Below are 110,492 nucleotides of genomic sequence, written 5' to 3'. Positions count from 1 at the left end.
CGCCGGTCCGCATCGACCGCCGCATCGATTTCCGGGGTCAGCGCGACGCTGAACCGGCCGATCGAATAGCTGAGCGGCGCCACCAGCCCCGCGCCCCAATCGCCCGCGCCGATGGCATGGCCGCCCGCGGGAAGGGTGGCGAACGGCATGAGCGCCGCCGAGAAGCCCGATCCGTCGGGATTGGAGAGGTTGCGGCGCAGCGCGAGCGTGATGTCGCCGGTGCCCGATTCGCGGCTAGCGGCGCCGCCGCTCACGGGCCGCGAGCGCGTGGCGCCATAGCCGGTCCAGCCGGCCTGAACCTCGAGCCGGGGCGTCACCCCGATACGGACCAGCAGATCGCCCGCGATCCAGTCGTCGCTTCGTTCGATACCGTCCGCGTCATGGGTCCAGTCGGCGAGGCCCAGCTCGGCCACCACATGGCCGGGATCGACGGTGCAGCTCGGCGTGCCGAGACCCGGCCGGTCGGCGCAAAGCGGTCGCAGCTCCTGCGCCTGGGCGGCCGTCGCCGTCACGGTCGAGACCAGCGCGAGCAGCAATAATCGCATCGCCACAGCCTCCATGGTCCGCCCGGCAAGGTGGCGGCACCATAAAGGATTCGGGCAGGGTGGCGAGCCTTAGCCCTGGTGCGATATTTCGGAGATGCAGCCGCCTTCGAGCTTGATCATGCCCATCGTCTCATGCCCCTGATCGTCGCGGCTGTGGACGACGACATTGCCGGCATCGTCCAGCTTCATGTCGGTCACCTCGATCCGCGCATCGGGGGGCACGTTGCTGAGCAGGCTGGCGAGTTCCATCGATTCGCCCGGCCCCCTAATCATCAGCGCGCCGGGCTTGATGAAGCTGCCCATTCCCGCCTGATCGCCGCCGTTGAACGCCGCGAAAAAGCCCGTGGCGACCTCCAGCTTGGTGAGCTTCGGCGCATCGGACGGAACGCAGGTCGCGGTCACCGCCAGCATAGCCAGAACAAGGCTCATTCCACCCTCCTATTGTATTGGTGTATTAATACACTGTCACAACACGAGGAGCGCGTCAATCGGCTCGATTGGATGACAGGCGGACCCTAGCCGATCTCGACGCGGAGTTCCTTGAACAGGCCGGGGATCGTCCTCAGCCGCGGTTCCTCCTCGTCGAGGATCGCGTGGAAGGCGTTGCGCTTGATCTCGGCGATCCGCTCGTTCGGCAGGCGCTGATCGGGGGGAACGGTCGAGAGGATGATGTCGACCAGCCGGTCCGCTCCGTGGAGGCGGCCCCAGAGATAGTCATTCTCGCGATAGGCGCGGCTGAAAAAGGCGCCGAAGCTGTTGAACTGGATGCCCTTGAGCGAGGTCTCGGCGCCGCCCTGGCGGATCGAGCAGGCGTCGTCCGGGGCGATGCGGTCGACGCGGATCGGGTCGAACTCGTCGAGCCCGTCGCCCTGGAGCAGCGGCAGCGTCGCGATATCGAAGAAGGGGAAGCCGAGATGCGCGAGCAGGAGCGGGCGGCGCAGCTCCTTCGACAGCGCGCTGAACCCCTGGGAGAGGCGATCGTCGGTCTCGCCATCAAGCGCCTTGAGGCCCATCCGCTCGGCGATCGCATCGAGCAGCGGCCCGGCATCGCCGTTCAGTCCCCGCGCCATCTCGCGCAGGTCCGCGAACGGGTCGGAGCGCTTGCATTCGAGATAGGTGGCGAGCGATTCGTAGATTGCCTCGCGCATCGGCAGCAGCTCGGCATGCGTCGCGGCGGTGTCGATCTCGGTCAGTCGCCGCGCGAGCAGGCGCAGCCGGCGGATGCGGAAGCCCAGATCGTGCGCGCGCAGGAATTCGAGCGTCGCCGGGCTCGCGCCGTTCGAGAGCGTCGCCCCGAACCGGTCGAGCTCGCGCCCGCGCACCGCCATCGCCACCGCGCTGCGGATCTCGCGCAGCCGCTCGGGGCCATGGCTGTCGCCGATCGTGTAGATCAGCTGGGCGGTGCGGTTGATCGCGCCGTCGACCTTGAGCAGGCCATAGGCGGTATGGCCGTATCCCGCCTTGGCCGCCGCGGCGATCTGGGCGCGGCGGCGCCACGCGGCGAGGCGCTTCGAGGTGGGATAATCGAGGAACAAAGTATAGCCGAACAGCGCCTCGACCTGGGTCTCCACCTCGGCGCGGATCTCGGTGAGTATCCCAAGCATCCGCTCGATCCGGTCCGATCGCGCGGCGATCTCTTCCAGATTGTCGCGGATCGGCTGTTCGCGGGGGAGCTCGGAGAGCGCACCGATGATCGTCTTGAAGAAGCCCGGCGCCTCATCCTGATGCTCGCCATAGAGCGCGAGCCGGGCATTGGGGAAAGGATCGACGAAGACGAAGCGCCGGTCGACCTGCCGCCGCGCCGGGCGCTCGCGCAACGCTTCGATCGCGGGGCGGAAGGGCGCGTTGGCAAGTACCGATCCGTCGATCAGCACCGCCTTTTCGGCGCGGTTGTCCGCCCATTGCTGGGGCAGGGAGCGTTCGAGAAAGGCGTCGCGGCCGGCCCAGCTCGCTTTCCGCTCCTCCAGCACCGCGTCGATCTCGGCGACGGTCATCGGGGGAAAGGCGCCGGGAAAGCTCGACGTCGCCCGCGCCGCAAAGGCCAGTTCGCAGCTGTCGGCGATCGGCCCGGGCTGGCCATGATCCCCGAACGCGAAGACGAGGCGGTGCTCGGTCTCGAGCACCGCGGGCGGCGAATTGAGCCGCAGCCGCTCGGGATGGCCGCGGAAATCGGTGACGGTCACGAACAGGTCGAGCGGCTGGCCGGGCGGGAGCAGGCGCGGCCCCTGCGGCCCCTTCGCCATCGCCTCGAACGCGTCCATGATGGTGCCGAGCAGCTGCTTGCCCCCGAAGGGCGGCTCGAACCAGCGCGAGCGGACAAACTTCTCCAGCTTGAGCCGCACCTCGTCCTGCGCGCCGGCCTCGACCGTCTCGGTCACGGTCTTGCTGCGATTGGCGATCATCCAGGCGATCGGGGTCGCCCAGATCTTTGCGAATTTGTGCGAGGGCCGCTGGCTGGGGGCGAGCAAGGCCTCGACATCGGCATGCTCCATCCACAAATCGGTCAGCGGATCGAGCGACTGGCCGGTCGCGATCGCCTGGGCCAGGAACACCGCATTGATCCCGCCCGCGCTCGCGCCCGCGACGATATCGACCAGCACGCGCAGCTTGATGCCGCTCGTCTCGAAAATCTCGTCGAGCAGCGCCTGATAGACGCCCTGGCTGCCGCCCGCATACGCCTCGCCCTCGCGCGCGGCCTGGCTGGCGCGGGCGAGGCGCCAGATCTCCTTGGTGATGCCGTGCATATAGACGGCGAGGCTGATGCCCCCATAGCAGACGAGCGCCAGGCGAAGCTCGCGCTCATGCCCCGCCATCAGCGGCGCTCCAGCGTCGCCCAGACGGGCAGATGGTCCGATGCGGTGCGCGAGGCGGCGCTGTCATGCACGCCGGCGCCGGTGAATTTCAGGTCGCGCGAGGCCATGATCCGGTCGAGCCGCGCGACCGGACGGCGGGCATGGAAGCTGCGGCCGGTATCGGCGAAACCATAGTGATGCGCGAAATCGCGGAGGCACCCGGACCCGTTGGTCCAGTCGTTGAGGTCGCCCATCAACACGGTGGGGCGCTGGATGGTGCTGGCGGCGACATGCGCAATGATCGCATGCGCCTGGCGCCGGCGCCAGAGGCCCGACAGATCGAGATGCATGCCGATCACGCGGATCACCTCGCCGCGCACCCGGATATCGGCCATCACCGCCCCGCGCGGCTCCAATGCGGGGAGGTGGATCACTTCGCAATCGACCACCGCGGCTTCGTGCGGGATCAGCAGCGCATTGCCGTGCCACCCCATCGATGCCGCGCGCACGCCGAACGGCACCGCCTTCCACGGGCTGTGCTCGGCGAGCAGATGGCCGGTGAGCACCGCCGATTTCCCGCCGAAGCGCCGGTCCGCCTCCTGCAACGCCACGATATCCGCGCCGATCTCGCACAGCACCTGCAGCGTGCGCTCGGGCCGCCGGCGACGGTCGGTGCCGATCGACTTGCGCATGTTATAGCTGGCGACCTTGATCATCGCGCGCAGCTATGGCGGTGCCGGGGCCGCGGGTGCAAGGGGTTAGGGTCCGTACTCAATACCGGAGGGGATCGTGATCGCCCGGAGAGGCCCGCTGGCAAGGAGCGGTGCGCAGTCGCGTAGCTGAAGCTACGCGCAAGCAGCGGCGACGCAGCCAGCGGGCCTCTCCGGGCGACCGCGTAGCGGCGGCCCGTCTTTTGCCGCCTGGACTTCGTCGCTTCGTCGGTCACGATGCCTAAGCATCGCTCCCTCCTAACTCCTCGCCAGACGACAAAATCCGAACCGTCACGACCCCTCCGGTATTGAGTACGGACCCTAGGCGTCGGGCTGGTAGGCGCGCGCCTCTTCGGCGGCGGCGATCAGGCTATAGCCGGTGATCGCGGCGGCATCGGGCGTGAACGCGACCGCGACACCGTTGGGACCGTCGAGCAGCACGATCCCGCCCTCGGCGCTCGCGACGCCGGGCTGGTCCTCGGGCTTGAAGCCGACTCGCTTGTCCATCGCAAGATAACTGACAAAGGTGTGAATTGATCCAAAGCAAGAATTTGACGGCCTAACGGCCACCGGCTTCGAGCAGCCGCGGCGGCACGACGAGTTCCCAGCTGCGCGCGATGCGGTCGCCTACATGATCCCAGTCGGTATCGGCGGGCTCGAGGTTGATCGAGACCCAGCCGGAGCGGAAATAGGCGGGGCGGCTGTAAAGCTCGGGCAGATTTTCGATCAGCGACGAGGCTTCCTCGGGCTCGGCGGTCTTGACGATCACCACGGTGCGGTCGTCGCCATGATGATCGTGGCGGAACTGGGCGAACATCTTGCCCGCGGCGAAGAAGGTGGGCTGCGCGTGGCTCGGCCGTTCCTCGGTCTCGGGAAGGGCGAGGGCGATCTCGCGGACGCGCGTGAGGATGGCCTCGCGGTCGGGGCTCAGCGGCACAGGAATTCTCCCAGCACTCTCGGATAGAGAAGATGTTCGGCCTCCAGAACGCGCGCCGCAAGGCTTTCCGCATCGTCGCGCGCCTCGATCCGCACCTCGGCTTGCCCCAGCACCTCGCCGCCATCGAGCTCCTCGGTGACGATATGCACCGAACAGCCGGCATGGCTGTCACCCATCGCCAGCGCGCGGGCATGCGTGTCGAGGCCCTTGTATTTGGGCAGCAGCGAGGGGTGGATATTGAGGATCCGCCCCCGCCAGCGCGCGACGAAATCGTCGGAGAGCAGGCGCATATAGCCCGCCAGGGCGATCGTCTCGACGCCGGCCTCGCGCAGCGCGGCGTCGATCGCAGCTTCATATTCGGGTTTCGGAATGCCCTTGGGCGAATGCGCGAAGGTGGGGACGCCGTTTTCGCGGGCCCAGGCCAGGCCCGGCGCGTCGGGCTTGTCGCTGGCGACGAGCGCGACGTCGTAAGGTGAGTCGGGCTGGCGAGAGGCTTCCACCAGCGACATCATGTTCGACCCGCGGCCCGAGATGAGGATGCCGACCTTGCGCCGCATCACAACTGTGCTCCGGCGAAGGCCGGAGCGCTGGCCACGGGCAATGGGTTTCGGGCCTCCAAGGCTCCGGCCTTCGCCGGAGCACGATCAGTGTTAGGCATGATGCGTCGCGCTCCAGGCCGCTCGGGCGCTCCACGTCTCGTCTCTGCCCGTCACCGTGCAGCCACGCGTTCCTTCGACCACAGTCCCGATCGAAAATACCGTTTCGCCAGCAGCTTGCAGCGAATCGGTGACCATGGTCACTTTTTCATTAGCCACGGCCGCGACCATCCCGATCCCGCAATTGAAGGTCCGCGCCATCTCTTCGGGCTCGATATTGCCCTGCGCTTGCAGGAACGCCATCAGCCGGGGCAGGGCCCAGGCGTCCGCATCGACGGCCGCATGGCAATTGGCGGGGAGGACGCGCGGGATATTCTCCAGCAGTCCCCCGCCGGTGATATGCGCAAGGCCATGGATCGCTCCCGACTGGACCAGCGGGAGCAGGCTCTTCACATAGATGCGGGTGGGCGCCATCAGCGCGTCGATCAGGATCACCTCCTGGTCGAACAGGGCAGGGCGGTCGAGCTTCCAGCCCTTGTCGGCGGCGAGGCGGCGGACAAGGCTGAAGCCGTTCGAGTGGATTCCGGTCGAAGCGAGCCCGAGAATCGCGTCGCCGGGTTGGATCGCGCTGCCGTCGAGCAGATTCTCGCGCTCCACCGCGCCGACGCAGAAGCCGGCGAGATCGTAGTCGCCCTCGGCATACATGCCCGGCATCTCGGCGGTCTCGCCGCCGATCAGCGCGCAGCCCGCTTGGCGGCAGCCCTCGGCGATGCTCGCGATCACCGATTCCGCGACCTCGGGGATCAGCTTCCCGCTGGCATAATAATCGAGGAAGAAGAGCGGCTCGGCGCCTTGGACGATCAGATCGTTGGCGCACATCGCGACCAGATCGATCCCCACGCCCTCGTGCCGCCCGCTTTCGATCGCGAGCTTGAGCTTGGTGCCGACCCCGTCATTCGCCGCGACGAGCAGCGGGTCCTTGTACCCCGTCGCCTTGAGATCGAAGACTCCCCCGAACCCGCCCAGATCGGCATTCGCGCCCGGGCGCCTTGTGGAGCGGGCAAGCGGCCCGATCGCGCGGACCAGCGCATTACCGGCTTCGATCGAGACGCCTGCCTGGGCGTAGGTGTAGCTTTCAGGGTCGGTCATGGGGGCCGCATAGAGCGAAGTTTCGCCGGTTGGAACTCCCTCTCCCCTTGTGGGAGAGGGAAGGGGCCCGCTCGCGAAGCGAGGGGGAAGGGTGAGGGGGAGTCGCGCGACCTCGCCCGACTCCCCCTCACCCTTCCGCCGACTTCGTCGGCTCCCTCCCTCTCCCACAAGGGGAGAGGGACATAGAACGCACTTGGATTTCCCGGCCCGCTTCGCCAAAAGGGCGCCGAATGCCCAGCCGCTCCTCCCTTTTCCACGGTACCGCCGCCCTCCTGCTGCTCGCGGGCGCCGGCGGCATGGTCGCGGCGCAGACGGGCAAGGGTGGCGCCAAGCCTCGCAACGAACCCTCGATCGACAGCGCCACCGGCAGCTTCGAGGTGGGCGGGGTCGAGGTCGATGTCCGCGGCAACAGCGCCGACGCGGCGCGGCAGGGCGGCTGGCGGCTCGCGCAGCGCAAGGGCTGGGAGATGCTGTCGCGCCGGATGACCGGCCATACCTCCTCCATGTCCGATTCGGCGCTCGACGCGATGGTCACGGGCATCGTCGTCGAGCAGGAGCAGATCGGCCCGACGCGCTATATCGCCCGGCTCGGCGTGCTGTTCGATCGCGGCAAGGCGGCATCGATCCTCGGGGTATCGGGCGCGGTGGTGCGCTCGCCGCCGATGCTGCTGGTCCCGGTCCAATGGTCGGGCGGCACCGCGCATGTCTATGAGCGCAACACCGCGTGGCGCGACGCCTGGCTGCGCTACCGCGACGGCAACAGCACGATCGATTATGTGAAGCCGCGCGGCAACGGCTCGGACGCGCTGCTGCTCGACGGCGGCCAGATCGGGCGGCGCGGGCGCGGCTGGTGGCGCACGATCCTCGACCAATATGGCGCGGCCGACGTGCTGATCGCCGAGGTCCGCCTCAAGCAGGATTATCCGGGCGGCCCCGTCACCGCGATCTTCGCGGCCAGCCATGGGCCGGACAAGATGCTGGTCACCCAGTTCGCGCTCAAGGTGAGCAGCGCCGACGGCCTGCCCGCCATGCTCGACCAGGGCATCGCGCGGATCGACAGGGCCTATCAGGACGCGATGGCGGGCGGGCGGCTCAAGACCGACATGATGCTCGCCTATCGCCCGCCCGAGGCCAAGACCGAAGAAGACGCCAAGGACGAGGACGACAGCGCCACCCCGACGCCGACACCCGGTCCGTCCGATACCGCCTCGGCGACCTTCACCGTCCAGATCGACACGCCCAGCGCCGGCGCGCTGACCGCGGGCGAATCGGCGGTGCGCGGCGTGCCCGGCGTGCGATCGGCCAACACCACCAGCCTCGCGCTCGGCGGCATCTCGGTGATGCGCGTCACCTATGACGGCTCGATCTCCGGCCTGCGCTCGGCGCTCGAGGCGCGCGGCTATCAGGTCCAGGAAGGGCCCGGCGTGCTCCGGATCAGAAAGCCGGGCGCCGGCGGCGATTCGAACTAGGGATGACCCAGCTCGCACTGCCGCTCGCGGTGCCCGAGACGAGCGAGACCGAGTTCATCGTCAGCGATTCGAACGCCAGGGCGGTGCAGATGCTCGAACGCTGGGCGACCTGGCCGGTGATGGCCGGGCTGCTCATGGGTCCGCGCAAATCGGGCCGCAGCCTGCTCGCGCGGATCTTCGCCGCCAAATCCGAAGGCACGATGATCGACGATGCCGAGCGCGTGCCCGAAGCGGACATCTTCCATGCCTGGAACCGTGCCCAGGCCGAGCACAAGCCGCTGCTGATCGTGACCGAGGCCCTGTGGAGCGTGAAGCTGCCCGATCTGCGCTCGCGTCTCGCCGCCACGCCGGTGCTCACCATCGGCCCGCCCGATGACGCGCTCGTCGCCCTGCTGCTCGCCCGCTATTTCGAGCGGCGGCTGCTGATCGCCAGGCCCGATCTGATCGCCTGGCTCGCCAAACGGGTCGAGCGGAGCCATCTCGCGCTGGTGCGCGTTGCCGATGCGCTGGAAATCGATGCGCTCGAACGGCGCAGCCCGCGCTTGTCGATTCCGGCCGCACGAGGCACACTCAGGGCACGCGGCCTGCTGGTCGAATCCGGGCAAGAGGACGAATGAGCATGGCTTCGACGCCAGTCGCGAACGACGACGTGCCGACCGCCGTGCCCGAGCCGCGCTATTTCAACCGCGAGCTGAGCTGGCTGGCGTTCAACCGCCGGGTGATGGAAGAGGCGCAGAACCGCGCGCACCCCTTGCTCGAACGGCTGCGCTTCCTGTCGATCTCGGGCAGCAATTTCGACGAATTCTTCATGGTGCGCGTGGCGGGCCTGCTGGGCCAGCAGCTCCAGCGCGTCGAGGCGCGCTCGGCCGACGGGCTGACCCCGGAGCAACAGCTCGCCGCGATCATCGAGGAGGCCGCCGAGCTGGTCGACAACCAGCAGGCGGTGTGGACCGAGATTCTCGATGAGCTGGTCATCGCGGGCATCGACGTCCTCGATGCCGAGGAGATCGAGGGCAAGACCTTCGAATGGCTCGAATCGCATTTCCGCGACCAGATCTTCCCCATCCTCACCCCGCAGGCGCTCGATCCCGCGCATCCCTTCCCGTTCATCCCGAACCAGGGATCGAGCGTGATCTTCGATCTCGTCCGCCGCAGCGACCATGAGCCGATCCGCGAGCTGGTGCTGCTGCCCCCCACCATCCCGCGTTTCGTCCGCCTGCCGGGCAAATCGGCGCGCTATGTGACCGCCGAGACGCTGATCAAGCGCTTCTCGCACCTGCTCTTCCCCGGTTACGACGTCCAGGGCGCCGCCGCCTTCCGCGTGCTGCGTGACAGCGACATCGAGATCGAGGAAGAGGCCGAAGACCTGGTCATGACCTTCCGCAGCGCGATCAAGCGGCGCAAGCGCGGCCGCGTGATCCGGCTGGAGATGGAGGAAGGGATCGCCCCCGAACTCGAATCGGTGTTGCTGGAGGAGCTGGGCGGCAGCGAGGCGATCCTGACCGAGACCGGCGGCTTCCTCGGCGTGGGCGATCTCGCGGCGTTGGTCGACGCCGACCGGCCCGATCTCAAATTCCAGCCCTATGAGCCGCGGTTTCCCGAGCGAATCCGGGAATATGGCGGCGATTGCTTTGCCGCGATCCGAGCAAAGGACATCGTCGTCCACCACCCCTATGAGAGCTTCGACGTGGTGCTCGCCTTTCTCCGCCAGGCGGCCGAGGACCCCGATGTCGTCGCGATCAAGCAGACACTGTATCGCGCGGGCAAGCAGAGCGCCGTCATCAACGCGCTGATCCAGGCCGCCGAGGCGGGCAAATCGGTCACCGCGGTGGTCGAGCTCAAGGCGCGGTTCGACGAGGAGCAGAATCTCTACTGGGCGACCGCATTGGAGCGTGCCGGGGTCCAGGTCGTCTACGGCTTTATCGACTGGAAGACCCACGCCAAGATCTCGATGGTCGTCCGGCGCGAAGGCGGGGGCTTCCGCACCTATTGCCACCTCGGCACCGGCAATTATCACCCGATCACCGCGCGCATCTACACCGATCTGAGCTTCTTCACCGCCGATCCGCGCGTGGGCCGCGATGCCGCGCAGATCTTCAATTACGTTACCGGCTATGTCGAGCCGCACGGGCTCGAACTGCTCGACATCTCGCCCAAGAATCTGCGGCCCAAGCTGATGGAGCTGATCGACGGCGAGATCGCCAATGCCCGCGAGGGCAAGCCCGGGGTGATCTGGGCCAAGATGAACTCGGTGGTCGATCCCGCGGTGATCGAGAAGCTCTACGAGGCGAGCAATGCCGGGGTCGAGATCGACCTGATCATCCGCGGCGTCTGCTGCCTGCGCCCGGGCGTGCCGGGCCTGTCCGAGCGGATCCGAGTCAAGTCGATCGTCGGCCGTTTCCTCGAGCACAGCCGCATCTGGGCGTTCGGCAACGGGCACGAACTGCCCAATGACGGGGCCAAGGTCTTCATCTCCTCGGCCGACTGGATGCCGCGCAATTTCGACCGGCGCGTCGAATATCTGCTGCCGATCCGCAACAAGACCGTCCACGACCAGATCCTCGACCAGGTGATGGTCGCGAACCTGATCGACAATGAGCAGAGCTGGGAGCTGAAGCCCGACGGCCATTATGTCCGCATCGAGCCCGGCGAGACGCCGTTCAACCTCCACCGCTATTTCATGACCAACCCCTCGCTCTCGGGCCGCGGCGCCGCGCTCGAGAAGAGCCATTCGGTGCCGAAGCTCAAGCTGAAGCGTTCGGGCAAGAAGAAGAAATGACCACCTTGCTCCTCCGCAAGCCCCGCCCCGGCGCGGAAACCGTCGCCGACCGGGTGGCGATCATCGATATCGGCTCCAACTCGATCCGCCTCGTCGTCTATCAGGGTGCGGCGCGGCTGCCGGCGATCCTGTTCAACGAAAAGGTGATGGCGGGCCTCGGCCGCTCGCTCGGCGAGACGGGGGCGATCGATGCCGCCGCGCTGGCCGCCGCCCGCGCCGCATTGGCCCGCTTCGCGCTGCTGGCGCGCGAGATGCAGGTCAGCGAGCTCCGCGTCGTCGCCACCGCGGCGGTGCGCGAGGCGTCGAACGGCGACGAAATCCTCGCCGCGGCCCGCGCGCTCGGGCTCAAGGTCGAGCTGCTGACGGGCGAGGAGGAGGCGATGGCCTCGGGCCTCGGCGTGCTTTCGGGCATTCCCGATGCCGACGGGATCGTCGGCGATCTCGGCGGCGGCTCGCTGGAGCTGGTCCGCGTGGTCGCGGGCACCGTTACCGACCGCGTCTCCTTCCCGCTCGGCGTGCTCCGCCTCGGCGCGATCCGCGCGCAGGGCAAGGGGATGCTCGACAAGCGCGTGGCGAAGCTGATCGAGGAGGCCGGCTGGAAGGGGCGGGGCAGGGGGCTGCCCTTCTACCTCGTCGGCGGTTCGTGGCGCTCGCTCGCCCGGCTCGACATGCACCTGACCGCCTATCCGCTCCCGGTGATCCACCAATATCCGCTCTCGGCCGCGCGCGTGGCCGAACTGCGCCGGGTGGTGGGCGAAATCTCCAAGGGAGAGCTGCGCGGCATTCCCAACATGTCGAGCGCGCGTCTGCCGACATTGGAGGACGGCGCGGCGCTGTTGAGCGCGGTGCTCAAGCATCTCGGCTCGGACGGGACGATGGTATCCGCCTATGGCCTGCGCGAGGGCCTGCTGTTCGCGCGGCTCTCGGCGGCGCAGCGCCGCGAGGATCCGCTGATCGCGGCCGCGCGCGATGAGGGGCAAAGGCTCGGGCGCTTCCCCGAGCATGGCGACCTGCTCGACGCCTGGATCGCGCCCTTGTTCGAGGGCGAATCGCCCGAAGCAGCGCGCCTGCGCCACGCCGCCTGCCTGCTCGCGGACGTGGGCTGGCAGGCAAACCCCGATTTCCGCGCCGAACGCGGTGCCGAGATCGCGCTTCACGGCAATTGGGTCGGGATCGATTCGGCGGGCCGGGCGGTGCTGGCGCAGGCGCTCCACACTGCCTTGGGCGGGGGCGAGGCACCCACGGTGTTCGGCCAGCTCGCCGATGCCGGCGATCTCGCGCACGCGGCGCAATGGGGTTTGGCGATCCGGCTCGGCCAGCGGCTGAGCGGCGGCGTTGCCGCCCCGCTCAAACGCTCGCGGCTGGCGATCGACCGCAAGAATCTGTGGCTGATGCTCGAACCGCGCGACGGCGGCCTCTATGGCGAAGCCGTCGAGAAGCGCCACAAGGTGCTGGCCGAGGCGATGGGCCGCGAGGCTGCGCTGGGGGCTTAGGCAGGCGGCCGCCAACCTCGTTATGCGGCTCGCACCTAGCCGCAGCTGACCGAGAGGATCACATCCTTGTCGTCGAGCCGGACGTTCAGCCGGTCCTCGCGATAATCCATTGTCACCGCCATGCCGGGCTTGATCCAGCGGATGGCCTTCGCGCCGCTGATGCGCGCGACCTGCGCCGCAATCGCATCTGTGCGCTTCTTGCCCACATAGGAGCCGAGCAGATGCGAGCCGCAGGCGGTGGGTGGCCCGGGCGGTATCGGGTAGGGCTCGCCGTCCGCTTCCCGCGCGCATCCCATCAGCGACATTGCAATCAACGGCAGCGCAAGGCGAATCATCCGGCTTCCTCGGTTCGGGTCATTTTGAGCTTTCCGTTCCGCACGGTGAACCCAAGCTGACCCTCGACCAATTGCAGCGCGTCCTTGCCGAACTGATCGAACCGCCAGCCCTGAAGCATCGGCAGCCCCTCGCGCTGGCCCGCGGCGAGCGCCTCCAGCTCGTCGGTGCGCGCGAGCAGCTTGGCGGCGACGTTGATCTCCTTGGCGCGGATCTTGAGCAGCAGCTTGAGCAGGTCCGCGACCAGCGCGCCGTCCTTGCCGAGCGCCGGCTTGCGGTCGTCGCGCGGGGGCAGCTCGGCCGTGGTCATCGGCACCGCGCCTTCCAGCGCCGCCATCAGCCGGCCGCCGATATCGTTGCCCGCCCAGGCCGGCGAGAGCCCCCGCACCCGCCCCAGATCGGCCTGCTTCCTGGGCGGATTGGCGGCGAGATCGGCGAGCGTCTCGTCCTTGATGATGCGCCCGCGCGGCAGGTCCTTGCCCTGCGCCTCGAGCTCGCGCCACCGCGCCAGCGCCTTGAGCCGGCCCAATACTTCGGGCTTGCGGCTCGAAACGCGCACGCGCTGCCACGCCTCGTCTGGGTCGTTGCGGTAATTTTCGGGATCGGCGAGCCGCTCCATCTCCTGGTCGAGCCACGCGCCGCGCCCGGTCTTCTTGAGCTTCTCCAGCATCCGCGGGAAGATTTCGGAGAGATAGGTGACGTCGCAGATCGCATAGTCGATCTGGCGCTTGTCGAGCGGCCGCCGCGCCCAATCGGTGAAGCGGGCGCCCTTGTCGACCTGGATGCCCAGATAGGAATCGACCAGGTTCGAGTAGCCGATCTGCTCGCCTTGCCCCAGCGCCATCGCCGCGACCTGGGTGTCGAACAGCGGGTGGGGGGTCTTGCCGGTCAGGTTATAGACGATCTCGATATCCTGCCCGCCGGCATGGAAGACCTTGAGCACCTCCTCATTCTCGGTGAGCAGGTCGAGCAGCGGCTTGAGGTCGATCCCCTCGGCCATCGTATCGATCGCGGCGGCCTCTTCGTCGTCGGCGATCTGGAGCAGGCAGAGTTCGGGCCAATAGCTGTTTTCGCGCATGAATTCGGTGTCGACGACCACATAGGGCTTGGTGGCGAGATGGGCGCAAAGATTGGCGAGCGAGGCGGAGTCCTCGATCAGGTCATGGATGTGCATCGTGGCCCCATAGACATGTCTTCGCCTTGACAAAAGAGTGCGTGGGGGGAAAGCGCACGCCCAATCCATTTGCCGTCATCCCGGCGCAAGCCGGGACCCAGAGCCCAAAGCGATGTCGCGACTCCTGGGCCCCGGCTTTCGCCGGGGTGACGAAATTAGAGAGACGAAAGACCATGCACGCCTATCGCACGCACACCTGCGCCGCCCTCCGCGCGGCCGATGTTGGTCAGGAGGTCCGGCTTTCGGGCTGGGTCCACCGCAAGCGCGATCATGGCGATCTCGTCTTCATCGATCTGCGCGACCATTACGGGATCACCCAGATCGTCACCGATGTGAGCGGCCCCGCCTTTGCCGCGATCGAATCGCTGCGCAGCGAATCGGTGGTGACGGTGACCGGCAAGGTGATCGCGCGCGACGGCGCGGCGGTGAACCCGAACCTGCCGACCGGCGAGATCGAGGTTCGCGCCGCCGAGGTGACGGTCCAGAGCCAGGCGCAGGAACTGCCGCTCCCCGTGTTCGGCGATGCCGAATATCCCGAGGATATCCGCCTGCGTTACCGCTTCCTCGATCTGCGCCGCGAGCGGCTCCACAAGAATATCGTGCTGCGCTCGAACGTGATCGCGTCGCTGCGCCAGCGGATGATCGGGCAGGGCTTCACCGAGTTCCAGACCCCGATCCTGACCGCGTCGAGCCCCGAGGGCGCGCGCGACTATCTCGTGCCCAGCCGCGTCCATCCTGGCAAATTCTACGCGCTTCCCCAAGCGCCGCAGATGTTCAAGCAGCTGCTGATGGTCGCGGGCTTCGACCGCTATTTCCAGATCGCCCCCTGCTTCCGCGACGAGGACGCCCGCGCCGACCGCTCGCCCGGCGAATTCTATCAGCTCGATTTCGAAATGAGCTATGTCACGCAGGACGACGTGTTCGCCGCGATCGAGCCGGTGCTCCACGGCGTGTTCGAGGAGTTCGCCGATTTCGATGGCAAGGGCCGCACCGTCAGCCCGCTGCCGTTCAAGCGCATCCCCTACAAGGAATCGATGCTCAAATACGGCAACGACAAGCCGGACCTGCGCAACCCGATCCTGATCACCGACGTCTCGGAGTTCTTCAAGGGCTCGGGCTTCGGGCGCTTCGCCTCGATCGTCGAGGGTGGCGACGTCGTCCGCGCGATCCCTGCGCCGAACACCCACGAGAAGAGCCGCAAATTCTTCGACGACATGAACAGCTGGGCCCAGTCCGAGGGCTTCCCCGGCCTCGGCTATGCGACGCAGAAGGACGGCGTGTTCGGCGGCCCGATCGCCAACAATCACGGCCAGGAGGGGATGAAGGCGATCGCCGACGCGATGGGACTCGGCCCCAACGATGGCATCTTCTTCGCCGCGGGCAAGGAAGCCCAGGCCGCGCGCCTCGCCGGCCTTGCCCGCACCCGCGCCGCCGAGCAGCTCGAGCTGATCGACCTCAAGCGCTTCGAATTCTGCTGGATCGTCGATTTCCCGATGTTCGAATATGACGAGGACGCGAAGAAGGTCGATTTCAGCCACAACCCCTTCAGCATGCCGCAGGGCGAGCTGGAGGCGCTGGAGACCAAGGACCCGCTCGACATCCTCGCCTTCCAGTACGACATCGTCTGCAACGGCGTGGAGCTGAGTTCGGGCGCGATCCGGAACCACCGGCCCGAGATCATGTACAAGGCGTTCGAGATCGCCGGCTACACCCAGGAGCAGGTCGACACCAATTTCGCGGGCATGATCAACGCCTTCAAGTTCGGCGCCCCCCCGCATGGCGGCTCGGCCCCGGGGGTCGACCGCATCGTCATGCTGCTGGCGGACGAGCCGAACATCCGCGAGGTGATCGTCTTCCCGATGACGCAGAAGGCCGAGGATCTGATGATGCAGGCCCCCGCGGCGGTGAGCCCCAAGCAGCTCAAGGAACTGCACATCAAGCTTGCGAGCGACGGGCCCAAGGCGGGGTAATTCCGGCGATTTCCAAGCCGTTGCGCCTTTGATACCTTTCCCCGATCGGGGGCGGGAGGATGGTGTTATGCGGAAGGAAATTCTTGCCCTGTCGGGTATCGCTCTGGTTGCCACGCCCTCCCACGCGCAGGACATGTACAAGCCCAGCCTCGCGGCCGGGACCAAGGTGCGCGCGGACCTTCCATCACTGATGCAGCCGGAGGCAGTGTTCATCGCCGGCGGGGGTCTGGATAACGGCTATGTCCAGAGCAGGACCTATACGCGCCCGTCGGCCACGCGCTTTCCCGGGCTGTGCCGCCGCAATCGGGTGACGATGGCCTATGAGGGCACCGATCCCGCGAACCCGGGCGCGCCGTTCAGCATCTTCACCGAGACGCAATATCGCGTGATCCAGGAACGGGTCACCATTCCGGGTTATGGTGGCGACGCGCCGCCGTTCGAACCGCTCAAGGGGCCTTGCGCGACACTGGACGCCTCGGGCGACCATGGCTGGTTCACCACCGATTCGCCGCTCGGCTCGGGCATGGCCGCCTTCGGCTATAACGACCTCGCCATCGCGGTCGCGACGATCCGCGAGGGCAAGCGCGGCATTCCCGGCTGCCACGACCGGAAGGGCCAGATCAGCTATGCATGCAACGCCTTCGCCAGCAGCAAATTCCCCGACGACGTGACGTGGCTCAACGGCTGCCCGTCCAAGGCGCCCGACAGCTGCTATATCGTCGGCCTCGAGAACGGCTATACCGTGATCATCCGCCTCGATTATCGCGGGGTCGATCGCGACGATGTGCTGCGAAGCGTCGAGATCGACGAGAACAACGAGATCTGCGTCTGAACCGATATGAAGATCGACCTTTCCGACTATGAATCCGGCGACAAGTTCGACGGCGACTATGACAAGGCGCTCGCCAGGCTCCAGAAGCGCCTGAGCCATATCCAGTTCGCGCACATCGTCCACAAGCGCCGCGCGATCGTGCTGTTCGAGGGCTGGGATGCTGCGGGGAAGGGCGGGATCATCAAGCGGCTCACCGCCGAATGGGACCCGCGCTATTTCGAGGTCTGGCCGATCTCCGCGCCGACCCCCGAAGAATTCTCCCACCATTATCTCTGGCGTTTCTGGCAGCGCCTGCCCGCGCAGCACAATATCGCGGTGTTCGACCGCAGCTGGTATGGCCGTGTGCTGGTCGAACGGGTCGAAGGCTATGCGAGCGAGGCCGAGTGGCGCCGCGCCTATGACGAGATCAACGATTTCGAGGGCCAGCAGGCCGATACCGGCGCCACCTTGGTCAAGATCTTCGTCCATGTGACGCAGGAGGAGCAGGACAAGCGCCTCAAGGACCGGCTCGAGCATCCGTGGAAGCGCTGGAAGACCGGCCTCGACGATTACCGCAACCGGGCAAAGCGGGCGGACTATCTGGCCGCGATGCACGACATGTTCGAGCATAGTTCGACCAAGTCCGCGCCCTGGACGGTGATCGACGGCAACAACAAGAAGGCCGGCCGCATCGCCGCGCTCACCGCGATCGCCGATCAGCTCGAAAAGCGCGTGCCGATGGACCCGCCCGAGCTCGACCCGGAGGTGATGAAGGTCGCGAAAAAGGCGCTCGGGCTCTGATTAGAGGGGCTGCGGCCCGAACCGGTTCTCGCCGCGTGTCCCGCCGAGGCAGAGCAGCACGACGAGCAGGCCCAGCGAGCCCAGATACACCATGTTGTTCAGCATCAGCAGCAGGAACAGCCCCATATCGGGCTCCTTGCCGCCGGGAGCCCCAAAGCTGGCGAACAGCCCGGGAAAGATTGCAATCCCCGTCGCGAGGAAGGGCAGGGGCAGCAGCCCCCACCATCCGCGCCGGTTGCTGTCGTGGAGACGCCGGGTCACCGCGGCCGCAAGCAACAAGACGGAAATCAGGCAGACGGCCGCGACCACCCACACGAAGAGGCTGACGTCCGGCACCAGCTCGGGGTGATAGCCCTTGACGTGCCAGGAAGTCCCGCCGGGTGTCTGCACCACATCGACCTGATCGGGGTGCTCGCGCATGAAGCGCCCCATCCGCGCGAACATCCCCTGCATCATCAGGAACCCGCCGATCCCCGCCACCGCCTGGATGGCGAGGAAGATCACCGCGAAATAAAGCCAGAAATGCATGGGCCGCATCCGCCCCGAAAAGGTCAGCAGCCCGCCGAAACCCTGTTTGAGCGCCTCCAGCATCGCCGCTTCTCCCTAGAGCATCAGCAGCAGCAACGGCAGCGCGAACCCCGCCGCCAGCATCCCGATCGACATCCGCCGCGTCGCGCGGTTGTTGAGCGCGATCGTGATGCCGATCAGGGTCGACAGGATCAGCCCGATCGAGAGCAGGGTGACGAAAATCTGCATCGGCAGCTTGAAGGGCGGCTTGCCGGGCGGCGGCGCCGGCGCGGCCTTGGGCGGCGCGGCGTCATGATCATGGTCGTCGGCATGCTCGTGGTCGTCGGCATGCTCGTGCTGCTCCGCCTCGGCCGCCTTCGCCTTGGGCAGGCGCGAATCCTTGTGGACGCTCGCCATCCACACGATCCAGGTCGGCGGCTCGCTGCCCCAGCCTTTCTCCTCCTGCAGCCGGAAGGTCTGCAGCGCCCCGCTCAGCGCGAAGAGCAGGATCGCCGGCGCGAAGAACATGCCGAGATAGAGGTGATAGCGCCTGAGGCGCTGCATCGTCCGTGGCGTCATGCCGTCATTTCTCCGAAATCGCCGTTGTCGTCCATGACATGAAGCACGCCCTCGGCGATCGCGAAATAGGCGCCGTGGAGCTTGAGCGTCCCCGCCGCCTCGCGCTCCGGGATGCAGGGGAAGGTCCGCAGGTTGCGCAGCGAGACGCGCACCGTCTCCATTTCGAGCGCGCGGATCGCCTCGGGACCCTCGCCATATTCGGCGATGACGCGGTCTCGCGCCTCGTCGAGCATGTCGACCCAGTGCGCGATGAACCCGCCCGCGCCCGGGGGAGCTCCCTCGAAGGTCCGCGAGAGCGCGGCATGGACCCCGCCGCACGCGCCATGCCCCATCACCACGATCTCGGGCACCTGGAGCTGCGTCACCGCGAATTCGAGCGCCGCGGAGACGCCGTGCCGCCCGCCGCCCAGTTCGAACGGCGGCACGAGATTGGCGATATTGCGCACCACGAAGATTTCGCCGGGGGTCGTATCGAAGATGATCGCTGGGTCGACGCGGCTGTCCGAGCAGGCGATCACCATAACCCGCGGGCTCTGCCCCTCGCTGAGATCGGCCCAGCGGTCGCGGTGGCGGCGATACTCGCTGGTGCGGAAGCGGTGATAGCCGTCGAGCAGGTCTGAGAAATCGGTCATGCGGCCTCTCTAGCGCGTGTTGTAACGCCATCAAGCGCTCGCTAGATGCGCTGCCATGAACGATCTCTCCCAGGCCCCTCGCCCAGAGCGCCAGCGCAAGCCCGACTGGATCCGCGTCAAGGCGCCGACCTCGGCCGGTTTCGCAGAGACCAAGGCGATGATGCGCCGGCTCAACCTCAACACGGTGTGCGAGGAAGCGGCCTGCCCGAATATCGGCGAATGCTGGACCAAGAAGCACGCCACGGTGATGATCCTGGGCGATGTCTGCACGCGCGCCTGCGCCTTTTGCAACGTCAAGACGGGCATGCCGCGCAAGGTCGACCCGCTCGAGCCCCAGCATACCGCCGACGCCGCGGCGGAGATGGGGCTTGAGCATATCGTCATCACCTCGGTCGATCGCGACGACCTGCCCGATGGCGGCGCGAGCCAGTTCGTGAAGGTGATCGAGGCGCTGCGCCGCACGACTCCGAGCACGACCATCGAAATTCTCACACCCGATTTCAGGAACAAGCACCAAGCCGCTGTGGAAGCGATCGTTGCCGCGCGGCCCGACGTTTATAATCACAATCTCGAAACGGTGCCGCGGCTCTATCCGACGATCCGCCCCGGCGCGCGCTACTATGCCTCGCTGCGGCTGCTGGAGACGGTCAAGAAGCTCGATCCGACGATCTTCACCAAGTCGGGCGTCATGCTCGGGCTGGGCGAGGAGCGGCTCGAAGTCCATCAGGTGATGGACGATATGCGCTCTGCCGACATCGATTTCCTGACGATGGGCCAGTATCTCCAACCCACCCCGCGCCACGCCAAGGTGGCCGAATTCGTCACCCCCGCCGCCTTCAACGCCTATGGCGCGATCGCGCGGGCCAAGGGCTTCCTGCTCGTCGCCTCCACGCCGCTGACGCGGTCGAGCTATCACGCGGGCGACGATTTCGCGAAGATGAAGGCTGCGCGCGAGGCGAAGCTGGCGAAGGAATCTGCATGAAAATCCTCCCCCGGAGGGGGAGGGGGACCGCGAAGCGGTGGAGGGGTAGTATCCGCGCACGGGCCGCCTCGCTTGGGGTGACTACCCCTCCGTCAGCCTTTGGCTGCCACCTCCCCCTCCGGGGGAGGATCTAGAGTGCCCCGCCACCAGGAAACGCGCGTGCTGCCCTACACGCCCGAGCAGATGTTCGATCTGGTCGCCGACGTCGCCAGCTACCCCCGGTTCCTGCCCTGGGTCACCGCGGTCCGCGTCCGCTCGAACAGCGAGACCGAGATGGTCGCGGACGTCATCGTCGGCTTCAAGGGGCTGCGCGAGACATTCAGCTCGCGCGTCGCCAAGGCGCGGCCCGGGCATATCCATGTCGATTATCTCGAAGGCCCGCTCAAGCACCTCCAGAATGACTGGAGGTTCCGCCCGGACGGGCAGGGCGGCACCCTCATCGACTTCACCGTTGATTTCGCGTTCAAGAACCGCGTGTTCGAAATGCTCGCGGGGCAAGTGTTCGACCGCGCGGTGCGCAAAATGGTGGGAGCGTTCGAGACCCGCGCCAAGCAGCTCTACGCGCCAGGCTCGGCCGATCCGGGCATCAGCAGCTCGAGCGCGCACAACGCCGCCTGAAGGCGCACGCCGCCCCGGCCGTTATTTTCGAAATGCCGCGCATCGGCGACGACATGGTTGGGATCGGCCCCGCGCTCGGCGCGCGCGAAGATCACCGTGCCCACGGGCTTCTTGTCGCTCCCGCCGCCCGGCCCCGCGATCCCGGTGATCGCCACCGCGATGTCGGCCTGGGTCTTGGTCATGGCGTTCTGCGCCATCGTCCATGCGACCGCGATCGACACCGCGCCGAAGGTCTCCAGCACGTCGCCGCTGACCTTGAGCATGTCCATCTTGGCATCGTTCGAATAGGTGACGAAGCTGCCTTCAAGCACGTCGGACGAGCCCGGAATCTCGGTCAGCGCCGCGCTCACCAGCCCGCCGGTGCAGCTCTCCGCCACCGCGATGCGGCGGCCAGCGGCGCGGTTCGCATCGATCACCTGGCGCGCCATGTCGACCAGCTTCTTGGGCAGCAGCGTGTCCATCACTTCATTCTCCGCGCACGGCAACGATTGCAGCCATGGGACCGTTGCATGTCACGCTGATGTCTCCGGCAGCCGCACCGTCGCCATCGCCTGCGCCGCCATGCCCTCGCCGCGCCCGGTAAAGCCCAGCCGCTCGGTGGTGGTGGCCTTGACGCTGATCCGGCCCGGCGGAACCCCCAGGATCGAAGCGATGCTCGCCCGGATCGCCTCGCGGTGCGGCCCGATCTTGGGCGCCTCGCAGATCAGCGTCAGGTCGATGAAGTCGATCACGCCGCCAACGGCGCCGATCAGCCCCGCCGCGTGCTGGAGGAATTTCGCCGAGGCCGCGCCGCGCCATTGCGGGTCGCTCGGCGGGAAGTGCATCCCGATATCGCCCGCACCGATCGTGCCGAGCAGCGCATCGGTGATCGCATGGAGCGCGACATCGGCGTCGCTATGCCCCGAAAGCCCGCGGTCGCTGGGAATACGGATCCCGCCGAGCCACAGCTCGCCGCCCGGCTCGAAGCGATGCACGTCGAAGCCTTGCGCGGTCCGCACCCGCATGCTCGCCGCAATCCGCGCTTCGGCGACGGCGAAATCGGCGGCGTAGGTGATCTTCTCCAGCGCCGGATCGCCCGCCACCATCGCCACCGGAAAGCCCGCCGCGCGCAGCATCTGAGCGTCGTCGGTCGCGGCCTGCCCCTCGGGCCAGCGCCGATGCGCCTCGAGGATCGCCTCGTAGCGGAAGGCCTGGGGGGTCTGCACCCGGTAAAGCCCCTCGCGCTGGACGGTATCGCCCAGCAGCTGCTCGGCCCCCCGCGCCAGCATCGCGGGGGTCGTCTGGAACTCGGCGGGTGCGGAACGCGCGAGCGTGTCGGCGACCGGCAGCACCGGCACCGCGCCGGCGTCCTTGTCGAGCGCATGGATCAGCCGGTCGATCACCGGCGCGGTCAGAAAGGGGCGGGCGGCGTCATGGACGAGCACACGCTGCGTCCCCGCAAGCGCCTCGAGCCCCGCCTGGACCGAATCCTTGCGCTCGCTCCCGCCGATGACGAGCTGGACGCCATCGCCGAGCGCAGCCTTGGCCTGCGCCAGCTGCGCCGCGGCCACGACCACGGTCACGTCGCTGATGCCCGCATGCCCTGCCAGCGCCTCGACGCTGTGCGCGACCATCGGCTTGCCCCCCAGCGGCGCGAACTGCTTCGGCGTCTGCGTGCCCGCGCGCGTGCCGAGCCCGGCGGCGACGATCAGGGCGGAGGTCCGTTCCATGCGCGCCCGCCTAGCGCCCGGAGGGACGGGGAGCAATCCGGGGGATGTGCGGGAGGCGAGGGCAGGGGTTTGTTAAGCGCCCTTGCAATGTAGGATTTCGCCTGCTTGGCTCGCGGCGCCGGTTGCTCCGGCCGCTCTTTGACCCCGTCGATCCGCTCATACGAACGCCCCGTCTCCGCCGCGGGACTGCACGGCAAAAAAAAAGATGCGGACCAGTGTCAAGTTCGTGTCAACTTTCACATGCTGGGACAGTTCGAACCGAGAGGGGGGGCTCCGGTGTCCCACCGCCCTTGCCATTCCCCGCTTGTACCGCTACCCGCCTCTGCCTATTTTTCAGGCAGATCATGACGACCCTCGCGCCCATCCAGGTCGGTCCCGTGCGGATCGACGTTCCGGTGATCCTCGCCCCGATGACGGGCGTCACCGACCTGCCGTTCCGGCGGGTGGTGCGGCGCTATGGCTCTGGGCTCAACGTCACCGAGATGGTCGCCAGCCAGGCGGCGATCCGCGAGACGCGCCAATCGCTCCAGAAGTTCGCCTGGGACCCGATCGAGGATCCGGTGTCGATGCAACTGGTCGGCTGCACCCCCTATGAGATGGGGGAGGCGGCGAAGCTCAGCGAAGACCGCGGCGCGGCGATCATCGACATCAACATGGGCTGCCCGGTCCGCAAGGTAACCAATGGCGATGCGGGCTCGGCGCTGATGCGCGACCTGCCGCTCGCCGCGCAGCTGGTCGAAGCGGTGGTCAAGGCCGTCAAGGTGCCCGTCACGCTCAAGATGCGGATGGGTTGGTGCCATTCGAGCCTCAACGCGCCCGAGCTGGCGCGCATCGCCGAGGATATCGGGGTCAAGCTGGTCACCGTCCATGGCCGCACCCGCAACCAGATGTATCGCGACACCGCCGACTGGGCGTTCATCCGCAAGGTGAAGGACGCGGTGTCGATCCCGGTGATCGTCAATGGCGATATCCTGAACGCCGAGGATGCGCGCACCGCGCTCGCGCAATCGGGGGCGGATGGCGTCATGATCGGCCGCGGCTCCTATGGGCGCCCTTGGATCCTGCGCCGGGTGATGGACGCGCTCTCGGGTCAGCCCGAACGCGCCGATCCGTCACTCGACGAACAATATGACATCATTACCGCGCATTACCGCGACTCGCTTAGCCTTTATGGCAACGAAGTCGGCGTCAACATGATGCGCAAGCATATCGGCTGGTACACCAAGGGCCTGCACGGCTCGGCCGAGTTCCGCAACGGCGTAAACAAGGTCAGCGATCCGGACCAGGTGCTGAGCATGCTCGCCGAATATTATGCGCCATGGCGTTCCCGCGCGGCGGCCTGAGATGGACGAAGCCGGCGCCCGTCACGGGCCCCGGGTTCGCCGAGCTGTTCGCGGCTTTGCCCGTCGCCGTCCTCGTCATCGACCCCGACGGCCGCATCGCGCACGCCAATGCGGCGTGCGAGACCTTGCTCAACCACTCCGAAAAATCGATGACCGGCCAGCCCTATGACACGGTGCTGATGCCCCCCGACGACTATGCCGACCGCCGCGACGGGCATGGCTTCGCGGCCTATGATACCGAGATCGAGACGGCGCGCGGGCACCGCATCCGCGCCGACTTCGTCGAGACGCTTGTCCCGGATCAGCCGGGCTGGCGGATCGTCACGCTCCACAACGCCTCGCGCCGCCTGACCCAGGGCGCCGAACGCACCGCCGGGGCGCGCGCGGCGGTGGGCGCGGCGGCGATGCTCGCGCACGAGATCAAGAACCCGCTCGCCGGCATCCGCGGCGCCGCGCAATTGCTCGGCATGGCGGAGGGAGACAAGGCGCTCACCGGCCTGATCACCACCGAAGTCGACCGCATCGCCGCGCTGATCGACCGGATGCAGGACTTCACCGACACGCGCCCGCTCACGCTCGAGCCCACCAATGTCTACCCCTTGCTCGATCATGCCCGCCGCGTCGCGCTGGCCGGGTTTGCGCGGGGCATGGTGATCGAGGAACGCTTCGATCCCTCGCTGCCCGCCGTGCTGATCGATCGCGACGCCTTCCTCCAGGTGATGCTCAACCTGCTCAAGAACGCGGCGGAGGTGCTGCAGGGCCTCGCCCAGCCGCGCATCATCCTCGCGACGGCCTATCGCCACGGCATGTCGGTGAGCACCGGCGCCGGGCGCCCGCGCCAGCCGCTGCCGATCGAGATCCTCGTGATCGACAACGGCCCCGGCGCGCCCGAGGACATTGCCGAGCATCTGTTCGAGCCCTTCGTCTCGGGCAAGCCCGAGGGCTCCGGGCTCGGCCTTCCGCTGGTCGAAAAGCTGGTCCGCGATATGGGCGGGATCGTCCAGTACGAACGCGAACGCGCCGGGCATAACGAGAACACCGTCTTCCGCATCCTCCTGCCCAGAGCACCCAAATGAGAAGCGCGCCGAAATGAGCCATCCGGGCGCCGTCCTGGTCGTCGATGACGATTCCACCATCCGCACCGTCGTCGCCGCCGCGCTGCGCCGCGATGGCCACCGGGTCACCACCGCCGCCAGCCTCGCCGAACTGCGCCGCGAGATGCGCCTCGCCGTGCCCGATGTGCTGGTCACCGATGTGGTGCTCCCCGACGGCAACGGGCTCGATTTCGTCGCGACCTTGATCGGCGAGCAGCCCGATCTGCCGGTGATCGTCTTTTCCGCGCAGAACACGCTCGCGACCGCCGTCCGCGCCACCGAAGTCGGCGCGTTCGACTATCTCCCCAAGCCCTTCGACCTCGACCTGCTCAGCAACGCCGTGCGCGGCGCGATCGCCAAGGGCCGCCGCCGTCCCGCCGATATGCCCGATATCGAGGAGGGCGGCCCCTCGCTGATCGGCCGGTCGCCGGCGATGCAGGAAGTTTACCGCGTCATCGCCCGCGTCGTCTCGAACGACCTCACCGTGCTCGTCTCGGGCGAATCGGGCACCGGCAAGGAGCTGGTCGCCAAGGCGATCCACGATCTCGGCCCACGCCGCCGCGCGCCCTTCGTGGCGCTCAACATGGCGGCGATCCCGCGCGAGCTGATCGAGGCCGAGCTGTTCGGGCACGAACGCGGCGCCTTCACCGGGGCGGCAGCGCGCGTCGCGGGCAAGTTCGAGCAGGCCGCGGGGGGCACGCTCTTCCTCGACGAGATCGGCGACATGCCGATGGACGCCCAGACGCGGCTGCTCCGCGTCCTCCAGTCGGGCGAGTTCACCACCGTCGGCGGCGCGCGCACGATCAAGGCGGATGTCCGCATCGTGGCCGCAACCAACAAGGATCTGAGCGCACTGGTGAGCGCGGGCCAGTTCCGCGAGGATCTCTTCTACCGGCTCAACGTCGTCCCCGTGGCGCTTCCGGCGCTGCGCGAACGCCGCCAGGACGTGCCGCTGCTCGCCCGCCACTTCCTCGATCGCGCCGCCGAGGACGGCCTGCCGCGCAAGCAGCTCGATGCGGGCGCCGTTGCGGTGCTCGAGAATTACGACTGGCCCGGCAATGTCCGCGAGCTCGAAAACCTCATGCGCCGCATCGCCGCGCTCAGCCGCGACGAGATCATCGACGCCCCCGCGCTACGCCGCGCGCTGGGGGAGGCGAGGGCGGGGACCCCCGCAGTGGCGGACCGCGACCCCGGCATCGAGGCCGCCGTGCGCGCCCGGCTCGAACGCATCGCGATCGAGGAGCCTCACGCGCTCGATGACGGCACGCTCTATGACCGCATCATCGGCGAGGTCGAGCGCCCGCTGATCGAGGCGATGCTCCAGCGCCACGCCCAGAACCAGCTCCGCGCCGCGCGCGCGCTGGGGATCAACCGCAATACGCTGCGCAAGCGGCTCGACACGCTGGGCATCGATGTGGCCCAATCACGCCCGGATGGTGCCGAATAGCGACAGTCCGATGCCGAATATGTGTTTTTTCGGCCACAATCCCGTTGTATTCCGGCAACGATGGATGCCGTAACCGAGCCGAGAGTCACCGCAAAGCCGCGCAAATGGCGCTTGTCGGTTACCCCGGCGATCGAGTTCGGCGTGCTCGCGGTCGCGGCAACCGTCGGGATCGTCACTTATTTCGTCGTCACCAGCGGCAGCAAGCCCGAGGAACTGCTCGCGCCCTCGGTGATGGCGTTGCTGCTGATCGGCAATCTGATCCCCGCGATCGCGCTGCTCGTGCTGATCGCGCGGCGCATCGCCAAGCGCCGCGCCGCGCAAGGCCTGGCGGGTGGGGGAGGGCGGCTCCACGTCCGCCTCGTCGCGATCTTCCTGCTGCTCGCCAGCATCCCGATCCTACTGACCGTGATTGCGGCATCGCTGATGTTCCAGTCGGGTGTGCAATTCTGGGTCTCCGACCGGGCGCGGGGCGCGCTGCTGACCTCGGTCAATCTCGTCCGCGCCGCGCAGGAGCATATCGTCGATCGCTGGGAGGGCGAGGGCAAGACGATGGCGGACGACCTCGAACGCCTGACGGCCGAGGTCGGGCCTCCGGGGTCGAAGCCCTATCAGGGCTATTTCATCCAGAACGCCTTCTACCGGAATTTCAAACAGGCGGTGCTGTTCACCTACACGCCGGATTCCGGCGTCAATGTCCTGAATTATTGGCAAAATCCGCGGCTCACCAACCCGGCGCCCAAGGATCTGCTCCGGGTCGTCTTCACCTCGCGAGTCAAGCCCAAGCTGCTCGAACCGGTGTTGCGCGGGGAAAAGGAGCATGTCGTCGGGCTCGAACGCAACCTGATCTGGCTGGTTTATCCGGTGGCGGGCATCGACAATGCCTATCTCTATGTCGGGACCGACCTGGACGCCGAATTCATCCAGGAACAGGTGACCGAAGGGCAGGGCGTTCTCGACGATTACGCGGTGCTTCAAAAGCGCGCGCGCTCGTCACAGCTCTCGTTCAACGCGGCGTTGTTCGGCGTCGCGCTGCTGATCATGATCCTGACGGTGTGGATCGCGCTGGCGGTGGCCGACAGGCTGGTCCGGCCGCTCAACCTGCTGGTCGGCGCGGCTCGCCGGGTCGCCGAGGGCGATCTCGCCGCGCGCGTGCCCGAACAGCAAAGCGGCGATGAAGTCGCGACGCTCGGCGAGACCTTCAACAGCATGACCGAGCGGCTTCAGGCGCAGACCGGCGCGCTGATCAGCGCCAACGCCCAGGCCGAAAGCCGCCGCGCATTGATCGAAGCGGTGATGTCGGGAGTTTCGGCCGGTGTCATCTCGATCGATGCTGGGCGCAGCGTTCGTCTGATCAACGAATCGGCGACCGAATTGCTGCGCCACGACACGGCGAGCGCGGTCGGCCACGCCTTGAGCAAGGTCGCACCCGAACTCGACGCACTGCTCGACGGCGAGGCGCGCGAAGCCGTCGTCCAGGTCAGTGTCGCCGGCGAACCGCGCACGCTCGCGGTCAAGATCACGCGAGACGAGGGCGGGCAGGTGCTCACCTTCGACGACATTACCCAGCAATTGCTCGATCAGCGCCGCGCAGCCTGGTCCGACGTCGCGCGCCGCATCGCGCACGAGATCAAGAACCCTCTCACCCCGATCCAACTCGCCGCCGAACGGCTCCAGCGCCGCTACGGAAAAGCGAACGAGGGCGAGAAGGACGGCACCTTCGCCCGCCTGACCGATACGATCGTTCGCCAGGTGGGTGACCTGCGTCGGATCGTCGACGAATTCTCCTCCTTCGCGCGCATGCCCAAGCCGCTGTTCCGCCAGGAATCGCTGCTCGACATAGCCCGCCAGTCGATGTTCCTTCACGAAGTCGCGCATCCCGCGATCCGCTTTGAGATGGAGGCCCCCGAAAACCCGCCGATCGTGGTGTGCGACCGCCGCCAGGTCGGCCAGGCCCTCACCAATGTCGTCAAGAACGCGGTCGAGGCGATCGAGGCGCGGACCGAAGGCAAGAAGAAGCTTCCCAAGGGCGAGGTTGTTCTCACCCTCCGCCAGGAGGAGCGCCGCGTCACGCTGACCGTCGCGGACAACGGCATCGGCCTGCCCGTCGAGCGCGACCGCATCGCCGAGCCCTATATGACCACGCGCGCCCGCGGCACCGGCCTGGGCCTCGCGATCGTCAAGAAGATCATCGAGGAGCATTTCGGCACCATCGCCTTCACCGACCGCAAGGGCGGCGGCACGGTGGTGACGATCTGCCTCGACACCGAACAGCTCGCCGGCATGGCGAGCGATGCTGACCCTGGGGACGATTCCGAGCCGCGCCCCGCCGCCCTTACCCGTACTGGAACCACCCAATGACACTCGACATCCTCGTGGTCGACGACGAGCGCGATATCCGCGAACTCGTGGCCGGCGTGCTCGAAGACGAGGGCTATGAAACCCGCGGCGCTGCCGACAGCGATCAGGCGCTCGAAGCGATCGCGGATCGCCGCCCCAGCCTCGTCCTGCTCGATGTGTGGCTGACCGGCTCGCGGCTCGACGGGCTCGAATTGCTCGACGAGATCAAGCGGCGAGACGCCTCTATCCCGGTGCTGGTGATCTCGGGCCATGGCAATCTCGATACCGCCGTCGCCGCGATCCGGCGCGGCGCGGCCGATTTCATCGAAAAGCCGTTCGAGGCCGAGCGGTTGCTGCTGATGGTCGCACGCGCGACCGAGACCGAGCGGCTCAAGCGCGAGGTCGCGTCGCTGCGCGCCTCGGCGGGGCGCGAGACCGATCTCACGGGCAGTTCGGGTTCGATCAACGGGGTCCGCGCCACGCTGAAGCGCGTCGCCTCGACCGGCAGCCGAGTGCTGATCAGCGGCGGCCCCGGTGTCGGCAAGGAGGTCGCGGCGCGGCTGCTCCATGGCTGGAGCCAGCGCACCCAGGCGCCCTTCGTCATCGTCAGCGCCGCGCGGATGACCCCCGAGCGCGTCGAGGAGGAGTTGTTCGGCGTCGAGGAGGGCGGAGACCTTGTCCGCCCCGGCCTGCTCGAACAGGCGCATGGCGGGACGCTGTTCCTCGACGAGATCGCCGACATGCCGATCGCCACCCAAGCGCGGATCCTGCGCGTGCTGACCGATCAGAGCTTCAGCCGCGTCGGCGGGCAGCGCATCGTCAAGGTCGATGTCCGCGTCGTTTCAGCCACCGCGCGCGACCTGCAGGCGGAAATCGCCGCGGGCCGCTTCCGCGAGGACCTTTACTACCGGCTCAATGTCGTACCGGTGGTGATCCCGCCGCTCACCGAGCGGCGCGAGGACATTCCGGTGCTGGTCGAGCATTTCGTCGCCCACTACGCCAATGAACGCCGCGTGCCTACGCCCGAGGTTGCCGCCGACGCGATGGTGGCGCTGCAGAGCTATGAATGGCCGGGCAATGTCCGCCAGCTGCGCAACGTGGTCGAGCGCACCGTGATCCTCGCCCCCGGCGACCGGATCGGCCGCATCGACCTCGACCTGCTGCCCCCCGAAGTGCTCGGCAAGCCCGGCGAGATCGGCAATGGGGTAGGGGCCAACGCGATCATGGGCGCCCCGCTCAAGGAGGCGCGCGAGACCTTCGAGCGCGAATATCTGCGCGTCCAGATCCGCCGCTTCTCGGGCAATATCTCGCGCACCGCCAGCTTCATCGGGATGGAGCGCTCGGCGCTGCACCGCAAGCTCAAGCTGCTGGGAATTACGGAGACGCGCGACGAATAAGGGACATGCCGTCCCGAACGGGCCGCAGCGGCATATGGACGCGGACGCGCGGAAACCCTAGATTGCTGCCGCACGCCAACCATGGCGCGACTCCGACGCCGGGAAACGGCGCCCCGCGGGACAAAACCCGCCAATAAAGATGGAGGCTGAAATGGCCGACAAGCAGACGTCGCTTCAGGACCTGTTCCTGAATTCGCTGCGCCGCTCGAAGGTCCCGGTGACGATGTTCCTCGTGAAGGGGGTCAAGTTGCAGGGGATTGTGACCTGGTTCGACAATTTCTCCGTACTGCTCCGGCGCGACGGCCAGTCGCAGCTGATCTACAAGCATGCGATCTCCACCGTGATGCCCTCGGGACCGGTCGATCTGCAGCAGCTTTTGGACCAGGTAGGAGAATATCAGGCCAAGAACCCGGTTTTACAGGAAATTTTCCTGAATGCCGTGCGCAAGGGGCAGGAGAATGTGACGATGTTCCTCGTGAACGGCGTCATGCTCCAGGGCCAGATCGCGGCGTTCGACCTGTTCTGCATGCTGCTCCAGCGCGAGGGCATGGCGCAATTGGTCTATAAGCACGCCGTCTCGACCATCCAGCCGGCGCACCCGCTGAACCTCGCCGAGGAACAGAACGGCGACGACTAAGGCACTGAAATGAGTACCGGTTTTGAGAGAGACGCCGGCGAGTTCGCTCGCGGGGCGCAGGCGGTGATCGTCTATCCCGATACGGGCGGCAGCTCGCGGGATGCCGACGCGCGCCTGGAGGAAACCGCGGGGCTCGCCATGGCGATCGGGGTCGAAGTGCGCGAAAAGGTCGCGCTTCGCCTCCGCCAGCCCAAGGCGGGGACGCTGATCGGATCGGGGCAGGTGGAGGCGCTCGCCGAGACAGTGCGCGACCGCGAACTCGATCTCGCAGTGTTCGACGCCGCGCTGACCCCGATCCAGCAGCGCAACCTCGAAACCGCACTCGGCTGCAAGGTGATCGACCGCACCGGCCTCATCCTCGAAATCTTCGGCGAGCGCGCGCGCACCGCCGAGGGGCGGCTCCAGGTTGAGCTCGCGCATCTCGACTATCAGGCCGGCCGCCTCGTACGCAGCTGGACCCATCTCGAGCGCCAGCGCGGCGGCTTCGGTTTTCTGGGCGGCCCGGGCGAAACCCAGATCGAGGCCGACCGCCGCCTGATCCGCGACCGCATGGCGCGCCTCCGCCGCGAGCTCGACCAGGTCAGCCGCACCCGCGCGCTGCACCGCGACCGGCGCCAGCGCGCGCCCTGGCCGGTGATCGCGCTGGTCGGCTACACCAACGCCGGAAAATCCACGCTTTTCAATCGCCTGACCGGTGCTGACGTCATGGCGGAGAACCTGCTCTTCGCGACGCTCGATCCCACGCTGCGCCAGATCGCGCTGCCGGGGATCGACAAGGCGATCCTTTCCGACACGGTGGGGTTCGTCTCCGAGCTGCCCACACAGCTGGTCGCCGCCTTCAAGGCGACGCTCGAGGAAGTGGTCGCGGCCGATCTGCTGATCCATGTCCGCGACATCGCGCATCCCGACAGCGAGGCGCAGCGCGCCGATGTCGAGAAGGTGCTCGCCGAGATCGGCGTCGCGCCCGAAACGCCGCGGTTCGAGGCGTGGAACAAGCTCGACCTGCTCGATGACGAGCGCCGCACCGAAGCGATGGCGGAAGCCGCGAAGCGCGAGGACGTGGTCGCGCTCTCGGCCTGGACCGGGGAAGGAGTGGAAGCGCTCACCGAAGCCGTCGCCGCGCGCCTCACCGAGGGCCATCGCCGCTACACGATCGCGCTCGATCCCGCCGACGGGGCAGGCGCCGCCTGGCTGCATCAGCATGGCGAAGTGGTCGAGCATTGGGTCGAGGACGACCGTGCGCTATATGAGGTACGGATGGCCCCGCGGGACTATGAGCGATTTGAGCAGCGTCACTGACGAGGATTCGCTCGACCGCGAGCTGACGCGGCAGATGCTCGGCACGGTGTGGCGCGTGCTACGCTGGCCCTTGCTGCTGCTCGGCCTGTTGCTCGGGTGGCTGCTCTATCTGGTCGCCTCGATCATGATCATCGGCGGCCAGCATTCGACCCGCACCGCCGATGTCGGGATCGTGCTCGGCGCCGGCGTGACCAACGGCAAGCCCTCGGCGCCGTTCGTCGCGCGGATCGACTATGCGGTCCAGCTATACAAGGCGGGGAGGGTGCGCCGCCTGCTGATGAGCGGCGGCCCGATCATGGGCCAGCGCGAGGAGGCGCTGGTGGGCCGCGACCGCGCGATGGCGCTCGGCGTGCCGGCCGATGCGATCCTGATCGAACCCAAATCCTGGACCACCTATCTCAACTTCGTCGAATCGAAGCAGGTGATGGACGCCAACGGCGCCACCACCGCGCTGGTGATCACCGAGCCGTTTCACATGATGCGATCGCTCAGGATGGCCCGGGATCTGGGTATGAACGTCCAGGGCGAACCGACGCCCCGGAGCTTCTACCGGACGTTCAGCCAGCGTTACCGCTTCATCGCCAGTGAGCTGTTCCTCTACCTCTATTATCTCCGCTACGGCCGCTGAGAACCCTTTCGGGGCGCCGCGGGTTGTGCCCCCGTGGCAAAATTCAACACCGAATGGACCGTCGGTCCGCATGGCCCCCTTGAACGGCTCGACGATGGGCTGGCGACCGTCGCGGGCGAGATCGTGATGCCGCTCGGCCGCTTCCCCCGCCGGATGACCGTGGTGGCGCTGTCGGGCAATCGCGTGGCGATCTGGAGTGCGATCCCCTTGCGCGAGCCCCAAATGGCCGAGATCGAGGCGATGGGGGAGGTCGCCTTCCTGATCGTGCCCGGCGTCGCCCACCGGCTCGATATCGTGCCGTGGAAGGCCCGCTATCCCGGCGCGCGCGTGCTGTGCTCGCCGGGCGCGACCAAGGCGGTGGAGGAGGCGGCTCTCGTTGATGCGACCTGCGACGTGCTTGAGGATCCCGCAGTCCGCTTCGAAACGCCGGGGGGCGTGGGCGGGATGGAATCGGCGCTGATGGTGCGGCGTGAGGGGGGCGCAACGCTGCTGCTCAACGATATCCTCGCCAATGTCCGCCATCCGCACGGGCTGGGCGCACAGATCATGGCCCGCCTGTTCGGCTTTGGCGTCAAGCGGCCGCAAACGCCCTGGGTCGTCAAGCGCAGGATGGTGAAGGATGCTGCGGCGCTCGCAGCCGATTTCCGCCGATGGGCCGCCGAGCCGGATCTCAGGCGGATCATCGTCAGCCATGGCGACGTGCTCTCCCAGGCTCCGCGCGCAGTGCTCGAACGGGTGGCAAACGACCTGGGTTAGGCGCGTTTGACCTGCTGCCAGAGTTGCTCCTGAGCATCGAGATCGAGGCTCGCGAAATTCTCGTCGGCAGCCTCCATCGCCTTGAAACGGCGTTCGAACTTGCTGTTGGCCGCGCGTAGCGCCGCCTCGGGATCGATGCCGAGCTTGCGCGCCCAATTGACCACCGCGAACAGCAGGTCGCCAATCTCTTCCGCGATTTCCTCGGGCGGCGCCGCTTCGACCTCGGCCAGCTCCTCGTCGATCTTCGCCCGCGCGCCGCTGGGATCGGGCCAGTCGAAACCGGTACGGGCGGCGCGTTTCTGAAGCTTTTCGGCGCGGAGCAGGGCGGGGAGGCCGATCGCCACCCCGTCAAGCGCGCTCACCGCCCCCTTGGCCCCCCGCTCTTCGGCCTTGATTTGTTCCCACAGATGATGGCCGCCCTCGGCGCGGCCGAGGAAGATGTGTGGGTGGCGGCGCTCCATCTTGTCGCTGATCGCGCCCGCGACATCGCTCAGATCGAACGCGCCGGCTTCCTCGGCCATGCGGGCGTGGAACACCACCTGGAGCAGCAGATCGCCAAGCTCGTCCTTCAGATCGGCCATGTCGCCGCGCTCACAGGCATCGGCAACCTCATAGGCTTCCTCGATCGTGTAGGGCGCGATCGTCGCGAAGGTCTGGACCGTATCCCATTCGCAGCCGCTCACCGGATCGCGCAACCGCGCCATGATCTCCACGAGACGATCCATATTGGGGGTGGCGATATCGGGGTGGGTCACGCGGGAGGGCCCTTTCGCGGCTGATCCATTGGAACGATAATATACATTATGTAAAATATAGAGCAGGAGGATGGAGCCCCCTCATGGCGCTACCCCCAGGAAATCGCCGATTTCCTGACGATAAACCGCGATCACCGTGATGACGAGGATGATCGCCGCCCAGATCGCGGCAGACCGGATCACGAAGCTCGTGGTGAAGCGCTGAGAGCGCAGGCTCGCGACCACCAGCACCAGCGCCCCGAGCAGCCCGATGAGCGACGCGAGCTGCCAGTCGCTCATGGCGTCAGCTCCAGCCCGTCATGCCCGGGCTCGACGCCTGCCGGCAATCCTGCCGCGAGCGTCGCGAAATCCATCGACTGATCCATATGGACGAGCACCGCGCGCTTTGGTGCCAGCTCTCTGATCCACTCCAGCGTGGAGGCCAGATTGGGATGCGTCGGATGCGGTTCCACGCGCAGCGCATCGACGATCCACAGGTCGAGCCCCATGTAGAGCGTGCGCATGGCGCTCGTCATTTCATGAAAGTCTGTCGCATAACCGATTGATTTTCCGTTATGCTCGAAGCGCAATCCAGCGGATGTGATGCCGCCATGGGGCTGATCGGCAACGCGGATGGTGATGTCACCAATGGTGAGGCTGTCAGGCAGCAACTCCCCCGCCACCGTCGGCCGATAGCCGGCCCGGCCGTGAAAGGCATAGGCGAAGCGGAGTTGGAGCTGCTCGAGCGCGAAGCTGCGCGCAAGGCCGCGAACCGCATGGCCCCTGAAATGCATGATCTGCCGCAGATCGTCGATGCCATGGCAGTGATCGGCGTGGTCATGGGTCCAGATCACGGCGTCGATATCTGCCACGTCCGCCGCGAGCAGCTGTTCGCGCATGTCCGGGCTGGTATCGATCAGGATGCGCGTCGTCCCGGTCCAGACGAGGATCGAGGCTCGGCTGCGGCGGTTGCGCGGGTCGCCGGGGTCGCAGGCGCCCCAGTCATTGCCGATCCTCGGGACGCCCGAGGATGTCCCGGAGCCGAGGATGCGGACCCTCATGCTCGCGTCTTTGCAAACAAGCTGTGGAAATTGCCGCGCGTCGCCTCGGCGAGCGCATCAGGGTCCTCGCCGCGCAGATTCGCCAGGAAACGGCAGGTATCGGCGACGAAAGCCGGCTCCCCTGTCCTTCCCCGGTGCGGCACCGGCGCCAGGAAGGGCGAGTCGGTCTCGATCAGCAGCCGCTCGAGCGGCAGGCGCGCGGCGGTTTCCTGCAGATCCCTGGCGTTCTTGAAGGTCACGATGCCCGAGATCGAGATATAAAATCCCAATTCCAATGCGATATCGGCAAATTCTCCGCTCGCGGTGAAGCAGTGGATGACGCCGGGAAAGGCCCCCTTCCCCAGTTCGTCGCGCAGAATTTCGGCGGTATCCGCCTCGGCATCGCGGGTGTGGACGATGATCGGCAGCCCGGTTTCGCGCGAGGCGGCGCAGTGGGCGCGGAAGCTGGCGCGTTGACGATCGCGATCCGAATGGTCGTAATAATAATCGAGCCCGGATTCGCCGATCCCGACCACGCGCGGATGCGCCGCGCGTTCGATGAGCTTGGCGGCATCCACATCGGGATGCTCATCGGCCTCGTGCGGGTGGATGCCGACGCTCGCCCAGATATCCGGCTCGCGCTCGGCCAGGCCGATCACCTCGTCCCATTCGCGCTCGCGGATCGAGATGTTGAGCATCGCCTCCACGCCGGTTTCGCGGGCGCGCGCGATCACCTGGGCCTGTTCCTCGACCAGCCCCTTGTAATTCAAATGGCAGTGGCTGTCGGCCAGTCTCATTTTCTTGGCCTCATGCCTCTTCCGTCGCTTGGAGCTCCAGGCGCGGGAACAGCGCCACGGGCTGCGCGAGGCGGAAGCCGCTGCCGTCGGCAAGTGGGGAATACCAGTGCGAAGCGATACCTTGGGGCGTGCGCAGCGACGGGTCGACGCCCATCCGGTCGAGCAAAATGTTCGCGCTGCCCGGGATCACCGGCAGGATGCCGACCGCGAGCTGGGCGATGCAGATGTAGAGCGTGGCGAGCACGGTCTCCATCCGCGCGGGATCGGTCTTCTTGAGCGCCCAGGGCGCCTGTTCGTCGATATAGGCGTTGCAGGCGAACACCGCCTGCATCCAGGCCTCGACGGCCTGGCTGAGCGCGAGTTCCTCGAAGGCGGCAGGCATCGTCTCGCGCACCGTCTTGCCGACCAGCTCGAACAGCGCATTGTCGGCATCGCCGTGCCCGTGGATCTCCGGCAGCGCCGCATCGCAATTCTTGAAGATCTGCGCGAGCGTGCGCTGGGCCAGATTGCCGAAGCTGTTCGAGAGATCGGCATTCGCCCGGGTGACGATCGCCTCGTCGCTGAACGTCCCATCATTGCCGAAACCGACGTCGCGCAGCAGGAAATAGCGCAGCGCATCGACGCCGTAGAGTTCGGCCAGCGCCATCGGATCGACGACATTGCCCGTCGATTTGGACATTTTCTCCCCGCGATTGAGCAGGAAGCCATGGCCGAACACCTGCCTGGGCAGCGGCAGGCCGGCGGACATCAGGAAGGCCGGCCAATAGACGGCGTGGAAGCGGACGATGTCCTTGCCGATCAAATGGAGATCGGCGGGCCACCATTTTGCGAACTCCTGGGGCCGGTCGGGATAGCCCGCGCCGGTGATGTAATTGGTCAGCGCATCGACCCAGACATACATGACGTGCCCAGGCGAGCCCGGCACCGGCACGCCCCAATCGAAGCTGGTACGGCTGACCGAGAGATCGACGAGACCGCCCTCGACGAAGCGCATGACCTCGTTGCGGCGGCTCTCGGGCCGAATGAAATCGGGCTGGCTCGCATAGAGATCGAGCAAGGGCTGCTGATATTTCGAAAGCTTGAAGAACCAGGTCTCCTCGGCGGTCCATTCCACCGGCGTGCCCTGGGGCGAGAGCTTCTGCCCCCCTTCCCCGTCGGTCAGCTCCTTTTCCTCGTAAAAGGCCTCGTCGCGGACCGAATACCAGCCTTCGTAGCGATCGAGATACAGGTCGCCCGCGGCCTCCATCGCCTTCCAGATGGCCTGGCTGGCGGCATAATGCTCCGCCTCCACGGTGCGGATGAAGCGATCGTAGGAGATGTCGAGCGTATCGGCCATCACATGGAAATGGCTCGACATTTCGTCGGCGAGCTGGCGCGGGGTGATGCCGCGGTCGCGCGCGGTCTGTGCCATTTTGAGGCCGTGCTCGTCGGTGCCCGTCTGGAAGCGGACCTCGCGGCCCGCCTGACGCTGGAAGCGCGCGATCGCGTCGGCCGCGATCATCTCATAGGCGTGGCCGATATGCGGGCGGCCATTGGGATAATGGATCGCGGTGGTGATGTAGTAAGGCCGGGACATGGCGCGGCTTTAGGGGAATGCCCTCCCAGTGAGAAGGGCCGATTCCTGCGTTCAGAACCCCTCGAGCACCGTCTCGCCGCGGCGGACGCGCATCGGTTCCCAGGGCTTGTGCTCGCGCTGATACGATGCGGGGCGCCAATCATCGGCGCGTTCGCGCGCGGCAAGCTCGTGCAATTCTGCCAGCGCGAGGTGCGCGGCGCGCGCGGCGACGCACCAGGCATCGCCGGCGAGACGGCGCTCGTTGTTCGCACGCTCGAGATGGTGCGAGTAATCACTGATACGGCGCAAGCGCTCGGAATGATCGCTCATGACGACCCCCCTGATTGATCCAGATCAGTGTTTGTACTTAAGGGCGTAAACGAAGCGTAAATATACGTAAATTTGCAAAGATATTGCCTGACAACGCTTGCCAATTGTAAGTAATCGCCATAAACTCTTGCAAATCAGGGCGCCCGTTACGGCATCGTAACAAAAGTCAAGCCCGACTCGATAGCCTGGCTATTAACCCGCTCATCTCGAAAACCGTTGCTCCGGCATCGAGAGAAAGGCCCAAAGCGGATGCAGCGAGTTCGCGTGCGGACTGATAGGCATCGAGCGCGGTGCGCAATCTCTCCCCGTTCAAAGGGCGCGCGCGTTCGGCGATGAAGCTCGGCGCGCGTTCGAGGAACGCCTCGTAGCGCGGCTGCGCGGCCTTGGCGCCAAGCAGCTTGGCCAGGCGGCTGCGAATCGCATTCGAGGCGTCGCCGCGATCGGCGATCGTCACCATGTCCGCCTCCAGCGCGGCCAGATCGAGCCCGGCAAAGCCGAGCGCGCGGCCGGGAGAGCCCTCCCCTGCCCGCACCAGCGCCTCGATCTCGATCGCGGTGGCATCGGGGAGTTCGGCGCGGAGCACGGCGGCGACATCGGCGGCGGCGAGCGGATCGAAGCGCAACAGCCGGCAGCGCGAGCGGATCGTGGGGAGCAGCCGGCCCGGGGCATGGCTGATCAGCAGGAAGATCGTCCCCTGCGGCGGCTCCTCGAGCACCTTGAGCAGCGCGTTGGCGGCACCCGGCCGCTCGACCTCATCGATCGAATCGATCACCACGACGCGGCGCTGCGAGAGCGACGGCTTGGTGGTGAAACTGGCGATCAAGCTGCGTACCTGCGCGATCGGGATCGAGCGGGCGAGCCCCTGCTCGGGCTTGTCGGCATCCTTGGGCAGCCGAACGAGTTCGCGATAATCGGGGTGCGACCCGGCGGCGAAGAGATGCGCAGCCTGGCTGCTCTCGGGCACGTCCCAACCGGGCTTCAGCGCCTGCGGTTCCGCCGCCTCGGCGAGCATGCGCAGCGCCGCCTGACGCGCGAAGCTGGCCTTGCCCACACCCTCGGGCCCCGCGAGCAGCCAAGCATGGTGCAGCGCGCCCGATTCCATTGCGGCGGCGAGCGCGGCTTGTGCCTGGGTGTTGCCGATAAGGGTGGTCATGCGCCTACCCTAGAACGGGACGGGTTCAAGTTGAACTCTCTCCGTCATCCCGGCGAAAGCCGGGACCCAGAGCCACCCAGGCCATCGCTTGCCACCCTGGGTCCCGGCTTTCGCCGGGATGACGTTTTTAGGGTGTGCGCCTAGGCTCAGAGCCCGAACAGTCCCCAGAAGCCCAGCCACGCCCGGCGGAAGAAGCCGGCCTCGCCGACATCGTTCGCCGCCGCCAGCGGAAGCGTCTGGACCATGCCGTCGCCGGTGGTGATGACGAGGTCGGCGACATGGTCGCCCGCCTTGATCGGTGCCTGGAGCGGCCCCTGATAGACGATGCGGCCCTGGAGTGCGGGCGAGGTGCCCGCGGGCACCGCCACCGCCAGGTCGCGCGGGGCGACCAGCGCGACGGTGCTCGATCCGCCGCCCTGGACATTGGCCTCGCCGACGGTGCGGCCCTTGGCCACCACCTTCTGCGCGCTCCACGCGCCGAAGCCCCATTTCATGAACTTGACCGATTCCTCGGCCCGGCCATTGTAGGTGTCGAGCCCGGCGACGACCATGATCAGGCGGCGGCCATTCTGCTCGGCCGATCCGGTGAAGCCGTATCCCGCCTCGTCGGTATGGCCGGTCTTGAGGCCATCGGCGCCCGCCACCTTGCCGAGCAGGGGATCGCGGTTCTGCTGGGTGATGTCGGCACCCGCGCCGAGCGTCTTGCCCCAGCTATAGCTCGTGATCGAGTAGTACTGCTTGTAGAGGTCGGGGAACTCACGGATCGTCGCCGCTGCCAGCGTCGCGAGGTCGCGCGCGGTGACATAGGTGCGGCCCTCGTCGGGCCAGCCGTTCGAGGTGCCGAAATTGCTGTTGGCGAGGCCCAGCTTCTTCGCCTGCTGGTTCATCAGCACGGTGAACGCCTGCTCGTTGCCCGCAATGCCCTCGGCCAGCACGACGCAGGCGTCGTTGCCCGATAGCGTGACGATGCCCTTGAGCAGGTCCGACACGGTCGGCTTCTCGCCGACGCCGAGGAACATGGTCGAGCCCTGTGAGTGCCATTTCTTCCAGGTCTCGGGGCTGACCTCCATCGGCTGGTCGAGCCGAATCTTGCCCTGCTTGATCAGGTCGAACGCGACATAGACCGTCATCATCTTCGCCATCGAGGCGGGCGGCATGCGGCGATCGGCATCCTTGGCGAACAGCACCGTGCCCGAGCTGAGATCGATCATGTACGCGATCGGCGCGGGGGTCTCGAAGACCGGGGTGGCCGCCTGGAGCGGGGTGGCAAGCGAGAAAGCGAGGAGCGACGCGGCGATAAGCTTCTTCATGGGGCCTCGAACGGTGAGATTACGCGGGTCGAATCAGTTCTGGGTGATGACTCGCGCATCTCCATAGCCGCGCCGGGCCGCCTCTGCACGCGCTGCCTGCGCCTCGCCCGCCGAGCGATAGGGGCCCATCTGCACGCGGTAGAGCCCGCCGCCGGGGCGGACGAACCCGCCAAGGCTCTGGGCAAGGCCGTTGGCATTGGCCTGGTTCGAAAAGGCGCCGACCTGGACATAGAAGCCCGCGCCGCGCGGACCCGCGGCGGGGCGTGCCGGCGCTGCGGCGGGACGGCCATGGGTGGGCGATGCCGCCGCCACGGTGGCGGCCGGGAGTTGCTTGCGCAGCGCATTGAGCAGCACCGGCGGCGTATCGGGGCGGTCGCCCGCGGGCTGGCCCGCCAAGAGCGCGGCCTGATCGGGGCCGGTCGGGTTGACCGAGCGGATGCGCACCGGGATTTGCGCGCTGCTGCTGCCGAGCAGCCGCGCCGCGGCGGGCGAGAGATCGGCGAGGTGATCGGCGCCCTCCATCGTGCCGGTGACCAAGACGATGATCGTCTTGCCCGTTTCGAGCGAGGTCACCTCGACGAAGCTTCCCGCGGGCAGATTGCGGTGGACCGCGACGACCGAGCCATTGTCGTTGCCGGAAACGCCGCGAACGCCGGCATAGCCGACCTCGTCATGGCGCTGCGACGCGCCCGAACCCGAGGTACTGGCGGGACCGGCCGCGCCGGCGGTGGGATCGGGATAGCCCTCCTGCTGCTGGGGCTGGGGCTGGGCACGATAGGTTTGCCGCGGTTGGGGCTGATAGGCCTGTTGCTGCGGCGCCGGACGGTCATAGCCCGTATCGGGGCGCTCATAGCCGGCGCCCGGAGGAGCGCCCGCGGTCGCCTGATACGGATCGGGCTGCGCCTGCGGCGTGTAGCCGTTCTGCGGCGCCTGCTGATAGGTGCCCTGCTGCGGCCGTGCCTGGCCGTCGCGGCCATCGCCGCCCCAGCTCTGCGCGGCGATCGAACCCTGCCCGCCGGCAGGCTCCAGCCCGGCGTTCGAATAGCCACCATGTCCGCCCATGCAGCCTGCAAGGAGGAGGAAAAGGGGTGTAAAGGCGCTAGCGTTCCACTTCATCGGCTAGGAGACCTACCGACAAAGCGTAAAAATTTGAGCAATTATAATCGAGGATCACGCGATAATTGCTGGTGAGCAGATAGGCGGGCTTTCCCGGACCGTCGGGCTCGAGGAGCGTGGCCTGCACACTCGGGTCGGGCCAGGCTCGGCTGGTGGCGACCAGACCCAGCGCGCGCCATTCGGCGATCGACTTCCACTGGCTGTGGCGCTCATGGACGCGCGGGCAGCGCGGCGCGGTCGTCCGGCTCCTGATCGCATCGCGGTTGAGGGTGTCGGGAACGCTGACCGCGAGCCCCCAGGGCTGGCCCTTGCGCCACCCGGCATCGACGAAATAGGCGGCGATCGAGGTCAGCGTGTCCGCCTCACTCGACCAGATATCGGCCAGCCCGTCGCCATCGCCATCGCGTGCGAGGCGCAGATAGACGGAAGGGAGGAATTGCGGGCCGCCGAACGCCCCTGCCCAGCTCCCCACCAGCTTCTCGCGCGGCACGCCGCGGTCGATCATCTTGAGCGTCGCGATGAACTCGCCCGCGAACAGATCGCGCCGCCGCCCCTCATAGGCGAGGCTGGCGAGGCTGCGCGGCAGATCGAAGCTGCCCATGATCGTGCCGTAATTGGTCTCGTGCCCCCAGATCGCGACCATGACCGATTCGGGGACGCCGGTGTCCGCCTCGATCTTCTGTAGCCGCCAGCGCTGGCGCTGATAGGCGGCGCGGCCGCGCTGGATGCGATCGGTGTCGACATGCTGGCGGCGATAGGGTTCGAACGCCGGGATCGGCGCATTGGGGCGGCTCTCGGGCTGCTGCCGGTCGAGCTCGACGACGCGCGGATTGAAGGTGAGCGTGGGGATGACGAGATCGATCGTCCGCCGGCTCACCCCGGCATCGGCCGCCTGGCGCGCGAGCGTGGGAAGATAGGCCTGGAACCCCTGCTCGCTCTCCTGCGCCCCCGCCGAGGCGCCGCCGAGCGCGGCCACGGCCAGTGCCAGCACGATGGCGCTCACGCGACGCGAAACGATACCCGGAACCCGCATGGCCTCACTCTGCCATAGAAGCCCATACGGACAAGCCCCAAAGCCGCCATTTACCAACAATAAGATGCGTCGCGGCGCGGATGAGGGAGGATGATATGAGCTGGACGCTGGCGGCGGTGGCGATGGTTGCAGTCCCCGGGGGCGATGCGGTCAATGTCTCATGCGGGGCCGCTCCCGATCTGACCGCGGTCGAGCGTGCCCGCAGCGCCGCGATCGCTGCCCATGACGCGGCCTTTCTCGACAAGCTCTATTCGCCCGATTTCGACGGGAGCATGCGGCCGGGCATGCGGATCGACAAGGCGGGGCTGCTCGCCTTGTTCGCGCGCAACGACGGCAGCGTGGCGTTCGAGCTCGACCAGCTCGAGCCCTTCGCCGCGGGCGACGGCCTTGCCGGGATCCGCGGACGGCTGACGGGGCGGCAGGGCGGCGCGATCGTCCAGCAATCGCGCTTCGTGCACCTCTATCGGCGCTACGATTGCGAATGGCGGGTGATCTACGGCGCCAGCGCGCCCGAGGCGAAAGGCTGAGCCCCTTGCGCAGCGCGCCGTCCGCGGGCTAGCGCACGCGCACCGGAGAGGTGGCCGAGTGGTTTAAGGCAGCGGTCTTGAAAACCGCCGTGGGTGCAAGCTCACCGTGGGTTCGAATCCCACCCTCTCCGCCATGGCGCATCAATGATCCGAGATGACCAATAGCGCGGAAATGGCCACCACCAGCTGGGTGCAGGCGAAGGGTTTGGCGATGATGGTACTCCCCGGCACGCCCTCCGAAGTCCATTCATGCTCGCTGGCTCCGCTGACATAGACCACGGGCAGACCGGCGACCAATCGACGCGCTTCTCTGGCCACCACCCAACCGTCCAGCCCGTCGCCCAGATTCACGTCGGTGATGAGGCCACGCAAGTGGGCGGCGTGCGTAGTCAGCAATTGGACGGCCTGCTCGCCACTCTCGGCGACCAGCAGCTCGAAACCCGCCTCTTCGAGGCTGGCGATCACGGTTTCCTGGATCAGAAATTCGTCTTCGACATAGAGCAGCACGGGGGGTGCCGGATCGGACATAGGGTGCAACTTTCTGGATATTTTCGGGCTGAACGAGCTGCTGCGGTCAAAGTGCCGCCGGCACCTCGTAGTGTACGATAGCCACCCTCGTCCCGGGGCTTGTGTCGGTGACGGTCACCGCGGCGTCGAGCTGCTTGGCAAGGGCATCTACGATACCCGTGCCCAGCCCCGGCTTCCGGGTCGCGTGATCCCCCGGCATGCCGACGCCATTGTCTTCGACGCTGAGCCGCCAACCGGTTGGCTGGGACCAATATTCGACGGTGATCTCCCCCGGCTCGGTCCGTTCCGGAAACGCGTGTTTCAGCGAATTGATGACCAACTCGGTCACGATCAGACCAAGGCTGACCGACACTTCCGAGCTTGTGACGCTTTCATCGACGATGGCGCTGAGCTTCAGCAGCTGATGATCGTAGATCATGGACGCGCCGATGCTGTCGCACAGGTCGGTGAAATAGGTCCGCAGTACCACCTCACCCGCCTTGCTCGCCGCGAGCTGACGCTGGAGCGTCGCAATCGACATCACGCGGTGATGGGCATCCTGCAGATGATTGCGGGCCTCGTCGGATTGCACCTTCCGCGCGCTTTGCATCAGGACGCTGGCAATGATCTGGAGGCTGTTCGCCACCCGGTGCTGAAGTTCCTGCAGCAGGACCTGCTTTTCGCGGACGACATCGTCCTTCAGCTTCTCGGTAAGGCGCGCGTCGGTCACATCCGATACGGCAAGCGCGATCCGGATATCCTCCGATCCGAGATAGTCGAGCCGATGGGCATTGACGACCAGCATCCGTGTTGGCTGGCCCAGGCGGACCAGATCCAATTCATATGCCTTGATCGCCGCATCGCCGGCGACCGTGGCACAAAGGAGCGAACGAAGCTGGGGCAATGCCCATTCGCCCAATCCCAGGCTCGGCAGTTCCGCGCCAACGACCTTGTCGGGATCGAGATCGAAAGCGCTGCAAAATGAGCCGCTGGCGGCCCGGATGACGAGATTGGCGTCGAGGAGCAGAAGCGGCGTTGCCGAGGAGAAGACCAGCGCCATACCGAGGCTGCTGGAAACGTCGTGGGAGATGGGCGTAAAAAATTCCATGGCCGAAGCCTTCGGAAAGCCAGAGGCCCGCGGAACGCGAGCCATACCCGGTAGCAAGTTTTCAGAAGTGCTCCGGCGTTGGGGCGCATCCGGAGCTGGATGCAAGGTACCATGCGAGCGGGGGGAATCCTAACCTTATCGGGATTCGATCACCCGCCCAATTTCCCCGCCCCCTTCTCCCCCCGACCCCTCTCCGCTATGCCATTCCGCATGGCGGGCAAACGTAGCATCCTGATCGTCGGCGGCGGCACGGCCGGCTGGCTGACCGCGGCCTATCTGGCGAAGTATCTGGGGCTGTCGGACGACGGCAAGCTCGAGATCACCGTGCTCGAATCCCCCGAGATCGGGATCATCGGCGTCGGTGAAGGCACCTTCCCCACGATCCGCGAGACGCTGCAGTTCGTCGGGATCGACGAGGCGCGGTTCATCCGCGAGACCTCGGCGACCTTCAAGCAGGGCATTCGCTTCGACAATTGGGTGCACACCCCCGCCCCCGGCACCAGCAGCCACTTCATCCATCCGTTCGAGGCGCCCTTCTATACCGAGGGTACCAGCCTGGTTTCCTATTGGCTGCTCCAGGACGAGAAGACCCGCCCGCCCTTCGCCCAGGCGATGACGATCCAGAACCGGGTGGCGGAGGCCCAGCGCGCGCCCAAGCGGCCGCACGAGGGCGCCTTCGATGGCCCGCTCAACTATGCCTATCATTTCGACGCCGCGAGCCTTGCCCGGGTCCTTGCCGGGCGCGCGCGCGAGCTGGGGGTGCGGCACCTGCGCGGGCTGATGACCGGGGTCGTGCTCGACGAGAAGGGCGCGATCGACCATGTCGTCACCCAGGAGCATGGCGACCTGACCGCCGATCTCTATGTCGATTGCTCGGGCTTCCGCGCCGAACTGATCGGCAAGGCGATGGGGGTGCCGTTCAAGTCGATCCGCAACCAGCTGTTCACCGACCGGGCGATCGCCTGCAAGCTGCCGTACGACCATCCCGATTGCCCGCTGGAGAGCTACACCATCGCCGCGGCGCACGAGGCGGGCTGGACCTGGGATATCGGGCTCAACGGCGCGCACGGCATTGGCTGCGTCTATTCGAGCGACCATATCAGCGACGATCGCGCGGCGCAGATCCTCTCGGACTATACCGGCGGCAAGGATGCCGGGGTCGAGGTCCGCTCGATCCCGTTCGAGGCCGGCTATCGCGAGAAGCAATGGGTGAAGAATTGCGTCGCGGTGGGGCTGTCGGGCGGGTTCCTCGAGCCGCTCGAATCGACCGGCGTGGTGCTGATCGAAGCCGCGGTGGGCATGATCGCCGAACTCTTCCCGCATAACGGCCCGGTCGATGCGCCCGCACGGCGCTTCAACGAGCTGATGACCGCGCGGTTCGACAATATCGCCAACTTCCTCAAGCTCCATTACTGCCTGAGCAAGCGCGACGAGCCCTTCTGGCGCGACAATGCCGATCCCGCCTCGATCCCCGAACGGCTCCAGGAGCTGCTCGAGCAATGGAAGTACCGCCCGCCGGGCCGGTTCGACTTCATCCTCGATCTCGAGAGCTTCGCCTTCTTCAACTATCAGTATATCCTGTACGGGATGGAATTCAAAACCGACCTCTCGCCGGTCCGCGACGAATTCCCCAATGTGAAGGAGGCGGAGAAGATCTTCGCCAAGATCAAGAGCTTCAGCGAGCGCGCGACGCACGACCTGCCCGCGCACCGTGCGCTGATCCAGGCGATCAACGCGGCCGCCTGAGCACGAAAGGTTACACTAGGGTAACACTGGTCCGCACCGCGTGCGGGCATGGGATTGCGGGTTCGACAGGATCAAAAAGCGGCCCGACCGTGACTTGGACCGCGCAAGCCAAGCAGCCGAAACCCAACATTGCAAGGCCCTCAAAAAGTGAGCCCGCCCCCGGGGGAGGCCGGGGGCGGGTCGCCACAGTGCCCTCACACTGTGGAGTTCGTTGTCCTCAGCCGGCGGCCATCGCTTCGTCGACCGAGCCGAGTTCGCCGGTCTCGCGGGCCTTGCGGCCATAGACGAGCTCGAACAGCGGGGTGGCCATCACCGTGGTGACGATCGCCATCAGCACCAGCATCGAGAAGAGCGTCGGGCCGATAATGCCCTTCTGCAGGCCGATATTGATGATGATCAGCTCCATCAGTCCGCGCGAGTTCATCAGCGCGCCGATGCCGAGCGCGGTGCGGTTGTCCTCTCCGGCGATGCGCGCGGCCGCCCAGCAGGCGCCGAACTTGGCGAGGATCGAGACGAGCAGGATGCCGAGCGCGATCAACAGGAGCGTGGGCGAATTGACCATGTCCATCCGCGTGTTCAGCCCCGAATAGGTGAAGAACATCGGCAGCAACAGCACGACCGCGAGCGGCTCGACCTTGCGCTTCAGCTCCTCGACGAACAGCCCGCGCGGCATGCACACGCCCATCAGGAAGCCGCCGAAGATGGCGTGGATGCCGATCGCGTCCATGAAGAAGGCCGAGGCGCAGAAGAGCAGCATGGTGACGGCGAGCATCTGGGTGCTCATCTCGCCCTTTTCCTCGACGATGCGGCCGAGCGGGGCGAGCAGCTTGCGGCCCCAGATCAGCATGAAGCCGGCATAGAGGACCGCACCGCCGATCGCGATGATCGCCACGCCCGCGCCGGCGCCGAAGGTCGCGAGCACGATCGCGAGCACGCACCAGGAGGCGGCGTCGTCGAACGCGCCGGCGGTCAGCGAGAGCGTGCCCAGCGACGAATCGGCGAGGCCGCGCTCGTTGATGATGCGGGCGAGCATCGGGAAGGCGGTGAGCGCGATGCAGGCGCCCATGAAGAGCGTCGCATTGCCCTGGCTGATCCCCGGCGTGAACAGGCCCGGCACGGTCAGCAGGAAAGGCGTGATGAGGAAGGCGAGCGCGAAGGGCGCGGCGATCCCGGCGGCCGAGACGCCCGCGGCGCTCTTCGCCTTGGACTGGAAGTGATCGAGCCGGAGCGTGAGCCCGACCATGAACATGTAGAGCCCCACGCCGAGCTGCGCGCCGGTGTAGAGCACGTTGCGCGTTTCCTTGGGGAAGATCGCCATCTGGAGATCGGGGAAGAACAGGCCGAGCAGTGACGGCCCGAGGATCACGCCGGCGATCATCTCGCCCACCACCTGGGGCTGGCCGAGCAATTTCTGCCCCAGCCAGCCGACGACGCGGCAGGCGAGGATGATGATCGCGAGCTGGAGGAAGAAATGGATGCTGAAGTCGCCGGGTGCATAAGACTTCACGGCCTGCACCGCGGGCCCATGCGGCGAGAGAATATCGCCGAGCGCCCGAAGCGCCTCGTTCGCCAGATCAGAAAGCATTCAAAACCCCCTCCAAATTACCCCTGCGCCCCGGATTCTGGCCGGGTGCGCATGTGATGAGGGTCGAAAACCGGTTTTCTTCGCAATCCTGAAACTGTCTTGCGGGCGTCGCGGCGGTGCATTTTCCCGGCTTAACCGTAAAATCTGTTGCCGAGGGGCCACAAGGTAGTCATGTAGGTACATGACAACGCAATCTTTGTAGTGATGTAGGATCAAAGATGAAGGTCTTTAGCAGCCGCGATTTCAACCAGGACGTGAGCCAGGCGAAGCGAGTCGCGCGGCTCGAGCCGGTGTTCGTGACCGACCGCGGGCGCCCCACCCATGTGCTGATGAGCATCGAGGCCTATCGCCAATTGAGCGGCCAGACCGAGACTTTGGTGGACCTGCTCGCCATGCCCGGGCTGGGCGAGATCGATTTCGACGCGGCACGCCCGGGCGAGACCTGGGACCGGCGCGAGCTCAGCTGATGTACCTGCTCGATACCCCCATCGTCTTCGAACTGCGCAAGGCCAAGGCCGGGCAGACCGATCCGGGCCTGGCGAGCTGGGCGGCGGGCGTGGCACGCCAGAACCTGTTCGTCTCGGCGCTGGCGCTGCTCGAGCTCGAAAATTGGGCGATGCGGCAGGAACGGATCGACAAGGCCGCGGGCAAGGCCCTGCGCGAATGGATCGACGGGCCGGTGATGACCGCGTTCGAGGGACGGATCCTGCCGGTCGATGCCGCGGTGGTGCGCCGGCGCGGCCAGCTTCCCTATGCCGACAGCCGCGACGGGCTGATGGCGGCGACCGCGATCGAGCACGGGTTGATCCTCGTCACGCGCAACACCGCCGCGTTCAAGGCCGGGCGCGTCAAGGTCTTCAACCCCTGGGGCTATACCCCCGATGCGGAGGATGACGATTGGGGCCAGGCCGGGCGTTCGGGTCCGCTCTGGCTCAAGAACCTGTTCGTGCGCGGCTGATCATTGCCGCGGCAGGATGTTGAGCACGCCGGCGCTGCCCCCGAAGGTCAGTGGCGGGCTCCCCTCCTCCCCGTCGAGCCGCAGCACCAGCCGGGCGTCCAGCGGCGTCGGACGGTACCGGTGACCGCGCGGGATCGCCGCACGCGATTCGCGAAGCGCGTCGGCGGAGCCTCCCATCGGCTCGATCCGCGCGCGCGGGGTCAGGCGGAAGCGCGGCGCCGAATCATCGCCGACCGGCGTGATGAGCTGAAGCGGCTCGGCATCGCCTTGCGGCAGCGTGAGGTTGAAAGCGGGCGCCGGCGCGTCGAGCGCGTCGAAGCTCGCCAGGTCGGACGCCATCGGCTTGGCGGAAACCACGCGGATCGGCGCCTGCATGTCGAAGCCCGGCGCCAGCTCGGTGAGCGGCGGCGGGGTTCCCCAGGTGGCGCGCTGATCCTGGAGCAGCAGCGGCATCGTGTCGGGGGTGTAGCGGACGGTTTCGGCCGGCGCGGCGGGATGCGTTTCCTCGCCCGCCAAGGCAGGTGTTGCCGCTCCCATCAACAACGCACAGGCGAGTAATCGTCCGAGCATCCACTGAACCCCCTCCAGCGAAGGCGGGAAGATGGCCCGGAACGATGGTTAACGCAATCTTGTCATGGAATTTGAATCGCTTGGCCGCGATTCAGTCGGTCAGCGCCTCGAACGCGTCGATCGTCAGCGGAATCTCGAACTGCAGGCCCGCCTCGAACTCGTCGGCCCACACCACCTTGGCGGCGTGATGTCCCACTTTGGGAAGCGCCAGCCAGATCATCGTGCCCGCGCGCAGGCTCGAATAGGTCTGGAGCCGCGCGCCGTGCTGCGAGATGTCGACGACCTTGCACAGCGCCCGGTCGAGCCCGCCGCGGCCGATCCTGGCATCGAGCGAAACGGGCGCACGCACGGAACGCCGCCGGCCGAGACCCCCGACCGCCGGTTCGAATTCGGCTGCGAATGACTTTCCCCTGATCATGCAGGGGAAGCTAGACCCGCGTGGCTAACGCCGCGTTAACGGCATTTGCTTCGGCAAGTGCGGCACCGGCCCGCTCCCCCACCCGGCCTCCCTTACTTTAGTAGCCTATGGGAGGCCGGGTGGGGGAGCGGGCCGGTGCGTGTTCCGCATCAGCGGAACACAATCAAAGTCATCACTTCTTGGTGAGCGAGAGCCCGCCGAAACGCTTGTTGAAGCGCGCCACCTGGCCGCCCGTATCGAGCATCGTGCCGCGGCCGCCGGTCCAGGCCGGGTGCGCGAGCGGATCGATCTCGAGGGTCATGGTGTCGCCTTCCTTCCCCCAAGTCGAGCGGGTCTGGTAGGTCGAGCCATCGGTCATCTGCACCGTGATGGTGTGATAATCGGGATGGGTATCTTTCTTCACGTCGCGAATTCCTTGAGATGCCGCCGGTTTCCGACCGGCAGCGGAGGCGCGCGGTTAGCAGAGGGTGGCGGCGAAGGCAACCTCGGGACTAGCGCCAACAGGGTTCGGCCCTGGCGGCCTCGAACAGGGCCGGGATATCGGAGAGATAGAGGCCGTAGCGCACCACGGCGCGCTTCCCCCGCATCGCGAACAGATCGGGCGCGCGCTCCGGAGCCTGTCGATCGGGAACCCAGCGGGGCCAGGAGGGCGGCGGGTTGTGATAACGCACCGGCTTGGCGAACCGGTGGATCGTCAGCGGTCTCCAATCATTGCCCTGTCCGGATGGATCCGGCCAATCCGTTATCGGCAGAAACGGCCGGCCGGCCGTGTCCCGCCAGACCCAATCCCAGCCCACCATCCGGTCGCGGCCCTGCCGCACGGCGGTGAAGACTACGGCATCCGCGATCCTTATCGGCGCCAGCGAGTGATAGGACTTTGTCAGGGTGATGCCATGCCCCTTGGGGGTGCCGAACAGACTGGTGCGCTCGTCGAAGCGGAAACGGTAGATCGCATCCCAGAATCCCGAGGAGACTATTGTTTCCGTCCCATCCTCGCCCTCCTGAGCAATCTCGAGGTAGCGGGGCGTGGCCACTTGAATCGGCGGGCGCTCGGCCACCGATAGGGTGCCTGTCGTACGAAGCGACCCCCGCCCCGCATGGTCGATACAAGGCCGGACCTCGGGTAGGCCGTCCGCATCGTCCGGAACGGTAATTTCCCGCTGCGCCCTCGCTTGCACCGGCAGCATGCCGAGCAGAGCGATGAACAGGAAGCGGCGCATCACGCGCTCGGCGGATCCGCGATCATGGCGGTGAATTCGCACTCGGTCGCGACATCGTCGCCCAGATAGGCCTTGCCCGCGAACTTGCACACGCGGCTGCGCTTCTGGACGAATTCGACCTCAAGGCGGAGCAGGCAGCCGGGTTCGACCGGCTTGCGGAACTTCACCCCGTCGATCGACATGAAATAGACGAGCTTGCCCGAGCCCGCGAGACCCAGGCTCTCGACCGCGAGCACGCCCGCCGCCTGCGCGAGCGCCTCCACCTGGAGGACGCCCGGCATGATCGGCCTTCCGGGGAAGTGCCCCTGGAAGAATTGCTCGTTCATCGTCACCGCCTTGATCGCGACGATCCGCTGATCGACGATCAGCGATTCGACACGGTCGACGAGCAGCAACGGATAACGATGCGGCAGGGCCGCCATCACCCGCCCGATATCGAGCGGGCCGATGTCGGTCCCTGCCGTTTCGCTCTCGCTCACCGGCCCGGAGGCGGCGTGGTCGGACGCGTCGCCGGCGTGGTCGCCGGGCGGGTGCCCCCCGCGGCCGGAGCCGCAGGCTGACCGGCCGGACGGGCGCCGCCCGCGGCGGGGGCGGCAGGCTGACGCGCGGCCTGGGCCGCACGCGCCGCGTCGATGCGCAGGAACTGCTCGAGCACGGCCATCGCCTGCTCGCTCGGGCGGCGGTTCGGCACCGGCTGGATCGAAACGGTCGGGACGAGCTTGTCGAGCTCGGCGGTGATCGCGCCGGTCACGTCTGCAGCATCCGGATAGTAGAGGAACGAGTTCGGCGCGAGGATCACGCCGATCTTCTTGGCATTGACGACGTTGCGCTGGGCTTCTTCGTAACGCTCGAGAATGCGGTCGATCGCGAAGCCCTTGGCGAGCAGGATCGGCAGGCTGAGCTGGTTCATGTCGGCGTCGATCTTGTCGACCTGACCCTTCACCGCCGGGTTGCCGGCGAGCTCGGCGTCATCGACCTGCTTGTCGCCATTCTTGTCGAGCTGAGCGAGCAGCTTCTGGCGCTCGGCGGCCTTCGCCTCGAGCTGCTGATACTGCGCCGCAAAGGTGGTGCGGATCTGCTGGTCGGCGGTCTGCCATGCCTTGGTCATGTACATTGCGGACACCGGATCGGCGGTCGCGATACCGTTGACCTGCGCATGGGCGGCCGGCGCCACGGCGACCATCGCCGCGGGGGCGGCGATCGCAGCCAGGAGGAGATACTTGAAGGTCTTCATTAGAACGCGGTCCCTACATTGAAGGTGAAGAGTTTGGGGTCGTCGCCCGGCTGGGTCAGCAGGGCTTTCGAAAGGTCGATCCGGAGCGGGCCGAACGGCGAGTTCCAGTTCACGCCGATGCCGATGGCAAGGCGCGGGCTGGCCGAATTGCCGACGAACCGCTCGAGGAAGGGCTGGATGGGCTGGTTGGCCGCGGTATTGATCGTCGTGCCCACGCAATTGGCGGGGAAGGTCGTCGAATTCGAATAGCCGATCGAACAGAGCGTCAGATTGCCCGCATTGGGATCGCTGGCACCGACGACATAATATTGGTGGCCGGCCGCATCCTTGAGCAGATTATCCTTGGGCAGCAGCGTGGGCGAGCCGTCCTGGTTGAACAGCAGCGCGCCGTTGGTCCCCGTCGCCTGGATGAAGGCGACCGTCTTGCCGGGATCGGTCATGCCCCACAGCGCGCCCGCCTGGACGAAGATCGAGGGACGCAGTCCCAGCTCCTGGGCGCCGGCGCCGAGCGGTATCTCCAGCTCGGCCTTGGCGAGATAGTAATAACGGCCGCCGAGCGCGTCGTCGAAGATCTGCTGGCGATCGGTGACCAGCGCCTGGGTGCCCGCATTGGGGTCGCCGGTATACTGGATGCGCTGCACGCGCGGGCCGATGCCGCGAATGTCGAAGCCACGGAACTGCGGCTCGCCGAGGTAGAAGCGGTCGGTGATGCGGACCGGATCGCTGCCCGCCGTACGCGCCTTCTCGAACGACTTGATGAAGCCGCCCTCGACCGAGACCGAGGCGATGAAGCCGCCGCCGACCCGCCAATATTTGTCGCCGTCGAAGCGGCCGCGAATGTAGCGGACGTCGCCGCCCAGGCCGGCAATGTCGAGACCGAGCACGAGCCGCTGACCCGCGGTCGGGCGGAGGCGGCTGTTGAGGCTGTCGAAGATCAGCGAAAGGCCGACCGACGAGGTGATGCGCGTGCCCACCGCGTCGCAATAATAGCGGCCGGCGCGCAGCGGATCGCAGACGCCGTTGGTGTAGAACTGCGCAGGATCGAGCGTCACCTTGTCCTGGACCAGCATATAGCGGGCCGATGCCGTCCAATATTCGGTCAGCGGGATGCCGGTGATCAGCTGGAAGCCGGTCGAAACCTGGGCATAGGTCGTGTTGCGGTCCGACCCGATATAGTTGAACGCATTGTAATCGCGGCGGAATACCGTCGCGCCCAGCGCCACGTTGCGATCGAACAGATAGGGTTCGGTAAAGCCCAGCTCGACCGACTTCGAGTAGGTCGAATAGTCGACCGAGGCGCGGAGCGACTGGCCCTTGCCGCGGAAATTGCGCTGCTCGACCGAGGTCTGGAGGATGAAGCGCTCAAGGCTCGAAAAGCCCGCCGAGAGCGTCAGCGAGCCGGTCGCGCGCTCCTCGACATTCGCCGCGAGGACGATGCGGTCGGGCGCCGAGCCGTCCTTGCGCTCGATCTCGAACTTGTCCTGGAAGAAGCCGAGCGAGTTGATGCGGTCCTGCGAGCGCTTGACCTGGAAGGTGTTGAACGCATCGCCCTCGGACACGCGCATCTCGCGGCGGATGACCTCATCCTGCGTCTGGGTGTTGCCGGTGATGTCGATGCGCTCGATGTACGTCCGGTTCGACTCCGCGATGTTGAAATTAATCGTCATCGTGAGGTTTTCTTTGTCCCGCTGATATTCGGGACGGACATCGGCAAAGGCATAGCCGAACAGGCCGGCGGTCTCGCTCAGCGCATCGATCGAATCCTCGACGGCCTTGGCGTTGTACCACTGGCCTTCCTTGATCGGCAGCGCGGCGGCGAGCTTGGTGTTGTCGAAGTCGCGGATCGCGCTGTTCACCGTGATCGGGCCGAATTTGTAGCGCGGGCCTTCCTCCACCACATAGGTGATGATGAAGTCCTTCTTGTCCGGGGTCAGCTCGGCGACGGCGGAGATGACGCGGAAATCTGCATACCCCTGGGTCAGGTAGAACTGGCGCAGCTTCTGCTGGTCGTACGCGAGGCGATCCTGGTCGTAGCTGGTGTTCGAGCTGAGGATCGTGCTGATGCGCGCCTGGCGCGTCGCCATCTCGCCGCGCAGCTTCGAATCGGAGAAGACCTCGTTGCCGATGATGTTGATCTGGCGGACCTTGGACTTGGGCCCTTCGCGGATCTCGAAGATGACGTCGACGCGGTTCTGATCGAGCATCACCATCTTGGGCTCGACCGTCGCGGCGAAACGGCCCTGGCGGCGATAGAGCTCGATGATGCGCGCGACATCGGCGCGGACCGCGGTGCGGGTGAAGATCTGGCGCGGCGCCAGCTTCACTTCCTTGGCGATCTTGTCGGCCTTGAGGCGCTTGTTGCCCTCATAGACGACACGGTTGATCACCGGATTTTCGCGGATGCGGATCACGAGATCGCCGGTCTCGACGCCTTGGATCTCGACGTCGGCCAGCAGTTCGGAGGCAAGCAGGTCCTTGATCGCCTGGTCGACCGTCTCATTGGTGTAGGTGTCGCCGACGCGGAGCTTGGTATACGACATTACCGTATCGGGCTCGATGCGCTGCGAGCCTTCGACGCGAATCGAGCGGATCGTGCGCGTCACCACCTGGGGCGGCACCGTGGGGGCGGTCAGCTGCGGCTGGGCCGGAGTCACCTGGGCATAAGCAGGGATCGCGACGAAACCCGACAGCACCGTGCCTGCGAGGAGAGTCTTGGTGGCGCGCGCGCCCATATTTTTCGCCTTGTTCGCTGTCACCAGTCCCACCCTAATCGGAATCCAAATTCACAGGCCGGCAACGGCGGTACCACGCCCTGCCCTAACCACGTCAGCCGATCAACCCGGCCAGATTTCTCCACACGCCGAACGCGCCCAGATCATTGATCGTCACCAGCAGAAAGAGGGCCAGAATCGCCAGCAATCCGCCGTTGAACGCCAAATTCATTACCCGCGGCTCGATCGGCCGCCGCCTGATTGCCTCGATTCCGTAAAACAGCAGATGACCGCCATCGGCAACCGGGACTGGCAACAGGTTAATGAATCCCAGATTAATCGAAATGAGCGCGATAAAGCCAATAAACTCGTCGGGTCCCAGAGCGAGACTCTCGCCGGACATCTTGGCGATGCGCAGCGGCCCGCCCAGTTCGTTCACCGGCACGCGCCCCATGATCATCTGACCGAGGCCATCGACCATCATGCCGAGGATATTCCAGGTGCGCTCGACCCCCGCCCAGGGCGCCTGCCACCAGGCGACGGGGGTGCGAATCACCTGAGTCGAGGGCCCGATGCCAAGCAGGCCGCGGCGGACCTGGTTACCGAACCGGTCCTTGAACAGATCGGTGCCGATCACCGTCTCGGCGCTGGCGCTCTGGCCGTCGCGGACATAGTCGATCCGGACCGGCGCACCCGCGCGCACCGCGGTGAAGGCTGCCATGTCGTTGAACCCATCGACCGCGCGCCCGCCCATGGCGGTGATGCGGTCGCCCGACTTCAGCCCCGCCTTGTCCGCCGCGCTGCCTTGGACGACGCTGCCGACCACCGGAGGGACGGTCGCGTCGCCGTAGATTGCGGCGAAAGTGCCGAGGATGACGATCGCGATCAGGAAATTGGCGATCGGCCCCGCCGCGACGATGATCGCGCGCTGCCAGAGCGGCTTGGCCTGGAAGGTCTGGGCGCGCTCCTCGGGGGGAAGCGACATCCATTCGGGATCGGGCTGGCTCGCCGGGTTCATGTCGCCCGCGAAGCGCACATAGCCGCCGAGCGGCAGCATGCTGAGCTTCCAGCGGGTCCCGCGCCTGTCGGTGAAGCCGGCGATCTCGCGCCCAAAGCCGAACGAAAAGGCTTCCGCCTTCACGCCGAACCAGCGGCCCGCCAGATAATGTCCGAGCTCATGCAGGGTGACGAGCGATCCGATCACGATCGCGAAGGCCAGCAGCGTGAGCAAGATGCCGGGAGATTGGATCAAACGACGCAGTCCTTTACACGCTCGCCCGCATGCCGCCTCGCCTCGGCGTCGATGGCCAACACGGCTTCGAGGCTATCCGGGGCGACCGGGTTGTAGCGGGCCAGCGTATCGGCAACGATTGCGGCAATTTCAAGAAAGTTGAGGCCACCCGAGAGGAAGGCCGCGACCGCCACCTCATTGGCGGCGTTGAGGATCGCCGGACGGGCACCGCCCTCCTGCAAGGCGGCCCTGGCGAGCGCCAGCGCGGGGAAGCGCGCCGGATCGGGTGCGGCGAAATCGAGGCGGCCGACGCTGACAAAGTCGAGCGGCGCCATCGGGGTCGCCATCCGGTCCGGCCAGGCGAGCGTGTGCGCGATCGGCACGCGCATGTCCGAGGGGCCGAGCTGGGCGAGGATCGAGCCATCGACATATTCGACCATCGAATGGATGATCGATTGCGGGTGGATGACGATCTCTATTGCGGAGGGCGCTACGGGGAAGAGCCGCGCGGCCTCGATCAGCTCGAGCCCCTTGTTCATCATCGTCGCCGAATCGACCGAGATCTTGGCGCCCATCGACCAATTGGGGTGCGCGACCGCCTGTTGCGGGGTAACGCTGCGCATCGCCTCCACGGTCCAGTCGCGGAACGGGCCGCCGCTTGCGGTGAGGATGATCCGCCGGACGCGCTCGGGCCGATCGGCATCGAAGCACTGGAAGATCGCGTTATGCTCCGAATCGGCGGGGAGCAGGGTCGCGCCGTGGCGTTTCGCCGCCTCGACGACGAGATCGCCCGCCGAGACGAGCGGTTCCTTGTTGGCCAGCACCACCGTGCCGCCGCCTTCGAGCGCCGCCATCACCGGGCCGAGCCCGGCCAGCCCGACGATCGCGGCCATCGTCCAGTCAGCGCCCATCCGCGCGGCGTCGCAGACGGCCTCCGGCCCTCCCCTCGCCTGGATCCCCGTTCCCGCCAACCGCTCGATCAGGCCGGGAAGGCACGAGGCATCGGCGACCACCGCGAGCTTGGCGTTGGTGCGGATCGCCGCGGCGGCGAGGCGTTCGACATCATGGTTGGCGGTGAGCGCCAGGACCTCGAACGCCTCGGCCTCGCGCTCGATCAGGTCGAGTGTCGAGCTGCCGACCGATCCTGTGGCGCCGAGGATGGTGACGCGCTTCATGTCAGCAGGATCACCAGCAATGCCGCGGCGGGCGCGACCGCGACGAGCCCGTCGAGCCGGTCGAGCAGCCCGCCATGGCCCGGGAGCAGGGTGCCGGAGTCCTTGACCCCCGCGAGGCGCTTGAGGTGGCTCTCGTACAGGTCACCCGCCTGGGCGAGCACCGCGAGAAACGGGGTGACCAGGGCCAGCGCGGGCGGCAGGCCGAACAGGATCACCATCCCCCACGCGGCCGCCGCCGACGCTGCGAGCCCGCCGATGAACCCCGCCCAGGTCTTGTTGGGGCTGATCGAGGGCGCGAGCTTGGGCCCGCCGATCGCGCGCCCGGCGAAGAAGGCGCCGCTGTCGCACGCCCAGACCAGTGCCATCGCCCAGAAGGTGAGCAGCAGCCCGTGCGGTTCCTCGCGCAGGAAGACGAGCGCCAGCGCCGGCACGCCGACATAGACGATCCCCCAGCCGAGCCGCCCATTGCGCGTCACCGCCGCGATGAAGAAGCCCGCGCCGATGATCAGCCCGAACACGAACCAGCTCGGCCCCATCGCCAGCCCCGGCGCCAGCAGCGCGAGCGGCACGGTGAGCGCATATTGGGCGAGGCGGCGCTGCGGCGTGGCGCCGACCAGCCCCGCCCATTCGCCGAGCATCAGCAATGCGCCGACCGTCACGAGCAGCCAGAACACCAGTCCGCCGAACCATATCGCCAGAAGGGCACCCCCGATCAGCGCCAGGGCGACGCCCAGCCGGACCGGCAGATCGGAGTGCGCGCCGCTCACAGGCCCCCGAACCGGCGCTCGCGGCGTCCGAATTGCTCGAGCGCGCCGGCCAGCGTCTTCTCGTCGAAATCGGGCCAGAGCGTGTCGATGAACATCAGCTCGGCATAGGCCGCCTGCCAGAGCAGGAAGTTGGACAGGCGCTGCTCGCCCGAGGTGCGGATCATCAGGTCGAGCGGCGGAAGATCGTGCGTTTCGAGGGCTTCGGTGAAGCGTGCCTCGTCGATCGCCGCGGGATCGAGGCTGCCGTCGCGCACCTGCTCGGCGAGCGTGCGGGCGGCGGCGACGATCTCGGCCTGGGCGCCGTAATTGAGCGCGATCACCAGGGTCGGGCCCGGATTGGCGGCGGTGCGGGCGATGGCGCCTTCGATCATCGCGACGAGATCGGGCGCGAGACGCCGCCAGTCGCCGATCACGCGCAGCCTCACCCCTTCGCTCACCAGCTCATCGAGCTCGCTGGCGAGGAAGTGGCGCAGCAACCCCATCAGGTCGCGGACCTCCTCCTCGGGACGCCGCCAGTTTTCGGAGGAGAAGGCGTAGAGGGTGAGCACTTCGATGCCCAACGCACGAGCGGCGCGCGAGACCCGCCGCACCGCCTCGACACCCTGTTTGTGCCCCGCGATCCGCGGCAGGAAGCGCGCCTTCGCCCAGCGCCCATTGCCGTCCATGATGATGGCGACGTGACGGGGGGGCGTGGCGCCTCCGGTGGCAGCTTTGGTGGCCATCGAAACTAACCGATCGTCATCCCCGCGAAAGCGGGGACCCATCTCCCGCACCCACCCCGGCACACAACGGCTGTTGCGAATGGGGAGCGGTGAGGAGATGGGTCCCCGCTTTCGCGGGGATGACGGTAATGGAAGGCAAGGCAGTCACGCCCGTCACCGGCCCATGATTTCCTTTTCCTTGGTGCTCGCCGCCTCGTCGATCTCGGCGATCGTCTTGTCGGTCAGCTTCTGCACCTCGGTTTCGTGGCGCTTGCGCTCGTCCTCGCCGAACACGCCCTTCTTCTCGTCGGTCTTGAGGCTGTCATTGCCGTCGCGGCGAACGTTGCGGACGGCGATGCGCGCCTTTTCCGCATATTGCCCCGCGAGCTTGGCGAGTTCCTTGCGGCGCTCCTCGGTAAGGTCGGGGATCGGCAGGCGCAGCGTCTGGCCGTCGACGATCGGGTTGAGCCCCAGCCCCGCCGAACGGATCGCCTTGTCGACCGGGCCGACGTTCGACTTGTCCCACACCTGCACCGAGAGCAGCCGCGGCTCGGGTGCCGAGACGCTCGCGACCTGGTTGATCGGCATCATCGCGCCATAGACCTCGACCGTGACGGGATCGAGCAAGGTGGTCGAGGCGCGCCCGGTGCGCAGCCCCTGCAGGTCATGCTTCAGCGCCTCGACCGCGCCGTGCATGCGGCGTTCGAGGTCGGCCTTGTCGAAAGCGGCCATTTCGGGCTCTCCTTATGCGTATTCGTTTTCGTTCTGGACGATGGTGGCGGTGCCCTCCCCGCGCAGCACCGCGGCGAGATTGCCGGGCTCGCGGATGTTGAACACCACGATCGGAATGTTGCTGTCGCGGCACAGCGCCACTGCTGCGGCGTCCATCACCTTGAGATTGTCCGCGAGGACACGGCCGTAACCCAAGCTGTCGTAACGCTTTGCGGTGGCGACCTTCTTGGGATCAGCATCATAGACGCCATCGACCGAGGTGCCCTTGAACAGCGCGTCGCACTTCATCTCGGCGGCGCGGAGCGCGGCGCCGCTGTCGGTGGTGAAGAAGGGATTGCCCGTGCCCGCGGCGAAGATCACCACCCGGCCCTTGGCGATATGGCGGTCGGCGCGGCGCTGGATGAAGGGTTCGCAGATCTTGTCCATCTGCACCGCCGACTGGACGCGGGTATCGACCCCCAGCCGTTCGAGCGTGGACTGCATCGCGAGCGCGTTCATCACGGTGGCGAGCATGCCCATATAGTCGCCGGTGGTGCGCTCGATCCCCTGCGCGGCGCCCGCGAGCCCGCGGAAGATATTGCCCCCACCCACCACCAGGCAGATCTCGTGCCCGGCATCCTTGGCCGCCTTGATCTCCAGCGCGACGCGCTCGCAGGTAGCGGGATCGATCCCGAACTGCCCCTGCCCCATCAGGACCTCGCCCGAGAGTTTCAGAAGGATGCGTTTGAAGCGGGGGAGAGTCATGCGGGCCTAGCGGTTTGCGGCGGGTATCGGAGCGGCGCGGACCTTAGGCGGGGAGCGCGGGCGGGACAAGCGGAGATGGGGTGGAGCTGATATGCAAATTCATCGCGCGGGAGCGCAGGCGCTACTCCCGCCACCTAGCGAAATGAGATCAGGGTATGACCGGCGGAGCTGCCAGCAACCGCGAATGACCCACCGGAAAGCCATATCCAAAACGATCCCGCATCCGTTCGATCATCGCCGCGTACCAAGGCGGCGCGAACGGCGAAACGATGACGCACTCGATCATCGCGTCGACGTCGCACATTAACGCCATTCCCGGCGGTATGGGCCGGGAATCCTCGATAAGATCGTCAAAACGCATCTTCTCTTCATTCCAAGAGAAATTCGCGAGCGCGTCGTGGAGCTCGCCGGTGCGCCAGTGCACCAGCCGCACCTCCCGCTCGTACTCGAAACTCAAGCGCTTGATCATCATGCTATCAAAAGCGTTTGGCATTCCTATCTCAACGAAGGACGGATCACGGTATTTTACCGCCCCGAGGTAACACTCTTCCTCGTTCGCTGCCAAAGCAGTCTCTAGCCTTGCACCGTTCGAAACCACGGCAACGCCCGCGCCGGGTGAACCATAAACCTTCCACATTGCGACGGATTCGTGTTCAGCTTGGTGCCAGCAGTTAACATAATAATCGCGACGCCCAGATTGCGTCATGATGCAGCGCTGCTCCTCGCCCATAAACCAACCCTTGAACGCGGCTTCAGGAGTGCCATCGGTACCCCTGCTCCGCATTTTGAGAATCTGAACGCGCAACTTCTCTGGCACGTCGTTGATGCTTTGCCATATGCGATGGGGAAACTGGACGGCTCCAGGTAGGCCATCATAGGGGTCGTCGCGAGCAAGTATCTCAGCGTTGCTCAGCCAGAGTTTGCCTGAAGTCAGTAGATCAATAAACTTGGGCAAATCGGTGTAACGCCACAAGCGCGTCGTCGCCAATGGTCGGTCAAAACTGGTATGCTCGCCTATCCCCAATCGCAGTTCCTCTGACTGGTTCTGGTAATATGCCGCGTCTTTTCGGCACCGTCCCGGAAATTTGCGTCCTGCCCGCGCTCAAACGAAAACGGGCGCGGTCAGCCTCAGCCAACCGCGCCCGCATATCAGGTCCGGAAAAACCTTACTTCGTCAGCCCCGCCGTCGCGGCGACTTCGGCGGCGAAGTCGCTCTCTTCCTTCTCGATGCCTTCGCCGAGCTGGAAGCGGACATAGTCGGTGAGCTTGATCGTGGCGCCGGCGTCCTTCGCGGCCTTGGCCACCACCTCGGAGACCGGGGTCTTGCCGTCCATCACGAAGAGCTGGTTGAGCAGCGAATTCTCCTTGGCGAACTTCCTGACCGTGCCCTCGACCATCTTCGCGATGATGTCGGCCGGCTTGCCGCTCTCGGCGGCCTTTTCGGTCGCGATCGCGCGCTCGCGCTCGAGCGTGTCCTGATCGAGGCCGTTCTCGTCGAGCGCCAGCGGGAAGGCCGCGGCGACGTGCATCGCGATCTGCTTGCCCAGCGGCTCGAGCACGTCGACGCCTGCGTCCGACTCAAGCGCGACGAGCACGCCGATCTTGCCGAGGCCCGGGGCCGCGGCGTTATGGACGTACGGGATCACCGCGCCCTGCGAGACCGAGACGGCCTTGGCGCGGCGGAGCACCTGGTTCTCGCCGATCGTGGCGATGTTCGCGGTGAGGACTTCCTCGACGGTGCCGCCCTGCGCCATCGGCGAAGCCTTGAGCGCGTCGATATCGTCGCCCTTTTCGAGCGCGATCCCGGTCACTTCGCGAACGAAGCCCTGGAAGATCTCGTTCTTGGCGACGAAGTCGGTCTGCGAATTGACCTCGATGGCGACGCCCTTGGTGCCCGCGACGGCGACGCCGACCAGGCCCTCGGCCGCGGTGCGGCTCGACTTCTTGGCGGCGGCGGCGAGGCCCTTCGAGCGCAGCCAGTCGCTGGCGGCTTCGAGGTCGCCGCCGGTCTCGGTCAGCGCCTTCTTGCAATCCATCATGCCGGCGCCCGAGCGCTCGCGCAGTTCCTTGACGGCGGATGCGGTGATCTCTGCCATGGTATTTTCCTCAGCTTACAAAGGTCGGGAGGGACAGTGCGTTTCGCCCTGCCCCTCCCCTATTTCAGGTTCGTGACGGGCCCTTAGGCGTCGAGCTGGCGCTCGCCCTCTTCGGCGGTCTCGGAGGCTTCCGTCGCGGCGGCCGGAGCCTCAGGCTCGGCAGCAGGCGCTTCCTCGGCGACCGGGGCTTCCTCGGCAACCGGGGCTTCCTCAGCGGCCGGGGCCTCTTCGGCAACCGGAGCCGCTTCGGCCGGAGCTTCCTCGGCAGCGGCCGGGGCGGTGAACTCCTCGGCGGTCACGACGGGCGCATCGGCGGCGGGCTCTTCAGCCGCGCCGGCATCGGCCGGAACCTGGAGCGCTTCCTCGACCGGCGGGGCTTCCATCGCGCCGATGTCACGGCCGCTGCGCGCCATCGCGTCCTGGCCGCCACGGGTCGCGGCGATCGCGATCGCCTCGCAATAGAGGCGGATGGCGCGGCTGGCGTCGTCGTTAGCGGGAACCGGGAAGGCAATGCCGTCCGGCGAGACGTTCGAATCGAGGATCGCGACGACCGGGATGCCGAGCGTGTTGGCTTCCTTGATCGCCAGGCTCTCCTTGTTCGCGTCGATCACGAACATGATGTCGGGAACGCCGCCCATGTCGCGGATGCCGCCGAGCGAGAGCTCGAGCTTGTCCTTCTCGCGGGTGAGGTTGAGGATTTCCTTCTTGGTGAGGCCATGGACCTCGCCGCCGAGCTGCTCCTCGAGCGTCTTGAGGCGCTTGATCGAGAGCGAGATGGTCTTCCAGTTGGTGAGCATGCCGCCCAGCCAGCGATGGTTGACGAAATGCTGGTTCGAACGGCGCGCGGCGTCGGCGATCGGCTCCTGCGCCTGGCGCTTGGTGCCGACGAACAGCACCTTGCCGCCCGCGGCGACGGTGGAGTTCACGAACTCGAGCGCGCGCGCGAAGAGCGGCACGGTCTGCGAGAGATCGATGATGTGGACGCCGTTGCGGTCGCCGAAAATGTAAGGCTTCATCTTCGGGTTCCAGCGATGCGTCTGGTGACCGAAGTGCGCGCCCGATTCGAGCAATTGCTGCATGGTGACGACAGGTGCCGCCATAGGGATAACTCCTTCCGGTTGTTCCTCTGGGAAGCGGGAACTCGAACTGCGTCCGAGCACCGGGCTATGTTGCTTCCCATGCGGTGTTGAGGGCGGGCCGTTAGCGCCAAGCCGCAGGGATTGCAAGCATTACGGGAACGGCGCGCGCTTCGATGAGAACATTTGTGCAACAAAGTTGCTTGACAGCCGAAACATTAACGGAACATAAAGGGTTCATAGAACGGACGGCAAGGGATCGGGATCATGGCGGCGCTTCTGGCAATCGGGTTTTTCGCGGGCGTGCTCGGGGTTTCGATCTGGTCGGTCGTCGATAGCGTGCGGCCGCATCTCGGGCGGATCGCCTTCCTGCTCGAACATGGTCCGGTCGGCGCGCCCGAGCTTCCCCGGCCCCCGCGCGTCACGCTTCGGGGGCGGCAGGTTCCGGTGCGGATGGTGATGCCGGCGCAGTTTCGCGCTGCTGCCTGACGCGGCGATAGGCGCGGATCGCGAAGGGGATGGTGGCGAGATAGAGTAGAGCGACCACCGTGAGCGACGGCCAGGGCGCCGAGACGATCGCCGCGGCGAGCACGACGAGGATCGCGATCGCCTCGAACCGGATCCGGCGGCGCAGGCGCAGCGCGGCGCCCGACCAGGTGGCGAGGCTCGAAATCATCAGCGTCGCGACCAGCGCCATCCAGGGTGCGACGACCCAGGGCGCGCGGAACAGCGGTTGGCCGGTCGACAGCCACAGATAGAGCGGCACCATCGCCACCAATGCGCCCGCGGGTGCCGGAATGCCGGTGAGGAAACCCGCCGATTTGTGCGGCTGGTGGGTGTCGTCGATCTGGGCATTGAAGCGCGCGAGCCGGAGCGCGCAGAACAGCGCATAGACGAGCGCGACGATCCAGCCGATCCGCGGCACGCCCTCGAGCGACCAGAGGAACAGGATCAGCGCGGGGCTGACCCCGAACGAGATCGCGTCGGACAGGCTGTCGAGTTCGGCGCCGAACCGGCTCTCGGCGCGGACCAGCCGGGCGATCCGCCCGTCGATCCCGTCGAGTACGCCCGCGATCAGCACCATCGCCACCGCGATCTCCCATTGCTCGCCGATCGCGAAGCGGATGCCGCTCAGCCCGAAGCACAGCGCGAGCGCGGTGACCGCGTTGGGAAGGACGGCGCGCAGGGGAATGCCGCGCTGGAGCCGCGGCGTCCGGATCGGCCGGATCGCGCCGAACCGGCGCGGGCGCTTCACCTTTTCCGCACCCCGGCAAAGGCCGGGGCCCAGCTGTGACGGGAACAGGCTGACCGCCGCCGCTTCACTGCGCAATCCCGGTCACGTCCGCCGCGCCCTTGCGGCCCAGCACCGTCTCGCCCGCAATCGCGCGCTGGCCGAGCGCGACCGCGGCGCCATAGCCTTCGGGCAGGAACACGTCGATCCGGCTGCCGAAGCGGATCAGCCCGATCCGCTGCCCCGCCACCACCATGTCGCCCGCCTTGACGAAGGCGAGGATCCGCCGCGCGACGAGGCCGGCGATCTGCGTGAAGCCGACCCGCAACCCGTTCTTGTCCTCGACGACGAAATATTGCCGCTCATTCTCCTCGCTCGCCTTGTCGAGGTCGGCGTTGAGGAACTTGCCCGAGACATAGATGACGTGGCGGATCGTCCCGGTGATCGGTGTCCGGTTGATGTGCACGTCGAACACGCTCATGAACACCGAAACGCGCACCAGCGGCTTGTCGCCCAGCGCATGCGCGCCCGCGAGTTCGCGCGGCAGCGGCACGCGCTCGATCATCGTGACGAGCCCGTCGGCGGGCGAGACGATCAGCCCCTCCCCCTGCGGCGTGACGCGAACCGGATCGCGGAAGAATGCCGCGACCCAGATCGTCAGCCCGACCAGGGGCCAGGTGATGAAATCCCAGAAGAACAGGCTGAGCAGCGTAATCGCCGCCGCGATCAGCGCGAATTTGCGCCCCTCGGGGTGCACATCGGGGAAGCGCCATTTGACCGCCGGCGCGCCGGATGGGGTCCTGTCGTTCGAGGCCATCGCTGCCCTCTAGCGGGGTTGTGGTTGCATCACAACGCGTCAGGGCATGCCGAGCCGCGCCGCGAAGAAATTGCGTAGCCGCTCGCGATAGAGGGCGTCGTCCATGCCGGAGACCTGACCATGGTCGAGCCCCGGGACCAGCCACAAGGCTTTGGGCCCGGGTGCGGCGGCGAACATCTCGCGGGTCTCGGCGGGTGGGGTGAAGCGGTCCTCGGCTCCACCGATGATCAACACGGGGCCGTGGAAGCGGCGCAGCGCCGCGATCGGTGCGATCCGGCCCGGCCAGACGCCGTAGCGTGGCAGCGACTGGTAGCTCAGCAACGGCTCGAGCCCATAGCTGGCGATCACGCCTCCCGACGCGCGGAGCCGGTTGCGGACGGCGCGGCGGATATCGGGGTAGACCGCCTGGAGCACCAGCGCGTCCGCCGCCAGCGCTCCGTTCTCACCCAGCAGCGCCGCCGCCCCGCCGAGCGAAATGCCGACCACCCCCACCTTCGCTCCCCGCTGCGTCTTCTTGAGCCAAGCGAACGCGGCTGCCGTATCGCGGCTCTCGAACCAGCCGAAACTGCGCGGACGCTGCGAGGATTCGCCATGGCCGCGAAAATCGATCGTCAGCACGGCATAGCCCTGCCCCGCCAGCCAGGCCGCGTTCGCCGCGACCTGATCCCGCGACGCGCCATTGCCGTGGAGCAGCAAGATGCCCGGCGATTGCGGCGTCCGCCCGGGCCAATAGGTGGCGGCGATCAGCAATCCGTCCGGGCTGTCGATCATCAGGTCGTGCGCGGGCGGCATGGCGGCGGCGGGATGCGAGACCTCAGGGCGCACCATCGCGCTGCCCATCACCCAGCTGAGCGCCAGCCCGGCCAGCACGAACACCGCCAGCCTGATCAGCCATTTCCGCATTGCGATCATTCTCCCGCCCCGTATATCTTCTCGCACCGCTTCGGAGAAAGAAACAGGCGGTAAATCATTGCCCTGATGCTTTGCGCGACTAGATTAGCGCCTATGGAAATCACGCGTTGTACTTCCGCCGACCTCGAAGACTGGATCCGGCTTCGTGTCGCGCTCTGGCCCGATTACTCGCCCGAGGAGCTGCGCGCCGGCGCCGAGGCGATGCTGGAGGAGGCGGGCGAGGCGATCGTCCTGATCTGCCGCGTGGGCGGCAAACCCGCTGGCTTCGCCGAGGGGAGCCTGCGCCGCGATTACGTCAATGGCTGCGAGACCTCGCCGGTGGCCTTCCTCGAAGGCATTTATGTCGCCCCCGCGCACCGCAACAAGCGCGTCGCGGAGGCGCTGGTCGAGCGCGTCGCCGATTGGGGCCGCGCGCTCGGCTGCGTGGAGTTCGCGTCGGACGCCCTGCTCGAAAACGAGGACAGCCACGCCTTTCACGCCGCGATCGGTTTCGTCGAGACCGAGCGCGTGGTCTATTTCAGGAAGGCGCTCTGACCGTTCAGCGCCAGAATCGCCACCAAGGCCGGTTGCGCGACTGTTCGGGCGCCACAGGGGGGCCAGCTCCTCGCGATAGCCGGTGCCGGCCAGGTGATGCTGATAAACCCCCGGCATCGGCTCCTGCACGCCTGCCGGCATCGGAAAGGGCTTTCCTTCCTTGAGCAGGAGATTGGCGATCAGGAAATCGAGCATTCGCGCTTCCTGATCCGCCGTCTCCTTCATCTCGACCGAGCAGACCGCTTCCGTCACCATGGCGCCTTCCCCGTCTTCAGCCAGATCGACGCGATAGACCGCCATCCCGGTCCAGCTGCGATGCAGAAACAGCGCCATTCCTCGAAATAGATGAACCACTTATCTTCCGTGACCTCGGGCACGAGGCCCCGGCGAAGGCGCGAGAATTCGGCCACCGTGAAGGCCCGGCGATAGGGAATCGGACGGGTTGCGCCGAATGGCTCATGCTTCCAGCTCGCCCCGGTCGCGATGATGTCTTTTTCCATCTGTTGACCCCTCGCCTGCCTTGCCCTTAGGGACACCGCCAAACCTCCCTCACAGGAAAGCAGGCACATGGGCAAGATCAAGGTGGTGACGCCGGTCGTGGAGATCGACGGCGACGAGATGACGCGGATCATCTGGCAGTGGATCCGCGAGCGCCTGATCCTTCCCTATCTCGATATCGACCTAAAATATTACGACCTCAGCGTCGAGAAGCGCGACGAGACCAACGATCAGATCACGATCGACAGCGCCAAGGCGATCCAGCAATACGGCGTCGGCGTGAAGTGCGCGACGATCACCCCGGACGAGGCGCGCGTCGAGGAATTCGGGCTCAAGCAGATGTGGAAGTCGCCCAACGGCACGATCCGCAACATCCTGGGCGGCGTCGTCTTCCGCGAGCCGATCGTGATCCGCAACGTCCCCCGCCTGGTTCCGGGCTGGACCGATCCGATCGTCGTCGGGCGTCATGCTTATGGCGACCAGTATCGCGCGACCGACTTCCTCGTCCCCGGCCCCGGCAAGCTGCGCATGGTGTGGGAAGGCGCGGACGGCCAGAAGATCGAGAAGGAAGTGTTCGACTATCCCTCGGCCGGTGTCGCGATGGGCATGTACAATCTCGACGATTCGATCCGCGATTTCGCCCGTGCGAGCATGAACTATGCGGTCGACCGTGGCTGGCCGCTCTATCTCTCGACCAAGAACACGATCCTCAAGGCCTATGACGGGCGTTTCAAGGATCTGTTCCAGGAGGTGTTCGACGCCGAATTCGCCGCCAAGTTCAAGGAACTGGGCATCGTCTACGAGCACCGCCTGATCGACGACATGGTCGCATCGGCGCTCAAGTGGAGCGGCAAGTTCGTCTGGGCCTGCAAGAATTACGACGGCGACGTCCAGTCGGACACGGTTGCTCAGGGGTTCGGCTCGCTCGGGCTGATGACCTCGGTGCTGATGTCGCCCGACGGCAAGACGATCGAGGCCGAGGCGGCGCACGGTACCGTCACCCGCCATTACCGCATGCACCAGCAGGGCAAGGCGACCTCGACCAACCCGATCGCCTCGATCTTCGCCTGGACGCAGGGCCTGTCGTTCCGCGGCAAGTTCGACAACACGCCGGATGTCACCAGGTTCGCCGAAGCGCTCGAGCGCGTCTGCATCGAGACCGTCGAGGCCGGCCACATGACCAAGGATCTCGCGATCCTGATCGGCCCGGATCAGCCCTGGATGACCACCGAGCAGTTCTTCGAGCAGATCCGCGTCAACCTCGAAGCCGAGATGGCGAGCTGGAATTGACCGGAAACCGCCGCCGCGTTCGCTACATCCAATGGGCGATCGCGGCGGCGCATTGCTGGCGCTCTGCGTCGCCGGGTGGCGCAGCGCCGGGGATCACTGACCCGTAGGCGGGCCCTCCTTGGGGCTGGCGATCCAGCTCTCGCCGCCGGGATAATCCTCCGCGCAAGGCAGCCAGTGCTGGCTGGCGGGATCGTCGGCGCCACCGAAGCACCAGCCCTTGGCGAGAAGCCCCTTGGCCAGCGCCTCGCGCTCGGCGCAGGCGGCCTGGCGATTGCCGCGGAACCGGCCCTGGCATTTCTGGGCGAGCAGGTCGGCGCGATAGATGGTCAGGCGCACCTCTTCGGGGAAAGCGGCATAGGAGGCAGGCGCCGACTCCGGCGCGACCATCCCCGCTGCCGCCGCTTGGGCTTTCGTTTCCTGCTGAGCCACGCTCTCCGCGGCATCGCGTTTGATGCGCTGCGCGGGGCTTTCCTCGCCGCCACAGGCCGGAAGCGCGAGCATCAGGGCGAGCGCGATTGCCGCCCTCATGCCTCGGGCGACCGCACATGTTCGGGGCGGAAGCCCATCCCGATGACGCGCGCCGGGATGCGGCGCAAAAAGGCGAAGCGATCGAACAGCCGCGCCACGAGCGGCGGCCGCGCGAGCGGCGTGCTGCTGCCAAGCAGCGGCGCGATGATGCGGTCCTGCGCCGCTTTCTGCATCCCCTGGGTCATCCGCGTCGGCCATAGCCGCCGATCCTCGACCTTGTGAAGCAAGGGATCGGGATCTTCGCCCCGCGCCATCGGTCCGGCGAGCGCGTTCGCGGCGGCGACCGCATCCTGCACCGCCAGGTTGATGCCCACCCCGCCGATCGGCGACATGGCATGGGCGGCATCGCCGATCACCAGCAGCCCGGGCCTGTGCCATCGCTCCAGCCGGTCGACCGTGACGGTCAGCAGCTTGACCTCGTCCCAGCTGGCAAGCGCCCCGGTCGCCTCGGCGAGATCGGGCGCGGCACGGGCGATGCGGGCGCGGAATGCCTCCAGCCCGTCGCCACGCACCCGATCGGCGCTGCCCTTGGCGAAGACGAAGGCGCATTGCCAGTAATCGCCGCGATCGATCAGCGCGAGGATCAGGCCGGTATCGAACACGCCCATCGACCGGTTGGGCCCGCGCGGCTTGGGCAGGCGGAACCAGAAGACGTCCATCGGCGCGCCGATCGTCTTCGAAGGGAGGCCGGACCGATCGCGCAGCACCGAATGCCGCCCGTCACAGGCGATGGTGAGCCGGGCGAGAACCTCCTCGCCGCCCGCCAGCCGTACCCCGGCGACGCGCCCGCCTTCCTCGATCAGCGCCGCGGCCTCGGCATTCTGGCGCAGCGTGAAGGCCGGGTAGCGCCGCGCGGCGTCCGCGACGAAATCGAGGAACTCCCATTGCGGCATCATCGCGATGAAGGGCGCGGGCGCCTTCAGCCCGCTGAATTCGGCGAAGCGGATCGCCTGTCCCGCGACCAGCCCGCCGAGCTGGGTCACTTCGTCATGCGGACGCCGAAGCAGCGCGTCGAGCAGCCCGAGTTCGTGGAAAATGGCGAGCGTCGAGGGATGGACGGTGTCGCCACGGAAATCGCGCAGGAAATCGCCATGTTTTTCGAGCACCAGCGTCTTCACGCCCGCTCGCGCGAACAGCAGGCCGGCCACCATCCCCGCGGGCCCGCCCCCGACGATCACGCAATCGGCGTCCATTTGCTCTCCCGGCCATGACAAGCCTGTGCTTCGCCGCTTAGATAGGGGCATGTTGGACCTTCATAACAGCGGATTCAGTGATGCGCTGGTGATCCTGGGCGCCGCCGGGCTCGTCATCCCGGCCTTTGCGCGCTTCCGGATCAGCCCGGTGATCGGCTTCATCCTGGTCGGCGCGCTGGTGGGCCCCGCAGGGCTGGGCAAGGCCGTCGGCAGCCAGCCCTGGCTCTACTACATCACCATTTCCGACGCGCATGCGATCGAGCCGTTCGCCGAATTCGGCATCATCCTGCTGCTCTTCTCGATCGGGCTCGAACTGTCGTTCAAGCGATTATGGGCGATGCGGACGCTGGTGTTCGGGGTGGGCGCGGCGGAGCTGGTCGGGGCGGGGATCATCCTCGCGGCGGCGATCTGGCTGACCGGGCTCAGCGCCGGCGGCGCGATCGGACTGGGGCTGGCGCTCGCCCTCTCCTCCACCGCTTTGGTGGTGCCGATCGCCGGGACGGCCAGCCCGGTGGGCAAGGCCGCCTTCGCGATGCTGCTGTTCGAGGATCTGGCGCTCGTCCCGATCATCTTCCTGCTCGGCGCGATGGCCCCGGGCGCCGCGGCGGCGGGCTATTGGCCGCTGGTGCTGGTGCTGATCAAGGGTGCGGTTACCGTCGGAATATTGTTCGTGGGCGGCAGGCTGCTGCTGCCGCGCATGTTCGGCCAAGCGGCGCGGACCAAGAGCCCCGAGCTGTTCCTCGCCGCCAGCCTGCTGGTGGTGATCGCCGCCAGCCTCGCGACTGCGGCGGCGGGGCTCTCGCCCATCGTCGGCGCGCTGATCGCGGGACTGCTGATCGCCGAAACCGAATATCATAGCGAGGTCGAGGCGATCACCGCGCCCTTCAAGGGCCTCGCGCTCGGCGTGTTCCTGATCACGGTGGGGATGCGGCTCGATTTCGGCTTCGTCCTCTCGCACATCGCCGAACTGGTCGGCGCCGCCGCGCTGGTGATGACGGTGAAGGCCGGCGTCACCATGGGGCTGCTCAAGCTCAGCGGCGCGCGGATGGGCACCGCGGCCGAGACCGGGGTGCTGATGGCGAGCCCGTCCGAGACCACCATCATCGTGCTCGGCGTAGCGGGCGCGGCGGCGCTGATCGCACCCGATACCGTCACCTTCTGGACCACCGTGACCGCGATCGGACTGACCGCGACCCCGGTGCTCGCCAAGGCGGGCAAGCTGATCGCGGCGCTGATCGAGCGGCAGGCGGCGACCGACGAGGTACGCGATACGCCCGTCGATACGGCGGGACCGGGCACGGTGGTGCTTGGCTTCGGCCGCGTCGGGCGAACCGTGGCGGACATGCTGACGCGCCACGGCCTCCCCTATATCGGCGTCGATGCCGATATCGACAATGTAAACGCCGCCCGCCGCGACGGCTATTCGGTGCTCTATGGCGACGTGACCCGCAGCGAATTGGTCGACCGGCTCAATCTCGGCCACGCCAGGGCGCTGATCCTGACGATGGACGATCCGGTGCTCACCGTGCGGCTGACGCGGCGCGTGCGCGGCTGGGTGCCCGGCATCCCGATCATCACGCGCGCCCGCGACGCCGCGCACGCCGCCGAGCTCTACAAGGCCGGCGCGACCGACGCGGTGCCCGAGACGCTCGAAAGCTCGCTCCAGCTCTCGGAGGCGCTGCTGGTTGATCTGGGAATCGCGGTGGGCCCGGTGATCGCGTCGATCCACGAGGAGCGCGACAAGATGCGGCAGGAGATCAAGGACGCGGCACAGATGGAGCGCGAGCCGCGGTTGCGGCGGGTGCGGAAGGCAGAGGTGGAGGGCTAGCCGGCCGGATCGAAATTGCGCGCGATATTGTCGAAGAAATAGGAGACGCGCGGCAGGGTGATCAGCATGTTCATTCCGTAGAATAATGCGAATACCAGCGCGCCATATTTGAAGCCCGCCAGCCTCTCCCCCGCCAAGCCGCCGACGATAGCCACAACCACCGCCGCCATCGTGGAGAAGACGAAGAGCGGCAGGCAGTGCAGCCGATAGTGCAGCCACGCGGCCCTCGCATCGCGCACTATCCACATCCGGCCCGAGGTGAACATCGACAAGGTCGGCCAATTCGGCGCGAACAAGGAATAGTCGGTAAAGGTGATCGCGCCGTCGGCGTGCCACTTCCCGACCTTGTACTGGTCGGAAATACCCTGAGCCAAACGTGTGAGCACCTCTTTATCGGTCGCGCCGGCGATTTCGGCGCGGCCCTCGACAAGCCAGGGCCGGACCAGCCTCACGCCGCCGCCGTCGCCTCCGCCAGCGCAGCCCTGACCGCGTCGATCGCCTCCGCCCCCTTCCCGCCTTCGGGTCCGCCGCCCTGCGCCATGTCGGGCCGGCCGCCGCCGCCCTGGCCGCCGAGCGCGGCGACCGCGGCCTTGACCAGATCGACCGCGCTGTGGCTGGCGAGCAGGTCCTGCGTCACCCCGACCGCGACCGAGGCGCGGCCTTCGTTGACCGCGACCAGAGCGACCACGCCCGAGCCGACCCGCGCCTTGGCTTCATCCACTGCGCCACGCAGTTCCTTGGGATCGAGCCCGTCGATCACCTGGCCGACAAAGGCCACGCCACCGACCTGCTCGGGCCCCGCCGCGGGCGCGGACCCGCCGCCGCCCATCGCCAGCGCCTTCTTCGCATCGGCCAGCTCGCGCTCGAGCTTGCGCCGTTCCTCGACCAAAGCCGCAACGCGGGCCGGAACCTCTTCCGGCGAGGCCTTGAGCACCGACGCCGTTTCGCGCAGCCGCTCGTCGCGCGCGACCAGCCATTGCCGGGCGGCCTCGCCGGTCAGCGCCTCGATTCGGCGCACACCCGAGGAGACCGCGGCCTCCGAGACGATCTTGAAGATCGCGATATCGCCCGTCGCCGCGACATGAGTGCCACCGCACAGCTCGACCGAATAGGCCAGCTCGTCGAGACTGCCCATCGAGAGCACGCGGACCTCGTCGCCATATTTCTCGCCGAACAGCGCCATCGCGCCCGCGGCGATCGCGTCGTCGGGGGTCATCAGTCGGGTGCTGACCGCCTCGTTGCGGCGGATCTGGGCGTTCACGTCCGCCTCGACATCGGCAATCTCCTGCGGCGTCAGCGCCGAGGGGTGCGAGAAATCGAAGCGGAAGCGATCGGGCGCAACCAGGCTGCCCTTCTGCGTCACATGCCCGCCGAGCCGGTTGCGCAGCGCCGCGTGGACGAGATGCGTCGCCGAATGATTGGCGCGGATCTGGTCGCGGCGCACGGCATCGACCTTGAGGTGGACGGTGTCGCCCACCGCGATCTCGCCGCTCTCGATCGTCGCGTGATGCGCGTGGAGGCGGCCAAGCGGCTTGGACGTGTCGTCGACCCGCGCCTTGAGCCCCTTGTCGTTGCCCAGCGTGCCGGCGTCGCCCATCTGGCCGCCGCTTTCGCCATAGAAGGGCGTCTGGTTGGTGAGGATGATCGCCTCGCCCGCCTCGGCCTTCTCGACGCGCGCGCCGTCCTTGACGAGCGCGACCACCTGCCCCTCGCCTTCGGTCGAGGTATAGCCGGTGAATTCAGTGCCCCCGAACTCGTCGGCGATGTCGAACCACACATCCTCGCTCGCCTTGGCGCCCGACCCCTTCCAGGCGGCGCGGGCATTGGCCTTTTGCTCGGCCATGGCCGCGTCGAATCCGGCGCGATCGACGGCCATGCCGTGGCCACGCAGCGCATCCTCGGTCAAGTCGTAGGGGAAGCCATAGGTGTCGTAGAGCTTGAACGCGGTCTCGCCGGGGAGCGTATCGCCCTCGGCCATGCTCGCCGTCGCCTCGTCGAGCAGGCGCAGACCATTGGACAGCGTCTGGCGGAAGCGCGTTTCCTCCTGCAGCAGCGTCGCCTCGATCAGCGGCTGCGCGCGGACCAGCTCGGGATAGGCGGCGCCCATTTCCGAGACGAGCGACGGCACCAGCCGGTGCATCAGCGGCTCCTTGGCGCCGAGGATATGCGCGTGCCGCATCGCGCGGCGCATAATCCGGCGGAGCACATAGCCGCGGCCCTCGTTCGCCGGCAGCACGCCGTCCGCCACCAGGAAGCCCGAGGCGCGGAGGTGATCCGCGATCACGCGGTGGCTCGCCTGATTGTCGCCGGTGGTGTGGGTGCGGGTCAGCGCGCCGCTCTCGGCGATCAGCGCCTTGAACGTGTCGGTATCGTAGTTGTCGTGGACGCCCTGGAGCACCGCCGCGATGCGCTCCAGCCCCATGCCGGTATCGATGCTCGGCTTGGGCAGGTCGCTGACGATTACGTCCGCCTCCTGCAGATGCTGCATGAAGACGAGGTTCCAGATCTCGACGAAACGGTCGCCATCTTCTTCCGGCGATCCTGGGGGCCCGCCCCAAATATGGTCGCCATGATCGTAGAAGATCTCGGAGCAGGGCCCGCACGGCCCGTCCGGGCCCATCGCCCAGAAATTGTCCTTGGTCGGGATGCGGATGATGCGGCTCTCGGGCAGGCCCGCGATCTTCTTCCACAGATCGAATGCCTGATCGTCAGTGTGGTAGACAGTCGCGGTCAGCCGGTTCGGATCGAGGCCCCATTCGCGCGTCAGCAGCGTCCAGGCGTGATTGATCGCCTGTTCCTTGAAATAATCGCCAAACGAGAAATTGCCGAGCATTTCGAAGAAGGTATGGTGGCGCGCGGTATAGCCGACATTGTCGAGATCGTTATGCTTGCCACCCGCGCGGACGCATTTCTGGCTGCTCGCGGCAGTCGAATAGGCGCGCGATTCGAGGCCGGTGAAGACGTTCTTGAACGGCACCATGCCCGCATTGACGAACATCAGCGTCGGATCGTTGTGCGGGACCAGCGGCGCGGAAGGCACGCGCGCATGCCCCTGGCCTTCGAAATAGTCGAGGAACGAGCGGCGAATATCGTTGGTGGACGTCATGATTGCGACTTAGGGAAGCGCGATGTCACACTCAAGCGAAACGGTTCGATCAGGACGATCGGGTGCGTGAACGACGGTAGCGTGCCGAGAGCGCGAAGAGGATGTGATCGCCGTCGCTCCCCCTGAACGGGATCAGGTTGAGCAGCGCCATGCCGGTCGAGACCGCCGCCAGCGCGGTGGCCAGGTCGGCGAGCGGGCGATGCACGAGCAACGCCGCTGCCCCGGCCGCCAGCGTGAGCGCGACATTGGCGGCGGGCCCGGCAACGGCGATGATCGCGTGCCCCCGCCGGGCGTTGATCCGGTCGAGGCTGTAGGTCACATAACCGCCCAGGTCGCCCTTCCCCACCGGCGGCGTCAGCTTGAACCGGCGCGGCTTCAGCTGGAGCCGGAACGGCACCACGACGATCGTCTTGATCTGACCGCCAACCGCCCGAACCGCGACGGCATGGCCCAGTTCGTGGACGAGCGTGCCGATGAAGATCAGCAGCAGCACGAGCAATATGCGCTCGATCTGCCCACTGCCGAAGCTCAGCTCCGACAGCGAGGCGATCACCGCGATATTGACTGTCAGGTACAGGAGCAGGGCGACGAAGCGCATCGGCTCAGCCCAGGGGCGCATCGATCGATGAGGGCGGGACCGAGAACCATTGGGGTCCGGTCTCGGTCATATGGAAGCAATCCTCGAGCCGCACGCCGAAGCTGCCGGGAATGTAGATGCCGGGCTCGTTCGAGAAGCACATGCCGGCGCCGAGCGGGGTCTTCTCGCCGCGGACGAGGTTGACCGGCTCGTGCCCGTCGAGCCCGATCCCGTGTCCGGTGCGGTGCGAGAGGCCGGGCAGCTTGTAATCCGGGCCATAGCCCTGCGAGACATAGTAGCGGCGGACGGCGTCATCGACATGGCCCGCGGGCACGCCGAGCTGCGCCGCCTCGAATGCGACCGCTTGGCCGTGGCGGACCTGGTCCCACACCTTGCGCTGCTCGGGCGTAGCAGTGCCATGGACGAGGGTGCGCGAGATATCGGACTGATAGCCATGGACGGTGCAGCCGCAGTCCATCAGCACCACCTCGCCCGGCGTCACCTTTTGCGGCTTGCCGGTGCCGTGCGGATAGGCCGCCGCTTCGCCCAGCAGGATCAGCGCGAATTCGGGATCGCCGCCGAGCTTTTCGGTCGCGGCGTTCATCAGCGCGCCGATCTGAGCGGGGTTCATTCCCGCCTCGATCCGCGGCACCGCCCAGCGATAGGCGGCGATGGTCACGTCGGCGGCGAGCTGTAGCAGCGCGATCTCGGGCGCGGTCTTGATCATGCGGCAGCCGCGCACGACCGGGTTGGCGGGCACGATCTTCACCCCCGGCAGTGCCTGTTGCAGCCCCGCGACGATGAAGTAGCGGTCGGTCTCCTCGATCCCGACGGGGCGATTTGCGAGCTTGCGCTCCTTGAGGAGCCCAGCGACGAGGGCCAGCGGATCCTCATCCTCCTGCCACACCCGGACTTCGGCCGGGATGCCGAGCCGCTCATGCGTGCGCGGCGCCTCGAAGAAGGGCGTGACGATGCACGGATCGCCCTCGACCGGCAGGATCGCGCAGGTCAGCCGCTCGCTGCGGCTCCAGTTGATCCCGGTGAAATAGACCAGGGACGACCCCGCCTCGATCAGCACCGCGCCGATGCCGCGCTTCGCCATCAGCGCCTGCGCGCGGGCGATTCGGGCGCGGCGCTCGGCCTCTCCGATCGGCTGGGCACCCGCGGTGAGGCTCTGGAGTTCGGCGAGATCGGGTTCGGCGGCGCGGAGCAGGTCCGCCACGCCCAATAGCGGCAGCGTGGCGGCGGCCTTGAGCCCCGTCTTGAGCATGGTGCGGCGGCTGGCGAACATCGGCGTCTCCCCTTCCCACTCGATACGGCGCTTGACCCGGGCCCCACAATCCCCTTCGCTGCCGCCCAAAGATTCTTGGGGGACGCCAGATGGGCAAGCGACTGACCTGGTTCATTCTGTTGGGGCTGATCCTGGGCGGCCTGATCGGCTGGCAGCTCAATGTCCGCTTCGAGGATGGCGGCGGCGCGGGCACCAAGCAGTTGGCCGATATCGCTTACTATCTCGACATCCCTACCCAGATGTTCCTCCATCTGATCAAGATGATCATCGCGCCGTTGGTGGTCTCCACGCTCGTCGTCGGCATCGCGCATATGGGCGGCGGTGGGGCGATCGGGCGCGTCGGCTTCAAGGCCTTCTTCTGGTTCGTCTGCGCCAGCCTGATCTCGCTGTCGCTGGGTCTCGTGCTGGTCAACGCGCTGCATCCGGGCATGGGGCTCAACCTCCCGCTGCCCGAGGCGGGCAAGACCGCCGGGATCGAGCCGTTCGACGCGGCCAAGTTCTTCATCCACCTCGTCCCCACCAGCGCGATCGACGCGATGGCGACCAACGACATCATCCAGCTCGTGGTCTTCTCGCTCTTCTTCGGCACCGGCCTCGCCGCGGTGGGCGAGAAGGGCAGGCCGCTGGTTCGGGGACTCGAATCACTGGTGTCGGTGATGCTGACCGTCACGGGCTATGTCATGCTGTTCGCCCCGATTGCGGTGTTCTGCGCGGTGGCGCGCACGCTCGCGACCAAGGGCGTGAGCGTGGTGGGCGATCTCGCCTTCTTCATGGGCAGCTTCTACCTGGGCCTCTTCATCCTCTGGGCGGTGCTGCTCGGGGCGTGCTTCCTGTTCGTGGGGCCACGCACCGGCACGCTGCTGCGCTATCTGCGGGATCCGATCCTGCTGGGTTTCTCGACCGCCTCGTCCGAGGCCGCCTATCCGCGCACGCTCGACGCGCTCGACCGGTTCGGCGTGCCGCCCAAGATCGCCAGCTTCGTGTTGCCGCTCGGCTATTCGTTCAATCTCGACGGCTCGATGATGTACATGACCTTCGCGTCGATCTTCATCGCGCAGGCCTATGGCATCCATCTCGACTGGTCGACGATGATCCAGATGCTGCTGATCCTGATGATCACCAGCAAGGGCATCGCCGGCGTGCCGCGCGCCAGCCTGGTGGTGATCACGGGCACGCTGGGGCATTTCAACATTCCGGAGGCCGGCATCCTGCTGATCCTCGCGGTCGATCACTTCCTCGACATGGGGCGGACCGCAACCAATGTGATCGGCAATGCGGTCGCGGCGACGGTGGTCGCGCGCTGGGAGGGGCAGCTCGATGCGCCGCAGGAGGCCGAGCCGGCGGTGGCGGGAATCAAGCCGCCAGTGACGCCGGAGGTGGATAGCTTCGGAGACATGCCGGCGGGGTAAGCCCCGCCGCCTATTGCTCGTCTTCGGGCATCAGCGGCGACCAGGACCAGTCGCGGCTGGCGAGCAGCGACCGCGCGGCTTCGTCGCAGCCAGGATGATAATGATGCTCGTGCGGCACCGGAAGCTGGGGTTCGCCCCGGCTGAATCCCAATCCGCGCAGGCCATTCTCCAATGCCTCGACCGGCCCGTAGCCATAGACAAGGTCGTGGCGGTCCCAGACTATCGTGGCGCGGTCCTCGGGCGAATAGACCCACAGATCGAAGCGGGCGTCGCTCGACAGGAAGGTCGCGAAGGTCTCGACGAAGGCGCGGAGCTCGGCCCCCGATATCTCCTCGCTCTGATACCGCCCCGGCTCGGTCTCACTCCTTGGTGTATGCAGAATGTAAAGGAGGATGAAGGGGGGCGTCAGGCATTCGGCGAGTTTGAGGAACACCAGCGGATCGCTTCCCGGCGCGGTGGCCATAAGCCTCGATTGACCATTGGCGGTGCGGTGTATGTCGAAGACCGGCGGGTGCGAATAGGGCCGCCACGCGTCATCCACGAGGTGGCCGAGCTTGTACGGTGCGCCGCCGTCGGCCTTTGGCGCGGCGTCACGCATAGGCATAGGGCCCGCCGCGGGCGAGCGCGGCCTGATAGGCCGGGCGGGCATGGACCTTTTTGAGCCAGGCGGCGAGGTGCGGGCGGCCTTGCGCGGCATTGGCGCGGGCGATCGCGGCTTCGAGGGGGAAGCTCATCATCACGTCAGCGGCGGTCATCGCGTCGCCGGCGAACCAGTCGCGCTTCGCCAGCTCGGATTCGACGTAGTTCAGGTGGATATCGATCATCGGCTGGATGCGCTTCTGCGACGATTTGCCGAACAGCGGCACGCGGCCGAGCACGAGCTTGAGCAGCAGCGGCGGCATCAGCGAGCCCTCGGCATAGTGCATGAACTGGCGGTAGCGCAGCGCATCCTCGCGGTGCGCGGGGGCGCCGAGGCGGCCATCGGCAAGCTCGACGATATATTCGACGATCGCCGCGGTCTCGACCAGCGTGTGGCCGCCATGCTCGACGATCGGCGACTTGCCGAGCGGATGGATGCGGCGCAGCTCGGGGGGAGCGAGCGAGGTCTTCCTGTCGCGCTTGTAGTGGATCACCTCATAGGGAAGGCCAAGCTCCTCGAGCAGCCACAGGATGCGCTGCGAGCGGGAATTCTCGAGGTGGTGGACGGTGACGGTCATGCGGAGTCCTTCGCGGCGGGCCGACGCGGGCGCTGGTTGGGGGAAATCGACTTGACGATCGTGCGGCCGATGCCGGTTTCGGGCAAGGGGATGCGGGCATGCTCGAGCGCCGCGGCGATCATCGCGGCGACGGGCGGGGCATCGAATGTGTCCGGGCCAGCGAGGACGATCGAGCGGACGCGGCTGCCCGCGCCTTCGAGGATCTTGTCCGGATCCGGGAGACCGGCACCCTGGAGGAAGAAGAGGCGGACGATGCGGGGATAGGCGGCGATAGACAGGATCGCCTCCGAGCTGGTCTCGCGGGGAGCATAGCCGAGCGCGAGCGCGTTGCAATTGTCATAGACCAGCTCGTTGGCGGTGGGGATGCGGGCGCGGAGCGCGGCGCGGCAGGCGCGGATGCGGCCGGCGATTTCCGGAGTGAAGCGGGCGACGAGGGTCTCGACCTCCTGCTCTACGGGTTCATCGGGCGCGAGCATCAGATGAGCAGCGCGGGGTCCTCGCCCGCATCGATCGGATAGCCCTGCTCGCGCCAGCCTTTCATGCCCCCGTCCAGCGCCACCGCGCGGCGGAAGCCGAGCTGGCGCAGCGTCGCTGCGGCGAGCGTCGAGATCTTGCCGAGTTCGCAGACGGTGAGGATCTCGAGATCGGGATCGGGGAAGGTATGGTCGACCTTGAGTTCGAGTTGGCCGCGGGCCAGATGCCGCGCGCCGGGGATATGGGCCGCGGCATAGGCATCGCGCTCGCGGACGTCGAGGATCACGAAATCGTTGCGCTTCTGGCCCAGGCGCGCGGCGAGTTCATCGAGCGAGACGAAGGGGATGTCGGCGGCGGCCTCGGCGAGGAGCTGGCGGACGGTCTTGCCACCCGACATGTTGGTGCGCAGCGCCTCGGTCAGATGGGTGGGCGCCGAGAGATTGAGACCGCGCATCATCTCCACGAATTCGGCGCGGTCGCGCTTCTGGAGGCGGGGATTGGTCTCGATCTCGGCGCCGATGCTCGAATGGCTGCGCTCCTCATAGTCGTGCGCCGGATAGACGCGCGTTTCGGGCGGCAGCGTGAGCAGCTTGCCGAACAGGCTGTCATGGAGCTGATCGGGATCGCCGGTCGGAAGATCGGTGCGGCCGGTGCCGCCGATCAGGAGCGTATCGCCGGTAAACACGCGGTCCCCGGCATGGAGGCACATCGAGTCGCGGGTATGGCCGGGGGTGTGGAGCACCTTGAGGCGAAGATCGCCCACGACGATCAGCTGGCCGTCCTCGACGCGCATCCCGACATGCGGCGCGGGGGCATTGCGGTGCATGATGACCGGAATGCCGAGCCGCTCGCCGAGGTCGCGGGCAGCGGAGAAATGGTCGGCATGGGTGTGGGTTTCGATGATGGTGCGGATGCGCAGGCCCTCGCGCGCGGCGATGCCCAGATAGCGGTCGGCCTGGCCGAGCGCGGGGTCGATCAGTGCGGCGGCGCAGGTCGCGGGGCAGCCGATCAAATAGGATTGGCATCCTCCATCGGCGATCTGGTGAAAGATCATGCGGTCCCCTCTCCGCCCTCTCCTAGCCCGGCCCGTTGAAGCGAGAAAGGCCCGGCGCGACGGGCAAGTCGTGCCGGGCCTCCCGATGGGAGCTTTGTCCCGTGACCACAGCCTCGCGCATTAAGCGCGGCGGCGCGGCCGAAACTGTGTGACGCTCAGGCCGCCGCGTGCTTCTCCGCGCTAGCCAGGACCGGAGATCCGCTCCCCGATTTTCCACGTCTGGTTGATGATGTACACTAAATGTTCCCAATGAACAATAGGGGAACATAATTTTTCGCTATCGGATGCTCGATGGCGGCGGGCGCCGACGCATCCGAACAGATGAGGGTTCGCGTACTCCGCGCAGAAGAACGGAGACGAAAGAGAATGATGCCGAACAGGCCGGCGCGCCGCGCCCCTTTTCCAGGCAAGGCGCGGATCGCCGCGCGAAGCCTGTCGCACGCGATCCCGGCCCTCGCCCTCCTCTTCGCGCCGGCCGTCCGCGCCCAGGACCTGCCGGCCGCGCGCGCGACGCTGGCCGAGCTGGTGGGGATCAACACCGTGCAGAAGAACGGCACGCGGGTGGCGGCCCAGGCCGTGATACGGCGCCTGCGGGCGGCGGGGTTTCCGGACAGCGATATCCGGTTGCTGGCGCCGGACGCGGCGCCTGACCAGGCGAATGTGGTGGTTCGGCTTCGCGGCAAGGGCGCGGGCAAACCGGTGCTGTTCCTGGCGCATCTCGATGTGGTGGAGGCGCTGCCGCAGGACTGGACCCATGACCCGTTCACGCTGACCGAGGCCGATGGCTGGTATTATGGCCGCGGCACGATGGACATCAAGGGCGAGGTCGCCGCGATCCTGACGGCGCTGATCCGGCTCAAGCAGGAAGGCTTTGTTCCCGAGCGCGATATCATCGTCGCCTTCACCGCGGACGAGGAGGTCACCGATTATGACGGTGTCGATTTCCTGCTGAAAACCCATCGCGGCCTGATCGACGCCGGGCTGGTGCTCAATGCCGATGCAGGCGGGGGCACGATCCGGGACGGCCGGCGGCTCTTCTACGGCTTCCAGACCAGCGAGAAGATCTATGCTGCGTTCGAGGTCGAAGCGACCAACCCCGGCGGGCACTCGTCGGTGCCGCGGCCCGACAATGCCATCTACCGGCTCGCCCATGCCCTGGAGCGGATCGAGGGACTGCGCTTCCCGGTGCATCTGACCGACACCACGCGCGCCTATTTCACCCGGACGGCAGCGCTCGAACAAGGCCAGACCGCCATCGACATGCGTGCCGTGGCCCGCAGCGCCGACCGGCAAGCGGCGGATCGGCTGAGCATGAATCCCGAGCGCAACGCCAATCTGCGGACGACCTGCGTCGCCACCCAATTGTCGGGCGGGCATGCCGAGAACGCCCTGCCCCAGCGCGCCAAGGCCACGGTGCAGTGCCGTGTGATCCCGGGCGAGCGCATCGAGGAGGTGAAAGCCGCGCTGGCCGAAGCGATCGGCGACCCCGGCATCGCCTTGACCGAAATCCGCCCGGTGGTTCCTAGCCCCGAATCGCCGCCGACGCCGGAAGTGACCGCGCTGTTCACGCAGACGGTGCAGAGCATGTGGCCCGGGCTGACCGTGATGCCGGTGATGGACACGGGCGGATCGGACTCGGTCTATACGCGCGCCGCCGGTATGCCGACCTATGGCGCCATGTCGATCTTCTACGATCCCGACGACATCCGCGCGCACGGCAGGGACGAGCGGATCAGCGTCCGGGCCTTCGCGGAGGGCGTCGAGTTCACCTATCGGCTGATGAAGGCGGCGGCGCTGATGCGATGACGCGCGCGCACACGGCCCCGCATGGGTGCCGTGGGCGCAGCCTCGCGCGTCAAGCGCGGCGGCGCGACCGAAAGTTAGGAAAGTTAGGGGGTAGCCCCTAACTCACAACTCGTCGTCGCCATCCTCGTCGGGCTCGGGGCCAGCCATCATCTCCTCCGCGACCTTTTCGGTGCGCGCGCGGATCTGCGCTTCGAGCCGGTTGCAGAGGTCGGCATTCTCCTTGAGGAAGATCTTGGCGTTCTCGCGGCCCTGGCCGATGCGGACGCTGTCATAGGAGAACCAGGCGCCCGATTTCTCGACCAGGCCGGCCTTGACTCCGAGATCGAGGATCTCGCCGATCTTCGAGATGCCCTCGCCATACATAATGTCGAACTCGACCTGCTTGAACGGCGGCGCGACCTTGTTCTTGACGACCTTCACCCGGGTGGTGTTGCCGATGATATCGTCGCGGTCCTTGATCTGGCCGGTGCGGCGGATGTCGAGTCGGACCGAGGCGTAGAATTTGAGCGCGTTGCCGCCGGTCGTGGTCTCCGGATTGCCGTACATCACGCCGATCTTCATGCGCAGCTGGTTGATGAAGATCACCATGCAGCGCGAGCGGCTGATCGAACCCGTCAGCTTGCGCAGCGATTGCGACATCAGCCGGGCCTGGAGCCCGACATGGCTGTCGCCCATCTCGCCCTCGATCTCGGCGCGGGGCACCAAAGCGGCGACCGAATCGACCACCAGCACGTCGATCGCATTCGAGCGGACGAGTGTATCGACAATCTCGAGCGCCTGCTCGCCGGTATCGGGCTGCGATACGATCAGCTCATCGATATTGACCCCGAGCTTCTTGGCATAGACCGGATCGAGCGCGTGCTCGGCATCGACGAACGCCGCGGTGCCGCCGCCGCGCTGCGCCTCGGCGATGACATGGAGCGCGAGCGTGGTCTTGCCCGAGCTTTCGGGGCCATAGACCTCGATCACGCGGCCACGCGGCAGGCCGCCGACGCCGAGCGCGATGTCGAGCCCGAGGGAGCCGGTCGAGATCGCCTCGACCTGCATCGTTTCCTTGGAACCCAGGCGCATCGCGCTGCCCTTGCCGAACGCGCGGTCGATCTGCGCGAGCGCGGCGTCGAGCGCCTTCTGCCTGTCGCTGGTGGGAGCTGCCATTTTGCTGTCGATGACCTTCAGAGATGCCGCCATTTTCGATGCCCTCGCCACTGAAAGATGTCCACCAATTCGTTTCTGTTGGATACGGCGTATCCCATTTGTTCCGAAAGAACAAGAGCGGAACGAACAAAATGGAACAAAAAGCGCCTGAATGCCGCTTGCGGGAGGGAAAAGCCGCGCCGATGGTGCGGCAATGACGACGAAATCGCGATCCTGTCGCTGCCCAATTCGCGCGGCGCCTTCGCGGTCACAAGGCCGCTCTCGACCTCGATCGTCGTCAATCTGAGCGATATCGGGCGCGACACCGTGCTGAACGGCGCGGCGATGGGCGGCGACCGCACGCTGAACGGGACGATCGCGCACGAGAGCGCGCATCTGCTGATCTATAGGCGCTACGGGATATTCGCCGCGGTCAGCTATCCGCGCTGGGCGATCGAGGGCTATTGCGACCATGTCGCGGGTGAGAGCAGCCTGAGCGCGGCCGAGGCGGAAACGCTGCGGCGTGCGGGGCAGACGCCCTCTGCCCTCATCTATTACGATGCGCGGGTTCGGGTGGACAGGGCGCTGGCCGGCGGGATGAGCGTCGACGCGCTGATGCGGGGCAACTGAATTCAGGCGCGCGGCGCGACCAGCCCCGCCCGCTGGAGCAGCTGGACCAACGCTCTCAGCGCCTCCTCGCCATGCTGGGGATAATGCGCCGCCAGCTGCTGGAACGAGACGAGGCTCTGGCCGAGGAACCAGCGCGCGGGCGCCTCCATCAGGCCGAGCGGGGCCTCGCCGCCATCCCAGGCCAGCGTCGCTCCTTCCTCGTCCAGCTCGACCCGGCACGGATGCTCGCTCCGCACGAAGAAGTCCGGCCGGGGACGCTCGGGGAGCGCCAGTTCGCGAAACGGTCTGGCCAGCTCAAGCTGCTCGTTGACGAGCGTGGACAGGAAGGCCGGGGTCCGCATCAGTTCGGCGGCGCGCTCCGACAGCAGCGCGAGCCGGTCGGCGAGCAGGCGCCCGCCATCGGCGCGGGCATCGGGGAGCCAGGCGCGGAATAGCGGGTCGCGCATCGCCAGTTCCTCCAGGATGCGGAACAGGATCCGCCCGCTGTGGCGCGCGACCGAAAAGGTGATGTGGAGCGACGCTTCCGACCAGGCCAGCGCGTCGTGATAATAGCCGCGCGGGATGTAGAGCAGGTCGCCGGGGCGCATGCGGACCTCCATCAGCACCGGCCCCTTGGCGGCATCGATTTCCGCCTGCGCATCGGGCCCGCCATGCTGATCGACGGGATCGGCGGCGCGGTTGCGGTAGATGCGCCAGACCTTCTCGCCCTCGCAATGAACCGCGAACACATCGTGCAGGTCGAGATGGCTGCGAAAGGCCTGGACGCCCTGGAAGGAGCAATAGGCGTTGGCGCTTGAGTTGCCGAGGAACCGGCCGCCCAGCATGGTGGTGACCTGTTTTAGTTCGGCGCAAGCATTCTCGACCGCATCGGCGACGAGGCTCGCGCCCAGGGCGAGGAGCGATTCGATCTTGGCGGGATCGGCACGCCGCTCAAAACCCACCGACGTGGCGACATCGTCGAGATAATGTTCGGTCGGCAGCGGAGCTCCGTTGAGGAGCAGCTTGATATTCTCCTGGCGCCAATGACCGGCAATGCCGAGCAGCGCGTTGAGCCGGGACCAGGAGAGCAAGGCGCGGCGGTGCTCGCCCGCCTCGCCGGTAGCCGGGATGTGGAGCGGCACGCGGTCATAGGTCTCGTCGAGGAAGGTCCGGACGGGAACGGGAGCGAGGAGGTCGGCGAAGTCCATGGAACAGGCTTAGGCGCACCCGGCGGGTTGTCGAGTCCGCGCGGCCCGATCTCATCCTGGCCGCAACCGGGATTTCAATGCAGCGCCTCGCCCGCCAGATGCCTCAGCTTCTCCGGGTTACGCTGGATATAGATGGCGGCGATCCGGCCGTCCCGGATGTCGAGGGCGGTCGTCTGGATCATGCCATCGGCCTCGCGCGTGACGAAGCCCGGCAGGCCGTTGATCCGGGCATAGCGGACCAGCTCCCAACCATGTTTGGCGAAGAGCACCGCGAAGCCCTTGTGGAGCTTCAGCACGTGATCGGCGCCGAGGATGACATCGGGCGCGGCCGGGCGGAGGCCGCCGCCGTCCGAATGCATCGCGACATCGGCGGAGAGCAGCGCGCTGAGGCCGGCCATATCGCCGCTGCGAGATGCGGCGAAGAACGCCTGGGCGATCGCCTCGCCGCGCTCCTGCGGCACATCGAAGCGCGGACGTTCGGCGCGGACATGTGCCCGCGCGCGGCTCGCCAGCTGGCGGCAGGCGGCGGGATCGCGCTGGATCGTAGCGGCGATCTCGTCGAAGCCGAGACCGAACACGTCGTGCAACAGGAACGCGGCACGCTCGAGCGGCGAGAGGCGCTCGAGCGCGAGCATCAGCGGTAGCGTGACGTCGTCCGCCACTTCCTCTTCCTCGACCACCGGATCGGGGAGCCAGGGGCCGATATAGGTCTCGCGCTGCCGCCGCGCCGATTTGAGCAGATCGAGGCAGAGCCGCGTGACGATGCGGCGCAGGAACGCCTCGGGCTCCAGCACGGCGGCGCGATCGACGCCTTCCCAGCGTAGCCAGGCGTCCTGCACCACATCCTCCGCGTCCGCGACCGATCCGAGCATGCGATAGGCGATGCGCACCAGGCGCGGACGCAGCGCGTCGAACGCCGCCGCGGCGTCGGGCGACGGCGGGGCGGCGCTCGCCATCACGCGGCCTTCCGGTCGGCGGCGGCAACCGTGTGGCTAAGGCGAAACCCCGCGCCGAGGCGGTTGAAGGCATTGATCGTGCCGATCGCGATGGTGAGCGCGACACGTTCGGCTTCGCTGAATTCGGCCTCGACCGCGGCATAGGCTTGGTCGGAGACGTCATGATCGGCGAGCCGGGTCAGCGCGTCGGTCCATCCGAGCGCGGCGCGTTCGCGCGCCGAATAGAGCGGCGATTCCTGCCAGGCGCTCAGCATGGTCACGCGCATTTCGGTCTCGCCGGCCTTGCGCGCATCGCGCGAATGCATGTGGAGACAGATCGCGCAGCGGTTGATCTGCGAAGCGCGGATCTTCACCAGATCGAGCAGGCTGTGCTCGAGCCCGCTCGCCGCGGCCGAACTGGTCGCGAAATCGATGAGCGGCTGGGTAAGGCCGCTATGGGCATAGGGGTTCATTCGGGCAGTCATCTCAATGCTCCTTCTAGCTTGCGATGACATGACGAGACAGGCTTGCCGGATGTGACATCCCCGGCGAAAAATCGTCAGCGCGCGTGCTTGAGCAACTCGCCGACCGTCACCACGCGATAGCCCCGCGCCTTCAGCCCTTCGAGGATCAGCGGGAGCGCGTCGCGCTGGACCTGGCCGGGCTTGTACATGACGTGCATCACCACGATCGATCCGGGCTTCACCCGCGCGAGGGTGGTGTCGGCGAAAGCACGCGCGCTGGGGCCGGTCATCTGGTCCTCATAGTCCCAGGTGACGGTGGTGTAACCGGCGCGGGCGACCGCGATCGGGAGGCCGGTGAGCTTCTTGCCGTTGGGCGGGCGGAAGAAATGCGGGTTGGGCTGGCCCGCGGCGCGGAGCAGCGCGTCGGTGCGGCGGATCTCGGCCTCGTAGCTGCCGGGGAAGAGGCCCCACATGCGCTGGTGGTAGAAGCTGTGATTGCCGAGCTCGTGGCCCGCCGCGACGAGGCGCTGGGCCTGGCCAGGGTGCCATTCCATCTCCTGCCCGACGAGGAAGAAGGTGGCGTGCGCGCCATAGCGCTCGAGCACGGGGAGGACCGCGTCGACGCCGAGCGGGGTGGGTCCGTCGTCGAAGGTGAGCGCAATCAGCTTTTCGTCGGTTTCGACCTTGCAGACCGGCGTGCCGATCAGCTGCCAGCAGGCGGCCTTGCTGATCTCGAAGGTGACGAAGAGCAGCGCAAGCAGCACCGCGAGGATGGCGGCGGCGGCGATCGCGCGGCGGCGGGTGACGAAGCGGGTCATGGGCCGATGCTGGCACGGCCAAAGTCGTTTCGCCAGCGCTATGGACTTTAGTGTGTTATGTGACTAATTCACCATGTCAGGAGGATATCCATGACGAACCGCGCCAATCTCACCGCCTGGGGCATCTATGCCATGCTGTGGGCCGCGGCGACCGGATATCTGGCGATGAAGGGGGCCGACTGGACCTTTCCGCTGATCTCGCTCGGCATTTTCGGGGTGGTATGCACCGGGATCGCCTGGGTGCTTACGCTGCGGACCGACCCGCCCGAGACGCCGGTGGACCGCCCGGGGCTCGAGCTGGGCGCGGTGCTGCTCTACCTTGTCCTCTATGCCTTCGCCTTTCTCGGCTGGGGAATGGGCGCGCTCAGGGCGCTGGCCGAGGCGGGGCAGGCACAGGATATCATCGTGCTGGCGGGCAAGCTGGTGGTGCATGTCGCCCTGCCCGCCTTCCTGCTGATCGCGCTGGGCGCGCGGGTGAAGCCGCTGTTCGACAGCGGCACCGAGCGGCGGGGCTTCTGGCCGGTGCTGGTGGTGCTGAGCCTGATCTTTCTCGGGCTGCTCGCGGTGGTGAGCCCGTCGCTCAAGCAGATCGGGGACTTGCATCCGAGCCGGGCGACCCTGCTCTGGGCGGCGCCGGTCTCGTATCTCTGGATCACGCTGGAGGCGGGGCTGTGCGAGGAATTCCTGTTCCGCGCGGTGCTCCAGAGCAGACTCGCGGCGGTGCTCAAGTCACCGATGGCGGCGGTGCCGCTCGCCTCGATCCTGTTCGCGCTGGCGCATGTCCCCGGCCTCTATCTGCGCGGCAATGCCGAGACCGATGGCTGGTCGCCCGATGTGGTGCAGGTGATGGCGTTCACCGTGGCGACGCTCTCGCCGCTCAGCCTGTTCTTCGGGACGGTCTGGGCGCGGACGCGGAGCCTGATGCTCGTCGTGCTGCTCCACGGAATGATCGACGTGCTGCCCAACCTGCCCGAATTCCTCGAGCATTGGGCGCGATAGTCAGACGAGCGCGTCGAGCGCCCGCTCCACCGCGTCCATGGTGAAGGGCTTGGAGAGCGTCGGGCGGCCGCGATAGGCCTCGGCGATGCTGTCGCCGCCCGCGCCAGTCGAGAGCAGGAAGGGGATGCCCGCCTTCGCCAGCGCGTCGGCGACGGCCCAGCTCTGTTCGCCCCCGCGCAGATTGACGTCGAGGATCGCAGCGTCGATCCCGCCAATCTCGACTGCGGCGATCGCATCGGCGACGCTGTCGGCCACGCCCACCAGCTCGCGGCCGAGCGCTTCCAGGAAATCCTCGAGCATCATCGCGATCAGCGGTTCGTCCTCGACGATCAGGATGCGTTGGGCGGCCATGCGGCGAATTTCTTACAGATCGGTATCGTTACGCCAAGTGCTTATTTCGCAGGCATAATGTCGCGCGCCGCTTCAGCCAGCTGCTGGACCGAGAAGGGTTTGGGCAGGAAGGCGACATTGTCGAGGTCGATCGACTTGCGCAGCTGCTCCTCGGCATAGCCCGACATGAACAGGATCGGCAGGTCGGGATATTTGGCGCGGACATGGCGCGCCATGGTGGGGCCGTCCATCAGCGGCATGACCACGTCGGAGACGAGCAGGTCGGGCCGCTCGGCGGTTTCGAGCAGCTCGAGCGCGACCTCGCCATTCTCGGCGGTGATGACGGTGTAGCCCTGACGCGTCAGCGCGCGCTCGGCGATGGTGCGGACCATATCCTCGTCCTCGACCACGAGAATCGTGCCGCTGCCCCAGAGATCGGCAGGCTTTTCCTTGGGCGCAAGCGGCTTGGCGACGGCATCCTCGGCGGCGGCGTGGACGGGCAGGTAGATGGTGAATTCGGCGCCGCCGGCCTCGTTATTGTCGGCGAAGATGAAGCCGCCCGATTGCTTGATGATGCCGTAGACCGTGGAGAGGCCGAGGCCGGTGCCCTTGCCGATCTCCTTGGTCGTGAAGAAGGGCTCGAAGATCTTGCCGAGGATCTCGGGCGGGATGCCGGTGCCGGTGTCGGAGATGCGCAGCGCGGTATAATCGCCGACGGGGAGGATATCGTCCTCCATCGCGCGTACGTCCGCCGAACTGACCGCCATCGTCTCGATGGTGAGCGTGCCGCCGCCGTTCGGATTGGCCGAGAGCATTGCGTCGCGGGCGTTGACGCCAAGATTGACCACGACCTGTTCGAGCTGGCCGGGATCGGCGCGGACCGGGCCGAGATTGCGGCCATGCTTGACGTCGAGGATCACCGTCTCGCCGAGCAGGCGCTTGAGCAGGTTCGACACCTCCGAGATCACGTCCGGCAGCTGGAGGATCTGCGGCCGCAGCGTCTGCTGGCGCGAAAAGGCGAGGAGCTGGCGGGTCAGCGACGCGGCGCGGTTCGAATTGGCGCGGATCTGCTGGATGTCGTCATAATCGCCGTCGCCGGGGGAATGGCGCTCGAGCATCAGGTCGCAATGCCCGATGATCGCGGTCAGGATATTGTTGAAATCATGCGCAACGCCGCCCGCGAGCTGGCCGACCGCCTGCATCTTGGTGGCCTGCGCGACCTGGCGCTTGAGCTTCCCCTCCTCGCCCGAATCCTTGAGGCTGATCAGCACCGCCGCATCGCCCAGCCCGCGCGCGCCGGCGAGCTTGATCGAGACGCCCTCGTCGGGAGCGTCGACGAAGCGGACGGTCATCTCGGCCGATTGCGACTGGCCCCCGGCGAACTTGCGCACCGCATCGGCGAGCGGACCCTTGTCCTCGCGCACGACCAGGTCGCCTGGATAGAGCGGCGGGGCGGCGGCGTTGATCCGCGTGGCGCGAACGAAGGCATCGTTCATGCTCACGAAGCGCCCGTCGCGGTCGACCAAAGCGATCCCCGAGGGCAACAAGGCGATCAGCGAGCGGACATGCGCGGTGGCGCTCGCGCCGATCGCGGGGCTGGCGACGCCCTTGCCGGGCTCCTCGTCGAGCAGGGCCACGAGCATCGGGGCGTCCTCGCCCTCGAGAAAGGGGATCTGGAGGACGCGCAGTGGCGTACCCGTGAGCCCTTCCCGCTCGAAACGGACCAGCCCGGCGCTGTCGGTGATCAGCAGGCGGGCGAAGTCACGGCCCTCGGGATTGGCCTCGGCACTGCCGAGCGCGCGCAGGCGGAAGACGCGGTTGGCGGTGCGGATGCGGCCTTCGGGGGTGACCATTACGGTCATGATCCCCGCCCCGCCCATCCGGTCGCCGGTATGTCCCGCGATCAGCGCCTGGACCTGCGCGGTCAGATCGAGCGCCTGCACGCCGATGAAGCGCCAGACGAGGATGTCCTCGCCGATCCGCTGGACGCGCGCGGCGATGGGGGAGCCGAACACCTGGAGCCCCTCGGCCCGCCCTTCCCCGTCGCGCCACGCCGCGCGGCCGGCATCGCCGAGGCGGTTGGCGTCGCCATCGCTGACCGGCAGGCCCGGCGGCGTGGGGAAGCCGGCGAAGAGGATCTCGAACCGGTCATTTGCGCAGACCAGCCGCCCGGCGCGATCGGTGACCGCAAGGGCATCGTCGCTGGCGGAGGCGAGCGCCTGGGCGACCGACCAGTCGATCAGCGGCTCGGCCGCGGCGATCGGCTGGATGATGCGGCGTACGGCGAAGATGGTGGCGGCGGCGATCAGCCCCGCCCCGACGAACCCGATCGCGACCGCGCGGTCGTTGAGGGTGAGCAGGACGATGGCGGCGGCGGCGAAGCCCGCAAGGACGGCCGCGAGCAGCGGGAGGAGCGGTTTCGGCGCGGGGGATGCTGGGAGCGTCGCCATGGGATTACCGATGTTCGGTCAGGCGAGCGGGGTCAAGAAAATCCCTCTCCCACTTGGGAGAGGGAGGGAGCGCCGGAGGCGCGGAAGGGTGAGGACAGGCTGCCCTCACCCTTCCCACGCCTTCGGCGCGGGCCCCTTCCTTCTCCCGATGGGAGAGGGAGATTGGCTTACCAGATCCGCACGCGGTTCGCCGGCGTCAGGAACAGCTTCGACGCCGGATCGGGCGAGAAAGCCGCGTACCAGGGGTCGAGGTTGCGGACGACCGCGGCGCGCTGCTCGGACGGCGAATGCGGGTCGGTCAGGAGGCGCTGGCGCAGGTTCGCCTCGCGATAGTTGCGGCGCCACACCTGGGCCCAGCCGAGATAGAAGCGCTGATCGCCGGTAAAGCCGTCGATCACCGGCGCGTCCTGGCCGCCCAGCGAATAATGATAGGCGTCATAGGCGACCGTCAGGCCCGCGAGATCGGCGACATTCTCGCCGAGCGTCAGCGCCCCCTTCACATGCATGCCCGGCAGCGGCTCATACTGGTCATATTCGGCGACCAGCGCATCCGTACGCTGCTTGAAGTTCGCCACGTCCTGCGGCGTCCACCAGTCGGTGAGCTTGCCGGTGGCGTCGTACTTGGCGCCCTGGTCGTCGAAATGGTGGCTGAGCTCGTGCCCGATCACCGCGCCGATGCCACCATAATTGACCGCGTCGTCGGCGTTCGGATCGAAGAAGGGCGGCTGGAGGATCGCGGCGGGGAAGACGATCTCGACCATGCCGAAATTGGCATAGGCGTTCACTTCCATCGGAGTCATGCCCCATTCCCAGCGCTGGATCGGCTTACCGAGATGGCCGATATTCTCCTCATGTGCCCAGTTGTTCGCGCGCAGCTTGTTGCCGAACGCATCCCCGGACGTGATCGTCAGGCTCGAATAATCGCGCCAGCGGTCGGGATAGCCGATCTTCGGGGTGAAGGCGGCGAGCTTGGCATGCGCCTTCACCTTGGTCTCGGGCGCCATCCAGTCGAGCTTGTCGATGCGGCGGTCCATCGCGGCGATGACGTTCTTGACGAGCTGGTCGGCCTTGGCCTTGGTCTCGGGCGGATAGAATTTCGCCACATAGATTTTCGAGACCTCGTCCTCGAGCGCGCCCGCGGTCCAGTCCGACGCGCGCTTCCAGCGGACTTGCTGCTCGGGCGTGCCCGAGAGCACGGTACCCGAGAAGGAGAAGCTTTCCTTGTCGAAAGCGGTGGGGAGCACGTCCGAAAAGCTGTCGAGCGAGCGGACGAGCAGCTGGTCCTTGAGCACCGCGAGCGGGGTGGTCCGGATCAGCTTGGCGATGCCGGTGATCGCGCTCGGCTGGGCGACGATGACCTTGTCGACATTGGCGCCGATGCCCGCATAATAGGCCGCGAAGTCGAAGCCCGGAGCCTTCTTCTTGAGCTCGGCGACGGTCATCATATTGTAGGTCTTGTTGGCGTCGCGGCTGTCGATGCGCGTCCAGCTGACCTTGGCGATATTGGTCTCGAAGGCGAGGATCGCCGCGGCGCGCGCCGGAGCGTTGGGCTCGCCGGCAAGGGTCAGCACGTTGGTGATGTGCTTGAGATAGGCCGCACGGGTCTCGACCAGTTTGGCGTCGGTCGAGAGATAATAGTCGCGGTCGGGCATGCCGAGGCCGCCCTGGCCCATGTTGAGCACATAGACTTCGGGGTTCTTGTCGTCCTGGTTGACGAAGCAGCCGAACGGGATGCGGACGCCGTTGCGGTCGGCCTGGGCGAGCAGCGCCGGATAGCCGGCCTTGCCCTTGAGGCCCGCGATCTGGTTGAGCCAGGGCTTGATCGGCGCCAGGCCCTTCGCCTCGATCGTCGCGGTGTCGAGATAGGTCGAATAGGCGACGCCGATCTTCGAATTGGGATCGCCCTTCAGCTCCTCGAGGATCTGGTTGGTGCGCTTCTGCGACAGGTCGGCGAGCAGGTTGAACGCGCCGTAATTGGCCTTGTCGCTGGGGATCGGGGTGTTCTTCGCCCAGGTGCCGTTCGCGAAATTATAGAAGCTGTCGCCCGGGGTGACGCTGCGGTCCATGCCGGCGACGTCGAAGCCGAAGGTGCCGAAGGTCGGCTGCGGGCGCGGCGGAGGCGGCGGCGGGGTCGGCGCGGCGGCGACGACGGGCACTTCGGCGATGGGCGCCGGGGGTGCTTCATGGGCGGCGCAGGCGGCGAGCGCTGCGGTGCCGGAGAGCAGGCCGGCGATGATCAAGGTGCGACGCATTGGGTGTTTCCCCTGAGATTAGGACGCGCCGTCTTAGCCGCCTGATACGGCCCGTCAATCGATCGTGCAGGGGGTTCAGGCCGGACTTTCGGACTCTTGCAAAACTGATGCGTTTCGCAACATTTCCTTGCGCGATTCCGACCGGCGCTTCCATTTTCGCGCGATCCACCAGCGCCAGATGAGCTGCGTTCCGAAATATCCCAGCAAGGTGAGCGCGGCGGTGATCGTCACGAGTCCCGTGAGCGTCGCCGGGCCCGCCTGATGGAGCAGCCAGTCGATCCAGCCGGTCTCGGGAAGGCCGGGCCCGTGCTTCGACGCCTTCTGCCCGAGCATCCAGCTGCCGAGATAATAGGCCGCGACCCAGAGCGGAGGAGTCGTGAAGGGATTGGTGAGGAAGGTGGTGGCCGCGGCGGCGGGGATATTGGCGCGGATCGGCAGCGCGAACACCGCCGAGGCAGGGATCTGGCCCATCGGCACGAGGATGCCCGTCACCATGCCGAGCGCGACCCCGCGCGGCACCGAGCGGCGATTGAAGCGCCACAGCGACGAGTGGAGCACGCGATCGGCGACGGGCTTGAGCCAGCGGTTCGAGGCGACTGACTCCTTGGTCGGCGTCGCCTTGTCGACCATCCGGCGGATGCGCCCGCGGGGTGCTTCAACCGCGATCGCGCATGATCCGCTGCTGATCGCGCTTCCAGTCGCGTTCCTTGATGGTCTCGCGCTTGTCATGCACCTTCTTGCCCTTGGCGAGCGCGAGCTCGACCTTCGCCCGCCCGCGCCCGTTGAAATAGATGGACAGCGGGACGAGCGTCATACCCTCCCGCGCCACCGCGCCATGGAGCTTGTTTATTTCCCGCTCATGAAGGAGCAATTTACGGGGCCGCTTGGGCTCGTGGTTGAAGCGGTTGCCGTGGGAGAATTCGGGGATGTTGGCGTTGACCAGCCACACCTGCCGGTCCTTCACCTCGGCATAGGCCTCGGCGATCGATCCCTCGCCGAAGCGCAACGACTTCACCTCGGTGCCGGTAAGCGCGATTCCCGCCTCATAGATCGTCTCGATGAAATACTCGTACCGCGCGCGCCGGTTCTCGGCGACGGTCTTGAGCTTTTCGGTTGCGGGACGCGGACGGGCCATGGGCGAGCGCATGTAGGGGGTCGGGGCGCTTGAGGGAAGCGCCCCGCCCCATTTCTATTCGGCCGCGGCGAACGTCAGCACGCCGGGAACTTCGGCGCTGCGCCGGTCTCCCCCGCCGATCCTGGCCACCGCGGCGGTGCCGCGAACGTAAAGCGCGCGCTGGGCATCGACTTCGCGGACGCGCAGCCCCCCTGCCCGTACCGCGTTGAGCATCGCCGGCGAATAGCGGCCGGCGGGGACGAATTCCTCGCGGCCCATCAGCGGCAGGCTCTGCTCCTCATAGTTGAGCAGCAGCGGCGGCGCGCCGAGAATCGCCGCGAGGCTGCCCGGCCGGCCCAGCGTTGCGACGAGGCGGACGGTTTCGGGCACCACCGAGGATCCGATGGTCGCCACCGCGAGGACGGGCTTGCCGCCCTGGAGGACGATCACCGGAGCCATGTCGCTCGGCACGCGCGCACCCGGGGTGAGACCCACGAGCAGGTGGCGGTAATTGCTCGCCGGGACAGGGAGCGGCACGCCATCGACCACCATTCCCGAATCGCCCCAGACCGCGGTGTTGCTCGAATGGACCAACGCGGCGACATTGCCCCAGCGATCGACTACCACCACCGACGCGCTGTGATGCCCCTCGGGTGCGGGATCGGCGGTGCCGCCCAGCATCGTCTCCATCGCGCCCGATGCGATGCTGCCATAAGCAGGGCTCATCCGCGCCGTGCAGCTTCCGCCGATGCCGGCCGCCTTTTCGAACGCGGCAGCCGCAGGCCCCCAATGGCTGAATATCGCCACGCGGAGCGCCAGCGCGGTGGCGCGGAAGGCTTCCGCCTCCCCCACCGCCTTCGCATGACCGATCAGGTTGAGCGCTTCGAGCGCCGCGCAGCTGCTGGTGTTCCGGGCGTCGGGCCCCATGACGGTCGCGCCGTCGAACGCGGTCTCCAGCGGCTTGCCCCAGCGTGGCGCATAGGCCCGCATGTCCGCCATTGCCGCTGCGCCCCCGGCGGAGCGGACCGCATCGACATAGTGGCGGGCCCAGCGGCCGCGATACATTTCGCGCGCGCCATGGGCGGCGACGGCCTTGTAGAGGTTGGCCAGCTCGGGCTGAAGATAGCGCTCGCCCAGCTTGGGGAAATCGGCGCCGCCGGGCTTGGCGAAGCGGCGGCCTTCGGGGGTTTCCATCAATTTGGCGGTGCCGATCGAGAAATAGGCGGCGAGCAGCCCCGTCACGGGCACGCCATGATCGGCGTACCAGATCGCCGGATCGAAGAGGCGGCGGAACGGCAAGCGCCCGAAGCGCGTGTGCATCGCCTCGATCCCGGCCATGAAGCCGGGGACCAGCATCTTGCGGCCCGCGGGGCCGGGCTTGAGCGTCGCCGCGCGGCCGGTGACGAGGCTGAGATCGGTATCCGGGATCGTCGCGGGCGAGGTTTCGCCGCGCCACGTTCCCCAGCCCGCGTCGAGCACATGCACCTTGCCGGTCCGCGCCTCGTAATAGACGAGCTGGAGCACGCCGGCAGGCGAGACATTGGCGCCGAGCATCGTCGTCACCTGCACCAGCGCGGTGGTGGCGGCGGCGTCGGCGGCGGTGCCGCCTTCGCGGAGCACCTGCGCGCCCGCCTCCACCGCGATCGGCGATGCGGTGCCTGCGACGATGCCGCGCTCGCTGCGAACCTCGCGGACGGCGGTGGGGAAGATCGCCGCTTCGCGCGCTTCGATTGCTGCGCGGTCGGGCACGGGTGCGGACTGGTGCGGATCGGCGGCGAAGCCGGGAGTCACCAGGGCGAGCGCCACCGTCAGCGCCACAAGGCGCTTTGCATGGGTCATCATTCGTCTCCTCGAGTGAAATCAGTCTTTGAAGAACAGTGCCTCGATGGGCATTTCGAACAGGATGGCGATGTCGAAGGCGAGCGGCAGGCTGGGGTCGTAGCGGCCATTCTCGATCGCGTTGACCGTCTGGCGCGAAACCTGGAGCTTCGCCGCCAGATCGACCTGCGACCAGCCCCGCTGCGCGCGGAGTTCCTTGAGAATATTCCTCATCGGTACCGCAGCACCTGCGTCCAGATACAGGTGATCCAGATCGCCTGGACGGCGGTGAAGACCGTCCACATCGGCAGCCGCGGCCAGCCCACCACCTCGAGCAGGCACCAGCTGACCATCAGGAACTGGGTGATGCCGAAGGCCCAGGCGACCGCGATCAGCTGGTTCTTCCGCACCATCTCGTCGCCGCGGCGGAACTGGGCGATGGTGAAGCGCAGGATTCCAAAGGCAGGGAGCAGCGGCAGCAGCATGATCGCCGAGCGCCAGTTGCCGAGCTGCGGATAGCCGATCGCGACATAGACCGCCGCGGTCATCGCCAGGACATAGGCCAGGGTCCAGCCGCCCTGGACGACCAGGATTCGGCGGATTTCGTGTTTCATCGCGGAGTCCATCGGACCCTCCCTATGGAAAGCTTCTTTTCCATAGGTGAGTCGCGAGGCGATGACAAGCCTCTTTTACACAAGGAAGCTTTACATCGGACTCAGATCAGCCCCGCATGCTTCAACGCCGCGTCGACCGCCTCCCGGCTCGCCGCGTTCGCCTCTGTCATCGGCAGCCGCAACTCGGTCGGGAAGCCCGGGCGCACCTTGCCCAGCGCGTACTTGACCGGACCCGGCGAGGCGTCGGTGAAGAGGGCGACGTGCAACGGGAAGAGCTTGTCGTGCAACTCCAGCGCCCTGGCATAATCCCCCGACTGGCACGCCGCCTGGAAATCGGCGCACAGCCGCGGGGCGACATTGGCCGAGACCGAGATGCACCCCCTGCCCCCGACCGCATTATACGCCAGCCCGAGATCGTCATTGCCGCTGAGCTGGACGAAATCACTCCCGCAGGTCGCGCGGTGCGTGGAGACGCGGGCGAGGTCGCCGGTCGCGTCCTTGACCGCGACGAACTTGCCCGGGAAGGCGTTCACGATCCGCGCCATCGTCTCGGGCTTGATGTCGGTCACCGTCCGGCCGGGGACATTGTAGAGCACGATCGGCAGGTCACACTGCGCCGCCACCGCCTCGAAATGGCGGAAGATGCCCTCCTGGCTCGGGCGGTTATAGTAAGGCGGGACCATCAGCACCGCGTCGGCGCCAACCTGCTTCGCGCTCTTGCAGTTGGCGATCGCGACCTGCGTGTCGTTCGATCCCGCCCCGGCGATCACCGGCACCCTGCCCTTGGCCTGCTCGACGCAGACGCGGACCACCTCGAAATGCTCGCCCGCGGGCATGGTCGCGGCCTCGCCGGTGGTGCCGCAGGGGACGAGCGCGCTCGACCCTTCAGCAATCTGCCATTCAACATGGTCGCGGTAATCCGGCTCCGAAAAGGCGCCGTTGCGGAAGGGCGTCACGAGCGCCGGAATCGAGCCGGAAAACATAGTCCCGAAAACATCCCTAATTTAACGAAATGGGGACTGGCAGATAGAAGCGGAATTCGTATTGTGTCCAGATGCTGGCTCCAGTGATCAAGAGCGCGTTGTTGCTTGTGGGCGTTTCGGGTCTCGCCGCGTCGTCGCAGATGACGCAGGCGCAGATCGACTGGTACCGCGCCGCGCTGATGCAGGACGGGCCGCGCACGCCGCCGGCCTATATCCAGTCGGACGAGCTTGCAGGCGCGGTGATCGAGTGGAAGCGGATCCAGCAATCGGACAATCTGCCCTTTGCCGATTATGCGAACTTCATGCTGCTCCACCCCGGCTGGCCCGGCGAGACGAGCCGGCGCGCGGCGGCGGAGACCGTCCTTACCGACGGCGCCTGGTCCCCCGGCCTCACGGTGCGCTTCTTCGAGCGTTTCCCGCCGCTCACCCCCGCGGGCAATCTCCGCTTCGCCGAGGCGCTGATCGCGCAGGGCCGCCCTGCCGATGCCGGCGAGCAGGCGCGCCGCGCCTGGCGCGCGGGCGTGCTGCGGCCCGCGGACGAGGCCAAGCTGGTCTCGCAATTCGCGGGATCGCTGACGCTCGACGATCATGACGTGCGGATGGACATGCTGCTGTGGCAGGGCGCGACCACCGCGGCGCAGCGCCAGCTCGGGCTGACCTCGGCGGGCAAGCGCACCTTGTTCGAAGCCCGGATCGCCTTCCGCACCAAGGCGCCCGATGCCGGGGAGAAGGGCGCGGCGGCCGAGCCGGCATGGCGGGGCGATCCCGGCTTCATCGCCGACCGCGCGCGCTGGCTGCGCGACAGTTCGCAGCTGATGGCGGCGCGCACCTATCTCGCCCAGCCGCGCCAGCTCACCAGCCGGCCCGGCCATGTCGAGAAATGGTACGAGCTGCTGCTCAGCATGGCGCAGGGCGCGCTGGCCGACGGTCAGTACGAGACCGCCTACCGCATCGCGAGCCAGGTCGACGACGCCTATCCGGCGGGCACCGATGTCAGCGACCGCCCCTATGGCGAGCGCGACGATTATACGAGCCTGGTGTGGCTGGCGGGGCAGACCGCGATGTACCGGCTCGCGCGGCCCGCCGACGCGGTCGGCATGTTCGACCGCTACGGCCATGGCTCGAAGACGCCGCAGACCAATTCGAAGGGGCTCTATTGGGCCGGGCGCGCCGCCGAGGCCTCGAACCAGGCCGCGACCGCGAACGTCTATCTCGAAAAGGCTGCGGGCTTCCCCGATCTCTATTACGGCCAGCTCGCGACCGAGCGGCTCGGGCGCGCGCTGAAGCGTCCGCCCGATTTCACCGCGCGCGTGGTCGATCCCGCGGTGCGCGACCGCTTCTACAAGCGCGAGACGGTGCGCGCGGCGCAGTTGCTCGGCACGCTCGGCGATTATGAGAGCCAGGGGCTCTTCATCCGCCAGATCGCCAAGGATGCGACCAGCGACACCGACCATATCCTCTCCGCCGAGCTGAGCCGCGCGATCGGGCGGCCCGATCTGGGGGTGATGGTGGGCCGCAGCGCACTCGAGAACGGGCTGTCGGACTATACCGCCGCCGGCTATCCCTCGGTGCGCGTGCCCGATGGATCGCAGGGGCTGTGGACGATCATCCACGCCATCGCCCGCCAGGAAAGCCAGTTCGACCGCACCGCGGTGAGCCATGCCGGCGCGCGCGGGCTGATGCAGCTGATGCCCGGCACCGCGCGCGAGACCGCGGGCAAGATGGGGCTGACCTATAACCGCGACGCGCTGACCACCGACACCGACTATAATATCCAGCTGGGTAGCACCTATTTCCAGCGGATGTTCGACCTCTACCAGAGCTATCCGCTCGCGGTGGCGGCGTATAATGCGGGGCCCGGCAATGTGAACAAATGGATCGCCGCGAACGGCGACCCGCGCATGCCCGGCGGCGACATGGTGCTGTGGGTCGAAAAGATCCCGATCTTCGAGACCAAGAATTACGTCCAGCGCGTGCTCGAGAACGCGGTGGTCTACGACCTGCTCAACCCGGAGCGGGCGCGGAGCCACGGGCCGGCGAATTTGAGCTGGTATCTGGGGAAGCGGACGCCGGGTTAGGCTCCTCTTCCCGTCATTCCCGCGAAAGCGGGAACCCAGCTTTCTTTTAGATTTTCCGCAAAGACGCGAAGCGGTTTCGGCAAGGGTCACGCCCTTTGCGCCTTCGCGTCTTTGCGGAACCTCTTCCTTCTTCCTCCCGGCATTCGCCGGGATGACGTATAGGGGCCAGATGGAAGACCGCCCCAATTACATCACCCCCGCCGGCTATTCCGCGCTCAAGGCCGAATATGACGCGCTGTTCGGGGGCGAACGGCCGAAGCTGGTCGAGACGATCGCCTGGGCGGCGGGGAATGGCGATCGCAGCGAGAATGGCGACTATATCTATGGCCGCAAGCGGCTGCGCGAGATCGACCGGCGGCTGGGGTGGCTCTCGAAGCGGATGAAGGCCGCCAAGGTGGTCGATCCCTCGAAGCAGGAAGACCGCGCACGGGTATGGTTCGGCGCCACCGTCACCATCGCCGACGAGGACGACAATCAGCGCATCCTCACTTTGGTCGGTGATGACGAAGCCGATGCGGGCGCGGGGCGGATCGGATGGAACGCGCCGCTCGCCCGGGCGCTGCGCGGGGCCGCGGTGGGCGACCTCAGGCGGGTGACTTTGCCCGCGGGCGAGCGCGAATATGAGGTGACTGCGGTCACCTATCCCTGAAAAGCGACGGAATTGCGCGGGTTTGCGGTGAATTGCCGGTCCATGAGGGTGCCCTTCCCCACCAGGGTGCTAGTCTGCCCATGGGCCGGGGCGTTTTCCGGTGCGCAAGAGAGTGAGGGGACCATGGCGACACAGCGTATCTACGTGTCGGGGCGGGTTCAGGGCGTGAGCTATCGCGACTGGGTGGTGCGGACGGCGAAACGGTTCGGGCTGATCGGCTGGGTGCGCAATTTGCGCGACGGGCGGGTCGAGATATTGGCCGATGGCGAGGAGGAAGCGCTCGGGCAACTGGTAGAGGCCTGCCGCGAAGGCCCGCCGCTCGCGCGGGTCGAGGATGTCTCGGCGGTGCCCGACGTGATCGACAAATGGTGCAAGGGCTTCACCAAGCGGTTTACGGCCTGAATCCCTCTCCCATCGGGAGAGGGAGGGAGCGCCGCAGGCGCGGAAGGGTGAGGGTGAACCTTCCCATGCACGCTGACCTTTGAGGCGAAGCCACCCTCACCCTCCCCCCGCCTTCGGCGGCGGGCCCCTCCCTCTCCCAAAGGGAGAGGGGTTTGGGAAACCCAGCGTTGCCATCCGCGGCGATTGACCGGGGTGGATACGGGTGCCAGCTTCCTCGCCTGACCCTTCAGGGAGAAACGCCATGCCCATTCCCGATAGCTGGACCCCCAGGCTCCTCAGCATCCTGCGCATCGTCGCAGGGCTGAGTTTCCTGCAGCACGGCACCTCCAAATTCTTCAATATCCCGCCCTTTCCCGTGCCCCCGCCCCTGCCCCCGATGCTGCTCGCGGCGGGCGTGATCGAGCTGGTCGGCGGCGCGCTGATCCTGATCGGGCTGTTCACCCGCGGCGCGGCGTTCATCGCCTCGGGCATGTGCGCGGTGGGCTATTTCATGTTCCACGCCCCCAACGGCTTCTTCCCCGGCGCCAATGGCGGCGAGGCGATCATGCTCTACTGCTTCATCTTCCTCTATCTGGCCGCGGCCGGCGGCGGGGCTTGGAGCGTCGACGCCCAGCGGGGCAAGCCCTGATGCCGATCCCGTCGGGCTGGGCGCCGCGGCTGCTCAGCCTGATGCGGATCGCGGTCGCGCTCGCCTTCATGCAGCACGGGACCGACAAATTGTTCGGCTTCCCCGATTTCGGCGGATCGCCCGACGCGCTGACGCTGCCGCTCGGCATCCTCGAATTCGGCGGCGGCGGGCTGGTGCTGCTCGGGCTGTTCACCCGGCCGATCGCCTTCATCCTCTCGGGGCAGATGGCGGTGGCCTATTGGTGGGTGCACGCGCCGCACAGCTTCTTCCCTGCAGCAAACGGGGGCGAAGGCGCGATGCTCTATTGCTTCGCCTTCCTGTTCCTCGCCGCGGCGGGCGGCGGGGCGTGGAGTCTGGACGCGCTGCTCGCTAAACGGCGGGGATGAAGCGCTTCCTCGCCCTCCCTTTGCTCGCGCTGCTGGCCGCGAGCACCCCGCGGCTCGCCGCCGATCCGGCGCTGATGTCGGAGGCGGTCAGGACGCTCGCCTCGCCCGAATTCGAGGGGCGCGGGCCCGGCACGCCGGGCGAAGCGAAGACCGTCGCCTGGCTGGTCGAGCGGTTCAAGACACTGGGGCTGGAGCCAGGCGGCGAAGACGGGAGCTTCATCCAGAAGGTGCCGATGATCCATACCCGCGTCTCGCCCGAGGGCGGGATGGCGATCGGAACGACGGTGGTCCATCAGGGCCGGGAGATCAACGTCACCACCGTGCGCGACGATCCCAAGGCCGATGTCATCGCGCCCCTCGTATTCGTCGGCTATGGCGTGACCGCGCCGGAGGCGGGCTGGGACGATTTCAAGGGCGTCGATCTGCACGGCAAGGTCGCGGTCTTCCTGGTCAACGATCCCGATTTCGAGGCCACTGCCAGCGACGACGCCAATGGCCGGTTCGGCGGGCGGCGGATGACCTATTATGGCCGCTGGACCTACAAGTTCGACGAGGCCGCGCGGCGCGGCGCGGTGGGGGCGCTGATCGTCCATGATACCGGCGGGGCGGGCTATCCCTGGACCACGGTCAACGCGAACAACGGCGAGAATTACGCGATTCCCGCGCGGCCGGGCGAGAACCGGCTGGTGCTCCAGGGCTGGATCGAGCACGGCATGGCCGACCGGATGTTCGCCGGCGCCGGGCTCGATCTGAACGCACTGCGAGTCCAGGCGCGTTCGGCGAAGTTCCGGCCGGCCGAGCTCAAGGGCGTGCGCTTCTCCGCCGAGCTGCCGGTGAGCGTCGAGCGGATCGAGAGCCGCAACGTGATCGCCAGGCTCACCGGCAAGGGGCATTCGAACGAGACGGTGATGTTCGGCGCGCATTGGGACGCATACGGCAAGGCCGCCGACGGCACGATCCGCCCGGGCGCGAACGACGATGCGATGGGCGTGGCGGGCGTGCTCGAACTGGCGCGGCTGTTCAAGGCGGGCAAGCGGCCCGACCGCACCCTCGTCTTCGCGCTGTGGACCGGCGAGGAGCGCGGGCTGCTTGGCTCCGAATATTATGCCAGCCACCCGCTCTATCCGTTGGAGACCACCGCCGCGAACCTGACGCTCGACATCCTCAATACGGCGGGGCCGTCGCGGAATGTCGTGCTGGTCGGCAACGGCAATTCGTCGCTGGACACGATGCTGATGGCCGTCGCCGCCGGGCAGGGCCGCACGGTGGTGGGCGAGACCTTCTCCGAGCGCGGCCTTTATTTCCGCGCCGATCATTTCTCGGTCGCGCGGCGGGGCGTGCCGTCGCTGCTGATCATGCAATTGGGCGGCGCGCCCGATCTCGCCGAGGGCGGGCTCGCGGCGGGGCAGGCTTGGCTCGACGGTTACATGAAATGCTATCATCAGGCCTGCGACACCTGGGATGCGGCATGGGATTTGCGCGGAGCGGCGCAGGATGTCGACCTCTATTACCTGATGGGCCTGCGCATCGCCAATAACGGCTTGTGGCCACGCTGGCGCACCGGCTTCGAGTTCGAGAAGATCCGCAATGCGAGCGCGGCGGCGCGGCGCTAATCCTCGGCGATATCCTCGTTCCACAGCGCCGGCTTCTCGGCGATGAAGCGGCGCATCAGATCGATGCAGCGCCGATCATCGACGATCTCGACCGTCACCCCGTGAGAACGCAGGAAATCCTCGTTGCCGCCGAAAGTCGTGTTCTCCGCCACCACGACGTGCGGGATCTTGAACTGCACGATCGTGCCCGCGCACATCATGCACGGGCTGAGCGAGGTGTAGAGCGTGGTCCCGGCATAGCTCGCCTGCCGCCCGGCATTGCGGAGCGCGTCCATCTCGCCATGCGCGATCGGGTCGCCCTTCTGGACGCGCTGGTTATGCCCCTCGCCGAGGATTTCGGAGCCGCGCGCCAGCACCGATCCGATCGGGCAGCCGCCCTCCTCATAGGATTTGAGCGCCAGCTGATAGGCTCGAGTGACGAGCGCGGGATCATGAGCCATGTCCGATCCTAAGCGGAGCAACCCCAGACTGGCAAACCCGCGCCCATCGTCCTAAGGTTGGGCGATGCCCAAGCGGAAGGGAGCGGGATGCGGTTTCTGAAGGTGCTGTTCTGGCTGTTGCTGGGCGGCCTCGTCGCGGCCTTCGTGATCACCAATGGCGACGAGCGGGTGAGCATCCATCTCTGGGGCGGCCTGATCGCCGATTTCAGCCTGCCGTTGATGCTTATCCTCGTCTTCCTCGCCGGCCTCCTCCCCGCGCTGACCGCCTATCACGCGCTGCGCTGGCGCACCAGGCAGCGGATCGCCGGGCTCGAGCGCGCGCTCGAGGTCCTGCGCGCGGTGGGCGACCCGGCGCCAGCCGAGCCGCTCGATCCCAGCCCGCCGCTACTGGAGGTGAGCCCGTGAGCACGCGCATCTATGTCGCGCTCGACACACCCGATCTGGGGCGGGCGAAGGAGCTCGCGAACCGGGTCCGCAACCATGTCGGCGGGATCAAGCTCGGCCTCGAATTCTTCATGGCGAACGGGCGCGCGGGCGTGCACGAAATGGCCGATATCGGACTGCCGATCTTCCTCGATCTGAAGTTCCACGACATCCCCAATACCGTCGGCAAGGCGATCCAGGCGCTGCGTCCGCTCAATCCCGCGATCCTGACGGTGCACGCCGCCGGAGGCCTCGCGATGATGGAGGATGCCAAGGCCTCTGCGCCTACGGGAACCAAGGTCGTCGCGGTGACGATGCTCACCAGCCTCGACCCTTCCGACCTCGAATCGATCGGCCTCGCGCCTGATCCGCACGAGCAGGTCGTCCGCCTCGCCGAACTGGCGAAATCCGCCGGACTCGACGGCATCGTCTGCTCGGGCAACGAGGTGAAGGCCGCGCACCGCGCCTGGCCGCACGGCTTCTTCGTCGTCCCCGGGGTGCGCCCTGCCGACGGGCATCACGGCGACCAGAAGCGCGTCGTCACCCCGCGCCAGGCGCTCGACGACGGTGCTTCAATCCTGGTGGTTGGCCGCCCGATCACCCAGGCCGGCGATCCGGACATGGCAGCGCGCGCGATCGAAGCGACGCTGTGACATGCGGATCGCGCTGACGCGGGACAGCGTTTGCGCCGGCGACGACGTGTTTGCCCAGCACGAACAGACGGTCACGGTCGATGACGCGCTACCGCTCGGTGAAGCGATCGGGCGGATCGCCTCGGACTATCTTGCCCGTATCTCGTGCGGAGAGGCCAGCTGGGTGGCGATCCTCGACGACGAGCCCGTCGCGGTCGTTGCGCAGCAATGGAAAGCGCCACGCCTCCATCCGGGCTACGAAACCCGCACGCTTCGCGACGGCGCGCGGCTTCACTTCGCCTATCATGTGCAGGAAGACCCCGAAAAGACCTTCGCGACGCGCCGCGGAACCCGGTCCTTCCAGGGCTAACGCCGCGCCTCGGCGGCCAGCCCCTTTGCAAGGGTCTCGCGCGCCTTCGCGGTCGGCAGGGCGCTCCCGGTCCCCAGGCTCTCGCCCATCGGCGCATTTTCGCAGACCACGTCAAAGGCGAGTTCGAACGCCGATCCCGACGCCGGCGCCTGCCAATCCTCCTGCTCCCCCGCATCGATCAGGACCTTGCCCGCTTCGTCATAGGCCTTGCCCTGAAGTCCGCGCGTCATCTTGCGCGCGCAATCGAAGGCGATCTGCCCCTTCACATAGGCGAACTCCTTGCCGGCGGGATAGATGAGCGGCACCCAGGCGATCGGCCGCGCCGGATCGCTCCGGTCGATATTCGCATCGATGATGATGGCGACCTCGGGGTCGGTCCCCAGGCTGACCAGCCGCCAATCCTGGGCCTGCGCGGCGCTGGCCGTGAGCAGTCCGAATGCGATCGATGCAATGCGCAGCATATGCCCTCCCTTGAAACGATGCCGGTGTCAGGAATCGCCGGCTTCGAGCAGCGCCCGACCCTCGCCGATCGGCGGCTTCGATCCGAAATGCCGGTCGCCGAACGGCTTTTCGCCGCACACCATTTCGAGCAGCTCCTCATAAGTGGTGCCGGGCTGGATATCGCGCCACGTCGCGGGCTCGGTGTGACGGACCACCGCGCCGTTGATGTCGTAATCGTCGCCCTCGCCGATCATCCGGCGGCGGCCCTTACAGTCGAACGAGATCGGCGAGAGCGCGGCGGCGCGGCCGTGATCATCGAGGCGCAGCACCGCGAGCACCCGGCCGCTGCGGATCGCGCCGTCGGTCTCGATGCTGTCCACATCGACGAAAAAGGCGCCCATGCGACTTTCGGCGACGCTGACGAGCACCCAATCCTCGGCATGCGCGGCGGCGGGGAAGAGCGTGAGCGCGGCGGCGAGCAGGAGCTTGTGCATCGCGATCAGTCCATCATCCCGCGCGCTTCGGCGATCGGCGGCTTGGCCCCGAACGAGGGGTCGGCCAGCGGCTTGCGGCCGCAGATCAGCTCGGTGGCGTTCTTGCCGTTACCGCCGGTCGTGTCGCGCCAGCCGGCCCCGGTTTCATGGCCCTCCTCTTCATTGCCATCGGCATCGAGACTCCAGGTCGTGAGCACATGGTAACGCGGCGCGGCGCAGTCGACCTCGACCAGAAACCGGATCGCTTCCGAGTCCCCGGCGCCGGGCGGGTTGACCAGCAGCATGATCCCGGAACGGGTCGTATCCCCGGTGCCGGCGGGACTCTTCGCATCGATGAACACGACCGGCCCGCCCTTGTCGGCGGTGACCAGCCGCCAGTCCTGCGCCTGGGCGGGGAGCGCCAGGGTCAGCAAACCCAGCGTCAATGCGATGCGAATCATCCCCGTCTCCCTTCGACTTCAAGCATATCGCGCCGGCCCAAGCCCTTCTATAGGCGGCGCGATATGAACGCTGCCCTACAGATCCGCGCCGCCGTCCATGCCGACCTTCCCCAGCTCCACCCCGTGGTCGAGCGCGCCTATCGCGGCGATGCGGCGCGCGCGGGCTGGACGCACGAGGCCGACCTGATCACCGAGGGCGAGCGCACCGATCTGGAGACGCTGACGCGGCTGATCGACGATCCCGCGAGCCGGCTGCTGATCACGCAGCAGGGCGAGACGATCATCGGCTGCGTCAACGTCCAGGACCGCGGGGGCGGCACCGCCTATCTGGGGCTGCTCTGCGTCGATCCTTTGCTCCAGGCCGGAGGGATCGGGCGAAAGCTCACCGCCGCCGCCGAGGATATGGCCCGCGAGGATTTCGGCGCCGAGCGGATCGAGATGACCGTGATCGAGCAGCGCGCCGAGCTGATCGCCTGGTACGAGCGGCTCGGCTATGCCCGCTCGGGCGAGCGGCGCGACTTCCCGATCGCGATGGACCCGCCGCTCTACATGACCGTGCTGGTCAAGCCATTCTCTTAGCCGCCTGTAAAGGGCAGCGCCGAGCCATAGCTTTGCCCGGGCATCGGCTCCTTGCCGCACACCAGCTCGCCCACCACGCCGAACTGGGTATTCGGCCCCGGCGTATCCCAGCTATCGGCGCCCGGATGCTCGTCCATCGGCTTGTGGTCGGCGTCATAGCCGCGCATCGTGACCACGCGCATCCGCCCGGTTGCGCATTCGAACTCGAGCGTCGTTTCGATCGCGCTGATCCCGTCCTCGTTGGCGCCCAGCCGCACGAACACATGGCCGCGCGACAGGGCCTGCGGCTTGCCCGCGCCGTCTGCGTCGAGGAAGAAGGTCGAGCCGGTGGTCGAACCCTCGCTCACCTTGCGCCAGTCCTGAGCATGCGCGGTGCCCGAAATGAGCAACGCCGCAGCAATCCCGAATGATTTCAAAACCATGCTAGACTCCCCGCTCCGCACCGTCAGGTTAGCGCCCGCCGAGGCGGGGTCAACCGCCGCGATCCCCCTCAGGACTTTGCGAGCAACGCGCGCACCGGCCCGATCGGAAGCGCCGGCCCGAACCGGGTGGCCGGCATTTTCGTCCTGCCGCAGACGACATCGGCAACCGCGGCATAGTTGCTGCCCTCGATCAGCGGATCCCAGCCGAATTCGGGCCGGTCCTCCTCGACCTGCAGCAGCTTGCCGGCAGCATTGTAGGAGGTCGATTTGCCGACGCGGATCTTGTTCCCCGGGCAATCGATCCGCGTCTCGGAAAGCACCGCATCCATCGGCGCGCCACCGGCCTTGATCACAATCAGGATATCGACCCCATGGACGTCGTTGGCGGCGTTGGTCACGGTCTGGGCATCGATCAGCATCGCCGCGCCACGATCGGCCGATGTCGAGATCATCCGCCAATCCTGCGCCAGCGCCGGCGACGCGATGGTGGACAGAAGAAGTACCGCAAACGCCCTCGAAAACATGCTGCCCCTCCCCCGGATCCTCGAGCATGAGCCTAGCGGCAGCCGGGCCATGGTCAACCGCCGCGAACCTGCCTAGGGAAGCGTCATGCCCGTTACCGCCAAGATCTGCGGCCTTTCGACGCCCGAAACGCTCGACGCGGCGATCGCGGGCGGGGCGAGCCATGTCGGCTTCGTCTTCTTCCCGCCCTCCCCCCGCCATCTGAGCTTCGACCGCGCGCGCCAACTGATCGCGCGGGTGCCTGCGCATATCGGCAAGGTGGGCGTGTTCGTCGATCCCGATGCCGACCTCCTCGACGGCGCGATCGCCTGTGGAATCGATACGCTCCAGCTCCACAAGGTGACGCCCGAGCGCGCCGCGTCGATGCAGCTGCCGGTCTGGGCGGCGGTGGCGGTCAAGACGCGCGCCGATCTGGATGCCGCTTCCGGCTTCCGCGGCGCGGTCGAGCGCGTCCTTTATGACGCCAAGACCCCCGAGGGCGCGCTTCCCGGGGGGATGGGGCTGCGCTTCGACTGGACCCTGCTCCAGGGCTTTCGCCATCCGGTGCAATGGGCGCTTTCCGGCGGGCTCGACCCGGGCAATGTGATCGAGGCGGCGCGGGTGACGGGTGCCGAGCTAGTCGATGTCTCCTCGGGCGTCGAATCGGCACCTGGCGTCAAGGATCCGGGCAGGATCGCCGCGTTCCTCGGCTCGTTGGCCTCGCTCTAGGGTCTGTTGAGATTCAGGATTCCCTAAGAGTGTAAATTCTGATTCAAACTGCGGATGGACAGACTTGTTTTGAC

Annotated in this window: 118 protein-coding genes, 1 tRNA gene and 1 pseudogene (1 of these 120 running past the window's edge); 42 read left to right on the top strand and 78 right to left on the bottom strand. The window is 67.0% G+C overall.

Features of this window, described 5'->3' with window-relative positions:
- The 8 genes from OF829_RS18280 to purM all read right to left on the bottom strand — a co-directional run.
- Nucleotides 1-545 carry the 5' portion of a transporter gene (locus tag OF829_RS18280; protein ID WP_264941607.1) on the bottom strand. The gene continues 250 nt to the left of window position 1, outside the view, so 545 of the gene's 795 nt are visible here — the first part of the coding sequence; it begins with the start codon at nt 543-545; its stop codon lies beyond the left edge, outside the window.
- A 69-nt stretch (nt 546-614) separates the two neighbouring features.
- Nucleotides 615-974, bottom strand: a complete 360-nt coding sequence (locus OF829_RS18275) for a hypothetical protein (protein ID WP_264941606.1) — start codon at nt 972-974, stop codon at nt 615-617.
- Between the two features lie 86 nt (nt 975-1,060).
- Nucleotides 1,061-3,358, bottom strand: coding sequence for a patatin-like protein (locus OF829_RS18270; protein ID WP_264941605.1), 2,298 nt, complete (start codon nt 3,356-3,358; stop codon nt 1,061-1,063).
- Complete coding sequence (locus OF829_RS18265; RefSeq protein WP_264941604.1) at nt 3,358-4,053, bottom strand: endonuclease/exonuclease/phosphatase family protein; 696 nt, start codon at nt 4,051-4,053, stop codon at nt 3,358-3,360. Before OF829_RS18265 ends, OF829_RS18270 begins: the two co-directional genes overlap by 1 nt.
- A gap of 315 nt (nt 4,054-4,368) precedes the next feature.
- The gene (locus OF829_RS18260; RefSeq protein WP_264941603.1) at nt 4,369-4,554 is read right to left on the bottom strand and encodes a hypothetical protein; all 186 of its coding nucleotides are present in this window, start codon (nt 4,552-4,554) and stop codon (nt 4,369-4,371) included.
- Nucleotides 4,555-4,606: 52 nt separating this feature from the next.
- On the bottom strand, nt 4,607-4,984 hold the full coding sequence (locus OF829_RS18255) for an MmcQ/YjbR family DNA-binding protein (RefSeq protein ID WP_264941602.1): 378 nt from the start codon (nt 4,982-4,984) through the stop codon (nt 4,607-4,609).
- On the bottom strand, nt 4,975-5,541 hold the full coding sequence (gene purN, locus OF829_RS18250; protein WP_264941600.1) for a phosphoribosylglycinamide formyltransferase: 567 nt from the start codon (nt 5,539-5,541) through the stop codon (nt 4,975-4,977). The genes OF829_RS18255 and purN overlap by 10 nt, the downstream gene beginning before the upstream one ends.
- Nucleotides 5,542-5,634: 93 nt before the next feature.
- Entirely contained in the window at nt 5,635-6,729 is a 1,095-nt protein-coding gene (purM, locus tag OF829_RS18245) for a phosphoribosylformylglycinamidine cyclo-ligase (RefSeq protein ID WP_264941598.1), read from the bottom strand.
- A gap of 230 nt (nt 6,730-6,959) precedes the next feature.
- Between purM and OF829_RS18240 the strand changes: the two genes are divergently transcribed.
- The 4 genes from OF829_RS18240 to OF829_RS18225 are packed head-to-tail and all read left to right on the top strand — an operon-like array spanning nt 6,960 to nt 12,470.
- Nucleotides 6,960-8,198, top strand: a complete 1,239-nt coding sequence (locus OF829_RS18240; protein ID WP_264941597.1) for a heavy-metal-associated domain-containing protein — start codon at nt 6,960-6,962, stop codon at nt 8,196-8,198.
- Between the two features lie 2 nt (nt 8,199-8,200).
- Nucleotides 8,201-8,815, top strand: a complete 615-nt coding sequence (locus OF829_RS18235; RefSeq protein ID WP_264941596.1) for a P-loop NTPase family protein — start codon at nt 8,201-8,203, stop codon at nt 8,813-8,815.
- A 2-nt stretch (nt 8,816-8,817) separates the two neighbouring features.
- On the top strand, nt 8,818-10,977 hold the full coding sequence (locus tag OF829_RS18230) for an RNA degradosome polyphosphate kinase (RefSeq protein WP_264941595.1): 2,160 nt from the start codon (nt 8,818-8,820) through the stop codon (nt 10,975-10,977).
- Complete coding sequence (locus tag OF829_RS18225; protein ID WP_264941594.1) at nt 10,974-12,470, top strand: Ppx/GppA family phosphatase; 1,497 nt, start codon at nt 10,974-10,976, stop codon at nt 12,468-12,470. The genes OF829_RS18230 and OF829_RS18225 overlap by 4 nt, the downstream gene beginning before the upstream one ends.
- Nucleotides 12,471-12,505: 35 nt before the next feature.
- Here OF829_RS18225 and OF829_RS18220 read toward each other — a convergent pair whose 3' ends face one another.
- Both OF829_RS18220 and rnd read right to left on the bottom strand, forming a co-directional pair.
- A complete protein-coding gene (locus tag OF829_RS18220) occupies nt 12,506-12,805 on the bottom strand; it encodes an I78 family peptidase inhibitor (protein ID WP_264941593.1) in 300 nt (99 codons plus the stop codon).
- Nucleotides 12,802-13,977 (bottom strand): ribonuclease D, encoded by a 1,176-nt coding sequence (gene rnd / locus OF829_RS18215; RefSeq protein ID WP_264941592.1) that lies wholly within the window; start codon nt 13,975-13,977, stop codon nt 12,802-12,804. Before rnd ends, OF829_RS18220 begins: the two co-directional genes overlap by 4 nt.
- A 173-nt stretch (nt 13,978-14,150) precedes the next feature.
- Here rnd and aspS point away from each other — a divergent pair, with 173 nt between their 5' ends.
- From aspS to OF829_RS18200, 3 genes are all read left to right on the top strand, one after another.
- Nucleotides 14,151-15,947 (top strand): aspartate--tRNA ligase, encoded by a 1,797-nt coding sequence (aspS, locus tag OF829_RS18210; protein WP_264941591.1) that lies wholly within the window; start codon nt 14,151-14,153, stop codon nt 15,945-15,947.
- 67 nt (nt 15,948-16,014) lie between these two features.
- Entirely contained in the window at nt 16,015-16,779 is a 765-nt protein-coding gene (locus OF829_RS18205; RefSeq protein WP_264941590.1) for a hypothetical protein, read from the top strand.
- 6 nt (nt 16,780-16,785) lie between these two features.
- On the top strand, nt 16,786-17,559 hold the full coding sequence (locus OF829_RS18200; protein WP_264941589.1) for a polyphosphate kinase 2 family protein: 774 nt from the start codon (nt 16,786-16,788) through the stop codon (nt 17,557-17,559).
- On the opposite strand, the gene OF829_RS18195 is transcribed toward OF829_RS18200, so the two are convergent.
- From OF829_RS18195 to OF829_RS18185, 3 genes are read right to left on the bottom strand one after another with little or no spacing between them, the layout of a single operon-like run.
- Nucleotides 17,560-18,150 carry a DUF805 domain-containing protein gene (locus OF829_RS18195; RefSeq protein WP_264941588.1) on the bottom strand — a complete coding sequence of 197 codons (591 nt, stop codon included), beginning with the start codon at nt 18,148-18,150 and terminating at the stop codon, nt 17,560-17,562. It lies immediately after the preceding gene.
- 12 nt (nt 18,151-18,162) lie between these two features.
- Complete coding sequence (locus tag OF829_RS18190) at nt 18,163-18,630, bottom strand: hypothetical protein (RefSeq protein ID WP_264941587.1); 468 nt, start codon at nt 18,628-18,630, stop codon at nt 18,163-18,165.
- Between the two features lie 11 nt (nt 18,631-18,641).
- Entirely contained in the window at nt 18,642-19,277 is a 636-nt protein-coding gene (locus OF829_RS18185) for a carbonic anhydrase (protein WP_264941586.1), read from the bottom strand.
- A 55-nt stretch (nt 19,278-19,332) separates the two neighbouring features.
- Here OF829_RS18185 and lipA point away from each other — a divergent pair, with 55 nt between their 5' ends.
- A complete protein-coding gene (gene lipA / locus OF829_RS18180; protein WP_264941585.1) occupies nt 19,333-20,259 on the top strand; it encodes a lipoyl synthase in 927 nt (308 codons plus the stop codon).
- A gap of 135 nt (nt 20,260-20,394) precedes the next feature.
- Nucleotides 20,395-20,877 carry a type II toxin-antitoxin system RatA family toxin gene (locus OF829_RS18175; RefSeq protein ID WP_264941584.1) on the top strand — a complete coding sequence of 161 codons (483 nt, stop codon included), beginning with the start codon at nt 20,395-20,397 and terminating at the stop codon, nt 20,875-20,877.
- Here OF829_RS18175 and OF829_RS18170 read toward each other — a convergent pair.
- Complete coding sequence (locus OF829_RS18170) at nt 20,817-21,338, bottom strand: CinA family protein (RefSeq protein WP_264941656.1); 522 nt, start codon at nt 21,336-21,338, stop codon at nt 20,817-20,819. The genes OF829_RS18175 and OF829_RS18170 overlap by 61 nt on opposite strands.
- A 51-nt stretch (nt 21,339-21,389) precedes the next feature.
- On the bottom strand, nt 21,390-22,586 hold the full coding sequence (locus OF829_RS18165) for a bifunctional 2-C-methyl-D-erythritol 4-phosphate cytidylyltransferase/2-C-methyl-D-erythritol 2,4-cyclodiphosphate synthase (protein ID WP_264941583.1): 1,197 nt from the start codon (nt 22,584-22,586) through the stop codon (nt 21,390-21,392).
- 344 nt (nt 22,587-22,930) lie between these two features.
- On the opposite strand from OF829_RS18165, the gene dusB reads away from it, so the two are divergent.
- From dusB to OF829_RS18120, 9 genes are all read left to right on the top strand, one after another.
- A complete protein-coding gene (gene dusB / locus OF829_RS18160) occupies nt 22,931-23,929 on the top strand; it encodes a tRNA dihydrouridine synthase DusB (protein ID WP_264941582.1) in 999 nt (332 codons plus the stop codon).
- Nucleotides 23,905-25,005 (top strand): two-component system sensor histidine kinase NtrB, encoded by a 1,101-nt coding sequence (locus OF829_RS18155; RefSeq protein WP_264941581.1) that lies wholly within the window; start codon nt 23,905-23,907, stop codon nt 25,003-25,005. The genes dusB and OF829_RS18155 overlap by 25 nt, the downstream gene beginning before the upstream one ends.
- Nucleotides 25,006-25,018: 13 nt before the next feature.
- Nucleotides 25,019-26,470: a nitrogen regulation protein NR(I) gene (gene ntrC / locus OF829_RS18150; RefSeq protein ID WP_264941580.1), complete on the top strand. Its 1,452-nt coding sequence runs from the start codon at nt 25,019-25,021 to the stop codon at nt 26,468-26,470.
- A 60-nt stretch (nt 26,471-26,530) separates the two neighbouring features.
- Nucleotides 26,531-28,828, top strand: a complete 2,298-nt coding sequence (locus tag OF829_RS18145) for a sensor histidine kinase NtrY-like (protein WP_264941579.1) — start codon at nt 26,531-26,533, stop codon at nt 28,826-28,828.
- Nucleotides 28,825-30,204, top strand: a complete 1,380-nt coding sequence (ntrX, locus tag OF829_RS18140; RefSeq protein ID WP_264941577.1) for a nitrogen assimilation response regulator NtrX — start codon at nt 28,825-28,827, stop codon at nt 30,202-30,204. Before OF829_RS18145 ends, ntrX begins: the two co-directional genes overlap by 4 nt.
- A gap of 139 nt (nt 30,205-30,343) precedes the next feature.
- Complete coding sequence (hfq, locus tag OF829_RS18135; RefSeq protein WP_264941576.1) at nt 30,344-30,841, top strand: RNA chaperone Hfq; 498 nt, start codon at nt 30,344-30,346, stop codon at nt 30,839-30,841.
- 9 nt (nt 30,842-30,850) lie between these two features.
- Nucleotides 30,851-32,140 (top strand): GTPase HflX, encoded by a 1,290-nt coding sequence (gene hflX, locus OF829_RS18130; RefSeq protein WP_264941575.1) that lies wholly within the window; start codon nt 30,851-30,853, stop codon nt 32,138-32,140.
- Nucleotides 32,115-32,768 (top strand): YdcF family protein, encoded by a 654-nt coding sequence (locus OF829_RS18125; protein WP_264941574.1) that lies wholly within the window; start codon nt 32,115-32,117, stop codon nt 32,766-32,768. The genes hflX and OF829_RS18125 overlap by 26 nt, the downstream gene beginning before the upstream one ends.
- 33 nt (nt 32,769-32,801) lie before the next feature.
- The gene (locus tag OF829_RS18120; protein ID WP_264941573.1) at nt 32,802-33,524 is read left to right on the top strand and encodes a DUF4336 domain-containing protein; all 723 of its coding nucleotides are present in this window, start codon (nt 32,802-32,804) and stop codon (nt 33,522-33,524) included.
- Here OF829_RS18120 and mazG read toward each other — a convergent pair.
- The 10 genes from mazG to OF829_RS18070 form a co-directional block, all read right to left on the bottom strand.
- Nucleotides 33,521-34,249 (bottom strand): nucleoside triphosphate pyrophosphohydrolase, encoded by a 729-nt coding sequence (mazG, locus tag OF829_RS18115; RefSeq protein WP_264941655.1) that lies wholly within the window; start codon nt 34,247-34,249, stop codon nt 33,521-33,523. The genes OF829_RS18120 and mazG overlap by 4 nt on opposite strands.
- A 111-nt stretch (nt 34,250-34,360) precedes the next feature.
- A complete protein-coding gene (locus tag OF829_RS18110; protein WP_264941572.1) occupies nt 34,361-34,558 on the bottom strand; it encodes a hypothetical protein in 198 nt (65 codons plus the stop codon).
- On the bottom strand, nt 34,555-35,319 hold the full coding sequence (locus OF829_RS18105; RefSeq protein WP_264941571.1) for an MBL fold metallo-hydrolase: 765 nt from the start codon (nt 35,317-35,319) through the stop codon (nt 34,555-34,557). The genes OF829_RS18110 and OF829_RS18105 overlap by 4 nt, the downstream gene beginning before the upstream one ends.
- Entirely contained in the window at nt 35,316-36,095 is a 780-nt protein-coding gene (locus tag OF829_RS18100) for a TatD family hydrolase (RefSeq protein ID WP_264941570.1), read from the bottom strand. Before OF829_RS18100 ends, OF829_RS18105 begins: the two co-directional genes overlap by 4 nt.
- 10 nt (nt 36,096-36,105) lie before the next feature.
- On the bottom strand, nt 36,106-37,671 hold the full coding sequence (metG, locus tag OF829_RS18095; RefSeq protein ID WP_264941569.1) for a methionine--tRNA ligase: 1,566 nt from the start codon (nt 37,669-37,671) through the stop codon (nt 36,106-36,108).
- Between the two features lie 51 nt (nt 37,672-37,722).
- Nucleotides 37,723-37,980: a hypothetical protein gene (locus OF829_RS18090; protein ID WP_264941568.1), complete on the bottom strand. Its 258-nt coding sequence runs from the start codon at nt 37,978-37,980 to the stop codon at nt 37,723-37,725.
- Between the two features lie 166 nt (nt 37,981-38,146).
- Complete coding sequence (locus OF829_RS18085; RefSeq protein WP_264941567.1) at nt 38,147-39,133, bottom strand: AAA family ATPase; 987 nt, start codon at nt 39,131-39,133, stop codon at nt 38,147-38,149.
- Nucleotides 39,134-39,279: 146 nt separating this feature from the next.
- Nucleotides 39,280-40,443, bottom strand: coding sequence for a D-alanyl-D-alanine carboxypeptidase family protein (locus OF829_RS18080; protein ID WP_264941566.1), 1,164 nt, complete (start codon nt 40,441-40,443; stop codon nt 39,280-39,282).
- 33 nt (nt 40,444-40,476) lie between these two features.
- Nucleotides 40,477-41,505: an SPOR domain-containing protein gene (locus tag OF829_RS18075; RefSeq protein ID WP_264941565.1), complete on the bottom strand. Its 1,029-nt coding sequence runs from the start codon at nt 41,503-41,505 to the stop codon at nt 40,477-40,479.
- Between the two features lie 37 nt (nt 41,506-41,542).
- Complete coding sequence (locus tag OF829_RS18070; RefSeq protein ID WP_264941564.1) at nt 41,543-42,592, bottom strand: lytic murein transglycosylase; 1,050 nt, start codon at nt 42,590-42,592, stop codon at nt 41,543-41,545.
- 95 nt (nt 42,593-42,687) lie between these two features.
- On the opposite strand from OF829_RS18070, the gene OF829_RS18065 reads away from it, so the two are divergent.
- Entirely contained in the window at nt 42,688-43,119 is a 432-nt protein-coding gene (locus OF829_RS18065) for a DUF4440 domain-containing protein (protein WP_264941563.1), read from the top strand.
- A 44-nt stretch (nt 43,120-43,163) separates the two neighbouring features.
- Nucleotides 43,164-43,253: transfer RNA gene (locus OF829_RS18060), tRNA-Ser, on the top strand.
- Nucleotides 43,254-43,260: 7 nt separating this feature from the next.
- Here the strand turns inward: OF829_RS18060 and OF829_RS18055 are convergent.
- Nucleotides 43,261-43,626: a response regulator gene (locus tag OF829_RS18055; protein ID WP_264941562.1), complete on the bottom strand. Its 366-nt coding sequence runs from the start codon at nt 43,624-43,626 to the stop codon at nt 43,261-43,263.
- A gap of 67 nt (nt 43,627-43,693) precedes the next feature.
- Nucleotides 43,694-44,734 carry a sensor histidine kinase gene (locus OF829_RS18050; protein WP_264941561.1) on the bottom strand — a complete coding sequence of 347 codons (1,041 nt, stop codon included), beginning with the start codon at nt 44,732-44,734 and terminating at the stop codon, nt 43,694-43,696.
- 210 nt (nt 44,735-44,944) lie between these two features.
- Between OF829_RS18050 and OF829_RS18045 the strand changes: the two genes are divergently transcribed.
- Nucleotides 44,945-46,480 carry a tryptophan halogenase family protein gene (locus OF829_RS18045; protein WP_264941560.1) on the top strand — a complete coding sequence of 512 codons (1,536 nt, stop codon included), beginning with the start codon at nt 44,945-44,947 and terminating at the stop codon, nt 46,478-46,480.
- 217 nt (nt 46,481-46,697) lie between these two features.
- Here OF829_RS18045 and OF829_RS18040 read toward each other — a convergent pair whose 3' ends face one another.
- Nucleotides 46,698-48,065 carry a cation:proton antiporter gene (locus OF829_RS18040; RefSeq protein WP_264941559.1) on the bottom strand — a complete coding sequence of 456 codons (1,368 nt, stop codon included), beginning with the start codon at nt 48,063-48,065 and terminating at the stop codon, nt 46,698-46,700.
- Between the two features lie 218 nt (nt 48,066-48,283).
- Between OF829_RS18040 and OF829_RS18035 the strand changes: the two genes are divergently transcribed.
- The gene (locus OF829_RS18035) at nt 48,284-48,532 is read left to right on the top strand and encodes a type II toxin-antitoxin system Phd/YefM family antitoxin (RefSeq protein WP_264941558.1); all 249 of its coding nucleotides are present in this window, start codon (nt 48,284-48,286) and stop codon (nt 48,530-48,532) included.
- Entirely contained in the window at nt 48,532-49,023 is a 492-nt protein-coding gene (locus OF829_RS18030) for a type II toxin-antitoxin system VapC family toxin (RefSeq protein WP_264941556.1), read from the top strand. Before OF829_RS18035 ends, OF829_RS18030 begins: the two co-directional genes overlap by 1 nt.
- On the opposite strand, the gene OF829_RS18025 is transcribed toward OF829_RS18030, so the two are convergent.
- From OF829_RS18025 to rpsB, 16 genes and pseudogenes are all read right to left on the bottom strand, one after another.
- Nucleotides 49,024-49,539 carry a hypothetical protein gene (locus OF829_RS18025; RefSeq protein ID WP_264941555.1) on the bottom strand — a complete coding sequence of 172 codons (516 nt, stop codon included), beginning with the start codon at nt 49,537-49,539 and terminating at the stop codon, nt 49,024-49,026.
- Nucleotides 49,540-49,684: 145 nt separating this feature from the next.
- Nucleotides 49,685-49,942 (bottom strand): PilZ domain-containing protein, encoded by a 258-nt coding sequence (locus OF829_RS18020; protein WP_264941554.1) that lies wholly within the window; start codon nt 49,940-49,942, stop codon nt 49,685-49,687.
- A gap of 241 nt (nt 49,943-50,183) precedes the next feature.
- Nucleotides 50,184-50,414, bottom strand: a complete 231-nt coding sequence (gene rpmE / locus OF829_RS18015) for a 50S ribosomal protein L31 (protein WP_264941553.1) — start codon at nt 50,412-50,414, stop codon at nt 50,184-50,186.
- Between the two features lie 88 nt (nt 50,415-50,502).
- Nucleotides 50,503-51,231, bottom strand: a complete 729-nt coding sequence (locus tag OF829_RS18010; protein ID WP_264941552.1) for a hypothetical protein — start codon at nt 51,229-51,231, stop codon at nt 50,503-50,505.
- Nucleotides 51,231-51,710 (bottom strand): 3-hydroxyacyl-ACP dehydratase FabZ, encoded by a 480-nt coding sequence (gene fabZ / locus OF829_RS18005; RefSeq protein ID WP_264941551.1) that lies wholly within the window; start codon nt 51,708-51,710, stop codon nt 51,231-51,233. Before fabZ ends, OF829_RS18010 begins: the two co-directional genes overlap by 1 nt.
- Complete coding sequence (locus tag OF829_RS18000) at nt 51,707-52,465, bottom strand: OmpH family outer membrane protein (protein ID WP_264941550.1); 759 nt, start codon at nt 52,463-52,465, stop codon at nt 51,707-51,709. Before OF829_RS18000 ends, fabZ begins: the two co-directional genes overlap by 4 nt.
- Nucleotides 52,465-55,197, bottom strand: a complete 2,733-nt coding sequence (gene bamA / locus OF829_RS17995) for an outer membrane protein assembly factor BamA (protein ID WP_264941549.1) — start codon at nt 55,195-55,197, stop codon at nt 52,465-52,467. Before bamA ends, OF829_RS18000 begins: the two co-directional genes overlap by 1 nt.
- A gap of 94 nt (nt 55,198-55,291) precedes the next feature.
- Nucleotides 55,292-56,428, bottom strand: a complete 1,137-nt coding sequence (locus tag OF829_RS17990; protein WP_264941548.1) for a M50 family metallopeptidase — start codon at nt 56,426-56,428, stop codon at nt 55,292-55,294.
- Complete coding sequence (gene dxr, locus OF829_RS17985) at nt 56,425-57,582, bottom strand: 1-deoxy-D-xylulose-5-phosphate reductoisomerase (RefSeq protein ID WP_264941547.1); 1,158 nt, start codon at nt 57,580-57,582, stop codon at nt 56,425-56,427. Before dxr ends, OF829_RS17990 begins: the two co-directional genes overlap by 4 nt.
- The gene (locus tag OF829_RS17980; protein ID WP_264941546.1) at nt 57,579-58,349 is read right to left on the bottom strand and encodes a phosphatidate cytidylyltransferase; all 771 of its coding nucleotides are present in this window, start codon (nt 58,347-58,349) and stop codon (nt 57,579-57,581) included. Before OF829_RS17980 ends, dxr begins: the two co-directional genes overlap by 4 nt.
- Nucleotides 58,346-59,071, bottom strand: a complete 726-nt coding sequence (locus tag OF829_RS17975) for an isoprenyl transferase (protein ID WP_264941545.1) — start codon at nt 59,069-59,071, stop codon at nt 58,346-58,348. The genes OF829_RS17980 and OF829_RS17975 overlap by 4 nt, the downstream gene beginning before the upstream one ends.
- A 153-nt stretch (nt 59,072-59,224) precedes the next feature.
- The gene (gene frr, locus OF829_RS17970) at nt 59,225-59,782 is read right to left on the bottom strand and encodes a ribosome recycling factor (RefSeq protein ID WP_264941544.1); all 558 of its coding nucleotides are present in this window, start codon (nt 59,780-59,782) and stop codon (nt 59,225-59,227) included.
- Between the two features lie 12 nt (nt 59,783-59,794).
- Nucleotides 59,795-60,526 (bottom strand): UMP kinase, encoded by a 732-nt coding sequence (pyrH, locus tag OF829_RS17965; RefSeq protein WP_264941543.1) that lies wholly within the window; start codon nt 60,524-60,526, stop codon nt 59,795-59,797.
- A gap of 148 nt (nt 60,527-60,674) precedes the next feature.
- Nucleotides 60,675-61,514, bottom strand: a complete 840-nt coding sequence (locus OF829_RS17960; protein WP_264941541.1) for a DUF2971 domain-containing protein — start codon at nt 61,512-61,514, stop codon at nt 60,675-60,677.
- 178 nt (nt 61,515-61,692) lie between these two features.
- Nucleotides 61,693-62,622, bottom strand: a complete 930-nt coding sequence (gene tsf / locus OF829_RS17955) for a translation elongation factor Ts (protein WP_264941540.1) — start codon at nt 62,620-62,622, stop codon at nt 61,693-61,695.
- Nucleotides 62,623-62,927: 305 nt separating this feature from the next.
- A pseudogene (gene rpsB / locus OF829_RS17950) lies at nt 62,928-63,722 on the bottom strand (30S ribosomal protein S2); the annotation flags it as partial.
- Nucleotides 63,723-63,965: 243 nt separating this feature from the next.
- Here rpsB and OF829_RS17945 point away from each other — a divergent pair.
- Nucleotides 63,966-64,187: a hypothetical protein gene (locus tag OF829_RS17945; RefSeq protein ID WP_264941539.1), complete on the top strand. Its 222-nt coding sequence runs from the start codon at nt 63,966-63,968 to the stop codon at nt 64,185-64,187.
- Here OF829_RS17945 and OF829_RS17940 read toward each other — a convergent pair.
- The 3 genes from OF829_RS17940 to OF829_RS17930 form a co-directional block, all read right to left on the bottom strand.
- Nucleotides 64,120-64,953, bottom strand: a complete 834-nt coding sequence (locus tag OF829_RS17940) for a CDP-alcohol phosphatidyltransferase family protein (RefSeq protein WP_264941538.1) — start codon at nt 64,951-64,953, stop codon at nt 64,120-64,122. The two genes, OF829_RS17945 and OF829_RS17940, sit on opposite strands and share 68 nt — an antisense overlap.
- A 64-nt stretch (nt 64,954-65,017) precedes the next feature.
- Nucleotides 65,018-65,746, bottom strand: coding sequence for a phosphatidylserine decarboxylase (locus OF829_RS17935; protein WP_264941537.1), 729 nt, complete (start codon nt 65,744-65,746; stop codon nt 65,018-65,020).
- Nucleotides 65,747-65,785: 39 nt separating this feature from the next.
- Nucleotides 65,786-66,658: an alpha/beta hydrolase gene (locus OF829_RS17930; protein WP_264941536.1), complete on the bottom strand. Its 873-nt coding sequence runs from the start codon at nt 66,656-66,658 to the stop codon at nt 65,786-65,788.
- 93 nt (nt 66,659-66,751) lie between these two features.
- Here OF829_RS17930 and aac(6') point away from each other — a divergent pair, with 93 nt between their 5' ends.
- The gene (gene aac(6') / locus OF829_RS17925; protein WP_264941535.1) at nt 66,752-67,192 is read left to right on the top strand and encodes an aminoglycoside 6'-N-acetyltransferase; all 441 of its coding nucleotides are present in this window, start codon (nt 66,752-66,754) and stop codon (nt 67,190-67,192) included.
- A 248-nt stretch (nt 67,193-67,440) separates the two neighbouring features.
- Here aac(6') and OF829_RS17920 read toward each other — a convergent pair whose 3' ends face one another.
- A complete protein-coding gene (locus OF829_RS17920; RefSeq protein WP_264941534.1) occupies nt 67,441-67,692 on the bottom strand; it encodes a hypothetical protein in 252 nt (83 codons plus the stop codon).
- A gap of 67 nt (nt 67,693-67,759) precedes the next feature.
- Here OF829_RS17920 and OF829_RS17915 point away from each other — a divergent pair, with 67 nt between their 5' ends.
- Nucleotides 67,760-68,980, top strand: a complete 1,221-nt coding sequence (locus OF829_RS17915; RefSeq protein ID WP_264941533.1) for an NADP-dependent isocitrate dehydrogenase — start codon at nt 67,760-67,762, stop codon at nt 68,978-68,980.
- 93 nt (nt 68,981-69,073) lie between these two features.
- Here the strand turns inward: OF829_RS17915 and OF829_RS17910 are convergent, their stop codons facing one another.
- Together OF829_RS17910 and OF829_RS17905 are read right to left on the bottom strand one after the other, a co-directional pair.
- Nucleotides 69,074-69,508: a hypothetical protein gene (locus OF829_RS17910; RefSeq protein WP_264941532.1), complete on the bottom strand. Its 435-nt coding sequence runs from the start codon at nt 69,506-69,508 to the stop codon at nt 69,074-69,076.
- A complete protein-coding gene (locus OF829_RS17905; RefSeq protein WP_264941531.1) occupies nt 69,505-70,701 on the bottom strand; it encodes an FAD-dependent oxidoreductase in 1,197 nt (398 codons plus the stop codon). Before OF829_RS17905 ends, OF829_RS17910 begins: the two co-directional genes overlap by 4 nt.
- A 49-nt stretch (nt 70,702-70,750) precedes the next feature.
- Between OF829_RS17905 and OF829_RS17900 the strand changes: the two genes are divergently transcribed.
- On the top strand, nt 70,751-72,529 hold the full coding sequence (locus tag OF829_RS17900; protein ID WP_264941530.1) for a cation:proton antiporter domain-containing protein: 1,779 nt from the start codon (nt 70,751-70,753) through the stop codon (nt 72,527-72,529).
- On the opposite strand, the gene OF829_RS17895 is transcribed toward OF829_RS17900, so the two are convergent.
- Genes OF829_RS17895 through OF829_RS17880 form a run of 4 tightly spaced genes read right to left on the bottom strand, consistent with a single transcriptional unit; the run spans nt 72,526 to nt 77,503 of the window.
- On the bottom strand, nt 72,526-72,981 hold the full coding sequence (locus OF829_RS17895; RefSeq protein ID WP_264941529.1) for a hypothetical protein: 456 nt from the start codon (nt 72,979-72,981) through the stop codon (nt 72,526-72,528). The two genes, OF829_RS17900 and OF829_RS17895, sit on opposite strands and share 4 nt — an antisense overlap.
- Complete coding sequence (gene alaS / locus OF829_RS17890; RefSeq protein ID WP_264941528.1) at nt 72,978-75,635, bottom strand: alanine--tRNA ligase; 2,658 nt, start codon at nt 75,633-75,635, stop codon at nt 72,978-72,980. Before alaS ends, OF829_RS17895 begins: the two co-directional genes overlap by 4 nt.
- A gap of 49 nt (nt 75,636-75,684) precedes the next feature.
- On the bottom strand, nt 75,685-76,233 hold the full coding sequence (locus tag OF829_RS17885) for a site-2 protease family protein (protein ID WP_264941527.1): 549 nt from the start codon (nt 76,231-76,233) through the stop codon (nt 75,685-75,687).
- 4 nt (nt 76,234-76,237) lie between these two features.
- A complete protein-coding gene (locus OF829_RS17880) occupies nt 76,238-77,503 on the bottom strand; it encodes a M24 family metallopeptidase (RefSeq protein WP_264941526.1) in 1,266 nt (421 codons plus the stop codon).
- 89 nt (nt 77,504-77,592) lie between these two features.
- On the opposite strand from OF829_RS17880, the gene OF829_RS17875 reads away from it, so the two are divergent.
- Nucleotides 77,593-78,912: a dicarboxylate/amino acid:cation symporter gene (locus OF829_RS17875; protein ID WP_264941525.1), complete on the top strand. Its 1,320-nt coding sequence runs from the start codon at nt 77,593-77,595 to the stop codon at nt 78,910-78,912.
- Nucleotides 78,913-78,922: 10 nt separating this feature from the next.
- Here OF829_RS17875 and OF829_RS17870 read toward each other — a convergent pair whose 3' ends face one another.
- From OF829_RS17870 to OF829_RS17855, 4 genes are read right to left on the bottom strand one after another with little or no spacing between them, the layout of a single operon-like run.
- On the bottom strand, nt 78,923-79,510 hold the full coding sequence (locus tag OF829_RS17870; protein ID WP_264941524.1) for a hypothetical protein: 588 nt from the start codon (nt 79,508-79,510) through the stop codon (nt 78,923-78,925).
- Nucleotides 79,503-80,129 carry a glutathione S-transferase family protein gene (locus tag OF829_RS17865; RefSeq protein WP_264941523.1) on the bottom strand — a complete coding sequence of 209 codons (627 nt, stop codon included), beginning with the start codon at nt 80,127-80,129 and terminating at the stop codon, nt 79,503-79,505. Before OF829_RS17865 ends, OF829_RS17870 begins: the two co-directional genes overlap by 8 nt.
- Entirely contained in the window at nt 80,126-80,605 is a 480-nt protein-coding gene (locus OF829_RS17860) for a hypothetical protein (RefSeq protein WP_264941522.1), read from the bottom strand. The genes OF829_RS17865 and OF829_RS17860 overlap by 4 nt, the downstream gene beginning before the upstream one ends.
- Nucleotides 80,605-81,657 (bottom strand): MBL fold metallo-hydrolase, encoded by a 1,053-nt coding sequence (locus OF829_RS17855; RefSeq protein ID WP_264941521.1) that lies wholly within the window; start codon nt 81,655-81,657, stop codon nt 80,605-80,607. The genes OF829_RS17860 and OF829_RS17855 overlap by 1 nt, the downstream gene beginning before the upstream one ends.
- Nucleotides 81,658-82,023: 366 nt before the next feature.
- On the opposite strand from OF829_RS17855, the gene OF829_RS17850 reads away from it, so the two are divergent.
- Complete coding sequence (locus OF829_RS17850; protein WP_264941519.1) at nt 82,024-83,463, top strand: M20/M25/M40 family metallo-hydrolase; 1,440 nt, start codon at nt 82,024-82,026, stop codon at nt 83,461-83,463.
- 102 nt (nt 83,464-83,565) lie between these two features.
- Here OF829_RS17850 and recA read toward each other — a convergent pair whose 3' ends face one another.
- Nucleotides 83,566-84,651, bottom strand: coding sequence for a recombinase RecA (recA, locus tag OF829_RS17845; RefSeq protein WP_319951565.1), 1,086 nt, complete (start codon nt 84,649-84,651; stop codon nt 83,566-83,568).
- 24 nt (nt 84,652-84,675) lie between these two features.
- Between recA and OF829_RS17840 the strand changes: the two genes are divergently transcribed.
- Nucleotides 84,676-85,227 (top strand): hypothetical protein, encoded by a 552-nt coding sequence (locus OF829_RS17840; RefSeq protein WP_264941518.1) that lies wholly within the window; start codon nt 84,676-84,678, stop codon nt 85,225-85,227.
- A 2-nt stretch (nt 85,228-85,229) separates the two neighbouring features.
- Here OF829_RS17840 and OF829_RS17835 read toward each other — a convergent pair whose 3' ends face one another.
- The 4 genes from OF829_RS17835 to OF829_RS17820 form a co-directional block, all read right to left on the bottom strand.
- On the bottom strand, nt 85,230-86,414 hold the full coding sequence (locus OF829_RS17835; protein ID WP_264941517.1) for a cupin domain-containing protein: 1,185 nt from the start codon (nt 86,412-86,414) through the stop codon (nt 85,230-85,232).
- A 74-nt stretch (nt 86,415-86,488) separates the two neighbouring features.
- The gene (locus OF829_RS17830; protein ID WP_264941516.1) at nt 86,489-87,370 is read right to left on the bottom strand and encodes a sigma-70 family RNA polymerase sigma factor; all 882 of its coding nucleotides are present in this window, start codon (nt 87,368-87,370) and stop codon (nt 86,489-86,491) included.
- Nucleotides 87,370-87,834: a carboxymuconolactone decarboxylase family protein gene (locus tag OF829_RS17825; RefSeq protein WP_264941515.1), complete on the bottom strand. Its 465-nt coding sequence runs from the start codon at nt 87,832-87,834 to the stop codon at nt 87,370-87,372. The genes OF829_RS17830 and OF829_RS17825 overlap by 1 nt, the downstream gene beginning before the upstream one ends.
- 74 nt (nt 87,835-87,908) lie before the next feature.
- A complete protein-coding gene (locus OF829_RS17820; RefSeq protein WP_264941514.1) occupies nt 87,909-88,631 on the bottom strand; it encodes a polysaccharide deacetylase family protein in 723 nt (240 codons plus the stop codon).
- A gap of 90 nt (nt 88,632-88,721) precedes the next feature.
- Between OF829_RS17820 and OF829_RS17815 the strand changes: the two genes are divergently transcribed.
- Nucleotides 88,722-89,630, top strand: coding sequence for a CPBP family intramembrane glutamic endopeptidase (locus tag OF829_RS17815; RefSeq protein ID WP_264941513.1), 909 nt, complete (start codon nt 88,722-88,724; stop codon nt 89,628-89,630).
- On the opposite strand, the gene OF829_RS17810 is transcribed toward OF829_RS17815, so the two are convergent.
- The 9 genes from OF829_RS17810 to dapA all read right to left on the bottom strand — a co-directional run bounded on the left by OF829_RS17810 (nt 89,631) and on the right by dapA (nt 99,191).
- Nucleotides 89,631-89,981 (bottom strand): response regulator, encoded by a 351-nt coding sequence (locus tag OF829_RS17810; RefSeq protein ID WP_264941512.1) that lies wholly within the window; start codon nt 89,979-89,981, stop codon nt 89,631-89,633.
- Nucleotides 89,982-90,022: 41 nt separating this feature from the next.
- Nucleotides 90,023-92,410 carry a hybrid sensor histidine kinase/response regulator gene (locus OF829_RS17805; protein WP_264941511.1) on the bottom strand — a complete coding sequence of 796 codons (2,388 nt, stop codon included), beginning with the start codon at nt 92,408-92,410 and terminating at the stop codon, nt 90,023-90,025.
- Nucleotides 92,411-92,577: 167 nt separating this feature from the next.
- Nucleotides 92,578-94,662 (bottom strand): M13 family metallopeptidase, encoded by a 2,085-nt coding sequence (locus tag OF829_RS17800; protein ID WP_264941510.1) that lies wholly within the window; start codon nt 94,660-94,662, stop codon nt 92,578-92,580.
- Nucleotides 94,663-94,737: 75 nt separating this feature from the next.
- Nucleotides 94,738-95,292, bottom strand: a complete 555-nt coding sequence (locus OF829_RS17795) for a DUF2062 domain-containing protein (RefSeq protein ID WP_264941509.1) — start codon at nt 95,290-95,292, stop codon at nt 94,738-94,740.
- A 25-nt stretch (nt 95,293-95,317) separates the two neighbouring features.
- Complete coding sequence (gene smpB, locus OF829_RS17790; RefSeq protein WP_264941508.1) at nt 95,318-95,797, bottom strand: SsrA-binding protein SmpB; 480 nt, start codon at nt 95,795-95,797, stop codon at nt 95,318-95,320.
- A gap of 54 nt (nt 95,798-95,851) precedes the next feature.
- Nucleotides 95,852-97,618, bottom strand: coding sequence for a gamma-glutamyltransferase family protein (locus tag OF829_RS17785; protein ID WP_264941507.1), 1,767 nt, complete (start codon nt 97,616-97,618; stop codon nt 95,852-95,854).
- Between the two features lie 18 nt (nt 97,619-97,636).
- Complete coding sequence (locus tag OF829_RS17780) at nt 97,637-97,828, bottom strand: helix-turn-helix transcriptional regulator (RefSeq protein ID WP_264941506.1); 192 nt, start codon at nt 97,826-97,828, stop codon at nt 97,637-97,639.
- A complete protein-coding gene (locus OF829_RS17775) occupies nt 97,825-98,208 on the bottom strand; it encodes a hypothetical protein (RefSeq protein ID WP_264941505.1) in 384 nt (127 codons plus the stop codon). Before OF829_RS17775 ends, OF829_RS17780 begins: the two co-directional genes overlap by 4 nt.
- A 101-nt stretch (nt 98,209-98,309) precedes the next feature.
- Complete coding sequence (gene dapA / locus OF829_RS17770; protein WP_264941504.1) at nt 98,310-99,191, bottom strand: 4-hydroxy-tetrahydrodipicolinate synthase; 882 nt, start codon at nt 99,189-99,191, stop codon at nt 98,310-98,312.
- 71 nt (nt 99,192-99,262) lie between these two features.
- On the opposite strand from dapA, the gene OF829_RS17765 reads away from it, so the two are divergent.
- From OF829_RS17765 to OF829_RS17740, 6 genes are all read left to right on the top strand, one after another.
- Nucleotides 99,263-101,269, top strand: coding sequence for a lytic transglycosylase domain-containing protein (locus OF829_RS17765; protein WP_264941503.1), 2,007 nt, complete (start codon nt 99,263-99,265; stop codon nt 101,267-101,269).
- A gap of 169 nt (nt 101,270-101,438) precedes the next feature.
- A complete protein-coding gene (gene greB / locus OF829_RS17760; RefSeq protein ID WP_264941502.1) occupies nt 101,439-101,918 on the top strand; it encodes a transcription elongation factor GreB in 480 nt (159 codons plus the stop codon).
- Nucleotides 101,919-102,041: 123 nt separating this feature from the next.
- Nucleotides 102,042-102,320, top strand: a complete 279-nt coding sequence (locus tag OF829_RS17755) for an acylphosphatase (protein WP_264941501.1) — start codon at nt 102,042-102,044, stop codon at nt 102,318-102,320.
- Nucleotides 102,321-102,561: 241 nt separating this feature from the next.
- Nucleotides 102,562-102,948 carry a DoxX family protein gene (locus OF829_RS17750; RefSeq protein WP_264941500.1) on the top strand — a complete coding sequence of 129 codons (387 nt, stop codon included), beginning with the start codon at nt 102,562-102,564 and terminating at the stop codon, nt 102,946-102,948.
- A complete protein-coding gene (locus tag OF829_RS17745) occupies nt 102,948-103,334 on the top strand; it encodes a DoxX family protein (RefSeq protein WP_264941499.1) in 387 nt (128 codons plus the stop codon). The genes OF829_RS17750 and OF829_RS17745 overlap by 1 nt, the downstream gene beginning before the upstream one ends.
- A complete protein-coding gene (locus OF829_RS17740; RefSeq protein ID WP_264941498.1) occupies nt 103,331-104,947 on the top strand; it encodes a M28 family peptidase in 1,617 nt (538 codons plus the stop codon). The genes OF829_RS17745 and OF829_RS17740 overlap by 4 nt, the downstream gene beginning before the upstream one ends.
- Here OF829_RS17740 and OF829_RS17735 read toward each other — a convergent pair.
- Nucleotides 104,944-105,387, bottom strand: a complete 444-nt coding sequence (locus tag OF829_RS17735) for a nucleoside deaminase (protein WP_264941497.1) — start codon at nt 105,385-105,387, stop codon at nt 104,944-104,946. The genes OF829_RS17740 and OF829_RS17735 overlap by 4 nt on opposite strands.
- Nucleotides 105,388-105,474: 87 nt before the next feature.
- Here OF829_RS17735 and OF829_RS17730 point away from each other — a divergent pair, with 87 nt between their 5' ends.
- From OF829_RS17730 to OF829_RS17720, 3 genes are read left to right on the top strand one after another with little or no spacing between them, the layout of a single operon-like run.
- A complete protein-coding gene (locus OF829_RS17730) occupies nt 105,475-105,792 on the top strand; it encodes a LapA family protein (RefSeq protein WP_264941496.1) in 318 nt (105 codons plus the stop codon).
- Nucleotides 105,789-106,463, top strand: coding sequence for an orotidine-5'-phosphate decarboxylase (gene pyrF / locus OF829_RS17725; RefSeq protein WP_264941495.1), 675 nt, complete (start codon nt 105,789-105,791; stop codon nt 106,461-106,463). Before OF829_RS17730 ends, pyrF begins: the two co-directional genes overlap by 4 nt.
- A gap of 1 nt (nt 106,464) precedes the next feature.
- The gene (locus tag OF829_RS17720; protein WP_264941494.1) at nt 106,465-106,812 is read left to right on the top strand and encodes a hypothetical protein; all 348 of its coding nucleotides are present in this window, start codon (nt 106,465-106,467) and stop codon (nt 106,810-106,812) included.
- On the opposite strand, the gene OF829_RS17715 is transcribed toward OF829_RS17720, so the two are convergent.
- The 3 genes from OF829_RS17715 to OF829_RS17705 are packed head-to-tail and all read right to left on the bottom strand — an operon-like array spanning nt 106,809 to nt 108,187.
- Nucleotides 106,809-107,273: a surface-adhesin E family protein gene (locus tag OF829_RS17715; protein WP_264941493.1), complete on the bottom strand. Its 465-nt coding sequence runs from the start codon at nt 107,271-107,273 to the stop codon at nt 106,809-106,811. The two genes, OF829_RS17720 and OF829_RS17715, sit on opposite strands and share 4 nt — an antisense overlap.
- A 27-nt stretch (nt 107,274-107,300) precedes the next feature.
- Complete coding sequence (locus tag OF829_RS17710) at nt 107,301-107,747, bottom strand: surface-adhesin E family protein (protein ID WP_264941492.1); 447 nt, start codon at nt 107,745-107,747, stop codon at nt 107,301-107,303.
- Between the two features lie 5 nt (nt 107,748-107,752).
- On the bottom strand, nt 107,753-108,187 hold the full coding sequence (locus OF829_RS17705; protein WP_264941491.1) for a hypothetical protein: 435 nt from the start codon (nt 108,185-108,187) through the stop codon (nt 107,753-107,755).
- Between the two features lie 63 nt (nt 108,188-108,250).
- Between OF829_RS17705 and OF829_RS17700 the strand changes: the two genes are divergently transcribed.
- Nucleotides 108,251-108,766, top strand: a complete 516-nt coding sequence (locus OF829_RS17700; protein WP_264941490.1) for a GNAT family N-acetyltransferase — start codon at nt 108,251-108,253, stop codon at nt 108,764-108,766.
- On the opposite strand, the gene OF829_RS17695 is transcribed toward OF829_RS17700, so the two are convergent.
- Together OF829_RS17695 and OF829_RS17690 are read right to left on the bottom strand one after the other, a co-directional pair.
- Nucleotides 108,763-109,188: a hypothetical protein gene (locus OF829_RS17695; RefSeq protein WP_264941489.1), complete on the bottom strand. Its 426-nt coding sequence runs from the start codon at nt 109,186-109,188 to the stop codon at nt 108,763-108,765. The genes OF829_RS17700 and OF829_RS17695 overlap by 4 nt on opposite strands.
- Before the next feature lie 68 nt (nt 109,189-109,256).
- Nucleotides 109,257-109,712, bottom strand: a complete 456-nt coding sequence (locus OF829_RS17690; RefSeq protein ID WP_264941488.1) for a surface-adhesin E family protein — start codon at nt 109,710-109,712, stop codon at nt 109,257-109,259.
- 85 nt (nt 109,713-109,797) lie between these two features.
- Here OF829_RS17690 and OF829_RS17685 point away from each other — a divergent pair, with 85 nt between their 5' ends.
- Nucleotides 109,798-110,418: a phosphoribosylanthranilate isomerase gene (locus tag OF829_RS17685; protein ID WP_264941487.1), complete on the top strand. Its 621-nt coding sequence runs from the start codon at nt 109,798-109,800 to the stop codon at nt 110,416-110,418.
- Nucleotides 110,419-110,492 lie beyond the last annotated feature (74 nt).

The organism is Sphingomonas caeni (genome assembly GCF_026013415.1).
In the GTDB taxonomy this organism is placed as follows: domain Bacteria; phylum Pseudomonadota; class Alphaproteobacteria; order Sphingomonadales; family Sphingomonadaceae; genus Sphingomonas; species Sphingomonas caeni.
The sequence above is the reverse complement of the archived record's forward strand: the minus strand, read 5'-3'. Positions and strand labels throughout refer to the sequence as shown.

Coding starts and splice junctions, on each gene's coding strand:
- OF829_RS17910 (WP_264941532.1), bottom strand. CDS start 69,508: ATGAGGGCGGCAATCGCGCTCGCCCTGATGCTCGCGCTTCCGGCCTGT.
- ntrC (WP_264941580.1), top strand. CDS start 25,019: ATGAGCCATCCGGGCGCCGTCCTGGTCGTCGATGACGATTCCACCATC.
- OF829_RS17885 (WP_264941527.1), bottom strand. CDS start 76,233: ATGCGCTTCGTCGCCCTGCTCCTGTACCTGACAGTCAATATCGCGGTG.
- OF829_RS17715 (WP_264941493.1), bottom strand. CDS start 107,273: ATGCTGCGCATTGCATCGATCGCATTCGGACTGCTCACGGCCAGCGCC.
- hflX (WP_264941575.1), top strand. CDS start 30,851: ATGAGTACCGGTTTTGAGAGAGACGCCGGCGAGTTCGCTCGCGGGGCG.
- OF829_RS18275 (WP_264941606.1), bottom strand. CDS start 974: ATGAGCCTTGTTCTGGCTATGCTGGCGGTGACCGCGACCTGCGTTCCG.
- OF829_RS18040 (WP_264941559.1), bottom strand. CDS start 48,065: ATGCTTTCTGATCTGGCGAACGAGGCGCTTCGGGCGCTCGGCGATATT.
- OF829_RS17860 (WP_264941522.1), bottom strand. CDS start 80,605: ATGCTCGCGCCCGATGAACCCGTAGAGCAGGAGGTCGAGACCCTCGTC.
- OF829_RS17905 (WP_264941531.1), bottom strand. CDS start 70,701: ATGGACGCCGATTGCGTGATCGTCGGGGGCGGGCCCGCGGGGATGGTG.
- OF829_RS18035 (WP_264941558.1), top strand. CDS start 48,284: ATGAAGGTCTTTAGCAGCCGCGATTTCAACCAGGACGTGAGCCAGGCG.
- pyrH (WP_264941543.1), bottom strand. CDS start 60,526: ATGACTCTCCCCCGCTTCAAACGCATCCTTCTGAAACTCTCGGGCGAG.
- OF829_RS18100 (WP_264941570.1), bottom strand. CDS start 36,095: ATGAGACTGGCCGACAGCCACTGCCATTTGAATTACAAGGGGCTGGTC.
- OF829_RS17875 (WP_264941525.1), top strand. CDS start 77,593: ATGGGCAAGCGACTGACCTGGTTCATTCTGTTGGGGCTGATCCTGGGC.
- aspS (WP_264941591.1), top strand. CDS start 14,151: ATGCACGCCTATCGCACGCACACCTGCGCCGCCCTCCGCGCGGCCGAT.
- OF829_RS17795 (WP_264941509.1), bottom strand. CDS start 95,292: ATGGTCGACAAGGCGACGCCGACCAAGGAGTCAGTCGCCTCGAACCGC.
- OF829_RS17900 (WP_264941530.1), top strand. CDS start 70,751: ATGTTGGACCTTCATAACAGCGGATTCAGTGATGCGCTGGTGATCCTG.
- OF829_RS18235 (WP_264941596.1), top strand. CDS start 8,201: ATGACCCAGCTCGCACTGCCGCTCGCGGTGCCCGAGACGAGCGAGACC.
- OF829_RS17825 (WP_264941515.1), bottom strand. CDS start 87,834: ATGACTGCCCGAATGAACCCCTATGCCCATAGCGGCCTTACCCAGCCG.
- OF829_RS17710 (WP_264941492.1), bottom strand. CDS start 107,747: ATGCACAAGCTCCTGCTCGCCGCCGCGCTCACGCTCTTCCCCGCCGCC.
- dusB (WP_264941582.1), top strand. CDS start 22,931: ATGACGACCCTCGCGCCCATCCAGGTCGGTCCCGTGCGGATCGACGTT.
- OF829_RS17915 (WP_264941533.1), top strand. CDS start 67,760: ATGGGCAAGATCAAGGTGGTGACGCCGGTCGTGGAGATCGACGGCGAC.
- OF829_RS18240 (WP_264941597.1), top strand. CDS start 6,960: ATGCCCAGCCGCTCCTCCCTTTTCCACGGTACCGCCGCCCTCCTGCTG.
- OF829_RS18200 (WP_264941589.1), top strand. CDS start 16,786: ATGAAGATCGACCTTTCCGACTATGAATCCGGCGACAAGTTCGACGGC.
- OF829_RS17720 (WP_264941494.1), top strand. CDS start 106,465: ATGCGGATCGCGCTGACGCGGGACAGCGTTTGCGCCGGCGACGACGTG.
- OF829_RS17780 (WP_264941506.1), bottom strand. CDS start 97,828: ATGAGGAATATTCTCAAGGAACTCCGCGCGCAGCGGGGCTGGTCGCAG.
- OF829_RS17785 (WP_264941507.1), bottom strand. CDS start 97,618: ATGATGACCCATGCAAAGCGCCTTGTGGCGCTGACGGTGGCGCTCGCC.
- metG (WP_264941569.1), bottom strand. CDS start 37,671: ATGTCCCGGCCTTACTACATCACCACCGCGATCCATTATCCCAATGGC.
- OF829_RS17855 (WP_264941521.1), bottom strand. CDS start 81,657: ATGATCTTTCACCAGATCGCCGATGGAGGATGCCAATCCTATTTGATC.
- OF829_RS17815 (WP_264941513.1), top strand. CDS start 88,722: ATGACGAACCGCGCCAATCTCACCGCCTGGGGCATCTATGCCATGCTG.
- OF829_RS18205 (WP_264941590.1), top strand. CDS start 16,015: ATGCGGAAGGAAATTCTTGCCCTGTCGGGTATCGCTCTGGTTGCCACG.
- OF829_RS17975 (WP_264941545.1), bottom strand. CDS start 59,071: ATGGCCACCAAAGCTGCCACCGGAGGCGCCACGCCCCCCCGTCACGTC.
- OF829_RS18225 (WP_264941594.1), top strand. CDS start 10,974: ATGACCACCTTGCTCCTCCGCAAGCCCCGCCCCGGCGCGGAAACCGTC.
- hfq (WP_264941576.1), top strand. CDS start 30,344: ATGGAGGCTGAAATGGCCGACAAGCAGACGTCGCTTCAGGACCTGTTC.
- rnd (WP_264941592.1), bottom strand. CDS start 13,977: ATGCACATCCATGACCTGATCGAGGACTCCGCCTCGCTCGCCAATCTT.
- OF829_RS18230 (WP_264941595.1), top strand. CDS start 8,818: ATGGCTTCGACGCCAGTCGCGAACGACGACGTGCCGACCGCCGTGCCC.
- OF829_RS18080 (WP_264941566.1), bottom strand. CDS start 40,443: ATGAAGAAGCTTATCGCCGCGTCGCTCCTCGCTTTCTCGCTTGCCACC.
- ntrX (WP_264941577.1), top strand. CDS start 28,825: ATGACACTCGACATCCTCGTGGTCGACGACGAGCGCGATATCCGCGAA.
- OF829_RS18195 (WP_264941588.1), bottom strand. CDS start 18,150: ATGCTGGAGGCGCTCAAACAGGGTTTCGGCGGGCTGCTGACCTTTTCG.
- OF829_RS17775 (WP_264941505.1), bottom strand. CDS start 98,208: ATGAAACACGAAATCCGCCGAATCCTGGTCGTCCAGGGCGGCTGGACC.
- dxr (WP_264941547.1), bottom strand. CDS start 57,582: ATGAAGCGCGTCACCATCCTCGGCGCCACAGGATCGGTCGGCAGCTCG.
- greB (WP_264941502.1), top strand. CDS start 101,439: ATGGAAGACCGCCCCAATTACATCACCCCCGCCGGCTATTCCGCGCTC.
- OF829_RS18185 (WP_264941586.1), bottom strand. CDS start 19,277: ATGACCGATTTCTCAGACCTGCTCGACGGCTATCACCGCTTCCGCACC.
- OF829_RS17835 (WP_264941517.1), bottom strand. CDS start 86,414: ATGGACTTCGCCGACCTCCTCGCTCCCGTTCCCGTCCGGACCTTCCTC.
- OF829_RS17740 (WP_264941498.1), top strand. CDS start 103,331: ATGAAGCGCTTCCTCGCCCTCCCTTTGCTCGCGCTGCTGGCCGCGAGC.
- OF829_RS18105 (WP_264941571.1), bottom strand. CDS start 35,319: ATGAGGGTCCGCATCCTCGGCTCCGGGACATCCTCGGGCGTCCCGAGG.
- OF829_RS18165 (WP_264941583.1), bottom strand. CDS start 22,586: ATGGAACGGACCTCCGCCCTGATCGTCGCCGCCGGGCTCGGCACGCGC.
- OF829_RS17865 (WP_264941523.1), bottom strand. CDS start 80,129: ATGACCGTCACCGTCCACCACCTCGAGAATTCCCGCTCGCAGCGCATC.
- smpB (WP_264941508.1), bottom strand. CDS start 95,797: ATGGCCCGTCCGCGTCCCGCAACCGAAAAGCTCAAGACCGTCGCCGAG.
- OF829_RS17730 (WP_264941496.1), top strand. CDS start 105,475: ATGCGGTTTCTGAAGGTGCTGTTCTGGCTGTTGCTGGGCGGCCTCGTC.
- OF829_RS18155 (WP_264941581.1), top strand. CDS start 23,905: ATGGCGTTCCCGCGCGGCGGCCTGAGATGGACGAAGCCGGCGCCCGTC.
- dapA (WP_264941504.1), bottom strand. CDS start 99,191: ATGTTTTCCGGCTCGATTCCGGCGCTCGTGACGCCCTTCCGCAACGGC.
- OF829_RS18085 (WP_264941567.1), bottom strand. CDS start 39,133: ATGACCACCCTTATCGGCAACACCCAGGCACAAGCCGCGCTCGCCGCC.
- OF829_RS17765 (WP_264941503.1), top strand. CDS start 99,263: ATGCTGGCTCCAGTGATCAAGAGCGCGTTGTTGCTTGTGGGCGTTTCG.
- OF829_RS18070 (WP_264941564.1), bottom strand. CDS start 42,592: ATGCGGGTTCCGGGTATCGTTTCGCGTCGCGTGAGCGCCATCGTGCTG.
- OF829_RS18110 (WP_264941572.1), bottom strand. CDS start 34,558: ATGAGCGACTGGCAGCTCGCGTCGCTCATCGGGCTGCTCGGGGCGCTG.
- OF829_RS17750 (WP_264941500.1), top strand. CDS start 102,562: ATGCCCATTCCCGATAGCTGGACCCCCAGGCTCCTCAGCATCCTGCGC.
- OF829_RS17930 (WP_264941536.1), bottom strand. CDS start 66,658: ATGATCGCAATGCGGAAATGGCTGATCAGGCTGGCGGTGTTCGTGCTG.
- OF829_RS18050 (WP_264941561.1), bottom strand. CDS start 44,734: ATGGAATTTTTTACGCCCATCTCCCACGACGTTTCCAGCAGCCTCGGT.
- OF829_RS17800 (WP_264941510.1), bottom strand. CDS start 94,662: ATGCGTCGCACCTTGATCATCGCCGGCCTGCTCTCCGGCACCGCAGCG.
- OF829_RS17695 (WP_264941489.1), bottom strand. CDS start 109,188: ATGGTTTTGAAATCATTCGGGATTGCTGCGGCGTTGCTCATTTCGGGC.
- OF829_RS17820 (WP_264941514.1), bottom strand. CDS start 88,631: ATGACCCGCTTCGTCACCCGCCGCCGCGCGATCGCCGCCGCCGCCATC.
- alaS (WP_264941528.1), bottom strand. CDS start 75,635: ATGACGTCCACCAACGATATTCGCCGCTCGTTCCTCGACTATTTCGAA.
- OF829_RS17705 (WP_264941491.1), bottom strand. CDS start 108,187: ATGATTCGCATCGCATTGACGCTGGGTTTGCTGACCCTGGCGCTCCCC.
- OF829_RS18145 (WP_264941579.1), top strand. CDS start 26,531: ATGGATGCCGTAACCGAGCCGAGAGTCACCGCAAAGCCGCGCAAATGG.
- bamA (WP_264941549.1), bottom strand. CDS start 55,197: ATGGGCGCGCGCGCCACCAAGACTCTCCTCGCAGGCACGGTGCTGTCG.
- OF829_RS17745 (WP_264941499.1), top strand. CDS start 102,948: ATGCCGATCCCGTCGGGCTGGGCGCCGCGGCTGCTCAGCCTGATGCGG.
- OF829_RS17685 (WP_264941487.1), top strand. CDS start 109,798: ATGCCCGTTACCGCCAAGATCTGCGGCCTTTCGACGCCCGAAACGCTC.
- frr (WP_264941544.1), bottom strand. CDS start 59,782: ATGGCCGCTTTCGACAAGGCCGACCTCGAACGCCGCATGCACGGCGCG.
- OF829_RS17840 (WP_264941518.1), top strand. CDS start 84,676: ATGTCCACCAATTCGTTTCTGTTGGATACGGCGTATCCCATTTGTTCC.
- OF829_RS17945 (WP_264941539.1), top strand. CDS start 63,966: ATGGCGGCGCTTCTGGCAATCGGGTTTTTCGCGGGCGTGCTCGGGGTT.
- OF829_RS17690 (WP_264941488.1), bottom strand. CDS start 109,712: ATGTTTTCGAGGGCGTTTGCGGTACTTCTTCTGTCCACCATCGCGTCG.
- mazG (WP_264941655.1), bottom strand. CDS start 34,249: ATGGATCGTCTCGTGGAGATCATGGCGCGGTTGCGCGATCCGGTGAGC.
- OF829_RS18090 (WP_264941568.1), bottom strand. CDS start 37,980: ATGAGCGATCATTCCGAGCGCTTGCGCCGTATCAGTGATTACTCGCAC.
- OF829_RS18000 (WP_264941550.1), bottom strand. CDS start 52,465: ATGAAGACCTTCAAGTATCTCCTCCTGGCTGCGATCGCCGCCCCCGCG.
- OF829_RS18030 (WP_264941556.1), top strand. CDS start 48,532: ATGTACCTGCTCGATACCCCCATCGTCTTCGAACTGCGCAAGGCCAAG.
- tsf (WP_264941540.1), bottom strand. CDS start 62,622: ATGGCAGAGATCACCGCATCCGCCGTCAAGGAACTGCGCGAGCGCTCG.
- OF829_RS17935 (WP_264941537.1), bottom strand. CDS start 65,746: ATGGCCTCGAACGACAGGACCCCATCCGGCGCGCCGGCGGTCAAATGG.
- OF829_RS18265 (WP_264941604.1), bottom strand. CDS start 4,053: ATGATCAAGGTCGCCAGCTATAACATGCGCAAGTCGATCGGCACCGAC.
- OF829_RS18010 (WP_264941552.1), bottom strand. CDS start 51,231: ATGCGCCGCTTCCTGTTCATCGCTCTGCTCGGCATGCTGCCGGTGCAA.
- OF829_RS17880 (WP_264941526.1), bottom strand. CDS start 77,503: ATGTTCGCCAGCCGCCGCACCATGCTCAAGACGGGGCTCAAGGCCGCC.
- OF829_RS18075 (WP_264941565.1), bottom strand. CDS start 41,505: ATGGGCGGACATGGTGGCTATTCGAACGCCGGGCTGGAGCCTGCCGGC.
- purM (WP_264941598.1), bottom strand. CDS start 6,729: ATGACCGACCCTGAAAGCTACACCTACGCCCAGGCAGGCGTCTCGATC.
- OF829_RS18270 (WP_264941605.1), bottom strand. CDS start 3,358: ATGGCGGGGCATGAGCGCGAGCTTCGCCTGGCGCTCGTCTGCTATGGG.
- OF829_RS18260 (WP_264941603.1), bottom strand. CDS start 4,554: ATGGACAAGCGAGTCGGCTTCAAGCCCGAGGACCAGCCCGGCGTCGCG.
- OF829_RS17870 (WP_264941524.1), bottom strand. CDS start 79,510: ATGCGTGACGCCGCGCCAAAGGCCGACGGCGGCGCACCGTACAAGCTC.
- OF829_RS18170 (WP_264941656.1), bottom strand. CDS start 21,338: ATGGACACGCTGCTGCCCAAGAAGCTGGTCGACATGGCGCGCCAGGTG.
- OF829_RS18190 (WP_264941587.1), bottom strand. CDS start 18,630: ATGCAGCGCCTCAGGCGCTATCACCTCTATCTCGGCATGTTCTTCGCG.
- OF829_RS18065 (WP_264941563.1), top strand. CDS start 42,688: ATGAGCTGGACGCTGGCGGCGGTGGCGATGGTTGCAGTCCCCGGGGGC.
- purN (WP_264941600.1), bottom strand. CDS start 5,541: ATGCGGCGCAAGGTCGGCATCCTCATCTCGGGCCGCGGGTCGAACATG.
- OF829_RS17850 (WP_264941519.1), top strand. CDS start 82,024: ATGATGCCGAACAGGCCGGCGCGCCGCGCCCCTTTTCCAGGCAAGGCG.
- OF829_RS17735 (WP_264941497.1), bottom strand. CDS start 105,387: ATGGCTCATGATCCCGCGCTCGTCACTCGAGCCTATCAGCTGGCGCTC.
- lipA (WP_264941585.1), top strand. CDS start 19,333: ATGAACGATCTCTCCCAGGCCCCTCGCCCAGAGCGCCAGCGCAAGCCC.
- OF829_RS17830 (WP_264941516.1), bottom strand. CDS start 87,370: ATGGCGAGCGCCGCCCCGCCGTCGCCCGACGCCGCGGCGGCGTTCGAC.
- OF829_RS18125 (WP_264941574.1), top strand. CDS start 32,115: ATGAGCGATTTGAGCAGCGTCACTGACGAGGATTCGCTCGACCGCGAG.
- OF829_RS17810 (WP_264941512.1), bottom strand. CDS start 89,981: ATGGCCGCCCAACGCATCCTGATCGTCGAGGACGAACCGCTGATCGCG.
- recA (WP_319951565.1), bottom strand. CDS start 84,651: ATGGCGGCATCTCTGAAGGTCATCGACAGCAAAATGGCAGCTCCCACC.
- OF829_RS17700 (WP_264941490.1), top strand. CDS start 108,251: ATGAACGCTGCCCTACAGATCCGCGCCGCCGTCCATGCCGACCTTCCC.
- OF829_RS17755 (WP_264941501.1), top strand. CDS start 102,042: ATGGCGACACAGCGTATCTACGTGTCGGGGCGGGTTCAGGGCGTGAGC.
- OF829_RS18045 (WP_264941560.1), top strand. CDS start 44,945: ATGGCGGGCAAACGTAGCATCCTGATCGTCGGCGGCGGCACGGCCGGC.
- OF829_RS18220 (WP_264941593.1), bottom strand. CDS start 12,805: ATGATTCGCCTTGCGCTGCCGTTGATTGCAATGTCGCTGATGGGATGC.
- OF829_RS17920 (WP_264941534.1), bottom strand. CDS start 67,692: ATGGAAAAAGACATCATCGCGACCGGGGCGAGCTGGAAGCATGAGCCA.
- OF829_RS17805 (WP_264941511.1), bottom strand. CDS start 92,410: ATGGCGACGCTCCCAGCATCCCCCGCGCCGAAACCGCTCCTCCCGCTG.